This window comes from Mesorhizobium sp. 01N446, from assembly GCF_056399285.1.
This window is the reverse complement of sequence record NZ_JBFTRA010000001.1, coordinates 1351717-1462476: the sequence shown is the minus strand read 5'-3', so window position 1 is coordinate 1462476 and position 110760 is coordinate 1351717. Positions and strand designations below refer to the sequence as shown.

At 63.9% G+C, this 110760-nt stretch carries 111 protein-coding genes, 1 tRNA gene, 1 other RNA gene and 4 pseudogenes (2 of these 117 cut by a window edge); 46 read left to right on the top strand and 71 right to left on the bottom strand.

Annotated elements, in window-relative coordinates:
* The 7 genes from AC1DPX_RS07025 to AC1DPX_RS06995 form a co-directional block, all read left to right on the top strand.
* Positions 1 to 615: the 3' portion of a LysR family transcriptional regulator gene (locus tag AC1DPX_RS07025; RefSeq protein ID WP_477235437.1), read on the top strand. The gene continues 237 nt to the left of window position 1, outside the view; 615 of the gene's 852 nt are visible here — the last part of the coding sequence; the start codon falls outside the window, past its left edge; its stop codon occupies positions 613 to 615.
* Positions 616 to 730: 115 nt separating this feature from the next.
* Positions 731 to 1297, top strand: coding sequence for an elongation factor P (gene efp / locus AC1DPX_RS07020; protein WP_115140848.1), 567 nt, complete (start codon positions 731 to 733; stop codon positions 1295 to 1297).
* Between the two features lie 24 nt (positions 1298 to 1321).
* Positions 1322 to 2122: an inositol monophosphatase family protein gene (locus tag AC1DPX_RS07015; protein WP_202357434.1), complete on the top strand. Its 801-nt coding sequence runs from the start codon at positions 1322 to 1324 to the stop codon at positions 2120 to 2122.
* 100 nt (positions 2123 to 2222) lie between these two features.
* A complete protein-coding gene (gene trhA / locus AC1DPX_RS07010) occupies positions 2223 to 2909 on the top strand; it encodes a PAQR family membrane homeostasis protein TrhA (RefSeq protein WP_477235435.1) in 687 nt (228 codons plus the stop codon).
* A 104-nt stretch (positions 2910 to 3013) separates the two neighbouring features.
* On the top strand, positions 3014 to 4039 hold the full coding sequence (locus tag AC1DPX_RS07005) for a MotA/TolQ/ExbB proton channel family protein (protein ID WP_202357432.1): 1026 nt from the start codon (positions 3014 to 3016) through the stop codon (positions 4037 to 4039).
* A 1-nt stretch (position 4040) separates the two neighbouring features.
* Entirely contained in the window at positions 4041 to 5072 is a 1032-nt protein-coding gene (locus tag AC1DPX_RS07000) for a peptidoglycan -binding protein (RefSeq protein WP_019861763.1), read from the top strand.
* A gap of 248 nt (positions 5073 to 5320) precedes the next feature.
* Positions 5321 to 5746 carry a hypothetical protein gene (locus tag AC1DPX_RS06995; RefSeq protein WP_202357431.1) on the top strand — a complete coding sequence of 142 codons (426 nt, stop codon included), beginning with the start codon at positions 5321 to 5323 and terminating at the stop codon, positions 5744 to 5746.
* 109 nt (positions 5747 to 5855) lie between these two features.
* On the opposite strand, the gene AC1DPX_RS06990 is transcribed toward AC1DPX_RS06995, so the two are convergent.
* Positions 5856 to 6209: a DUF1304 domain-containing protein gene (locus tag AC1DPX_RS06990; protein WP_202357430.1), complete on the bottom strand. Its 354-nt coding sequence runs from the start codon at positions 6207 to 6209 to the stop codon at positions 5856 to 5858.
* A gap of 244 nt (positions 6210 to 6453) precedes the next feature.
* Between AC1DPX_RS06990 and AC1DPX_RS06985 the strand changes: the two genes are divergently transcribed.
* Complete coding sequence (locus AC1DPX_RS06985) at positions 6454 to 7941, top strand: carboxypeptidase M32 (RefSeq protein ID WP_477235433.1); 1488 nt, start codon at positions 6454 to 6456, stop codon at positions 7939 to 7941.
* 36 nt (positions 7942 to 7977) lie between these two features.
* Here AC1DPX_RS06985 and AC1DPX_RS06980 read toward each other — a convergent pair whose 3' ends face one another.
* Positions 7978 to 9777 (bottom strand): ABC transporter transmembrane domain-containing protein, encoded by a 1800-nt coding sequence (locus tag AC1DPX_RS06980; RefSeq protein WP_202357428.1) that lies wholly within the window; start codon positions 9775 to 9777, stop codon positions 7978 to 7980.
* Between the two features lie 206 nt (positions 9778 to 9983).
* On the opposite strand from AC1DPX_RS06980, the gene rpmE reads away from it, so the two are divergent.
* A complete protein-coding gene (gene rpmE, locus AC1DPX_RS06975; RefSeq protein WP_010912060.1) occupies positions 9984 to 10205 on the top strand; it encodes a 50S ribosomal protein L31 in 222 nt (73 codons plus the stop codon).
* Positions 10206 to 10260: 55 nt separating this feature from the next.
* On the opposite strand, the gene AC1DPX_RS06970 is transcribed toward rpmE, so the two are convergent.
* Together AC1DPX_RS06970 and AC1DPX_RS06965 are read right to left on the bottom strand one after the other, a co-directional pair.
* Positions 10261 to 10968 (bottom strand): hypothetical protein, encoded by a 708-nt coding sequence (locus AC1DPX_RS06970; RefSeq protein WP_477235431.1) that lies wholly within the window; start codon positions 10966 to 10968, stop codon positions 10261 to 10263.
* A gap of 118 nt (positions 10969 to 11086) precedes the next feature.
* Positions 11087 to 11680: a hypothetical protein gene (locus AC1DPX_RS06965; RefSeq protein ID WP_477235429.1), complete on the bottom strand. Its 594-nt coding sequence runs from the start codon at positions 11678 to 11680 to the stop codon at positions 11087 to 11089.
* Here AC1DPX_RS06965 and AC1DPX_RS06960 point away from each other — a divergent pair.
* Positions 11662 to 12246 (top strand): helix-turn-helix domain-containing protein, encoded by a 585-nt coding sequence (locus tag AC1DPX_RS06960; protein ID WP_477235427.1) that lies wholly within the window; start codon positions 11662 to 11664, stop codon positions 12244 to 12246. The two genes, AC1DPX_RS06965 and AC1DPX_RS06960, sit on opposite strands and share 19 nt — an antisense overlap.
* On the opposite strand, the gene AC1DPX_RS06955 is transcribed toward AC1DPX_RS06960, so the two are convergent.
* Positions 12207 to 12836, bottom strand: coding sequence for a TetR/AcrR family transcriptional regulator (locus AC1DPX_RS06955; protein ID WP_477235425.1), 630 nt, complete (start codon positions 12834 to 12836; stop codon positions 12207 to 12209). The genes AC1DPX_RS06960 and AC1DPX_RS06955 overlap by 40 nt on opposite strands.
* 124 nt (positions 12837 to 12960) lie before the next feature.
* Here AC1DPX_RS06955 and AC1DPX_RS06950 point away from each other — a divergent pair.
* Positions 12961 to 13787: pseudogene (locus AC1DPX_RS06950) on the top strand (NAD(P)H-binding protein).
* A 1-nt stretch (position 13788) separates the two neighbouring features.
* On the top strand, positions 13789 to 14265 hold the full coding sequence (locus AC1DPX_RS06945) for an anthrone oxygenase family protein (RefSeq protein ID WP_477235423.1): 477 nt from the start codon (positions 13789 to 13791) through the stop codon (positions 14263 to 14265).
* An 81-nt stretch (positions 14266 to 14346) separates the two neighbouring features.
* Here AC1DPX_RS06945 and AC1DPX_RS06940 read toward each other — a convergent pair whose 3' ends face one another.
* From AC1DPX_RS06940 to AC1DPX_RS06930, 3 genes are all read right to left on the bottom strand, one after another.
* Positions 14347 to 14673, bottom strand: a complete 327-nt coding sequence (locus tag AC1DPX_RS06940) for an Rdx family protein (protein ID WP_477235775.1) — start codon at positions 14671 to 14673, stop codon at positions 14347 to 14349.
* A gap of 68 nt (positions 14674 to 14741) precedes the next feature.
* A complete protein-coding gene (locus AC1DPX_RS06935; RefSeq protein WP_477235421.1) occupies positions 14742 to 15491 on the bottom strand; it encodes a YebC/PmpR family DNA-binding transcriptional regulator in 750 nt (249 codons plus the stop codon).
* Between the two features lie 212 nt (positions 15492 to 15703).
* A complete protein-coding gene (locus tag AC1DPX_RS06930; RefSeq protein ID WP_477235419.1) occupies positions 15704 to 16027 on the bottom strand; it encodes an ArsR/SmtB family transcription factor in 324 nt (107 codons plus the stop codon).
* Between the two features lie 51 nt (positions 16028 to 16078).
* Here AC1DPX_RS06930 and AC1DPX_RS06925 point away from each other — a divergent pair, with 51 nt between their 5' ends.
* The 4 genes from AC1DPX_RS06925 to AC1DPX_RS06910 are packed head-to-tail and all read left to right on the top strand — an operon-like array spanning position 16079 to position 17888.
* Entirely contained in the window at positions 16079 to 16561 is a 483-nt protein-coding gene (locus tag AC1DPX_RS06925) for an SRPBCC domain-containing protein (protein WP_202357421.1), read from the top strand.
* A gap of 22 nt (positions 16562 to 16583) precedes the next feature.
* A complete protein-coding gene (locus tag AC1DPX_RS06920; RefSeq protein WP_477235417.1) occupies positions 16584 to 16976 on the top strand; it encodes a VOC family protein in 393 nt (130 codons plus the stop codon).
* Positions 16977 to 17031: 55 nt separating this feature from the next.
* A complete protein-coding gene (locus AC1DPX_RS06915; protein ID WP_477235415.1) occupies positions 17032 to 17394 on the top strand; it encodes a hypothetical protein in 363 nt (120 codons plus the stop codon).
* Positions 17395 to 17420: 26 nt separating this feature from the next.
* Positions 17421 to 17888: an SRPBCC family protein gene (locus AC1DPX_RS06910; protein ID WP_202357418.1), complete on the top strand. Its 468-nt coding sequence runs from the start codon at positions 17421 to 17423 to the stop codon at positions 17886 to 17888.
* Between the two features lie 19 nt (positions 17889 to 17907).
* On the opposite strand, the gene AC1DPX_RS06905 is transcribed toward AC1DPX_RS06910, so the two are convergent.
* The 5 genes from AC1DPX_RS06905 to AC1DPX_RS06885 all read right to left on the bottom strand — a co-directional run bounded on the left by AC1DPX_RS06905 (position 17908) and on the right by AC1DPX_RS06885 (position 20923).
* A complete protein-coding gene (locus AC1DPX_RS06905; RefSeq protein WP_202357417.1) occupies positions 17908 to 18675 on the bottom strand; it encodes a TerC family protein in 768 nt (255 codons plus the stop codon).
* Positions 18676 to 18743: 68 nt separating this feature from the next.
* Entirely contained in the window at positions 18744 to 19568 is an 825-nt protein-coding gene (locus AC1DPX_RS06900) for a TIGR00282 family metallophosphoesterase (RefSeq protein WP_284276401.1), read from the bottom strand.
* A gap of 70 nt (positions 19569 to 19638) precedes the next feature.
* On the bottom strand, positions 19639 to 20226 hold the full coding sequence (locus tag AC1DPX_RS06895) for a 5-formyltetrahydrofolate cyclo-ligase (protein WP_477235413.1): 588 nt from the start codon (positions 20224 to 20226) through the stop codon (positions 19639 to 19641).
* A 96-nt stretch (positions 20227 to 20322) separates the two neighbouring features.
* A non-coding RNA gene (gene ssrS / locus AC1DPX_RS06890) (6S RNA) lies at positions 20323 to 20478 on the bottom strand.
* Positions 20479 to 20503: 25 nt separating this feature from the next.
* Positions 20504 to 20923 (bottom strand): DUF4345 domain-containing protein, encoded by a 420-nt coding sequence (locus AC1DPX_RS06885; RefSeq protein ID WP_477235411.1) that lies wholly within the window; start codon positions 20921 to 20923, stop codon positions 20504 to 20506.
* Positions 20924 to 21071: 148 nt separating this feature from the next.
* On the opposite strand from AC1DPX_RS06885, the gene AC1DPX_RS06880 reads away from it, so the two are divergent.
* The 5 genes from AC1DPX_RS06880 (at position 21072) to msrB (ending at position 24968) form a co-directional block, all read left to right on the top strand.
* The gene (locus AC1DPX_RS06880; protein ID WP_477235408.1) at positions 21072 to 21911 is read left to right on the top strand and encodes an AAA family ATPase; all 840 of its coding nucleotides are present in this window, start codon (positions 21072 to 21074) and stop codon (positions 21909 to 21911) included.
* Between the two features lie 92 nt (positions 21912 to 22003).
* Positions 22004 to 22450, top strand: a complete 447-nt coding sequence (locus AC1DPX_RS06875; RefSeq protein WP_202357413.1) for a GNAT family N-acetyltransferase — start codon at positions 22004 to 22006, stop codon at positions 22448 to 22450.
* 6 nt (positions 22451 to 22456) lie between these two features.
* Complete coding sequence (locus AC1DPX_RS06870; RefSeq protein ID WP_202357412.1) at positions 22457 to 23647, top strand: vWA domain-containing protein; 1191 nt, start codon at positions 22457 to 22459, stop codon at positions 23645 to 23647.
* 17 nt (positions 23648 to 23664) lie between these two features.
* On the top strand, positions 23665 to 24462 hold the full coding sequence (locus AC1DPX_RS06865; protein WP_202357411.1) for an MBL fold metallo-hydrolase: 798 nt from the start codon (positions 23665 to 23667) through the stop codon (positions 24460 to 24462).
* Between the two features lie 101 nt (positions 24463 to 24563).
* Positions 24564 to 24968 carry a peptide-methionine (R)-S-oxide reductase MsrB gene (gene msrB / locus AC1DPX_RS06860; protein WP_202357410.1) on the top strand — a complete coding sequence of 135 codons (405 nt, stop codon included), beginning with the start codon at positions 24564 to 24566 and terminating at the stop codon, positions 24966 to 24968.
* A 61-nt stretch (positions 24969 to 25029) separates the two neighbouring features.
* Here msrB and AC1DPX_RS06855 read toward each other — a convergent pair whose 3' ends face one another.
* From AC1DPX_RS06855 to AC1DPX_RS06780, 16 genes and pseudogenes are all read right to left on the bottom strand, one after another.
* Complete coding sequence (locus tag AC1DPX_RS06855) at positions 25030 to 25338, bottom strand: hypothetical protein (RefSeq protein ID WP_202357409.1); 309 nt, start codon at positions 25336 to 25338, stop codon at positions 25030 to 25032.
* Positions 25339 to 25345: 7 nt separating this feature from the next.
* Positions 25346 to 25786 carry a hypothetical protein gene (locus tag AC1DPX_RS06850; RefSeq protein ID WP_202357408.1) on the bottom strand — a complete coding sequence of 147 codons (441 nt, stop codon included), beginning with the start codon at positions 25784 to 25786 and terminating at the stop codon, positions 25346 to 25348.
* A 217-nt stretch (positions 25787 to 26003) separates the two neighbouring features.
* Complete coding sequence (locus AC1DPX_RS06845) at positions 26004 to 26732, bottom strand: haloacid dehalogenase type II (RefSeq protein WP_477235406.1); 729 nt, start codon at positions 26730 to 26732, stop codon at positions 26004 to 26006.
* Positions 26733 to 26812: 80 nt separating this feature from the next.
* Complete coding sequence (locus tag AC1DPX_RS06840) at positions 26813 to 27565, bottom strand: AraC family transcriptional regulator (protein WP_477235404.1); 753 nt, start codon at positions 27563 to 27565, stop codon at positions 26813 to 26815.
* A 69-nt stretch (positions 27566 to 27634) separates the two neighbouring features.
* Positions 27635 to 27895: a DUF2312 domain-containing protein gene (locus tag AC1DPX_RS06835; protein ID WP_010912082.1), complete on the bottom strand. Its 261-nt coding sequence runs from the start codon at positions 27893 to 27895 to the stop codon at positions 27635 to 27637.
* Between the two features lie 159 nt (positions 27896 to 28054).
* Positions 28055 to 31513, bottom strand: a complete 3459-nt coding sequence (gene pyc, locus AC1DPX_RS06830) for a pyruvate carboxylase (RefSeq protein WP_477235402.1) — start codon at positions 31511 to 31513, stop codon at positions 28055 to 28057.
* A 292-nt stretch (positions 31514 to 31805) separates the two neighbouring features.
* Complete coding sequence (locus tag AC1DPX_RS06825) at positions 31806 to 32921, bottom strand: branched-chain amino acid ABC transporter substrate-binding protein (protein WP_202357404.1); 1116 nt, start codon at positions 32919 to 32921, stop codon at positions 31806 to 31808.
* A gap of 137 nt (positions 32922 to 33058) precedes the next feature.
* Positions 33059 to 33406 carry a DUF6867 family protein gene (locus AC1DPX_RS06820; RefSeq protein WP_023777625.1) on the bottom strand — a complete coding sequence of 116 codons (348 nt, stop codon included), beginning with the start codon at positions 33404 to 33406 and terminating at the stop codon, positions 33059 to 33061.
* Positions 33407 to 33517: 111 nt separating this feature from the next.
* Entirely contained in the window at positions 33518 to 34246 is a 729-nt protein-coding gene (locus tag AC1DPX_RS06815; protein ID WP_202357403.1) for an ABC transporter ATP-binding protein, read from the bottom strand.
* Between the two features lie 11 nt (positions 34247 to 34257).
* A pseudogene (locus tag AC1DPX_RS06810) lies at positions 34258 to 35349 on the bottom strand (ABC transporter ATP-binding protein); the annotation flags it as partial.
* Positions 35349 to 36473 (bottom strand): annotated as a pseudogene (gene livM, locus AC1DPX_RS06805) (high-affinity branched-chain amino acid ABC transporter permease LivM); the annotation flags it as partial. The pseudogenes livM and AC1DPX_RS06810, both read right to left, overlap by 1 nt.
* 144 nt (positions 36474 to 36617) lie before the next feature.
* Positions 36618 to 36944 (bottom strand): annotated as a pseudogene (locus AC1DPX_RS06800) (DUF3382 domain-containing protein); the annotation flags it as partial.
* 4 nt (positions 36945 to 36948) lie between these two features.
* Positions 36949 to 37851, bottom strand: a complete 903-nt coding sequence (locus AC1DPX_RS06795; RefSeq protein WP_202357401.1) for a branched-chain amino acid ABC transporter permease — start codon at positions 37849 to 37851, stop codon at positions 36949 to 36951.
* A 336-nt stretch (positions 37852 to 38187) separates the two neighbouring features.
* A complete protein-coding gene (locus AC1DPX_RS06790) occupies positions 38188 to 39189 on the bottom strand; it encodes a 4-hydroxyproline epimerase (RefSeq protein WP_477235400.1) in 1002 nt (333 codons plus the stop codon).
* Positions 39190 to 39205: 16 nt separating this feature from the next.
* A complete protein-coding gene (locus AC1DPX_RS06785) occupies positions 39206 to 40519 on the bottom strand; it encodes an NAD(P)/FAD-dependent oxidoreductase (RefSeq protein ID WP_477235398.1) in 1314 nt (437 codons plus the stop codon).
* A gap of 14 nt (positions 40520 to 40533) precedes the next feature.
* Positions 40534 to 41469: a dihydrodipicolinate synthase family protein gene (locus tag AC1DPX_RS06780; RefSeq protein WP_477235396.1), complete on the bottom strand. Its 936-nt coding sequence runs from the start codon at positions 41467 to 41469 to the stop codon at positions 40534 to 40536.
* Between the two features lie 69 nt (positions 41470 to 41538).
* Between AC1DPX_RS06780 and AC1DPX_RS06775 the strand changes: the two genes are divergently transcribed.
* Complete coding sequence (locus tag AC1DPX_RS06775) at positions 41539 to 42234, top strand: GntR family transcriptional regulator (protein WP_202357397.1); 696 nt, start codon at positions 41539 to 41541, stop codon at positions 42232 to 42234.
* A gap of 8 nt (positions 42235 to 42242) precedes the next feature.
* Here the strand turns inward: AC1DPX_RS06775 and AC1DPX_RS06770 are convergent, their stop codons facing one another.
* Positions 42243 to 42554, bottom strand: a complete 312-nt coding sequence (locus tag AC1DPX_RS06770; RefSeq protein WP_477235394.1) for a hypothetical protein — start codon at positions 42552 to 42554, stop codon at positions 42243 to 42245.
* Positions 42555 to 42694: 140 nt separating this feature from the next.
* Positions 42695 to 43108 carry a winged helix-turn-helix transcriptional regulator gene (locus AC1DPX_RS06765; protein WP_477235392.1) on the bottom strand — a complete coding sequence of 138 codons (414 nt, stop codon included), beginning with the start codon at positions 43106 to 43108 and terminating at the stop codon, positions 42695 to 42697.
* Positions 43109 to 43188: 80 nt separating this feature from the next.
* Between AC1DPX_RS06765 and AC1DPX_RS06760 the strand changes: the two genes are divergently transcribed.
* Positions 43189 to 43518: a nuclear transport factor 2 family protein gene (locus AC1DPX_RS06760; protein WP_477235390.1), complete on the top strand. Its 330-nt coding sequence runs from the start codon at positions 43189 to 43191 to the stop codon at positions 43516 to 43518.
* A 59-nt stretch (positions 43519 to 43577) separates the two neighbouring features.
* Here the strand turns inward: AC1DPX_RS06760 and AC1DPX_RS06755 are convergent, their stop codons facing one another.
* Complete coding sequence (locus AC1DPX_RS06755) at positions 43578 to 45074, bottom strand: CoA-acylating methylmalonate-semialdehyde dehydrogenase (protein WP_202357394.1); 1497 nt, start codon at positions 45072 to 45074, stop codon at positions 43578 to 43580.
* 161 nt (positions 45075 to 45235) lie between these two features.
* Between AC1DPX_RS06755 and AC1DPX_RS06750 the strand changes: the two genes are divergently transcribed.
* On the top strand, positions 45236 to 46117 hold the full coding sequence (locus AC1DPX_RS06750) for a LysR family transcriptional regulator (protein WP_477235388.1): 882 nt from the start codon (positions 45236 to 45238) through the stop codon (positions 46115 to 46117).
* A gap of 6 nt (positions 46118 to 46123) precedes the next feature.
* Here AC1DPX_RS06750 and AC1DPX_RS06745 read toward each other — a convergent pair whose 3' ends face one another.
* Positions 46124 to 46843, bottom strand: a complete 720-nt coding sequence (locus AC1DPX_RS06745) for a hypothetical protein (protein WP_477235386.1) — start codon at positions 46841 to 46843, stop codon at positions 46124 to 46126.
* 48 nt (positions 46844 to 46891) lie between these two features.
* Between AC1DPX_RS06745 and AC1DPX_RS06740 the strand changes: the two genes are divergently transcribed.
* Both AC1DPX_RS06740 and AC1DPX_RS06735 read left to right on the top strand, forming a co-directional pair.
* Positions 46892 to 47335, top strand: coding sequence for a hypothetical protein (locus AC1DPX_RS06740; protein ID WP_477235384.1), 444 nt, complete (start codon positions 46892 to 46894; stop codon positions 47333 to 47335).
* Positions 47332 to 49479 carry a phospholipase D-like domain-containing protein gene (locus AC1DPX_RS06735; protein ID WP_477235382.1) on the top strand — a complete coding sequence of 716 codons (2148 nt, stop codon included), beginning with the start codon at positions 47332 to 47334 and terminating at the stop codon, positions 49477 to 49479. Before AC1DPX_RS06740 ends, AC1DPX_RS06735 begins: the two co-directional genes overlap by 4 nt.
* Before the next feature lie 68 nt (positions 49480 to 49547).
* On the opposite strand, the gene AC1DPX_RS06730 is transcribed toward AC1DPX_RS06735, so the two are convergent.
* The 10 genes from AC1DPX_RS06730 to rsfS form a co-directional block, all read right to left on the bottom strand.
* A complete protein-coding gene (locus tag AC1DPX_RS06730) occupies positions 49548 to 50804 on the bottom strand; it encodes a D-amino acid dehydrogenase (RefSeq protein ID WP_202357389.1) in 1257 nt (418 codons plus the stop codon).
* A gap of 123 nt (positions 50805 to 50927) precedes the next feature.
* Positions 50928 to 51482, bottom strand: coding sequence for a GreA/GreB family elongation factor (locus tag AC1DPX_RS06725; RefSeq protein WP_477235380.1), 555 nt, complete (start codon positions 51480 to 51482; stop codon positions 50928 to 50930).
* A gap of 2 nt (positions 51483 to 51484) precedes the next feature.
* On the bottom strand, positions 51485 to 51907 hold the full coding sequence (rnk, locus tag AC1DPX_RS06720; RefSeq protein ID WP_477235378.1) for a nucleoside diphosphate kinase regulator: 423 nt from the start codon (positions 51905 to 51907) through the stop codon (positions 51485 to 51487).
* Between the two features lie 276 nt (positions 51908 to 52183).
* Positions 52184 to 53329 (bottom strand): alanine racemase, encoded by a 1146-nt coding sequence (gene alr, locus AC1DPX_RS06715; RefSeq protein ID WP_477235376.1) that lies wholly within the window; start codon positions 53327 to 53329, stop codon positions 52184 to 52186.
* A gap of 65 nt (positions 53330 to 53394) precedes the next feature.
* On the bottom strand, positions 53395 to 53916 hold the full coding sequence (locus AC1DPX_RS06710; protein WP_202357385.1) for an RNA pyrophosphohydrolase: 522 nt from the start codon (positions 53914 to 53916) through the stop codon (positions 53395 to 53397).
* Between the two features lie 35 nt (positions 53917 to 53951).
* Complete coding sequence (locus tag AC1DPX_RS06705) at positions 53952 to 55133, bottom strand: divergent polysaccharide deacetylase family protein (RefSeq protein WP_202357384.1); 1182 nt, start codon at positions 55131 to 55133, stop codon at positions 53952 to 53954.
* Between the two features lie 193 nt (positions 55134 to 55326).
* Positions 55327 to 56658 (bottom strand): S41 family peptidase, encoded by a 1332-nt coding sequence (locus tag AC1DPX_RS06700; protein WP_202357383.1) that lies wholly within the window; start codon positions 56656 to 56658, stop codon positions 55327 to 55329.
* A gap of 1 nt (position 56659) precedes the next feature.
* Positions 56660 to 58015, bottom strand: a complete 1356-nt coding sequence (locus AC1DPX_RS06695) for a murein hydrolase activator EnvC family protein (protein WP_477235374.1) — start codon at positions 58013 to 58015, stop codon at positions 56660 to 56662.
* Positions 58016 to 58219: 204 nt separating this feature from the next.
* The gene (gene rlmH, locus AC1DPX_RS06690; RefSeq protein ID WP_477235372.1) at positions 58220 to 58702 is read right to left on the bottom strand and encodes a 23S rRNA (pseudouridine(1915)-N(3))-methyltransferase RlmH; all 483 of its coding nucleotides are present in this window, start codon (positions 58700 to 58702) and stop codon (positions 58220 to 58222) included.
* Between the two features lie 72 nt (positions 58703 to 58774).
* Positions 58775 to 59152 carry a ribosome silencing factor gene (gene rsfS, locus AC1DPX_RS06685; RefSeq protein ID WP_010912111.1) on the bottom strand — a complete coding sequence of 126 codons (378 nt, stop codon included), beginning with the start codon at positions 59150 to 59152 and terminating at the stop codon, positions 58775 to 58777.
* A 242-nt stretch (positions 59153 to 59394) separates the two neighbouring features.
* Between rsfS and AC1DPX_RS06680 the strand changes: the two genes are divergently transcribed.
* Positions 59395 to 60246: a mechanosensitive ion channel family protein gene (locus tag AC1DPX_RS06680; RefSeq protein WP_477235370.1), complete on the top strand. Its 852-nt coding sequence runs from the start codon at positions 59395 to 59397 to the stop codon at positions 60244 to 60246.
* A 19-nt stretch (positions 60247 to 60265) separates the two neighbouring features.
* Here AC1DPX_RS06680 and AC1DPX_RS06675 read toward each other — a convergent pair whose 3' ends face one another.
* From AC1DPX_RS06675 to obgE, 5 genes are all read right to left on the bottom strand, one after another.
* Positions 60266 to 61564: an MFS transporter gene (locus AC1DPX_RS06675; protein ID WP_477235368.1), complete on the bottom strand. Its 1299-nt coding sequence runs from the start codon at positions 61562 to 61564 to the stop codon at positions 60266 to 60268.
* Between the two features lie 95 nt (positions 61565 to 61659).
* The gene (locus AC1DPX_RS06670) at positions 61660 to 62247 is read right to left on the bottom strand and encodes a nicotinate-nucleotide adenylyltransferase (protein ID WP_477235366.1); all 588 of its coding nucleotides are present in this window, start codon (positions 62245 to 62247) and stop codon (positions 61660 to 61662) included.
* Between the two features lie 163 nt (positions 62248 to 62410).
* Complete coding sequence (locus AC1DPX_RS06665; protein ID WP_477235364.1) at positions 62411 to 63697, bottom strand: glutamate-5-semialdehyde dehydrogenase; 1287 nt, start codon at positions 63695 to 63697, stop codon at positions 62411 to 62413.
* Positions 63698 to 63700: 3 nt separating this feature from the next.
* Entirely contained in the window at positions 63701 to 64837 is a 1137-nt protein-coding gene (gene proB / locus AC1DPX_RS06660) for a glutamate 5-kinase (RefSeq protein ID WP_477235362.1), read from the bottom strand.
* Positions 64838 to 64841: 4 nt separating this feature from the next.
* Positions 64842 to 65873, bottom strand: coding sequence for a GTPase ObgE (gene obgE / locus AC1DPX_RS06655; protein ID WP_202357375.1), 1032 nt, complete (start codon positions 65871 to 65873; stop codon positions 64842 to 64844).
* Between the two features lie 132 nt (positions 65874 to 66005).
* Between obgE and AC1DPX_RS06650 the strand changes: the two genes are divergently transcribed.
* Positions 66006 to 66875, top strand: coding sequence for an endonuclease/exonuclease/phosphatase family protein (locus AC1DPX_RS06650; protein WP_202357374.1), 870 nt, complete (start codon positions 66006 to 66008; stop codon positions 66873 to 66875).
* Between the two features lie 7 nt (positions 66876 to 66882).
* Here AC1DPX_RS06650 and AC1DPX_RS06645 read toward each other — a convergent pair whose 3' ends face one another.
* The 4 genes from AC1DPX_RS06645 to AC1DPX_RS06630 all read right to left on the bottom strand — a co-directional run bounded on the left by AC1DPX_RS06645 (position 66883) and on the right by AC1DPX_RS06630 (position 69181).
* Entirely contained in the window at positions 66883 to 67434 is a 552-nt protein-coding gene (locus AC1DPX_RS06645) for a GNAT family N-acetyltransferase (protein ID WP_477235359.1), read from the bottom strand.
* A 3-nt stretch (positions 67435 to 67437) separates the two neighbouring features.
* On the bottom strand, positions 67438 to 68025 hold the full coding sequence (locus AC1DPX_RS06640; RefSeq protein ID WP_477235357.1) for a GNAT family N-acetyltransferase: 588 nt from the start codon (positions 68023 to 68025) through the stop codon (positions 67438 to 67440).
* Between the two features lie 116 nt (positions 68026 to 68141).
* Positions 68142 to 68411: a 50S ribosomal protein L27 gene (gene rpmA / locus AC1DPX_RS06635; RefSeq protein WP_010912120.1), complete on the bottom strand. Its 270-nt coding sequence runs from the start codon at positions 68409 to 68411 to the stop codon at positions 68142 to 68144.
* Between the two features lie 98 nt (positions 68412 to 68509).
* Positions 68510 to 69181, bottom strand: a complete 672-nt coding sequence (locus tag AC1DPX_RS06630; protein ID WP_095772323.1) for a 50S ribosomal protein L21 — start codon at positions 69179 to 69181, stop codon at positions 68510 to 68512.
* 417 nt (positions 69182 to 69598) lie between these two features.
* Here AC1DPX_RS06630 and AC1DPX_RS06625 point away from each other — a divergent pair.
* The 6 genes from AC1DPX_RS06625 (at position 69599) to AC1DPX_RS06600 (ending at position 73940) form a co-directional block, all read left to right on the top strand.
* Positions 69599 to 69688: transfer RNA gene (locus AC1DPX_RS06625), tRNA-Ser, on the top strand.
* Between the two features lie 221 nt (positions 69689 to 69909).
* Entirely contained in the window at positions 69910 to 70326 is a 417-nt protein-coding gene (locus tag AC1DPX_RS06620; protein WP_477235355.1) for a hypothetical protein, read from the top strand.
* Between the two features lie 326 nt (positions 70327 to 70652).
* Positions 70653 to 71495 (top strand): transporter substrate-binding domain-containing protein, encoded by an 843-nt coding sequence (locus AC1DPX_RS06615; RefSeq protein WP_202357369.1) that lies wholly within the window; start codon positions 70653 to 70655, stop codon positions 71493 to 71495.
* Positions 71496 to 71637: 142 nt separating this feature from the next.
* The gene (locus tag AC1DPX_RS06610; RefSeq protein ID WP_202357368.1) at positions 71638 to 72384 is read left to right on the top strand and encodes an ABC transporter permease; all 747 of its coding nucleotides are present in this window, start codon (positions 71638 to 71640) and stop codon (positions 72382 to 72384) included.
* A 9-nt stretch (positions 72385 to 72393) separates the two neighbouring features.
* The gene (locus AC1DPX_RS06605; RefSeq protein ID WP_202357367.1) at positions 72394 to 73125 is read left to right on the top strand and encodes an ABC transporter permease; all 732 of its coding nucleotides are present in this window, start codon (positions 72394 to 72396) and stop codon (positions 73123 to 73125) included.
* Positions 73125 to 73940, top strand: coding sequence for an ABC transporter ATP-binding protein (locus tag AC1DPX_RS06600; RefSeq protein ID WP_202357366.1), 816 nt, complete (start codon positions 73125 to 73127; stop codon positions 73938 to 73940). The genes AC1DPX_RS06605 and AC1DPX_RS06600 overlap by 1 nt, the downstream gene beginning before the upstream one ends.
* Positions 73941 to 73961: 21 nt before the next feature.
* Here the strand turns inward: AC1DPX_RS06600 and recQ are convergent, their stop codons facing one another.
* Together recQ and AC1DPX_RS06590 are read right to left on the bottom strand one after the other, a co-directional pair.
* Positions 73962 to 75797, bottom strand: coding sequence for a DNA helicase RecQ (gene recQ, locus AC1DPX_RS06595; protein WP_202357365.1), 1836 nt, complete (start codon positions 75795 to 75797; stop codon positions 73962 to 73964).
* A 207-nt stretch (positions 75798 to 76004) separates the two neighbouring features.
* Complete coding sequence (locus AC1DPX_RS06590) at positions 76005 to 76625, bottom strand: NAD(P)H-dependent oxidoreductase (RefSeq protein ID WP_477235353.1); 621 nt, start codon at positions 76623 to 76625, stop codon at positions 76005 to 76007.
* A gap of 86 nt (positions 76626 to 76711) precedes the next feature.
* Here AC1DPX_RS06590 and AC1DPX_RS06585 point away from each other — a divergent pair, with 86 nt between their 5' ends.
* Together AC1DPX_RS06585 and AC1DPX_RS06580 are read left to right on the top strand one after the other, a co-directional pair.
* A complete protein-coding gene (locus tag AC1DPX_RS06585) occupies positions 76712 to 77383 on the top strand; it encodes a TetR/AcrR family transcriptional regulator (protein WP_477235351.1) in 672 nt (223 codons plus the stop codon).
* 36 nt (positions 77384 to 77419) lie between these two features.
* A complete protein-coding gene (locus AC1DPX_RS06580) occupies positions 77420 to 78841 on the top strand; it encodes a coniferyl aldehyde dehydrogenase (RefSeq protein WP_477235349.1) in 1422 nt (473 codons plus the stop codon).
* 177 nt (positions 78842 to 79018) lie between these two features.
* On the opposite strand, the gene AC1DPX_RS06575 is transcribed toward AC1DPX_RS06580, so the two are convergent.
* The 3 genes from AC1DPX_RS06575 to uxaC form a co-directional block, all read right to left on the bottom strand.
* A complete protein-coding gene (locus AC1DPX_RS06575) occupies positions 79019 to 79357 on the bottom strand; it encodes a cupin domain-containing protein (protein ID WP_477235347.1) in 339 nt (112 codons plus the stop codon).
* Positions 79358 to 79373: 16 nt separating this feature from the next.
* On the bottom strand, positions 79374 to 80150 hold the full coding sequence (kduD, locus tag AC1DPX_RS06570; protein ID WP_477235345.1) for a 2-dehydro-3-deoxy-D-gluconate 5-dehydrogenase KduD: 777 nt from the start codon (positions 80148 to 80150) through the stop codon (positions 79374 to 79376).
* Between the two features lie 65 nt (positions 80151 to 80215).
* Positions 80216 to 81625, bottom strand: a complete 1410-nt coding sequence (gene uxaC, locus AC1DPX_RS06565; protein WP_477235342.1) for a glucuronate isomerase — start codon at positions 81623 to 81625, stop codon at positions 80216 to 80218.
* Between the two features lie 139 nt (positions 81626 to 81764).
* Here uxaC and AC1DPX_RS06560 point away from each other — a divergent pair, with 139 nt between their 5' ends.
* Positions 81765 to 83264 carry a mannitol dehydrogenase family protein gene (locus AC1DPX_RS06560; protein ID WP_477235340.1) on the top strand — a complete coding sequence of 500 codons (1500 nt, stop codon included), beginning with the start codon at positions 81765 to 81767 and terminating at the stop codon, positions 83262 to 83264.
* A 48-nt stretch (positions 83265 to 83312) separates the two neighbouring features.
* On the opposite strand, the gene AC1DPX_RS06555 is transcribed toward AC1DPX_RS06560, so the two are convergent.
* The 6 genes from AC1DPX_RS06555 to AC1DPX_RS06530 form a co-directional block, all read right to left on the bottom strand.
* The gene (locus AC1DPX_RS06555; protein ID WP_202357358.1) at positions 83313 to 83720 is read right to left on the bottom strand and encodes a F0F1 ATP synthase subunit epsilon; all 408 of its coding nucleotides are present in this window, start codon (positions 83718 to 83720) and stop codon (positions 83313 to 83315) included.
* A gap of 99 nt (positions 83721 to 83819) precedes the next feature.
* Positions 83820 to 85415, bottom strand: coding sequence for a F0F1 ATP synthase subunit beta (gene atpD, locus AC1DPX_RS06550; protein ID WP_477235338.1), 1596 nt, complete (start codon positions 85413 to 85415; stop codon positions 83820 to 83822).
* A 70-nt stretch (positions 85416 to 85485) separates the two neighbouring features.
* The gene (locus AC1DPX_RS06545) at positions 85486 to 86370 is read right to left on the bottom strand and encodes a F0F1 ATP synthase subunit gamma (RefSeq protein ID WP_202357356.1); all 885 of its coding nucleotides are present in this window, start codon (positions 86368 to 86370) and stop codon (positions 85486 to 85488) included.
* A 32-nt stretch (positions 86371 to 86402) separates the two neighbouring features.
* Complete coding sequence (gene atpA / locus AC1DPX_RS06540; RefSeq protein WP_019861845.1) at positions 86403 to 87932, bottom strand: F0F1 ATP synthase subunit alpha; 1530 nt, start codon at positions 87930 to 87932, stop codon at positions 86403 to 86405.
* Positions 87932 to 88492, bottom strand: a complete 561-nt coding sequence (locus tag AC1DPX_RS06535) for a F0F1 ATP synthase subunit delta (RefSeq protein ID WP_202357355.1) — start codon at positions 88490 to 88492, stop codon at positions 87932 to 87934. Before AC1DPX_RS06535 ends, atpA begins: the two co-directional genes overlap by 1 nt.
* Positions 88493 to 88738: 246 nt before the next feature.
* A complete protein-coding gene (locus tag AC1DPX_RS06530) occupies positions 88739 to 89134 on the bottom strand; it encodes an AGROH133_08824 family phage infection protein (protein WP_202357354.1) in 396 nt (131 codons plus the stop codon).
* 362 nt (positions 89135 to 89496) lie between these two features.
* Between AC1DPX_RS06530 and AC1DPX_RS06525 the strand changes: the two genes are divergently transcribed.
* Positions 89497 to 92472, top strand: a complete 2976-nt coding sequence (locus AC1DPX_RS06525; protein ID WP_477235336.1) for a hypothetical protein — start codon at positions 89497 to 89499, stop codon at positions 92470 to 92472.
* 36 nt (positions 92473 to 92508) lie between these two features.
* On the opposite strand, the gene AC1DPX_RS06520 is transcribed toward AC1DPX_RS06525, so the two are convergent.
* Positions 92509 to 93204, bottom strand: coding sequence for an aspartate/glutamate racemase family protein (locus AC1DPX_RS06520; protein ID WP_477235334.1), 696 nt, complete (start codon positions 93202 to 93204; stop codon positions 92509 to 92511).
* 50 nt (positions 93205 to 93254) lie between these two features.
* Positions 93255 to 95438 (bottom strand): primosomal protein N', encoded by a 2184-nt coding sequence (locus AC1DPX_RS06515; RefSeq protein ID WP_477235332.1) that lies wholly within the window; start codon positions 95436 to 95438, stop codon positions 93255 to 93257.
* Positions 95439 to 95528: 90 nt separating this feature from the next.
* Here AC1DPX_RS06515 and fsa point away from each other — a divergent pair, with 90 nt between their 5' ends.
* Positions 95529 to 96185: a fructose-6-phosphate aldolase gene (fsa, locus tag AC1DPX_RS06510; protein WP_019861850.1), complete on the top strand. Its 657-nt coding sequence runs from the start codon at positions 95529 to 95531 to the stop codon at positions 96183 to 96185.
* A gap of 87 nt (positions 96186 to 96272) precedes the next feature.
* Here the strand turns inward: fsa and AC1DPX_RS06505 are convergent, their stop codons facing one another.
* The 3 genes from AC1DPX_RS06505 to leuS all read right to left on the bottom strand — a co-directional run bounded on the left by AC1DPX_RS06505 (position 96273) and on the right by leuS (position 102307).
* A complete protein-coding gene (locus AC1DPX_RS06505; RefSeq protein WP_477235330.1) occupies positions 96273 to 98861 on the bottom strand; it encodes a DNA translocase FtsK in 2589 nt (862 codons plus the stop codon).
* Between the two features lie 256 nt (positions 98862 to 99117).
* Positions 99118 to 99696 (bottom strand): LPS assembly lipoprotein LptE, encoded by a 579-nt coding sequence (lptE, locus tag AC1DPX_RS06500; RefSeq protein ID WP_477235328.1) that lies wholly within the window; start codon positions 99694 to 99696, stop codon positions 99118 to 99120.
* Complete coding sequence (gene leuS, locus AC1DPX_RS06495; protein ID WP_477235326.1) at positions 99683 to 102307, bottom strand: leucine--tRNA ligase; 2625 nt, start codon at positions 102305 to 102307, stop codon at positions 99683 to 99685. Before leuS ends, lptE begins: the two co-directional genes overlap by 14 nt.
* Positions 102308 to 102463: 156 nt before the next feature.
* Here leuS and AC1DPX_RS06490 point away from each other — a divergent pair, with 156 nt between their 5' ends.
* The 3 genes from AC1DPX_RS06490 to AC1DPX_RS06480 all read left to right on the top strand — a co-directional run bounded on the left by AC1DPX_RS06490 (position 102464) and on the right by AC1DPX_RS06480 (position 104739).
* The gene (locus AC1DPX_RS06490) at positions 102464 to 103126 is read left to right on the top strand and encodes a YggS family pyridoxal phosphate-dependent enzyme (RefSeq protein ID WP_477235324.1); all 663 of its coding nucleotides are present in this window, start codon (positions 102464 to 102466) and stop codon (positions 103124 to 103126) included.
* 109 nt (positions 103127 to 103235) lie between these two features.
* Positions 103236 to 104285: an aldo/keto reductase gene (locus tag AC1DPX_RS06485; RefSeq protein ID WP_477235322.1), complete on the top strand. Its 1050-nt coding sequence runs from the start codon at positions 103236 to 103238 to the stop codon at positions 104283 to 104285.
* 115 nt (positions 104286 to 104400) lie between these two features.
* A complete protein-coding gene (locus AC1DPX_RS06480) occupies positions 104401 to 104739 on the top strand; it encodes a hypothetical protein (protein WP_202357345.1) in 339 nt (112 codons plus the stop codon).
* Between the two features lie 38 nt (positions 104740 to 104777).
* Here AC1DPX_RS06480 and AC1DPX_RS06475 read toward each other — a convergent pair whose 3' ends face one another.
* Together AC1DPX_RS06475 and AC1DPX_RS06470 are read right to left on the bottom strand one after the other, a co-directional pair.
* Complete coding sequence (locus AC1DPX_RS06475; RefSeq protein WP_477235773.1) at positions 104778 to 105488, bottom strand: neutral zinc metallopeptidase; 711 nt, start codon at positions 105486 to 105488, stop codon at positions 104778 to 104780.
* A 130-nt stretch (positions 105489 to 105618) separates the two neighbouring features.
* Positions 105619 to 106524 carry a LysR family transcriptional regulator gene (locus AC1DPX_RS06470; protein ID WP_477235320.1) on the bottom strand — a complete coding sequence of 302 codons (906 nt, stop codon included), beginning with the start codon at positions 106522 to 106524 and terminating at the stop codon, positions 105619 to 105621.
* 136 nt (positions 106525 to 106660) lie between these two features.
* Here AC1DPX_RS06470 and AC1DPX_RS06465 point away from each other — a divergent pair, with 136 nt between their 5' ends.
* From AC1DPX_RS06465 to AC1DPX_RS06455, 3 genes are all read left to right on the top strand, one after another.
* Positions 106661 to 107842, top strand: a complete 1182-nt coding sequence (locus AC1DPX_RS06465) for an MFS transporter (RefSeq protein WP_477235318.1) — start codon at positions 106661 to 106663, stop codon at positions 107840 to 107842.
* Positions 107843 to 107892: 50 nt separating this feature from the next.
* Positions 107893 to 108927 (top strand): aldo/keto reductase, encoded by a 1035-nt coding sequence (locus AC1DPX_RS06460; protein ID WP_477235316.1) that lies wholly within the window; start codon positions 107893 to 107895, stop codon positions 108925 to 108927.
* 100 nt (positions 108928 to 109027) lie between these two features.
* Positions 109028 to 109540, top strand: a complete 513-nt coding sequence (locus tag AC1DPX_RS06455) for an SUKH-3 domain-containing protein (RefSeq protein WP_477235314.1) — start codon at positions 109028 to 109030, stop codon at positions 109538 to 109540.
* Positions 109541 to 109608: 68 nt separating this feature from the next.
* Here the strand turns inward: AC1DPX_RS06455 and AC1DPX_RS06450 are convergent, their stop codons facing one another.
* Positions 109609 to 109881 carry an usg protein gene (locus AC1DPX_RS06450; RefSeq protein ID WP_202357340.1) on the bottom strand — a complete coding sequence of 91 codons (273 nt, stop codon included), beginning with the start codon at positions 109879 to 109881 and terminating at the stop codon, positions 109609 to 109611.
* A gap of 303 nt (positions 109882 to 110184) precedes the next feature.
* Between AC1DPX_RS06450 and acs the strand changes: the two genes are divergently transcribed.
* Positions 110185 to 110760: the beginning of an acetate--CoA ligase gene (acs, locus tag AC1DPX_RS06445; protein WP_477235312.1), read on the top strand. The gene runs 1380 nt beyond the window's last position; the window shows 576 of its 1956 coding nt (coding positions 1–576); its start codon is at positions 110185 to 110187; its stop codon lies off the right edge, out of view.

Below are 110760 nucleotides of genomic sequence, written 5' to 3'. Positions count from 1 at the left end.
TTCGCCGCCGACGCCGAGCCGCAGGGCGTGCTGCGTGTCGGCCTGGCGCATGGCTTGTCCGATGCAAGCGTTGCCGGCGCTATCGCCGGCGCGGCCGCCGCGTTTGCAAAAATATCGTTGCGGCTCAAGACCGGCTGGAGCGCGGAACTCATCGAGCAGTTCGAACGCGGTCAACTCGACATGGCGATCGTTCTGCGACCTGCCGATCATCAAGGCCCGGAGGCGCTCGGCAGCGAACGTCTCTGCATCATAGCGCAGGCAGGCGCCCATCTCTCGGACGCTCGGATGCCTTGGGTTCTCAGCCCCGAGCCTTGCGACGCCCGTCAGACGCTCGTCTCCAGCTTGGGCGGCGGACGGCATCCGCTCGTCGTCGCTGCAGAAATCCAGGACCCGGCGATGCAGATGGAATGGGTACGCCGTGGACACGGCCTCGGCCTCATGCCGTTGCGGCTCGCGGCGCGCAGGCTTCCCGACGGCCTCGCGCTTGTCGATCTCGAAGGCGTCGACCTTTCATTGCAGGTCGTGGCGCTGCGCTCGCCACATCTCAACCGGCTGGCGAAGGCCGTGGAGGCCATTGCGAAAGCCGTCGGCGAAGCCATCAAGATCGGGACTTGATGCCGGCTGACCGGCCGGGGCCGATCCGGCGTCCCTTGCCTCTCCGGGCGATTTGTGGTCTTGGGAGCCCGAAATCGCTTGTCCCGGCGAAAATCTCATTCCGGATCCCATCATCATGGCCAAGATCAATGGCAACGAAATCCGTCCCGGCTACGTCATCGAACATGATGGCGGCCTGTGGGTGGCGGTCAGGACCAACACCGTCAAGCCCGGCAAGGGCGGCGCCTACAACCAGGTCGAACTGAAGAACCTGATCAACGGCACCAAGCTCAACGAGCGGTTCCGCTCGGCCGAGACGGTCGAACAGATCCGCCTTGACCTGAAGGATTTTTCCTTCCTCTACGAGCAGGACGACGCGCTGGTGTTCATGGACACCCAGAGCTACGAACAGCTCGAGCTGAACAAGGAGTTCGTCGGCGACCGCGCAGCGTTCCTCCAGGACGGCATGATGGTGACGGTCCAGCTCTATGAGGAGAGGCCGATCGGCATCTCGCTGCCTGACTACGTCACCCTGACCATCACCGAGGCCGACCCGGTTGTGAAGGGCCAGACGGCGGCATCCTCCTACAAGCCGGCGGTGCTGGAGAACGGCATTCGCGTGCTGGTGCCGCCCTTCATCGGCGCCGGCGAACGCATCATCGTCGACACCAACGAAATCACTTACGTGCGCCGCGCCGACTGACGCGTAGCAGCAGGAAGACACACTATGGCACGCTCAGCCCTTCTCAACGTCATGGTCCAGGCCGCAATGAAGGCCGGCCGCTCGCTGTCGCGCGACTTCGGTGAGGTTCAGAACCTGCAGGTCTCGTTGAAGGGGCCCGGCGACTATGTCAGCCAGGCCGACCGCAAGGCCGAGGACATCATCTTTGCCGAATTGTCGAAGGCGCGCCCGGGCTACGGTTTCCTGATGGAAGAGCGCGGCGTGGTGGAAGGCGAAGACAGCCAGCACCGCTGGATCGTCGATCCGCTCGACGGCACCACCAATTTCCTGCACGGCATTCCGCTTTTCGCTGTCTCGATCGCGCTGGAGCGCCAGGGCCAGATCGTAGCCGGCGTCATCTACAACCCGGCCATGGACGAGCTCTACACGACCGAGCGCGGTGGCGGCGCTTTCATGAACGACCGCCGGCTGCGCGTCGCCGGCCGCATCAAGCTGGTCGACACGGTGATCGGCTGCGGCATGCCGCATCTGGGACGCGGCCACCACGGCAATTTCCTCGTCGAACTGCGTAACGTCATGGCCGAGGTCTCGGGCGTGCGCCGTCTTGGTTCCGCCGCGCTGGATCTCGCCTATGTCGCCGCCGGCCGCATGGACGGTTTCTGGGAAACCGGCCTGTCGGCCTGGGATATCGCCGCGGGTCTGCTCCTGATCCGCGAAGCCGGCGGTTTCGTCTCCGACATGGATGGCGGGCAGGACATGCTGGACAATGGCTCGGTCGTCGCCGGCAACGAGGTCATCCAGCGCGCTTTGCTGAAGACGGTGAAAACGCCGTTTGCACCGCGCTGACACGGCGCGGCGCGCCGATGCGCCGCAGTCGCAAAACCGCAACGCAAGCTTGAAATACTGTCCGGTGGTTGCCCAGATATGGGGTGACGCAGGACCGCAGATGACCAATATCCCGCCGCAACTCGAAATCCCCTTTGTCGGGCGCTGGCACTACTCCCGCGCGGAGATGATCGCCGACGGCATTGTCCATGCTGTCGGCATCGTGCTGGCGATCGCGGCCGGCTCGACGCTGCTGGCGCTGGCGGCGTTCCGCGTCGGCCCCGGCGAGTACATCGCCGCCGCCTTCTACGTCGTTTCGCTGCTCACCGTGCTCTCGGTGTCGCTGGCCTACAATTTGTGGCCGGTGTCGTCCCCGGCCAAATGGGTTCTGCGGCGCTTTGATCACGCCGCGATCTACCTTCTCATCGCCGGCACCTACACGCCTTTTCTGGCCCAGCTCGACGCTTCGCCGCTGGCCCGCTGGATGATCGTGCTGGTCTGGATCGCGGCAGCGGCGGGCATCGCCATCAAGGTCTTCTTTCCTGGCCGTTTCGACCGGCTGGCGATCGTCTTCTATCTCGCCATCGGCTGGAGCGGCATCGTCCTGGTCAAGCCGCTCGTCGAGACGCTGCCGACGACGTCGATCGTCCTCATCGTCGCCGGGGGCGTCGTCTATTCCTGCGGCGTCATCTTCTTCGCCTGGAAGGGTCTGCGCTTCCACAACGCACTCTGGCACGGCTTCGTTGTCACCGGCGCGGGCCTGCATCTGGCGGCCATGGTCGATTGCCTGGTGATAAACCGTTTCTGATCCGCCTGCGGCAATATTGCCAAGCGCCATTCAATTTGGTCACAATTCCGTTTAGAGTCGCGAACGACGTGATCGGCGGCAGCGGCAGCGAAAACGGGGCACGGATGGCTTTTCTCAGATCCTTCGGCATGGGCAGGCGCTCCGACGTGCTGATCTACGATCCGCACAAGCTGTCGAGTCCGCAGGTGTTCCTGCTGACCATGGTCATCTTCCTCGCCATTGTCGCCTTCATCGCCGCCATCCTGACCCGACAGATCTCGACGGCTTTCGTCACCAATCCCGGGCTCAACGGCCTGATCATCGGCGTGCTCGCGGTCGGCATCCTGCTTGCCTTCGCCCAGGTCGGGCGGCTGTTTCGCGAGGTGCGCTGGCTCAATTCCTTCCGCGCCGGCTCCGAGACCACCGAACCGGTGCTGCTGGCGCCGATGAAAGCCATGATCGGCCGCTCCTCGACCATGGCCTTCTCGACCTCGTCGATGCGCACCATGCTCGATTCCATCGCCACGCGCCTCGACGAGAGCCGCGATACCTCGCGCTACCTGGTCGGCCTCCTGGTGTTTCTCGGCCTGCTCGGCACCTTCTGGGGCCTGTTGAACACGATCGGCTCGATCCGCGAGACCATCGAATCGCTCGACCCCGGCACGGGTGACGCCGCGGCGGTGCTCGATTCCCTGAAACAGGGCCTGTCGGCGCCGCTGGCCGGCATGGGTACCGCCTTCTCGTCCTCGCTGTTCGGCCTGTCCGGCTCGCTCGTGCTCGGCTTTCTCGACCTGCAGGCGGGCCGCGCGCAGACGCGCTTCTACACCGAGCTTGAGAACTGGCTGTCTTCGGTCACCGATCTCTCTTCCGATATTGTCGTCTCCGATTCGGCCAAGAGCGAACCATCCGACGAAATCCGTCTGTTGTCGGAGCGGCTGCGCAGCATGCAGGAGAATGGCGGCGGCTCGAACCCGCGCGTCGCCACCGCCATGGCCAATCTCGCCGACGGCATTTCCGGCCTGGTCAAGAACATGCGCTCCGAGCAGCAGATCATGCGCGACTGGGTCGAGGCTCAGTCCGATGAGCAGAAGGCGATGCGCAACACGCTGGAAAAGATCGCCGACGCGCTGAAGAAGCCTGGGGTGCACTGACATGGCGCTTGCCAGGGGCCGGCGTACCGATCGCCGCATCGACTACTGGCCGGGCTTTGTCGACGCGCTGTCGACCCTGCTGCTCGCCATCATGTTCCTGCTCACCGTCTTCGTGCTGGCGCAGTTTCTGCTCGGCCGCGAGATTTCCGGCAAGGATACGGTGCTCGCCCGTCTCAACTCGCAGATCAACGAACTGACCCAGTTGCTGGCGCTGGAGCGCTCGACGGCGCAGGACAAGGACGATTCGCTCGCCAACCTGCAGGCGTCCCTGTCGGCGGCCGAGGCGGAGAAGAGCCGACTCGAACAGTTGCTGGCGCAAGGCGCCGGCGCCGGCGACCAGGCCAACCAGCGCGCCGCGGCACTTTCGGGCGAACTCGACAGCCAGCGCCAGATCAGCCAGCAGGCGCTGAGCCAGGTCGAGATCCTCAACCAGCAGATCGCCGCGCTGCGCAAGCAGATCGGCGCCCTTGAAGACGCACTCAATGTGTCCGAGGCCCGCGACCGCGATTCCAACACCAAGATCGCCGATCTCGGCCGGCGGCTGAACGTCGCCCTGGCGCAGCGCGTGCAGGAACTGAATCGCTACCGCTCCGACTTCTTCGGACGTCTGCGCGAGATCCTCGCCGACCGCGAGAACATCCGCATCGTCGGCGACCGCTTCGTCTTCCAGTCGGAAGTGCTGTTCCCGACCGGCTCCGAGGTGATCAACGATGCCGGCAAGGTCGAGATGAAGAAGCTCGCCGACGCCATCATCGAGCTGCAGAAGGAAATCCCGCCCGAGATCAACTGGGTGCTGCGCGTCGACGGCCACACCGACAACAAGCCGCTCTCCGGCACCGGCCGCTATCGCGACAATTGGGAATTGTCGACGGCGCGTTCGACCTCGGTGGTCAAGTTCCTGATCGAGAACGGCGTGCCGGCCAACCGGCTTGTCGCCGCCGGCTTCGGCGAGTTCCAGCCGCTCGACCCCGCCGACACCGACGAAGCGCGCAATAAGAACCGCCGCATTGAACTGAAGCTCACCGAACGTTGATTTCTCATCACGCGATCTCACGCGAAATTGTTCGTCGGCTCAACTCTAGGGCGCAGGCCGGAGCCGGCAAGGCCTGAAAAGATTATCTTTTTTTAATTACACTTCCCGCCGGAGCGCTCCTAGCTTGCCGTTCAGGGCCGAGGACCGCCGGCGATGCCTCCCATCGCGACGCGACGGAACTGGACGACCCAAACGGTCGGAAGGCGAGGCGGCGCGACCGCCCCCTTCCCAGCAGGAGGAAGCGCCCCATGCGCACATCAGCATCTCTCAAGACGGCAACGCTTGCCGCAATTCTCATCGCCGCTCCGCTCGCCGGCGCCTATGCCGCGGGCCATCACAAGGGCGCTCTCGACGCGACGGATCCGACCGACATGACCGGCCCGCGCGTGGAGGCCCTCATCGAACAGGTTCAGGGCGTCCATAAGGGCATAGTCGACGCCAGGCAGGCCAACAGCATCACCCCGGTGGTGGCGGAACGCCTGGAGATGCGCACCGCCCGCATCGGTCAGGCGGCCGAGAAGATAGCCGCGTCCGATCACGGCAGGATACCGGCCGCGCAATATCATGACCTGCTGCGCCGTCTCGACAATGTCGACCAGCGGCTGCGGGTCGACACTGGCAGCGGTTTCCTGATGGGTGACGGCGCCGACGGCGGAACCTATCCGAACGGCTGAGGCCATCCGGCGAGGTCCAAGAGGAAGGGACCACCTGGCGCCTTCGGGACCCCAATCCCGCGGGCGTCCTTTTTCCTCGCCAGCCGGCCTGCCTACCAGCCCCACTTGCCTACCAGCCAAGCCAGATCGCGATCAGGGCAATCACCGCCGGCACGGTCTGGATGAACAGGATCTTGCTACCGACGGTTGCCGCGCCATAGAGGCCGGCAATCGCCACGCACAACAGGAAGAAGACCTTGACCTGGAAACCGGCGGCGCCGAGGTAAAGCCCCCAGATCAGGCCGGCTGCGAGAAATCCGTTGTAGAGGCCCTGATTGGCGGCGAGCACCTTCGAGGCGTTGGCGAATTCAGGCGTCAGGCGGAATGTCTTGTGCCCGCGTGGCGTGTCCCACAGCACCATCTCGAGATAGACGATGTAGACATGGATCAAGGCCACCAGTGCGACCAGGATATTGGCGATCATTTGCTCCCCCTTCATGCGTTGCCGGCAGCATTTCATGTGTGGCATCGGCTGCGCAAGCTGCATCTGCCGGGCGGTATCCAGAGCAATTCCAGGAAAAGTGTGAAGCGGTTTTCCCTTGGGAATTTGCGTCAAAACAAAGAGTCAGAGCAGGTTGCCGTTTCCGTGAAACGGTGAACTGCTCTGAGGGTTGCCAACGCTTTTGCGTTGGTGTCTTTTCGCGCCGTCCTCAATCACGGAAGCCGCCATGTCCTTTCAGAAACTCGACGACCTCGGCCACAAGCTCGAAGCGCTTGAGCATGCGCTGGCCATCCTCGGCGCCGACGAAGCCACCCACATGGCCGTCGGCGGCGGCGAAAAGCGTGCCGAGGCGATGGCGGCACTGGCCGGCATGTATCACAGCAGGGCGACCGCACCGGAAATCGCCGACTGGATCGCCGCCGCTGAAGGCGAGGCGCTCGACGACGACCAGCGCGCGGCGCTCGCCGAGCTGCGGCGGCAATACACCAACCTGACCTGCCTGCCGGTGGAATTCGTCGAACGCCAGACGACGGCGCGCATGCGTTGCGAGCAGCTGTGGCGCGATCTGCGTGCCAAGAACGATTGGGCGGCTTTCCAGCCGGCGCTCGAGGGCGTGGTGGCGCTGGTGCGCGAAGAGGCGGCCCTGCGCTCCGACGTGCTCGGCCTCGCCCCCTATGACGCGCTGATGGAGCAATTCGACCCCGGCAACCGCACCGCCGACATCACCCCCGTCTTCGCCGATTTGAAAGCCTTCCTCAAAGGCTTCGTGCCGGAAGCGCTGGCGATCCAGGAAGCGCGGCTGCGCAAGCATCCGCTGAAGCCGCTCTCAGGCACCTACGCGATCGACAAGCAGCGCGAACTCGGCCTTGCCATGATGGCAGCGGTTGGTTTCGACCTGACGCACGGCTCGCTGTCGGTGTCGCACCATCCCTTCTGCGGCGGCGTGCCCAGCGACGTGCGCATCACCACCCGTTACAAGACATCGGATTTCCTGTCGGCGCTGATGGGCGTGCTGCACGAGACCGGGCACGCGCTCTATGAACAGAACCTGCCGAAGGCCTGGTCGCACTGGCCGCTCGGCAAGGCGCGCGGCATGGCCGTGCATGAAAGCCAGAGCCTGTTCGTCGAAAAGCAGATCGGCCGCAATCCCGCCTTCTGGCGCTGGGCGCTGCCGGTGGTCGAAAAACATCTCGGCGAGGCCTGGTCGCTCGACGATCTCCTGCCGCATGTGCATCGTGTCGAGCGCGGCCTGATCCGCGTCGACGCCGACGAGGTGACCTATCCCCTGCATGTCATCCTGCGCTACGAGCTGGAGCAGGAGCTGGTGTCGGGCAGGCTGGAGGTTGCCGATTTGCCCGAGGCCTGGGACGCCAAGATGCGCGATTATCTCGGCCTCTCCACGGCGGACAATCCGGCCGACGGACCAATGCAGGACGTGCACTGGCCGGGCGCCGCCTTCGGCTACTTCCCGTCCTACACGCTGGGCGCGATGATGGCGGCGCAGCAATGGGCCGCGCTGACGCGCGATCATCCATCCGCCGATGACGACCTGGCGAAAGGCAATTTCACCGCCATCAATGACTGGCGCCGCAAGAAGATATGGTCGCAGGGCTCGCGCTGGTCGACCCCGGACCTGCTCGAACGCGCCACCGGCGAAAAGCTCAACGCCGTGCATTTCACCGATCATCTGCGCAAACGGTATGGAACCGCGTGAGGCCACGGGTGGGAACGCAAAGCCGACAAGGCCTGCCTACTCCGCCGCGCCCCTGAAGGCACTGGCGCCGGTCTCGAACTGCAGCTTGGCCAGCCTGGCATAGATGCCGCCCTTGGCCACCAGGCTCTGATGCGTGCCTTCCTCGACGATGCGGCCGCCGTCCATGACCAGGATCCTGTCGGCCTTCAGCACCGTTGCCAGCCGGTGAGCGATGACGATCGTGGTGCGGCCTTGCATCAGCCGCTCCAGCGCCGTCTGCACCAGCGTCTCGCTTTCGGCGTCGAGCGCCGAGGTGGCTTCGTCGAGCAGCAGGATCGGCGCGTCGCGCAGGATGGCGCGGGCGATCGCCACGCGCTGGCGCTGGCCGCCGGACAGCGTCACGCCGCGCTCGCCGACCTGGCTGTCATAGCCGCGTTCGAGCTTGAGGATGAATTCGTCGGCCAGCGCATCCTTGGCTGCCGCCTCGATCTCGGCATTGCCGGCACCCGGCCGGCCGAAGCCTATATTGTCGCGCGCGCTCGCCGCGAAGATGGTGACGTCCTGCGGCACGATGGCGATGCGCTCGCGCACCGAAACCGGATCGGCTTCGCGCACGTCGACGCCATCGATCAGGATCTTGCCGGTTTCGGGATCGTAGAAGCGCAGGATCAGCGAAAAGACCGTGCTCTTGCCGGCGCCTGAGGGGCCGACAATGGCCACCGTCTCGCCGGGCATGACCTGGAAACTCAGGCCGTGGACGGCCGCCCGGTCGGGCCGCGCCGGGTAGGAGAAGGAAACGTCGTCGAAGACGATGGCGCCCTTGGCGACCGCCGGCAGCGGCTTCGGCTCGGACGGCGCCTGGATCGCCGGCTTCTCGGCCAGGATCTCGGTCAGCCGCTCGGCCGCGCCGGCCGCTTGCGCAAGTTCGCCCCAGACTTCCGACAGCGCGCCGAGTGCGCCTGCGGCGAACACCGAATAGAGCAGGAACTGGCCGAGCGTGCCCGGCGATATCGTGCCATCGAGCACATCGCGCGAGCCGAACCAGAGCACCGCCACGACCGACGAGAAGATGGTGAAGATGGCGAAGAAGGTGAGGAAGGAGCGCGCGAAGATCGAGGCGCGCGCCGCCTCGAAGGCAGCCTCCACCGCATCCGAAAACCGCCCCGTGACCAGCTTCTCGTTGGTGAAGGCCTGCAGCGTGCGCACCGCGCCGATCTGCTCGCTGGCATAGGCTGTCGCCTCGGCGAGCGTGTCCTGCGCCTGCCTTGACTTGCGCCGCACCGAGCGGCCGAACGCGACCAGCGGCAGCACGATGACGGGAATGGCTGCAATGACAAGGCCGGACAGTTTCGGGCTGGTGACGACCATCATTCCCACCGCGCCGAGACCGAGGATTACGTTGCGCAGCGCCACCGAGGCGGTCGCGCCGACCGCCGATTTGACCTGCGTGGTGTCAGCGGCAAGCCGCGACACGATCTCGCCCGACTGGGCGGTGTCGAAGAAGGATGGCGACAGCGTCGTCACATGGGCAAAGACATCGCGGCGGATATCAGCGACGACGCGCTCGCCGAGCGTGATGACGAAATAGTACCGACCGGCCGATGCCGCCGCCAGCACGGCGGCCATCGCCACCAGTGCGGCGAAATATTCGGCGATGAAGGTGGTGCTGGACGACGAGAAACCATGGTCGATCATGCGCCGTACCGCCAGCGGCAGCGTCAATGTCGTTGCCGCCGCGATGGCCAGCGAGATGAGGGCGCCGACGACCAGCGTGCGATATTGCGTGATGTAGGGGAACAGGCGCCTGAGCGGCTTGAGCGAGCGTCGACGCTCGTCTGCGCTGCTTGATTGCGCCATCTCGGTGTGTCCTCTAGCCGCTTCGGCTTCATGCGCCGCAATATGCGCTTGCCGCGGCCTTGTGATTCAATTCCGCCTGATGTATAGGCTCGCCGACCGTTTTAGAAGCCGTGGCTCCTCAATAGCTGCGGCTTCGAGTTTTAAAAAGAGGCGCATCGACGCAGGCTCATGCCCGTCAGCCGCGCCGGCAAGCCAGGAACCGAACCATGAAGAGCGCTATTCACCCCGACTATCACACCATCAAGGTCGTCATGACCGACGGCACCGAATACACGACCCGTTCGACCTGGGGCAAGGAAGGCGATACGATGAACCTCGATATCGACCCGACCACCCACCCGGCCTGGACCGGCGGCCAGCAGACCCTGCTCGACCGCGGCGGTCGCCTGTCGAAGTTCAAGAAGCGTTTCGAAGGTTTCGGCCTCTAAGCCCATTTCGGCATTGCCGCAGATCAAAAACCCGCCTTCGAGGCGGGTTTTTTGTTCAGCGAATAATGGCCCTGACAAAGTCGCCCTTGATGACGACCGAGGGCTTGGCGCCGGCGGTGCTGGGAAGCGTGCTGTCGACGAAGGACGCTGTCGCGGTGACTGAATAGCTGATCGCGGCCCCCTGGCCGAAAGACAGCGTGGCATCCAGCGCCTTGCCGGTGATGGCGATGTTTTCGTCCTGCCTGACGCTGCCAAAGGCGAGATTGGCTCTCAGCGCCTCGCCCTCGAGGTCGACGGTCGAGGCATGTCCGTCCAGCGAAACATCGGCCGCCTTGCTTGAAATGGCGATGGTGGAGAAACTCCCCGCCATGTTGGCCTGTAGTGCCGCCTGGTCGATCGACACCGAACTTTCCGGCTGGATGTTGGCGCTGATCTCGACCCTGCAGTCCGAGGGATCGAGCCAGGAGGAAGGGGCAACGTCGATACGCAATGTCGAGGCCTCCAGCTTCATGTCGCTGGCAAGGCTGCAGTCATTGGCGAACCAGCTCGAATACCAGCGCGCGAACCAGCCTTCGCGGCGGCTGCCGATCGTTGCCTCGTAGGGGCCCGAGGCCGAAGTGGTGAGCCTGACGGAACTGGCTTCGCCCGAAATGACGACGGCGTTCACGCCGGCGAGATCGAGTGTCTTGCCGGCATCACCGCTTGCTGGCGACGTAAGCGCTGCGCTGGCAAATGACAGCAGGGCGAGAATTGCGGATTTCATTGATATCTCCGATCATGTGTGGCGGTCCCACCTGGACCGTGGCGTTGTCGGAGTGACCGGGAACGTCAATTTCCGCGACCTCGATCGCGATCCGGGACGACCGTGAACGCAATCCGGGTCATTGTCGGTCGCCGCCAGCCCTGGAACCACGCCTGCGATCATGATCTTCATTCCCCTGCCGTTCGTCGTCTCCTTGCTGCTCGTCATCCTGCTCATGCAGATGGCCCGCCGAAGCGAGGCCGACCTGCGCGAGAACGGCGCCTTCATGCTGCTGATGGCGGCCTATGCTCTGCAGTCGGTGCTGATCGGTATTCGCTGGGGTTATGATACCAGGGTCGTCATGCCGTTCCTGTCGGTGCTGGCGGCGCTGATCGCGCCGCTTGCTTGGATCGCCTTCAGCGGCCTGACGAAGGAACGGCCGGAGCATCGCCTGGCACGGCTGTGGCCGCATCTGCTGCCGGCCTGCCTGGTTGCCCTGCTGCTGATCTTCTGGCGCGAGCCGGTCGGGCCGGCGATCATCCTGGTGTTCCTGTCGTATGGGCTGGCGCTTCTTTGGCTGGCGCTGGCCGGTCCCGATATCCTCGTCGAATCGCGCCTCGACGGCGTCTTGCGGTCCTACCGATCGCTGTGGGTGACGGCGGTGGCGATCCTCGCATCGCCCATCACCGACATCATCATCAGTTTCGACATGCAATGGACCGGCGGCGCTCATTCCGGCGCGGTCATTGCCGGCGGCAACGTGCTGGCGCTGTTGCTGCTCGGCGGCGCCGCCGCGGTTGCCAGCGAAGCCGCCGCTCCGGACGAAGACGAGGAAAACGACGAAGCGTCTCGGGTGCGGACCACGCCATCGGCAACCAGCGAAGAGTCCGCGATCGCGGCGGCGGTCGACGCGCTGATGCGGTCGAAGGAACTCTACAAGGACGTCGATCTCAACCTTGGCCGCATCGCCAGGCGGCTCGGCACGTGTCGTCGGCGATCAATCGCATCCACGGATCGAGCGTGTCGCAATATGTCAACAACCACAGGATCGATGAAGCGCGCCGCCTGCTTGCGACGACGGACGAACCGATCACCCGCATCATGTTCGACGCCGGCTTCCTCAGCAAATCGAACTTCAACCGCGAGTTCCTGCGCATCACCGGCCTGAGCCCGAAAGCCTGGCGGCTTGAGCACCAGCCGCCGGGCGGCGCGATGTCGGTCATGTCGAACGGGGAAAAACTGACCGGGCGCGGCGCCACTCAGTCGCCGGCCAGTTCCCGCAGCGCCATGCGCTTGTAGGCGGCGACCAGCCTCTCGCCCTCCTGCCGCTCGACCGAGATGGCCAGCCGTACCGCAGCCTCGCCCATTTGCCAGACGAGGAATGCCGTTGTCTCCAGGGCAACGGGGTCGGCGTCGGGACGCAACCGCTTCAGCACCACCACGAGGAACTCCGCATTGGCCCGGCTGTCGGCGAGTTCGAGCTGGCGCAGCGCCTTGTCGGCCTGCGTGCCCGACCAGATGTCGCGCATCACCGGCTCGGCCAGGAACAGCCCGTAGTAGATATCGACCAGCTCCGAGAAAGCCCGCCGCAGGACTTCGACGTCGCTGACATCCTTGAGCGCGGCCGAGATACAGGCCTGGCTCTCGGCCGTGTAGCGCTCGGCCAGCGCCCAGATGATCGCCCGTTTGTCTGGGAAGAACTGGTAGAGCGAACCGATCGACACCCCTGCCCGCTCCGCGACCTCGCCCATGCGCATGGCGTCGCTGCCTTGCTCGGTGATCAGCGCCGAGGCGGCGGCCAGCATGCGCTCCACCCGCTCGCGGCTGCGCTGCTGGCTTGGCGCCCGCCGTGGCGAAGCGATCTGTTCGTTGGCCGGCGTGCCTTCCATGACTGTCTCCAACAACGCATTCGGCACAATCGCCGGGAAAATGGCTTGACTCACAAAATACGAGGGTTTATCACGTTTTGCAAATGTGAGGATTGCTCATGTTTTCAAACCGAGGAAAACCACCATGACCGACACCAAACCAATTCTGATCCTTGGCGGCACCGGCAAGACCGGCCGCCGTCTTGCCGAGCGGCTGACGGCGCGCGGCATTCCGGTGCGGATCGGCTCCCGTTCCGCCACGCCGCGTTTCGACTGGGAAGTTCCCGCGACTGGGCTCCCGCACTCGAGGACGTCAGCGCGGTCTACATCAGCTACTATCCCGACATCGCCGTGCCGGGCGCCGCCGAAGTGGTCGGTGCCTTCGCCCGCCTTGCCGTTGCGAATGGCGTTCGCCGGCTGGTGCTTTTGTCGGGCCGCGGCGAGCACGAGGCGCAGCGCGCCGAAGAGATGCTGAAGGCTTCCGGGGCCGACTGGACGATCCTGCGCTGCGCCTGGTTCTCGCAGAATTTCAGCGAGGGCTTTCTCGTCGAGCCGCTGCTGGCGGGCGAGGTTGCACTGCCGGTCGGACCTGTCGGTGAACCCTTTGTCGATGTCGACGACATCGCCGACGCCGCCGAAGCGGTGCTGACTGAGCCCGGTCATGTCGGCCAGCTCTATGAGCTGACGGGGCCGCGGCTGTTGAGCTTCACCGACGCGGTCGCCGAGATCGCCAAGGCGGCAGGACGCGACATCCGCTTTGTCAGGATTTCGAATGACGAGTTCACCGCCGCTGTCACGTCGTACGAACTGCCACCCGAAATCGTCTGGCTGCTCAATGAGCTGTTCACTCAGGTGCTCGACGGCCGCAACGAGTCGCTCACCGACGGCGTCCAGCGCGTGCTCGGCCGTGCGCCGAAAGACTTTTCCGCCTACGCAACCGAAACCGCCGCTAGCGGCATCTGGAGTAACTGAGATGATCAAGCTTGTTCCCGCCCTCACCATCATCGCCGCGATCGGTTCGGGCCTCGTCGGCGGCGTGTTCTTCGCCTTTTCCAATTTCGTCATGGCGGCACTTGCCCGGCTGCCTGTCCCGCAAGGCATCGCCGCGATGAATTCGATCAACATCACGGTGATCACGCCGACTTTCATGACGGCGCTTTTCGGCACCGGCCTCATCTGTCTGGTGCTTGTCGCCGCCGCTTTCATGGGCTGGGCCCAGTCCGGCTCGTACTGGCTGCTCGCCGGCGCGGTGATCTACGTGATTGGCAACCCAATCGTGACCATGGTCTTCAACGTGCCGCTCAACGATGCACTCGCCGCCGTCGACCCGGCCAGCAGCAACGGCGCCGCCGTGTGGGCGAACCATCTGAGCCAATGGGTGATGTGGAACCACGTCCGCACCATCACCGCAATCGTGGCGATGGCCTGCTTCATCTTCGCGTTGCTCTAAGCAGTTCCAGGAAAGGTCTGACGCGCTTTCCCCTGGGAATTGCGTCAAACAAAGCAGTCGATGAAACGCAAAAGGCTCCGCTCAGGCGGGGTCTTCTTGCGTGTGCCCCTTTGACGTGTGGCCCTTGCGGTCGGAATGGCCGAGATCGCGATCGGGGTCGATCACGTCGCGCACCAGCTGCTTGAGTTTTGCCGCATCCGGAAAGCCGCCGTCGCGCTTGCGGTCCCAGACCAGCACCTCATTGCAGGAGATGGTGAAGATGCCGCCGGTGCCGGGCACCAGCGTCACTTCGCCGATATCCGTGCCGAAGGTGGAGAGCAACTCCTGCGCCATCCAGCCGGCGCGCAGCAGCCACTGGCACTGCGTGCAATAGGTGATGCGGATGGTGGGCAAAGGCGTTTCGCTCATGTCGGCCGGGATATCATCGGATTGAGCTCCGCTCATATCGGATTGAGCTCCGCTCATATCCCAGCCGATCACGCCGCGCTGAGCTTGGCCAGTGTCTCGTCATCGACCTCGAAGTTGGCGTAGACGCTTTGCACGTCATCGTCGTCCTCGAGCGTGGCGACCAGCTTCATCAGCGACTGGGCCCGCTCCTCGTCGACCGGAACATTGTTCTGCGGCCGCCAGATCAGCTTCACCGATTCCGCTTCGCCGAGCGAGGCTTCCAGCGCCTTCGACACTTCGCCGAGATTCTCGAAGGCGCAATAGATCGTGTGGCCTTCCTCGTCGCTTTCGACGTCGTCGGCACCGGCTTCGATCGCCGCTTCCATGACCTTGTCGGCGCTGCCGGCAGCGGCCGGATAGTAGATCTCGCCGACACGGTCCCACATGAAGGACACCGAGCCGGTTTCGCCCATCGCACCGCCGGCCTTGGTGAAGGCCGCGCGCACATTCGACGCCGAGCGGTTGCGGTTGTCGGTCAAGGCCTCGACGATGACGGCGACGCCGCCCGGGCCATAGCCCTCATAGCGCACGGCCTCGTAATTTTCGGCATCGCCCATCGACGCCTTGTTGACGGCGCGCTGGATGTTGTCCTTCGGCATCGACACCGCCTTGGCGTTCTGGATCGCCAGACGCAGGCGCGGGTTCATCGATGGATCCGGCGTGCCGCTCTTGGCGGCCACGGTGATTTCGCGCGCCAGCTTGGAAAACATTTTCGACCGCACCGCATCCTGACGGCCCTTGCGGTGCATGATGTTCTTGAACTGTGAATGGCCAGCCATGGCACCCCTGTCGTGTTCGGCTAGAGCGTCCTGCAGCGAGATGCGTTGCCTCGCCTTCTGCAAAATGCTCGAATTCAAAATCTCAGAGCGTCCCAGGTGCAACCCGCGGAAGCACGGCGTTCTCTGTCGGAACGGCCGGCTTATAGATAAATCGGCTCAATTCGTCCAGCCGCACCGTGCTGCGGCAGCCTGACAAGGACAGCTGCAAGCGCTCACGCTTCCAGATCGGACTTCAGCCGATCGATAATGCTGAGCGCATGGCCGGCATACTGGCTGATCCAGCGATCGTGGATCTGCTTGATCGGCAGCGCATTGAGGTGGTTCCAGCGCTCGCGTCCGTCGCGGCGCGCGACGATCAGATCCGCCTCCTCCAGCACCTTGAGATGCAGCATGACGGTGCAGCGGTCGATGTCGGGAAAGGCATCGCACAGCATGCCGGTGGTCTTCGGCTCGTCCTTCAGCTGATCGAGCATTTCGCGCCGGCGCGGGTGCGCCAGCGCCTTGAAAACATTGTCGTCTTGCGATCGGCTTGACATGTTATGTTTCTATAACATATCGTCCGATCGATCAAGGATGGAGCTGTGGATATGTCTCTCGGATTCCGCGTTTCCGGCCGCATCGGCAGACCGGTCGCCGAAGTTTTCGACGCCGTCGTCAACCCGAAGAAGCTGAGCGGTTATTTCACCACGATCGGCGGCGCCAGCGCGCCGCTGCAAACCGGTGTCGGCGTCGTCTGGTGGGGCAAGGTGCCGGTCGAGGTCGACGAAGTGGTCAAGGACAGCCGCATCGTGCTGCGCTGGGACGCCACGGACGCCGACGGCAAGCCGGCCTACAAGACGCGTATCGAGATGAATTTCGAGCCGCTGGACGATGGCGGCACCTTCGTCACCATCGCCGAGAGCGGCTGGCAGGAGGGCGCGGTCGGGCTGAAGAAATCCTACCTCAACTGCGAGGGCTGGTCGCAGATGCTGGCCTGCATGAAGGCCTATGTCGAATACGGCATCAATCTGCGCGACGGCTATTACCGCAGCGAAATGAAGGGCGAACCCGCCAACGAGACCAATGTCTGAGTGAGGAAAACGGAGGCCCGCTATGACGAAAGCAACGCCGTTCCTGATGTTCGAGGGCAAGGCCGAGGAGGCAATGGCTCTTTATTGCGAGACCATTCCCGGCAGCGGCATCCTCGACATCACCCGCTATGGCGCAGGCGAGGATGGCCCGCAAGGGACACTGAAGCTGGCGCGCGCCTCCATCGCCGGCCTGGAGGTCATGGTCTTCAACAGTCCCGTGCACCACGCTTTCACTTTCACGCCGTCGCTCTCGTTCTATGTCGACTGTTCCTCGGAAGAGGAGTTGAACCGCATCGTCGACGTTTTGGCGAAGGATGGCGGATTTCTGATGCCGCCGGACAATTACGGCTTCAGCCGCCGCTTCGCCTGGCTCAACGACAGGTTCGGCGTCTCCTGGCAGGTCAACCTGGCCTGACCGGACCTGGCCGAGATCACGAAGACAGCCCAACCGCAGCGCAATGGAGACAGCAATGACCGCGAAGATCACCGGCGGCATCAACATCGCCATGAAGGTGCCGCCGCATCAGTATAAGGCGACGGTCGCCTTCTACCGCGACATCGTCGGGCTGAAGCCGTTCATCGCCAAAGCGCCGGCCATTGGCTTCGAGCTCGGCCCGAACCGGCTGTGGATCGACGAGGCGCCGATGTTGAGCCAGGCCGAAATCTGGCTGGAACTGTTCGCCGACGATTTTACCAAAGCGGCCGCCCATTTCGCAGAGGCCGGCATCGTGCGTTGCGATGCCATCGAGCCCTTGGGCGAAGGCTTTCGCGGCGGCTGGATCACCAATCCGGCCAGCATCGTTCACATGCTGCGCGAGCCCGACGCCTGGTGAGCGCCAAGACCAGAAAGGAGACTGCCATGGAGATCCGCGAAACCCCAACAGCCGAGGCCGGCATGCTGATCCGGCGGCCTGTCGCCGAGGTGTTCGAGGCCATTGTCGATCCGGCCATCACCACCAAATTCTGGTTCACCCATGGCAGCGGCCGGCTGGACAGCGGCAAGGAGGTCCGCTGGGAATGGCGCATGTACGGTGTCTCGACGACCGCCAAGGTCAGCGAAATCGTGACGAACGAAAAGATCGTCATGCGGTGGAGCGATCCGCCGACCACGGTGGTCTGGAACTTCACCGAAATGCCTGATGAGGCCACCTTTCTCGAGGTCCGTAACTTCGGCTTCGCCGGCACGGCCGACGAGCAGGTGAAGGAAGCGATCGGCTCGACCGGCGGCTTCACGCTTGTGCTGGCCGGCGCCAAGGCCTGGCTGGAACAGGGCCTGACACTGGGCCTGATCGGTGACCGCCACCCGAAGGGGGTGCCGGGGCGCTAGATGCCCCGGCACGCCCGTCTCAATGGCCGTCGCCGGGCTTCGCTTTCCTGCGCCGCCGCGCCAGCATGTTGAGCCCTTCGACCAGGGCCGAGAAACCCATCGCAGCGTAGATGTAGCCCTTGGGCACGTGGTAGCCCATGCCGTCGGCGATCAGCGTCATGCCGATCATCAGCAGGAAGCCCAGCGCCAGCATGACGATGCTGGGGTTCTTGGCGATGAAATTGGCCAGCGGTCCCGCCGCCAGCATCATGACGGTGACAGCCACGATCACGGCGATGTACATGATGGCGATCTCGTCGGTCATGCCGACGGCGGTGATGATGGAATCGATCGAGAAAACGAGGTCGAGCAGCAGGATCTGGAAGATCGCGCCGGCGAGCGAGATCTTGAGCGTCTCGCCCAGCATCGTGTCCTGATGATCGTCGGGATCGACCGTGTGATGGATTTCCTTGGTCGCCTTCCACACCAGGAACAGGCCGCCGGCGATCAGGATCAAGTCGCGCCACGAGAAGCCATGGCCGAAGGCCGTGAAGACCGGCGTCGTCAGCTGGACGATGATCGAGATGGTGGCCAGCAGCACCAGCCGCATGATCAGCGCCGCCGAGATACCAAGCCGGCGGGCGCGGGCCCTTTGCGCTTCCGGCAGCTTGTTGGTCAGGATCGAGATGAAGATCAGATTGTCGATGCCGAGCACAATCTCGAGCACCACCAGCGTCAGCAAGGCGACCCATGCGGTTGGATCGGAAACAAATTGAAAATGCGGCGCCAGGAATTCAATAAGCTGCATGGAGGTCGTCCCCTACGATCTAGAGCAGTGTCGCCGGCAATTAGGTACTGCGAACCCCTATATCAATGTCATGACCAGAAGGACGGAGCCGTTTCTTCCAATCGCGGCCCGCGACGAAACGGCGCGATCTTCTCGGTCAGCCCGGTACGATCGGAAATATTGACACCGACCCCACACAAGGTCGCCGGTCCGGTCGCCGCCTCGAAGCGCCCTTTCGGCACTTTCGACAGGAACCGGTTGAGCGGCTCCTCCTTGTCCATGCCGAGCGAGGAATCATAGTCGCCGCACATGCCGGCATCCGACAGATAGCCGGTGCCGCCATTGAGGATCTGGTGATCGGCGGTCGGCTGGTGGGTGTGGGTGCCGACGACCAGACTGGCGCGGCCGTCAACGAAATGCGCGAAGCACATCTTTTCCGAAGTCGCCTCGGCGTGGAAGTCGATCACCACCGCATCGGCCTGTTCGCCGAGCGGGCAGGCGGCAAGCTCGCGCTCCCCGGCCTGGAACGGATCGTCGAGTTCGGGATGCATGAACACCCGGCCCATGATGTTGGCGACCAGCACGCGCGCTCCGCTCCTGGCGATATAGACGCCGGAGCCGCGCCCCGGCGTACCCCTGGGAAAATTGGAGGGGCGCAGGAAGCGTTCTTCACGCGGCGCGAAGGCCAGCGCATCGCGCTGGTCCCACACATGGTTGCCGGTGGTGACGACATCGGCGCCCGCCGCGATCGTCTCGCGAAAGATCTCTTCGGTGATACCGAAGCCGCCGGCTGCATTCTCGCCATTGACGATGACGAAATCGAGTTTGAAATCCGAGATCAGCCCAGGCAGTTGCTCCCACACTGCCGTGCGTCCCGTCTTGCCAACCATGTCACCGAGGAAGAGAAGTCTCATATGATCCCGCACCGAAAGTCAGCGAAGCAAAAGCTGCATGACATCCGCGAAAAGATCATGCCTCCATTATCTACAATTTTGGCGTGAAGCGGCGCAACCCGCTCTCGGTCAGTATTTCCGGGATGACCACGTCATGGTTCTCGTCTGGAACCTGCGCCACCTCCTGGCAGTCGAAGGCGATGCCGATCAGCCGGGGCGCATGTCCCTTGTCGACGAGTTTCGCGATCGCGCGGTCGTAATAGCCGGCGCCATAGCCGATACGGTGGCCGCGCGCGTCGAAGGCGGCGAGCGGCACCAGCATCACCTCGGGATCAAGCACCTCGGCCTCTTCGTGGGGCCCGACCGTGCCGAAGCCCATGTCGACCATCGGCGCGCCGCGCACCAGTTCGCGAAAGACGATCGTGGTCTTGTCGAGAATGGCAGGCAGGCAAAGCCTGGCGCCCTGTTCGCGCAAGGCGAACATCAGCGGCCTGACGTCGACTTCCGAACGCATCGGCCAGAAGCCGGAGACGATCTGGCCGGGCTCGATGGCGAAATGATCGCGCGCCGTCTCGGCCATTTCGAGCGCCACCTCCACCCGCCAGAATTCATCAAGCGCATCGCGGCGTCCAAGCGCCTGGAGCCGCAGCTGTTTTTTCTGGTCTTTGAGAGATGTCATGCGCGGACGATAGAAAAGGCCGGATCGGGATGGCGTTTTGGGAGCGACGTTTTCCACCGCATCATCCACCGCAATGCATGGATGCGCTGCAAGAAGTGACGATCCACACAACCGGTGGAGAGAGCGATCCCGGGAACCTACAAAGTAGGTGGGCGCCGTGTGAGAAAACCCACGGGTCTTCCCAGGGACAGCTCCCTAAGGATCGTTAAGGCCCCGGGGAAAATGTTCTCCTGCCGGGAAGCACAGACCGTCCTCCCCAATATAGGCCGCTGGTTGCCTAAGCGCCAGTGAGCTGGGCACCCTCGGCGGCTTTATTCGCGACACGCCCCTGCCACCAGACCAGCGCCGGCACCGCCAGCAGTTCGATGCAGAGGCCGGCGATGTGTCCCGCCGACGGTGCGCCAACCAGAATCAGCGAAGCAAGACGCGCCAGTCCGCCGGTGAACGTGCAGGCGGCAAGCAGCCGGAACCGCTCGGTCTTGGTCTCGATGCCGGGAATGCAGCTGTACCAGGCAATGCCGAAGGCCAGGAAAAACCCCGACAGGAAGCGGAAATGGCTGTCGAGATCGACCGGCCATGGACGGATGGCGTGCAGGAATTCCGGCCCGGACAGGATACCCTCGATGCCGACCAGGACCGGCGTGGCCGCCAGCACCGCGACAGTGATCTGTAGTGCTGTCTTGCCTGATTCATTCATGCCGACGCCCTTCGGCCTGCCAAGCGGCCTTGCTGCATCAACGGATAATTCTGACCCTGGGTTTCAAGCCCATTCGCGTCGCAGCCGGCTCACCCTTGCACAGGCTGACCGGCATCCTTACGCTCATGGCATGAACCAAGGAGCAAAAATGCGTTTCGAAGGCACGGCGGCTTATGTCGCCGACAAGGATCTGATGGTGGCCGTCAACGCGGCGATCGCGCTGGAGCGGCCCCTGCTGGTCAAGGGCGAGCCCGGCACCGGCAAGACTGAGCTTGCCCGACAGGTGGCGGCGGCGCTCAGCCTCGATCTCATCGAATGGCACGTCAAATCGACGACGCGGGCGCAGCAGGGTCTTTACGAGTATGACGCCGTCTCGCGGCTGCGCGACAGCCAGCTCGGCGATGCCAGGTTCAACGACATCAAGAACTACATCAAGCGCGGCAAGCTGTGGGAGGCGTTCGCGGCGGACAAAAAGGCCGTGCTTTTGATCGACGAGATCGACAAGGCCGACATCGAATTCCCCAACGACCTGCTGCAGGAACTCGATCGGATGGAGTTCTTCGTCTACGAGACCAGCGAGACCATCCGCGCAGCGGTGCGGCCGATCGTCATCATCACCTCCAACAACGAAAAGGAACTGCCGGACGCCTTCCTGCGCCGCTGCTTCTTCCACTACATCCGCTTTCCCGACGTCGACACGCTGCACAGGATCGTCGACGTCCATTATCCCGGCATCAAGCAGAATCTGGTACGGGCAGCGCTCACCCAGTTCTACGAGATCCGCGAGGTGCCTGGCCTGAAGAAGAAGCCGTCGACCTCCGAGGCGCTCGACTGGATCCGCCTGCTGGTCGCCGACGACATCGCGCCAGAGGATTTGCGCGCCGACCCGAAGAACGCCCTGCCCAAACTGCATGGCGCGCTGCTGAAGAACGAACAGGACGTGCACCTGTTCGAGCGGCTGGCCTTCATGGCCAGAAGGCAGCAATAGGCAGGCAGCAATAGCGCTTTCCCCTTCCGTGGACCGTTGCTGCCGGCCGGGCAGGAAGGCAGCTTCGGCCACAACCCTTTGGAGGAGATGAAATGTCCGAGATTGTTGTCCGCCCGCTCGCGCAGTCCGACCACGCCGACTGGAAGCGCCTGTGGACCGACTACCTCACCTTCTATGAAACCAGGCTGCCGGAAGAGGTCTATGCCGTGACCTGGAAGCGGCTGTTCACAGAAGCCGAATTCGAGCCGAAGGGGTTTATCGCCACGCTTGACGGCAAGGCCGTCGGTCTTACCCACTATCTCTACCACCGCTCGGGCTGGTCGGAGAAAAACAACTGCTACCTGCAGGACCTGTTCGCCGACCCGGATGTGCGCGGCAAGGGCATCGGCGCGGCTCTGATCAAGGCGGTGAAAGACTCGGCGGAAAAAATCGGCGTCAAGAATGTCTACTGGATGACGCACGAGACCAACACAACCGCGCGCAAACTCTACGACCACGTGGCGCGCCGCACTGGCTTCATCGAGTATGATGTGCTGTAGATAGAAATGTTCATCCCCTTCTTCCTCGAACTGAAGGCCGCGCGCGTTCCCGTTTCGCTCCGGGAATATCTGTCGCTGCTGGAAGGGCTGGAAGCCGGGCTGGTCGACTACGACGTCGAGGGTTTCTACTATCTGGCCCGTGCTGCCCTGGTGAAGGACGAGCGCCACATCGACCGCTTCGACCAGGTGTTCGCGCATGTCTTCAAGGGCATTGAAGCGCTGGGCGGGCCGCATGCGGTCGACGTCGCCAATATTCCCGAGGAATGGCTCCGCCGGCTCGCCGAAAAGCACCTGACCGAGGAAGAGAAAAAGCTGGTCGAGGCGCTCGGCGGTTTCGAAAAGCTGATGGAGACGCTGAAGCAGCGGCTTGAGGAACAAAAAGGCCGCCACCAGGGCGGTTCGAAATGGATCGGCACCGGCGGTACCTCGCCCTTCGGCGCCTATGGCTACAATCCCGAAGGCGTGCGCATCGGCCAGCACGAAAGCCGCAACCGGCGCGCGGTGAAGGTCTGGGACAAGCGCGAGTTCCGCAATTTCGACGATGCCGTCGAGCTTGGCACGCGCAACATCAAGATCGCGCTGAAGCGGCTGCGCCGATGGGTGCGCGAGGGTGCCGAGGAGGAATTCGACCTGCCCGGCACCATCCACGCCACCGCCGAGCACGGCTATCTCGACGTGCAGACGCGGCCCGAACGGCGCAACGCGGTGAAGCTTTTGATGTTCTTCGATGTCGGCGGCTCGATGGACGATCACATCAAAAGTGTCGAGGAGCTGTTTTCGGCGGCGCGTGCCGAATTCCGCCAGCTCGAATATTTCTACTTCCACAACTGCCTCTACGAAGGCGTCTGGAAGGACAACCGCCGCCGCCATGCCGAGGTGATCCCGACATCAGACCTCCTCCACAAATACGGCCCCGACTACAAGGTGATCGTCGTCGGCGACGCCTCGATGAGCCCTTACGAGATCGCCCACCCCGGCGGCTCGGTGGAGCATTGGAATCCGGAGGCCGGCGCCGTCTGGCTCGGCCGCCTGCTGCAGCAATGGCCGAATGCGGTATGGCTGAACCCCGAGAGCGAGAAGAACTGGGGCTACACCCATTCCATCACGATGATCCGCGACATCTTCGGCGGCCGCATGTTCCCGCTGACGCTGGCCGGGCTCGAAGCCGCGACGAAGCAGCTTTCCAGAAAGCACTGAGCAATTCCGGAGCCTCCATGACCAGCTTCCTCTGCCTGCAATGCGGCGTCCAGTTCGCGGCGACGGAAACACCGCCGCAGCACTGCCCGGTCTGTGAGGATGAGCGGCAGTATGTGCGCTGGGAAGGCCAAGCCTGGGCTACACCGCAGGATCTCGCTGCCGGGCATCGGCTGGTGATGCGGGACGATGCCGGCGTGCTCGGCTTCGGCATCGAGCCGCGCTTCGCCATCGGCCAGCGGGCGCAACTGGTGCAGACGCCGCACGGCAATGTGCTGTGGGACTGCGTCTCGATGGTCAGTGACGAGGCCGTGGCCGAGATCACCCGGCGCGGTGGCCTGGCGGCCATCGCCATCTCGCATTGCCATTTCTATTCGGCGATGGGCGAATGGAGTGACGCGTTTGACGGCGTGCCGATCTATCTACACGCCGACGACCGCCAATGGATCATGCGACCGCATCGCTCGATCGTCAGCTGGCAAGGCGAGACGCTGGCCCTCAATCCGTCTCTCACGCTCGTCCGCTGCGGCGGCCATTTTGCCGGCAGCCAGGTGCTGCACTGGCAGCGCCAGGGCGGCAACGCGCTGCTCACCGGCGACACCGTGCAGGTGACGCCGACGCGCCGCCATGTCAGCTTCATGTACAGCTATCCCAACCAGATACCGCTCAACGCGACGGCCGTGCGCCGTATCGCGGCGGCATTGGAACCGTTCGACTTCGACGATATCCGCGGCGCGTGGTGGGACCTGAACATCATCGGCGGTGGCAAAACGGCCCTGGCCACCTCTGTCGCGCGCTATCTCGCGGCGATAGGATGATGATGGCGAGCGAGAATGCGGGCAAACCTTGTAACAAATGCCTATTTGTTGCGAATATGAGGTTGCAACGAAGAACGAGCCGCCAAGGCTGAGGAGATCAAATGGACACCCACACCTACCCCGTCACCCGCACCGATGCCGAATGGCGCGCCCGGCTGACGCCGGAGCAATACGCGGTCATGCGCAACCACGGCACCGAGCGGCCGGGCAGCTGCGCCTTGCTCTACGAGAAGCGCGCCGGCACATTTTCCTGCGTCGGCTGCGACCAGCCGCTGTTCGAATCCAAGCTGAAGTTCGAGAGCGGCACCGGCTGGCCGAGCTTCAACGACCCGGTTCCCGGCTCGATCGAAACCACCGTCGACCGCAGCTATGGCATGGTCCGCACCGAATGCCATTGCTCGCGCTGCGGCAGCCATCTCGGCCACGTCTTCGAGGACGGCCCGCCGCCGACCGGCCTGCGCTACTGCATCAACGGCGTGGCGCTGACATTCGAGCCGGCGGCCTGATCGGCATCCTGTAGGTTTTCTGCAAAGGGCGGCTTCGGCCGCCCTTTTTCGTGACGCCAGCTTAGACCACCACCATGGCGATGAGCCAGAGAGCCGAGCCCAGCAGCATCAGCGAGGCTTTGGCGCCCGATTGCTCGGCCGTCCGCCAGACCGCAATGGTGAGGAAGATGTTGTAGGGCACCGGCGCGAAATGCACCGCCAGCACGAGCCCGAGCGGCATCTTCAGCCCAAGCAGAATCAGAGCGACCACGGACGAGGCAATACTGATCGCCGTCCCGACCAGCAGCATGTCGCGCCAGAACAGCCGGTCGATCGGCACTTGGCCAAGCCAGCGCGAGCGGAAGAAAGATCCGACGCCTTCCGGGGACAACGGCGCCCTACCCCTGTCCAAGCACTTCGGCGACGGCGCGCTCGACGCGCGAGCATTCCGTCACCAGCCAGTCGGTCATGGCAGGCCAATTGTCCACGGCAAAGCAGTTGACCCGCCACATCGAATTGATGCCGAGCCCCTCGCAGCTTTGCTCCGGCCTGAGCTTAAGCCTCTCTTCGATCGCCGGCTGGAACGGCTTCAACCGCGACCAGCTTTGCGTGGCGCCGAACTTCTCGTTGCGGCCGAAGAAGACGCCGACATGGTTCTGCGCCGGCGCGACATACATGGAAATGACCAAAGCGAAGTCGGGCAGCCCGCGCTGCCAGAACCAGGGTCCGCGCCGCGCCAGCCGGGCTCTCTCTTCCGGATGCCGCTCGGCGAACAGCGCCCAGAAGCCGCGATGACGGAACTCCGAGGCACGGCGGCCACCGAAGTCGAGTTCGTTCATGGCCGGCTGCCCCGTTGCCCGAGACTGTTTCGAAATTCGTTTTGGCGAGTCATGTGATGGCGTTTTGAGAACCCGTAGCGTAGCGGACATTTGGGTCCGTGCGCAACGCAAACGCAGAAAATGCCATCAGACGGCCGATGCGGCAAATGCCGCATTTGGTCTCGCCCGAAGACGGCGCGGACCGTCACATCTCGTCGCCTGTATCTGCCGAACGGGATCAATGCTTCTCATTCGCTGCGCGATGCATAGCGGCAAATTCTGCCAAGGTTGGAAAATGACCTCCGACCTTCGGCTGGGCAAGAGGACGCTTCGTTGCACCTGGCCCCTCCATCCCAAATCTGCGGTCAATCCAAACGCTGGCGAGCCCGATGCTTTCTGCCGGCGCATGATCATGAAACAGACTCTGAGCCACATGAAGGACTTCGTCCCGCTGAATGCCCAGATCCTGCTTCAGCCTGTCGAACAGGAAACGAAAATTGCCCAGATCCGGCTTGTAGCTGCCTATGTCTTCCGCCGTGTAAACGGCATCGAAGCTCACACCGAGCTTGCGGTTTGAAGCCGCGAAACTCTGGCCGTCGACATTGGATAATACGACCAAACGGAAGTGCTGTTTCAGATAGGCCAGCGCCTCCCTGGAATCCGGAAAGGCGGGCCAATCGGGCACCGACGTACCGAAACGTTCATGCAGATCAGGCTGGGCGGCAATTCCCCAATGCCGAGCGAGTCTTGCGTGCACTGCCGCCAACAGTGTTCTGTAGTGTAAGGAAGGCGTTTCGGCTTCCTGCCGCGTCTCTATATCGCCATAGGTTTCTAACGCTTCGTCTCGGCTGATTTCGCGATTTGCCAGGCTCAAAAGCGGCTGAAGCGCGTTCCAAATGCCGGTTTCCCAGTCGATCAGCGTGCCATAGACATCGAATGTCAGCACTTTGAAGCGAGTCAAATCCATATCAGTGATCCTCACACACGCTAAATTTTCGCATCCGTAGCGCCGCGCGAGGCCGATATCTCGGCAAAACTTTCCGGATTTTAGGCTTTTCCTCCCGTTCTTCCGAGCAGATTTCGGCGAACGTCGGCCGGGGTTGAGTTTCGCTCCCGCCGCATTGCGCGCGTCAAGGCGCTCTGGTCAGAGTGACCACTGAAAACCGCGATATCCGCGATGGAAAGGCGCGGATCGGCAAGCATCCGTTCAGCCGCATCGAGGCGCATCGCAACCAAATGCGCGTGCGGAGTGGTCGCGCGCCGTCTGGTGAAGGCTTCATGCAGACGGGTTGGGCTCATCCCTGCCGCTTCTGCGATATCGGCAATGCGGATTGGGTCGGCAAGCTTTCGTTCCATGAACGCCGTGGCTCTTCTGACAGCAAGCTCTGCGCGACCCGGACGATCCCTGGGAGAAGCGATGCGATCCAGCAGCAATGTGGACCAGGCGCGTCGAAGCGAGGCGGAAAGCTCCTGCGATGCCGCCAGCACCGCCATGTAGTCGATCAGGCCATGAACCTCCCGGCCGATCGCAAAAAATGCGGGTATGTCTTCATCCAGCGCCGGGAGGCCGGGGCGGGACGGCAGGTCGAGGACAACGAACGAGTCGGACTGCTTGGCGTAGAACGCGTGCTGGCAACCGGCAGAAACAAAAGCGCCAGTGCTGCCCGAAACCCGTCCTGAATGATGCCCCAGATCGATTTCAAGTACTCCGGAAATGGGCAGGATCACTTGGGGGTAGTCGTGCTGATGCCGCTCGATCTCCCCGGAGTATCTTCGGATTTCAACAACGGTCTCGTTCATCGATAAGTCCTGCGCAAGCGCGGAGCATCGCTCTCGTGATGAGAAGCCGCCGGTTTCCGGCCAAGCGCCTCACACCATGCCGAGCGCGGCCATGTAGAGATCGAGGATGGCGTCCTCTTCCTGGCGCTCGGCCTGGTCCTTCTTGCGCAGACGGATGATGGTGCGGATCGCCTTGGTGTCGAAACCGGTGCCCTTGGCCTCGGCGAACACTTCCTTGATGTCGTCGGCGATCGTCTTCTTCTCTTCCTCGAGCCGCTCGATGCGCTCGATGAGGGCACGCAGTTGGCCGGCGGCAACAGTCTGGCTGGTCTCGGTGATATCGTCGGCCATGTTTTTCTCCAAATTGGTTCTGGGCCGCGACTCGGCGAAAGACGGCGGCAAATTTGAGCCGGTTCGATGCCCGACCGGCGGCGGCGGGTCAAGCTGTTATCGAACAAGACAGAAGGGCTGCCGACAGAAGCCGACAGCCTGCCTGCTCCTTGCCGGCTCTCAGGCGAACGCGATCAACAAATCCTTGGCATCGATCTGGTCGCCCGCCTTGACCAGCACCTCGGCGACGGTGCCGTCGCGCTCGGCATGCAGCGCCGTCTCCATCTTCATCGCCTCGATGGAGAGCAGCACGTCACCGGCCTTCACCGCCTGGCCGATGGCAACCGAAAGCGCCGAAACCACGCCCGGCATCGGTGCACCGACATGCGCCTCGTTGCCAGGCTCCGCCTTGCGGCGCGCCTTGGCGGCCGACGCCCCATGCGCCCGGTCCGGCACCTTGATGCGCCGCGGCTGGCCGTTGAGCTCGAAGAACACGGTGACCATGCCCTTGTCGTCGACATCGCCGATGGCAAGGCATCGCACCACCAGCGTCTTGCCCTTCTCGATGTCGACGAAGATCTCGTCTTCCGACTTCATGCCGTAGAAATAGGTCGGCGTCGGCAGGACGCTGACCGGGCCGTAGGTTTCCTGCGCACCGGCAAAGTCGGTGAACACTTTCGGATACATCAGCCACGAAGCGAATTCGTATTCCGAGAGCTTGCGCTCCAGCTTCTCCTCGATCTCCTTGCGGCTGGCCTTGAGATCGGCGGGCTTGAGCAGCGAGCCGGGCCGGGCCGTGATCGGCTTGTCGCCTTTCAGCGCCTTCTTCTGCAACGCCGCCGGCCAACCGCCGGGCGACTGGCCGAGATCGCCACGCAGCATCGAGACGACCGAATCCGGGAAGGCGATGTCCCTGGTCGGGTTCTCGACATCGGCAACGGTCAGGTCCTGGCTCACCATCATCAGCGCCATGTCGCCGACGACCTTGGACGACGGCGTCACCTTGACGATGTCGCCGAACATCAGATTGACGTCGTGATAGGTCTGCGCCACCTCGTGCCAGCGCGTCTCCAGTCCGAGCGAACGCGCCTGCTCCTTGAGGTTGGTGAACTGTCCGCCCGGCATTTCATGCAGGTAGACTTCCGAGGCCGGCCCCTTGAGGTCGCTTTCGAAGGCGGCGTACTGGTTGCGAACCGCTTCCCAATAGAATGAGATCTTGCGGATCCATTGCGGGTCGAGGCCGGGGTCGCGCTCGGTGCCCTTCAGCGCCTCGACGATCGAGCCCAGGCAAGGCTGCGACGTGTTGCCGGAGAAGGCGTCCATCGCCGCGTCGATGGCGTCGACGCCGCTCTCCACCGCCGCCAGCACCGTCGCCGCCGACAGGCCTGACGTGTCGTGTGTGTGGAAATGGATCGGCAGGTCGGTCGCCTCGCGCAGCGCCTTGAAGAGCACGCGGGCGGCCGCCGGCTTCAACAGGCCGGCCATGTCCTTGACGGCGATGATGTGGGCGCCGGCGGCCTGCAATTCGCTGGCCAGGCCGACATAGTATTTCAGATCGTATTTGGCCCGCGCCGGATCGAGGATGTCGCCGGTGTAGCACATCGCCGCCTCACACAGCTTGCCCTCGGCGCCGACCGCGTCCATGGCGACGCGCATGTTCTCCACCCAGTTCAGGCAGTCAAAGACGCGGAACAGATCGATGCCGCCGGCAGCCGCCTGCTTGACGAAATGCTGCACGACATTGTCGGGATAGTTGGTGTAGCCGACGCCGTTGGCGCCGCGCAGCAGCATCTGCAGCAGCAAGTTGGGCGCAGCCTCGCGCACCAGCGACAGCCGCTCCCACGGATCCTCGGTGAGGAAGCGCATGGCGACGTCGAAGGTCGCGCCGCCCCAGCATTCGAGCGACAGAAGCTGTGGCAGGGCGCGCGCATAGGTGCCGGCGATATTGGCAATGTCGTGCGTGCGCATGCGGGTCGCCAGCAGCGACTGGTGGCCATCGCGCATCGTCGTGTCGGTGACCAGCACTTGCCTTTGCTCGCGCATCCAGCCGGCGAATTTTTCCGGGCCGAGCACGTCGAGCTTCTGCTTGCTGCCGGTGGGCACGTTGCCGTTGAGGTAAGGCACGACGGGTGCCGCCGCATCGGCCTTCGGCATCGGCCGGCCGCGCGTCTCGGGGTGGCCATTGACGCTGACATCGGCCAGGTAATTGAGCAGCTTGGTGGCGCGGTCCTGCCGCTTGACCTGCTGGAACAGCTCCGGCGTCGTGTCGATGAACTTGGTCGTGTAGGAATTGTCGGCGAAGCTCGGGTGGTTGATGATCGCTTCGAGGAAGGTGAGGTTGGTGGCGACGCCGCGGATGCGGAATTCGCGCAGCGCCCGGTTCATGCGGGCGATCGTCTCGGCCGGCGTCGGCGCCCAGGCCGTCACCTTCTCCAGCAGCGGATCGTAGAAGCGGGTGATGACCGCGCCGGAATAGGCGGTGCCACCATCCAGCCGGATGCCGAAGCCGGTGGCGCCGCGATAGGCGGTGATGCGGCCATAGTCCGGGATGAAATTGTGCTCGGGGTCCTCGGTGGTGATGCGGCACTGCAAGGCATGGCCGTTCAGCCTGATGTCCTTCTGCGCCGGCACGCCCGATTGCGGCGTGCCGATGGCGAAGCCGTCGAGGATGTGGATCTGCGCCTTGACGATGTCGATGCCGGTCACCTGTTCGGTGACGGTATGCTCGACCTGGATGCGCGGGTTGACCTCGATGAAATAGAATTTTCCGGTATCCGCATCCTGCAGGAACTCGACCGTGCCGGCGCCGATATAGCTGGTTTCGCGCGCGATCTTCAGCGCGTAGCCGCAAAGCTCCTCGCGCTGCGCCATTTCGAGATAGGGCGCGGGCGCCCGCTCGACGACCTTCTGGTTGCGGCGCTGGATCGAGCAGTCGCGCTCGAACAGGTGCACGACATTGCCATGCGTGTCGCCGAGCACCTGCACCTCGACGTGGCGGGCGCGCTCGATCAGCTTTTCGAGATAGACCTCGTCCTTGCCGAAGGCGGCCTTCGCCTCGCGCTTGCCTTCCGTCACCTCGCGGGCGAGATCCGCCTCGGAGCGGATGGCGCGCATGCCGCGCCCGCCGCCGCCCCAGGAGGCCTTCAGCATCACCGGATAGCCGATCTCCTTGGCCAGTTTCTTGACCGCCTCCATATCGTCCGGCAACGGATCGGTGGCGGGAATAACCGGCACGCCGACCTCGATGGCGAGATTGCGTGCCGCGACCTTGTTGCCGAGGCGGCGCATCGTGTCCGGCTTCGGCCCGATGAAGGTGATGCCGGCCTGCGCGCAGGCCTCGGCGAATTCGGGACTTTCGGACAGAAGCCCGTAGCCGGGGTGGATGGCATCGGCGCCCGAAAGCTTGGCGACGCGGATCACCTCCTCGATGGACAGATAACTCTCGATCGGCCCCATATCCTTGGCCAGATGCGGGCCGCGCCCGACCTGGTAGCTTTCGTCGGCCTTGAAACGGTGCAGCGAATATTTGTCTTCCTCGGCCCAGATCGCCACGGTTTTGAGGCCCAGCTCGTTGGCCGCGCGAAAGACGCGGATGGCGATTTCTGACCGGTTGGCGACGAGGATCTTCGTGATGGCCAAGGACTGGGCTCCAGCAGCGGAAGGGACGGGAAATCGGTGCAATGATTAGCGTGAAAATGCTGCAGTGCAAACAAAATCAGCGCTGATTTAAACCGATTTAAATCAATTATCCGGCCAACACTCGCACGCCTCGGCCCAAACGGACGGAACAAGGGCGACAATTTCGATCCTGGATGCGATCTCGCCGATCGAGAAGAGCCGGGCAAAGCAAGCCATCGGCCGCCGGAGCAACCCAAAGAAAATGCCCGGCGCAACGCGCCGGGCATCATGGATTTCAGACCTGCTGAGCAGCTTATTTCGGGAACCAGGAATACTTGCCGTCGTCCTTCTTCTTCCACTCGTACATGATGTAGCCCGGCAGCTTCGGGTCGCCCTTGGCGTCATAGGCGAGATCGCCCAGAACGGTCGGGAACGGGCCGTTTTCATGCATCGCCTTGGCAACGACCTGCGGGTCGTTCGACTTGGCGGCGGCGGCCGCCTCGGCGACCACCTGCACGGCGGCGTAGGCGTAGAGCGTGTAGGCTTCCGGCTCGAAGCCCTGCGCACGGAACTTCTCGACGAGTTCCTTGTTGGCCGGGATCAGGCGCGGATCGGGTCCGAACGTGTTGAGCGTGCCGGCAACGGCGTCGCCCGCGATGGCGGCGAGTTCGTCCGTCACGATGCCGTCACCCGACATCATCGGTGCCTTGAGGCCCTGGTCCGCCGACTGGCGGATGATCAGGCCGGCTTCGGTATGCAGGCCGCCCCAGTAGATCAGGGTGACGCCGGCTTCCTTCATCTTGGCGATCAGTGCCGAGAAGTCCTTGTCGCCGACATTGACGCCTTCATACATCACTTCCTTGACGCCGGCGGCGTTCATCGCCTTCTTGGTTTCATCGGCGAGGCCCTGGCCATAAGGGGTCTTGTCGTGCACGACGGCGACCTTGGCATCCTTGAAATTCGCGGCGATATAGGCGCCGGCGATGCTGCCCTGCTGATCGTCGCGTCCGCAGGTGCGGAACACGTTCCACAGGCCACGCTCGGTGAACTTCGGGTTGGTCGCGGCCGGAGTGATTTCGACGATGTTGTTTTCGGCGTAGACTTCCGAGGCCGGGATCGAGACGCCCGAGTTGAAGTGGCCGATCACGAACTTGACGCCGTCACCGACGAACTTGTTGGCGACCGAGATGCCCTGCTTCGGGTCGGAGACGTCGTCGCCGACTTCGAGCTTGATCTGTTCGCCGTTGATGCCGCCCTTGGCGTTGATCTCGGCGACCGCCGCCTCCGCGCCCTTCTGCAACTGCGCGCCGAAGGCCGCGTTCGGACCGGTGATCGGACCGGCAACGGCGAATACTACATCAGCCCACGCGTTGCCGCCGAACGCGACCAGCGCGGTCAGGGCGACGGCGGACAAAAGTGACTTTTTCATTTAAACGCTCCCATTAACGGAGTGGGCGTGGATGAAGCTTTCATGCGATGCCCACCCTTATCGCAGAAAGCATAGTTTGCCGATTTTCAGGCACTTGTCACGCCGATTCATCCCTGACGCGGCGTTAATGATGAACGTCAACCTTTCGGTTTCCAGCTCAAGATTGAAGCTCTTTCGTAGAGCCAATTATACTGTGTGACCATCTGGTTCGTTCGTGTGTATTGATAGCCGACGAAGCCCAGTATCATCAGCACGATGGTATCGACGACATAGTAGTGCAGCGAGAACATCGTACCGTCGAACAGCGCGTGATGGATGAAGCGGATGCCGATGCCGAGACCCAGCAGATAGGCGAAAAGCTGGATGAAGGAGCGCCATGTCTGGGCGCTGGCCTTGCCGGTCATCCAGGCCGCCCAGCCGCCGAGCAGGCAGGTGACGAAGAAGAACTGCCAGATCGAGGGTTCCTCATAGAGAATGCCCTGCATGATGAAGTCTCCCTAGCATGATCCCGAAAAGTCGCGGACTTTTCGGACAAGGATCACGCGACAAACGAACAAGTTGGAGCGGGGTACCGGATGCACATTCCGCTCCCAAACTCAGTGATGCCCGCCTTCGAGATAGGCGGCGCGCACTTCCGGATTGGCGAGCAGTTCCTTGCCGGTGCCGCTCATCGTCACATTGCCGTTGACCATGACATAGCCGCGCGTGGCGAGTTTCAACGCGCCGAACGCGTTCTGCTCGACCAGGAACACGGTCAGCCCTTGCGTGCGGTTCAGCTCGCGGATGGCGTCGAAGATCTGCTTGACGATCAGCGGCGCCAGGCCCAGCGACGGCTCGTCGAGCAGAAGCAGCTTTGGCCGCGCCATCAGCGCACGTCCGATCGACAGCATCTGCTGCTCGCCGCCCGACAGCGTGCCGCCGCGCTGGGCGATGCGCTCCTTGAGCCGCGGGAACAGCGTGAACACCTTCTCGACGTCCTCGTCATAGTGCTTGAGGTTGTCGAGGCTGGCGCCCATCTGCAGGTTTTCCATCACCGTCATGCGCGGGAAGATGCGCCGGCCTTCGGGTGATTGGGCGATGCGCATGCGCGCGATCTCGTGCGTCGGCAATTGGGTGATGTCGGTGCCGGCGAAGGTGATGGTGCCCGAGCGGGCGCGCGGAGCCCCGAAAATGGTCATCATCAGCGTCGACTTGCCGGCGCCGTTGGCGCCGATCAGCGCCACGATCTCACCCTCCTTGACGGTGACATCGACCCCGTTCAGCGCCCGGATGTTGCCGTAGTAGGTCTCCACGCCCTTGATATCGAGCAGCGTTGTCCCGGCCATTATTTACGCCCCCCACGCGGCTTGGCTGTCGAGGATTTTCCGGTCGGCTTGGCCGTGGCCCGCTCGGACGGCTTTCTTGGCAAATTGGCCTTTGCATCGACCTGCGCCGCCTTCGAGGCGCCCTTCGACACGGTGACACGCTCGCCATCGCTGTGTCCGACCGTGTCGCTCACCGGTCCGGCCAGGTATGATGACGATGTCCCCGGGCCATGCGCGGCATCCGGACCTATGTCGAGCTGCTCGATGACGTCCTCGTCGCCGACCTCGGTCAGCACGGTCTCGACCTCCTCGTCGTCGACGCCGAGATAGGCGGCGATGACGCGCGGATCGGTGCGTACCGACTGAGGATTGCCGTCGGAGATCTTGCGGCCATATTCCAGCACCACGACATGGTCTGAAATCTGCATGACCACCGACATGTCGTGTTCGATCAGCAGGATCGAGGTGCCGGTGTTGTTCTTGATATCGATCAAGAGCTCGTTGAGCGCCGCCGATTCCTTCGGGTTGAGGCCGGCCGCCGGCTCGTCGAGACACAGAAGCTCCGGACCCGTGCACATGGCGCGCGCGATCTCGAGGCGCCGCTGCGCACCATAGGGCAAATCGCCTGCCGGATCGTCGGCGCGATCGACGAGATCGGCCTTCTCCAGCCAGTGCTTGGCCAGGTCCATCGACTCGGCCGATGCCTTGCGGTAACCGCTGAAGCCGAACAGGCCAAGCACCGTGTAGCCCGATGCCTTCATCAGCTTGTTATGCTGGGCAACCAGAAGGTTCTCCAGCAGCGTCATGCCCGAGAACAGGCGGATGTTCTGGAAGGTGCGCGCCACCTTGGCGCGCGCCGGGATCTCATGGTTGGGCAAGCGCTCCAGCAGGTAGCTGGAACCATCCGCGCGATTGAGCGTGATCATGCCTTCCGACGGCTTGTAGAAGCCGGTGATGCAGTTGAACACCGTGGTCTTGCCGGCGCCGTTGGGGCCGATCAGCGCCGTGATTTCGCCGCGCCTGGCGGTGAAGGACAGGTCGCCGATGGCGACCAGGCCGCCGAACTTCATCGACAGATGGTCGACCTGCAGGATGGCGTCGTTCATTTGCGTGGTCGCATTCATCAGCCGTGGCCCTCCTTGGTGAAGGAGCTTGAGACAGCCCTTCGCTCCTTGAGGAAGGCGGTCGGTTCTCGACTGCCGACGAAGCCGCGCGGCTTCCACAGCATGACGATGACCATGGCCATGCCGAACAGAAGCATGCGGTAGAGTTCGGGAGTGAAGTCCGGCCCGAAGATCTGCTTGAGGAAGTCGAGTTCGCGTAGCGCCTCGGTGCCGCCGATCATCACCATCGCGGCGACCGCGATGCCGACCAGCGAGCCCATGCCGCCGAGAACGACGATGGCAAGGATGATGGCCGATTCCAGGAAGACGAAGGATTCCGGGCTGACGAAGCCCTGCCGCGCGGCGAAGAACGAGCCGGCGAAACCACCGAACATGGCGCCTGTGGCGAACGCCGTCAGCTTGGTCGTGGTGGTGTTGATGCCCAGCGAGCGGCAGGCGATCTCGTCCTCACGCAAGGCTTCCCAGGCGCGGCCGACCGGCAGGCGGCGCAGCCTGATGGTGACGAACGCGGTAAGCAGGCACAGGCCCAGGATCAGATAGTAGAGGAAGATCTTGTAGTAGGCGCTCGATGTCGCGATATGCAGGACCTTGGCAATGTAGTTGGGGTCCGACACGTTGAAGGTCATCAGGCCGAAGAAGGAAACCTTGGGAATGCCGGAGATGCCGGCCGAGCCGTTGGTGACCTCGCGCCAGTTGATCAGCACCAGGCGGATGATCTCGCCGAAGGCGAGCGTCACGATCGCCAGATAGTCGCCACGCAGGCGCAGCACGGGGAAACCGAGCAGCACCCCCCAGAGGGCTGCCATGCAGCCCGCGGCCGGCAGCAGGATCCAGAACGACAGGCCGTATTGCGTGGCAAGAAGCGCATAGGCATAGGCGCCAAGCGCATAGAAGGCGACGTAGCCGAGGTCGAGCAGGCCGGCGAGGCCAACGACGATGTTCAGCCCCCAGGCCAGCATCACATAGATCAGGATCTGGATGCCGAAATTGTCGACCCATTTCAGCGAGCCCTGCAGCCCTCCGGCAATCGACCAGGCGTTCAGCGAAAGCACCGCGACCACGAGGATCGGGTACAGCACAAGCGCCGTGATGCCCAATTTGGTGAAGTTGGCGTGGATGAAGGCGCGGAAGTAGTAGATCACGCAGGCCAGCACATAGACGACCGCCAGGGCGCGCAGGAATTGCAGATACCCGGCCGCTTCCGCTCCCACCCATCCGGCAAGGGAGCTGTTCAGTGCGAACAGCAGCACCGCCGCGACGAAAGCCACGATGAACGCCGGCAACTGAAAGAAGCGCGACCCCACGCTGGCCGGCAACAGACCGGTGGCGACGTTGGCGATCTTTTGGTTGGCCATGAAGGGCTGGCCATAGGCGACATAGAGGAAACGGCCGACGGCCGTGGCGATCACCACAGCGGCGAGCAAGCCCCAGCGCTGCGTCAGGACCAGTTCGTTGGACATGTTCTGACCGGTCTTCAGACCGATGAACAGCACGAACAGGCCAAGCGCGATGGCGCCGGCATAGAACGCTTCCTTAAGCGCGCGTTGGGTGGGGGTGGCGACGCTGTCGCCTTCGCGAGATACGGTCACGGCCATGATCTCAGACCTTTTCGACTTCAGGCCGGCCCAAGATGCCGGAAGGCAGGAAGATCAGCACGATGGCCAGGATCGAGAACGCCGCGACGTCCTTGTAGTCGATCGAGAAATAGGCCGACCACATGCTCTCGATGAAGCCGATCAGCAGCCCGCCGAGCACGGCGCCCGGCAATGAGCCGATGCCGCCAAGCACCGCCGCGGTGAATGCCTTCACACCCGGCACAAAACCGTCGGAAAAGGCCACCACGCCATAGTACATCAGGAACAGCGTACCGGCGACGGCGGCAAGCGAGGCTCCCATGATGAAGGTGATCGAGATGGTGCGGTCGACGTCGATGCCCAGAAGGGCGGCCATCTTGCGGTCCTGTTCGCAGGCGCGTTGCGCCCGGCCAAGCGAGGTCCTGTTGACCAGATACCAGAACAGCACCAGCAGCAGCGCGGTGACGATGACGATGATGATCTGCTTCAGCGACACGCTGACACCGTCAATGTTGTAGACCTGGCTGACCATCGGCGGGATCGGCTTGTTGCGCGGACCTTGCGTCACCTGGACGAAGTTCGACAGCGCGATCGACATGCCGATGGCGGTGATCAGCGGCGCCAGCCGGAACGAACCGCGTAGCGGCCGGTAGGCCACCTTCTCGATCGTCCAGTTGTAGAGGCTGGTAAGCAGCATCGCCACGATCATCATGACCAGCAGCGCGATGACCACGGGCACCGAATAGAACAGCGAGCCAAGGATGAGGAAGACGATCAGCGCCGTGAAGGCGCCCACCATGAAAATGTCGCCATGGGCGAAGTTGATCATGCCGATGATGCCGTAGACCATCGTGTAGCCGATTGCGATCAGGCCATAGATCGATCCCAGCGTCAGCCCATTGATAAGCTGCTGGACAAAGTACTGCATGTGTACATGGCTCCCCTGGAATGTCGCCCATGCAGACGCATTCCTTTTCGTATTTCCCCTAGTCGTAAAGTTTCGAGGCCGGATTGCAACGTGATTTTTTTGACCGCCCCGCGTGTTTCCGATTCACGTCGTTCCGACCGCCCGTTTTCTGCACCCGACCCCTGGACTATCGCGGACCCTATCATTGGCATAACGCAATGTCTTTGACGATTCGGCCGTATCATGCGCGCCGTTTCGAAGAAATCACCGTCAAAATTAGGTGATAAGAAGAATCGTTGCGTTCCTGACAGGGTTCGTCATTTCGCCACACTTCCTTCCGCTGGGTCAGGATTCTCTTCACTTGACCACGAAACCATGCGCGAACGGATCGCGGTCGTCGATGAAGATCGTGTTCAGTCCGGTCATCCGCGCCCAGCCGCCGATCGAGGGGATGATCGCCGGTCTGCCCGCGACAGCGACCTCCTTTTCGACCTTGCCCTTGAACAGCGAACCGATGATCGATTCATGCACGAAGGCGTCGCCGGCCTTGAGCTTGCCCTTGGCATGGAGCTGCGCCATGCGCGCCGAGGTGCCAGTGCCGCAAGGCGAGCGGTCGATGGCCTTGTCGCCGTAGAAGACGGCATTGCGGGCGTCGGCCCCTTCCACCGTCGGCTTGCCGGTCCACAGCATGTGCGACAGCCGGTTGATGCCGGGGTTTTCCGGATGCACGAAAGTGTATTTCTCGTTGAGCCGCTGCCGCACCACCGGGCTCCAGGCGATGAGGTCGCCGGCGGAATGATCGGCCATGTCGCGGTAATTCTTCTGCGGTTCGACGATGGCGTAGAAATTGCCGCCATAGGCGACATCGACGGTGATCTCGCCCAGATGGGGACATTCAACCGTCAGCCCTTCGGCGTGGAGGAACGACGGCACGTTGGTGATACGCACCTCCTCGACATATTCGCCGACCTGCTTGTACTCGGCGATGACCAGCCCGGCCGGCGTGTCGAGCCTCAGCACGCCCGGCGTCTTCGGCTTGATCAGCCCATGCTCGATGGCCATCGTCACCGTGCCGATCGTGCCGTGGCCGCACATCGGCAGGCAGCCCGAGGTTTCGATGAACAGGATGGCGATGTCGCAATCCTCGCGTGTCGGCGGATAGAGGATCGAACCCGACATGACGTCATGGCCGCGCGGCTCGAACATCAGGCCCGTGCGGATCCAGTCATATTCGGCGAGGAAATGCGCGCGCCGCTCCATCATCGTCGCGCCCTCGAGCAGCGGACCGCCGCCGGCGACCAGCCGCACCGGATTGCCGCATGTGTGGCCGTCGATGCAGAAGAAGGATTTCTTGGCCATGTCGCTCCTCGAAAATTCAAAACCGTTGTGGACTGAAGGGGGCGAGATCAACAGACGCAACCTGCCCCATGATGATTTCCCGGATCAACCGTGCGGTCGCCGCGGCCTGGGTCAGGCCGAGATGGCCATGGCCGAAAGCATAGACCACCGGACGGTTTCCTGATGCCTTGCCTATGACAGGTACAGAATCCGGCAGCGACGGCCGGAACCCCATCCATTCGCGCCCGCCCGAGGGATCGAGCCCGGGCAGGAATTGCTGCGCTTTCTTCAGGAGCGCCTTCGATCTGTTGAAATTGGGCGGCCGCTCGATGCCGCCGAGCTCGACGGCGCCGCCGACGCGCAGGCCCGTCGCGAGCGGCGTGATGACAAAACCATGGCCGGAGAAGATCAGCTGCCGCTTCACATCGAAGGCGCCCTTGGGCAGCGTCGTGTTGTAGCCGCGCTCGGTCTCCAGCGGAATGCGGTCGCCAAGCTGCCGCGCCAGAAGGTGCGACCAGGCGCCGGCTGCGACGACGAGCTGCCGCGCCTGCCCGGTCGTGCCGTCGGCCAAAGTCAGCGTCGCGCCATGCTGGTCTGCCGTAATCTGGTCGATGCGGCCCATTTCAAAGCGGGCGCCCCTGGCCTCGGCATAAGCCCACACCGCCTTGCCGAGCAATTTCGGATCGGCGACCGTCTTCCAGCCCGGCACGAAGGTGCCCTTGATGAAGCGCGGGGACAGGCCAGGCTGCAAACCCGCCAGGCCATCGCCCTCGACATGGCGAAAGCCGATGCCGAAACGCTCGCGCGCGGCCCAGCCGGACAGCGAGGCGCGGAACTCGGCCTCGCTTTCGTAAAGTTCGAGCGAGCCATCCTCGCGCAGCATCGGCCGCGTGCCGGAGCGATCGAGCAGGCCCATCCATTCCGCCTCGGCGAGCTTCATCATGCCGGCCTGGGCGGCGAGGCTGGCCTCGTATTTCGCCGGCGCACCGGCGCGCCAGAAGCGGATCAGCCAGGGCAGGAGCTGCGGCAGGTAGGCCGGCGGAATGCTGAGCGGACCGAGCGGATCGGCCAGCCATTTCGGCAGGTTCTTGATCATGCCCTTGTGCGCCAGCGGCAGCACATCGGAGAAAGCAAAGGCTGCCGCGTTGCCGGAACTCGTCTCCTCGCAGACGCCGGTGCGGTCGAAGACAGTGACGCTGCGCCCCGCCTCGGCGAGGAAAGCAGCGGCACAGATACCGATGATGCCGCCACCGATGATAGCGATGTCCTCACCTCCTCCCGCTGAACGGGGAGAAGGTGCCCCAGCGGCGGAGGGCTGCTCCTGTTCCGGGGATTTGGAATGTCCTGGCACGTCGGTGCTGCCCTTTATTCGGCTGCCACAAGCTTGTCCGCCGGTAGAGGAGGCATCTGGAGCGACGGCAGCTTCGGCCGCACCGCCAGCGCATCCCGTATGATCTTCTCCACCGCCTTGCGGCGCTCGCCCGACAGCGGCTGGCGCGGCATGCGCACGCGGTCATTGGTATCGATTGCCAGCACTTCGGCAAGCTTGATGTTCTGTACCAGATAGGTCGAGACGTCGAGATCGAGCAGCGGCCGGAACCAGCGGTAGATGGCGAGCGCCTCCTCGCGGCGGCCCTGCTTCATTAGCTGGTAGATGGCGACCGTCTCGCGCGGGAAGGCGGTGACCAGGCCGGCCACCCAGCCGATGGCGCCGACCGACAGCGCCTCGAAGGCGAGGTTGTCGACGCCGGTGAACAAATCGTAGCGGTCGCCCAGCCGGTTGATGATCTCGATCGTGCGCCTGATGTCGTCGGAGGATTCCTTGACGGCGACGAAGCGCTTGTCGGACGCCAGTTCCTCCATCTGGTCGACGGTGACGTCGACGCGATAGGCGAGCCGGTTGGAGTAGATCATGACCGGCAGGTCGCCGGCCTCGGCGACCGCGCGCAGCGCCGCGACCGTCTCTTCCGCGTTGGTGTGGTAGATCGGGCTCGGCACCACCATCAGGCCATTGGCGCCTTCCTTCGCGGCGCGCCTGGCGATGCTGGCCGCTTCCCGGGTGCCTGGCTCATTCACCGTCATCAGCACCGGCTTCTTGCCGGCGACTTTCTGCGCGGTCTTGAGCACCTCGATCTTCTCGTCAGCCGACAGCATCGGCCCTTCGCCGAGCGAGCCGCAGACGATGATGCCATCGCAACCGGCTTCCATCTGCAGGCCGAAGCAGCGCTCCATCTCGGCATGGTCGAGCCGATCATCGGCGGTGAATTTGGTCGTGACGGCGGGGAAAACTCCGGTCCACATAGTCGCGTCTCCATCTGATATATCAGCCGTATATCTGTTAAGAAACGGACTGTCAATGCGGATTCTGCTATGATATATTCAAAATATATCAGGAGGCCGCCTTTGATATCCACCGAAGCAATCAGAGCATCCGCCGAGCCGGCCGCGACCAGGGCGTACCACGTGCTCGAGCAAATGATCGTCACGCTGGAACTGGCGCCGGCGAGCTTCGTCACCGAAGGGGCGCTCATCGAAAAGCTGGACCTTGGCCGCACGCCGGTGCGCGAGGCGATCCAGCGGCTGGCCTGGGAAGGGCTGCTGGATGTCCGGCCGCGCGCCGGCATCGCGATCGCGCCGCTGCATCCCGGCGACTGGCTGCGCGTGCTCGACGCGCGGCGCGGCGTCGAGGTGGTGCTGGCCCGCTCGGCCGCGCGCTTCGTCACCCGCGAGGCCGCCGACCTGTTTCACGAGGCGGCGCTCGCCATGCAGAAGGCGGTCATCTCGGGCAATGTGCTTGCCTTCATCCAGGCCGACAAGGCGCTCGACGAGGCGCTGGCGATGGCCGCCGACAACCCCTTCGCCGCGCGGCTGGCCGCGCCCCTGCAGACCCACAGCCGCCGCTTCTGGTTCCGCTACAAGGCGGACACGGGCCTGGCCGAGTCAGCCGAGCATCACGTCGCGCTGATCCGCTCGATCCTCGACGGCGACGAGGAGGGAGCCGCCAAGGATGCCAAGCGGCTGATGGCGCTGCTGCGCGGCCATGCCGAGGTCGCTGCGACGCGCTGAACGGGCGATCAGATTCCTTGCGCGGTGGCGATGGCCGTATTCTCCCACCCCTCACCGGTCGCGAAAATGCAGCTTCGGCCCTGCACGTCGGTCACCAGAATGGACCAGCTCCCGCTTGCCGAAACGTAAATCTCGAAAATGGCGGCCTGGCCGACCACGCCGTAGCCGATCTGCTTTTGTTGAAAGGCCTGCGCCAATCCCGCGACAAGATCACTGTGACCGCCGCAGATGAATTGCGCCCGTGCCGCTAGCGTCGACAGCGCCAGCGCGATGCCGATAGCACCCATCCTGATCCATCGAAACGAAAATTTGTGTGCCATTTGGCACCTCCTTCGCCTCCGCGTTCCGGCAAAGGGAGGCATGGGAATTTTATCATTCCCTGGAACCGATATGGTGAGGTCCTGATCCGAAAACAAGCACCATTTCGGGGCTCACGGCGCGTTGCAGGGCAACAGCTGCGTCAGTCTTGCGCCGGTTCGCGAAGTACCGCCCATTTCAGCAAGGCGTCGAGCGCCGGGCACAGGGCCTGGCCCCAATCGGTCAGGCAATATTCGACCTTCGGCGGCACCTGGTGATGCACGATACGGCGCACGATGCCGTCGGCCTCCATCTGCCGCAGCTGCTGGATCAGCATCTTCTGCGAGATCGCCGGGATCGCCCGTTCGAGATCGGAGAAGCGCAGCACCTTGCCACCGAACAGGTGAAACAGGATCACCAGTTTCCAGCGGCCTTCGAGGATGCGCAGCACATTCTCGACGCCGCTCGCCGCCGATGACGGCGTCAATGTCGCGGGCTTAACTTCGGGCCGAACCTTACCTTCAGGCTCGGCCTTACCTTCAGGTAAGTACCTTACTTTTTCGTCGGTTCTTGTCATTTCGCCAGCATATCGCATTTTAGAAGCCGGACAAGCGCCGCCGGCCTCGGCTGGCGGCAACCCGCACCGGAGATGACATCATGACCGCAAAGCTTCCACAGCCGTTGGCCGACTATTTCACCGCCAAGAACAGGCACGATATCGACGCCATGCTCGTCCCCTTCTCGCCCGACGCCACGGTCAAGGACGAAGGAAGAACCCATCGAGGTTTGGCCGCCATCCGCGGCTGGATGGAGGAGACGACACGCAAATACCGGGTGACCGTCGAGGTCGCCGACGCGACGACCAAGGGCGATGCATGGCGGATCGCCGGCATCGTCTCGGGAAATTTCCCCGGCAGTCCTGCGACGCTCCACTACGCCTTCACGCTGACCCGCGACCGGATCACGCGGCTGGAGATCGGCGCATGACACGCAAAAAGGGCGCGACCAAAGCCGCGCCCTTAACTCGGTGAAACAAGTGTCCGATGTCAGTTCATCGTCGGGATGACGAACTCGGCGCCGTCCTTGATGCCGGACGGCCAGCGCGAGGTCACCGTCTTGGTCTTGGTGTAGAAGCGGAAGGCGTCCGGTCCGTGCTGGTTGAGGTCGCCGAAGGAAGACGCCTTCCAGCCGCCGAAGGTGTAATAGGCGATCGGAACCGGGATCGGCACGTTGACGCCGACCATGCCGACCTGGACACGGCTCGCGAAATCACGCGCGGCGTCGCCGTCGCGGGTAAAGATGGCGACGCCATTGCCCATCTCGTGGTCGTTGGCGAGCTTGATCGCGCTCTCATAGGTCGGCGCGCGCACCACCGAGAGCACCGGCCCGAAGATCTCTTCCTTGTAGATGCGCATGTCCGCCGTGACATTGTCGAACAGGCAGCCGCCCATATAGTAGCCGTCCTCATAGCCCTGCATTTTGAAGCCGCGGCCGTCGACGACGAGCGTGGCGCCTTCCTTGACGCCGGTGTCGACATAGCCCTTGACGCGCTCCAGCGCCTGCGCCGTCACCAGCGGGCCGAAATCGGCGGCCGAATCCGTCGACGGGCCGACCTTCAGGCTCTCGACGCGCGGGATCAGCTTTTCCATCAGCCGGTTGGCGGTGTCGTTGCCGACCGGAACGGCCACCGAGATCGCCATGCAGCGCTCGCCGGCCGAGCCGTAGCCGGCGCCGATCAGGGCGTCGACGGTCTGGTCCATGTCGGCGTCGGGCATGATGATCATGTGGTTCTTGGCGCCGCCGAAGCACTGCACGCGCTTGCCCGCCGCTGTGCCGCGCGAATAGATGTAGTGGGCGATCGGCGTCGAACCGACAAAGCCGACGGCCTTGATGTCGGGATCGTCGAGGATGGCGTCGACCACTTCCTTGTCGCCATTGACGACGTTGAGGATGCCAGCCGGCAGGCCGGCCTCGAGGAACAGTTCGGCGATGCGGATCGGCACGCCCGGGTCACGCTCCGACGGCTTCAGGATGAAGGCATTGCCACAGGCGATGGCCGGCGCGATCTTCCACAGCGGGATCATCGCCGGGAAGTTGAACGGGGTGATGCCGGCGACGACGCCGAGCGGCTGGCGCATCGAATAGACGTCGATGCCCGGGCCGGCGCCATCGGTGAATTCGCCCTTCATCATGTGCGGCGCGCCGATGCAGACTTCGACCACTTCGAGGCCGCGCTGGATGTCGCCCTTGGCGTCGGCGATCGTCTTGCCGTGCTCGCGCGCCAGGATGTCGGCCAGTTCGTCATAGTCGCGGGCGACCAGTTCGAGGAATTTCATCAGCACGCGCACGCGGCGCTGCGGGTTGGTGGCGGCCCATTTCGGCTGCGCCGCCTTGGCGTTCTCGACCGCCGCGCGCAGTTCCGCCTGCGAGGCCAGCGCCACCGTGCCGCGCACCGTGCCGTCCATCGGCTGCATGACGTCCTGCTTGCGGCCGCTGGTGCCGGCGACACGCTTGCCACCGATGAAATGACCGTATTCGATCATGATGTCTCTCCCTTGTTTGTGATGGGCGCATTGTCCGCCTTTGCGGTGGCGAAGGCAACGCGAGGAAGAACGCAACCGTTGTGCGAAAAGTAGATAACGGTTGACGGGCGAGCATCAATTCTCGCAAATGGCAGGCTACAAGATATCTTTTGGGGATTCCCATGAACTGGGATGACGTCCGCATCTTCCTCGCCGTGGCTCGCGCCGGCCAGTTTCTTGGCGCCGCCAGGCGGCTGGAGCTGAACCACGCCACCGTCTCGCGCCGCATCGCCGCACTCGAGGACGCGCTGCGCACGAAGCTCTTCCGCCGGCTGACCACCGGCAGCGAACTGACACCGGCCGGCGAGCGCTTCCTCGACATTGCCGAGCGCATGGAGGGCGACATGATCGCCGCGCGCTCGACCATTTCAGGCGAGGGCGACGACATCTCCGGCACCGTGCGCATCGGCGCGCCGGACGGGTTCGGCGTCGCCTTCCTGGCCAGGCGCCTTGGCGACCTGACCGCGCTGCACCGCGAACTGACGATCCAGCTCGTGCCGGTGCCGCGCTCCTTCTCGCTTTCCCGGCGCGAGGCCGACATCGCCATCACCGTCGAGCGACCGACGGAAGGCCGGCTGGTTGCGGGAAAGCTGGTCGACTATTCGCTCGGCCTGTTTGCCTCGCGCGCCTACGCCGACGCCAATGGTCTGCCCAAGACAGCGGCCGAACTCGGCAGGCACACCCTCATCGGCTATGTGCCTGACCTGATCGTCAGCCCGTCGCTCGATTACGCGGCCGAATTCAGCGCGGACTGGCGCACCAGCTTCGCCATCTCCTCCGCGCTCGGCCAGGCCGAAGCGGTGCGCTCGGGCGCCGGCATCGGCATCCTGCACACTTTCGTGGCGCGTTCGATGCCGGAACTGGTGGCCGTCGATGTTGTGGCGCCCATCCGCCGCGCCTACTGGCTGGTCTATCACGAATCGGTCAGGCCGCTGCGCCGCATCCAGATCGTCGCCGGCTTCATCACCAAGGCGGTGGAGCGGGAAAGAAGCCTTTTCCTGTAAAGGTGCTCACGGTCCATCGAGAACAAAAGATCTCGCCACCCGTTGGGCTTCGTCAGCCAATGGCACCCACTTCTGCTTCATTTGCTCGACGCTGTCGCCCGTAAGCCCGCAGGTCACCAGCCCGAAGCGGGTGCCGCGCAACGAAAGCACGACCATGGCGTGGCCGGGGAAGCTGGCGTTGCCGTCCCCGACCTGGAAATCCATGTCGGCCATTCGTGCCGGATAGCCATCGGGAAAGCGGATCAACTTTTCGTTGCTGAAGGCCGCCGCGGTAAAGGCGGCGCCGACCATCTCTTGCCAGGCCCGCGGCGACCAGCCCGTTTCGAGAAATGCCTTGGGATCGGCGGGTGAATCGGACGCCTGCGGATCATAGAGACCGACCGATACCCGGCAGGTGAGGCCCTGATCGCCGGACTTGATCTTCAGCCGCATGGTCTTGCCGGAAGGTTCCTCGTTGGTCCAACCCTCCGGAAAGGTCAGGGAAAATCCGTTGTCCTTGTCGTGAACGGTCTTGTCGGCGGCATTGGCCGCCGAGGTGCAGGACAGAAACACGATAGCCGTAACCACAAAGCCGATACGCATCACGGGTGCTCGCGAATGCCAGGCCGGAACGATGCGCCTGACAGATTGTACCGCCCCGGTGATAACACGGTCAGGTGATGGACGCCGCCTTTTCCTTGCCACAAAACCGGCCAGTGTGGCATCAGGCATGCGGTCGCCGGCCATGGGCAGGGCGCCGGTGGGGAAATCGTTCAGAAAGCTGGCGCGGAAACAATGCGAGCCGTTCTTGCCATCCTGCCGCTGATTTTCGTTTCGGCCTGCGCCAACCCGTGGACAAAAGTGCCGGAAGCCGAATTGCCCAAGCCGATCCGTTACGCGATGGCGCGCCCCTCGCCTTTCGTCTTTGGCAATTATTGCGGCCCCGGCACCCGCACCGGCGATCTTTCGGCCCGGCCGGTCGACCGCCTCGACGCGGTGTGCCAGGTCCACGACGCCTGCTACATCGCCCGCCACAATCATTGCGACTGCGACGGCGCGCTTGTCGCTTCCGCCAGGGCAATCCGTGACGACAAGGCGGCGCCGCGCAAGATGCGCGGCGAGGCTGAATTGCTGATCGCGACCTTCGCCATCCCCGTCTGCAAGGTGTTTCCACAGGGCTTCATGCCGCCGCGCGACCCGGCACAGTTGAGCGCCATGAAGGCCGGAGCCACCGGGTGAATCGCCACGCATTTAGCATCCTTGCCCTGTTCGGGCTGACCGCCCTTGCCGGTTGTGCCGGCACGGGCCGCAATGCCTGCGATCTGCTGCCGGGACAGGAAGCCTGCGCGCGGCCGTCTCTGTCGGCCAGCACGTCCGGGCCGCAGGCAGCGCAGTTTTTTGGCAATGCAGAGACCAGCGACTACGAAAGACGCTTCCTGGCGCTGCTCGCCCACAATGAGCTCGGCGCCATGGATCGCGCCAACGGCACCGGCCCGTTCGGACGCAACCGCCGCGACGTGCAGAACAGCGACTTCCAGGCGACCTATTCGACGCTGCAGCAACTGGCCGGACCGGTCGCCAGGGCGCATCTGCCGCCGGCCAATGGCGGCAGCGGCGAGGGTCATTTCGAAGGACGCTGGCGGGTGTCGCGGCAGACGCTCTATATCGATGCGGCGGCGCGGCCCTCGGCCCCCAAGATTTTCGATTTCTCCGGCCTGCAGGCGCGCAGCACCGAAATCGTGGTGCGCCAGGCTGGCGAGCAGCCGGCCGAGATCGAGGCCACCTGCGACGGTCCTCTCGCGATGCGCGCCGCCGGCGCCTCACGCACCATCGCCGCCGGCGCGGCATTCCGGTTCCGCCTGTCGGGTGAGGACGACGTCGTCAGCCTGTTTCCAAGCGAAGGGCTGAACCGTTGCACGGCAAGGATCCGCTCCAGCCTTGCGCCGGGCGGGTCGCCGCTCACCATCCGGCGCGAAGAGATCGCCGATCCTGCTCTCGCCAGCTTCGACAGTCGCTACGAGCGCTGCCCGGTTCCCGACAGCACCGGCCTCGACGCGCTCGAGCGCGCCTTCTATGCCAGCCGCTGGCTGTCGCAGACCTGCGCCCTGCCCATCGACAAGCCCAGGCTGCTGCGCAAGTCGCGCGACGGCTTCAACGCCAAGGTCGAGGCGCTGATGGGCGCGACGCTCTCCGATGCGGCAATCGACAAAGGCGATCCGGAGCTGCCGCTCGATTTCTCCAGGGCGCCAAGACTGAAGCTGATCTATCTGTCCTCGCTCGAGTTCAAGGCCGACTTTTCCGGCCGCGTCATCGAGCGGCTGATCCGCCATCACGCCGCTCTTGGCACCAAGGTGCGCATTCTGGTCACCGACGTGCTGGAGCGCGACAAGGACGACGCCCTGTTGCACCGGCTGGCGGCGGAGTTCCCCAATGTCGAATTGCAGGAATACCGCTGGCGCGCCGACCATGGCGCACCGATCGACGAGCAGATCTCACAGCTGCACAAGACCCATCACATCAAGATGCTGGCGACGCTGGCTGTGGACCCAGCGCGCTCGCGCGTCATCATCGGCGGCCGCAACATCCATGACGGTTTCCTGTTCCATCAGCCGATCGACCTGTCGCGCTATGCGAACCTTGAACAATACGGCAAGACCGACGGGTTTTCGCTGAACTACTATTCGAACTGGAGCGACTTCGACATCGAGTTCGCCGACAGGGCGACGGTCGAAACGCTCGCCGCGCATCTGTCGACAATATGGTTGCGCGACGCCGATACCAATCTGGCGCGGCCATTCTCCATCCCGGTGCGAGGCGATGGCCGCCCCCGCGGCAATGCCCGGCACTTCATTTCCGTGCCCTATGAGGACGACCATGCGCTGGAGGCCTATTTCGTCGAACTGGTCGACGCCGCCCGCCACCATATCCAGATCGTCAACCCCTACCTCAATCTGACGCCAAGCCTCGCCCAGGCCTTTGACCGGGCGCTCGCCCGCGGCGTCAAGATCGACATTGTCGGCCGCATCGACCTCAAGGGCGACATTGGCGGCAAGTTCCTCACCGCGCTCAACAAGCTGTTCGTCGAGAAATATGGTGACCGCATCAACATCCGCGAGTTCAAGGCGCCCGACGTGGTGTTGCATTCAAAGATCATGATGATCGACGAAAGGCTGGTCGCCATCTCGTCGGTCAACCTCAACAACCGCAGCTTCTTCCACGATTCAGAGAACGGCATGATGGTGCTCGATCCCGCCTTCTACGTCAGGATGAAGCCGATCTATGACGACTATCTCGCCCATTCGAACCCGGTTTCCAGCAACGTGACGATCCCATGGGCCTACCGGCTGCTGTTCGACGAGGCCTGGGTCAGGCAGGCGTTCTGATGCCTGTCGCCAAAAGTGGCCCCGGTTTTTGGGGCAACGACATGCATAAAAGCAAAAAACGCCGCTCCCTATTTCAGATAGCGCTCCTGGGCCAGGGCACGGGCATCGATGTCGGGCACCTTGTTCGACATGATGTCGGCCAGCACCTTTGCCGAGCCGCAGGCCATGGTCCAGCCGAGCGTGCCATGGCCGGTGTTGAGGAAGAGATTGGACAGCTCGGTGCGGCCGATCAGCGGCGGCCCGTCCGGCGTCATCGGCCGCAGCCCGCACCAGAAGGTCGCCTCGCGCATGGCGCCCGAGCCCGGAAAGAGGTCGCCGACCGAATGTTCGAGCGTGCGCCGCCGCGATTCATGCAGCCTGAGGTCGAAGCCTGAAATCTCGGCGGTGCCGCCGACACGGATGCGGTCGCCCAGCCGGGTGATCGCCACCTTGTAGGTTTCGTCCATCACGGTCGACACTGGCGCCAGGGCGGCATCCTTGATCGGCACGGTGATCGAATAGCCCTTGACCGGATAGACCGGGATTGACCGTTTCATCCGGCGCATGAAACCGGCCGAGTAGCTGCCCAGTGCCATCACATAGGCATCGGAGGCCTTGAAACCCTTGCTGGTGCTGAGATTGGCGATGCGGTTGCGGCTGCGGATGACGCGCCAGATCGTCGTGTCGTATTCGAAGGTGACGCCACGCGCGACGCAGAGCTCGGCCAGTTTCTCGGTGAACATCTTGCAGTCGCCGGTTTCGTCGTGCGGCAGCCGCAGCCCGCCAACGAATTTCTCGCGCACGCCGGCCAGCGCCGGCTCCGCCGCGATGCAGCCGTCCTGGTCTAGGATCTCGTAGGGCACGCCATATTTCTTCAGCACCTCGACATCACCGCCGGTGCCATCGAGTTGCTTTTGCGATCGGAACAATTGCAGCGTGCCCTGGGTGCGCTCGTCATAGCTGATGCCGGTCGCCTCGCGCAGCGCCTTCAGCGTGTCGCGGCTGTATTCGGCCAGCGGCACCATGCGCGACTTGTTGATGGCATAGCGCTCAGCCGTGCAGTTGCGCAGCATCTTGACCAGCCAGGTCCACATATGCGGGTCGAAGGCCGGCCGCACCACCAATGGCCCGTGCTTCATCAACAGCCATTTGATCGCCTTCAGCGGAATGCCGGGTCCGGCCCAGGGCGAGGCGTAGCCGGGCGAAATCTCGCCGGCATTGGCGAAGCTGGTTTCCAGAGCCGGGCCTTTCTGGCGGTCGAGCACCGTCACCTCGTGACCGGCCTCGGCAAGATAATAGGCCGTGGTCACCCCGATGACGCCGCCGCCCAGCACCATGATCTTCATCGTTCACTCCTTGCCGCGCCGCGCATCCTCGGGATGCCCATGGACGCGACCGCATTTCTCGATTTGCGCATGATCCCGAACGAAAATCGATGCCGATCTTCGAGGACCATGCGCCGTGGCCATTCACGCCGCCGAAGGACCGGGGTCGTCGTCTTCTGTCTGCCGCATTCCGGCCGTCTCGCCAAGAGGCCGCCAATCGTCCGCGGCGCTGTAGACGAGAGTAAGCCCGTGCGGTCGTCGCCCATCGGCCCGCTCTTTCTGCCTGATCGCGCGCCGGGCAGCCTCCGGCTGGTAAAGCACGGCCCTGATCAGGATCTGCTCCCGGCGGCCGGCGGCGTGCTCGATCAAAGCCGTTTGGCCCTGTGCCATGCCGAGCATGCAGAGCCCGCGCCTGGTTGCCAGCGAAAGGCTGGAGCCGACCGGTCCGCGCACCTCGTTCTGCACCAGGGTGCGCGTCTCGGCGTGACCGGCATCGATGCTGAACACCACCCTGCTGTTCAGCGTGACGATATCGGGGCCGACCGAATCGATCGGGACGATATCGGCGGTTGAAAGCTTGTGTTCGAGCATGTGCACGATCGGATCCGCGAATGCCCGCCGGCGCTCCAGCATGACTTCGAGGACGGCGAAGTCCTTCGTCGTCAGGCAGCAATTCGTACTCTTCATCACCGCCTCCACGATCAGCGCCGCTGCGCGCCGGAGGCCGGCGTGTCGACGGCTTCGATGGTCACCGACAGTTCCCGGCCGCCACGGCTGCTCCAGCACACCGCCTGCCCTATCGACGCTCCGATGAGCGCCGTTCCCATCGGGGTCAGCACCGAAATCTTGTTTTCGGCAATGTCGGCTTCGCCGGGATAGACCAGCATGATGCGCTGGATCTCCCCGCCTTCGCCGCGGACCGTCACGATCGATCCCATACGCACCACGTCGGCCGGCATCGCCGCCGCCTCCGTGACGACGGCGCGGTCCATTTCCGAAAGCAGCTCCTCGGCGGGTTCGGGGGCACGGTCGAGCAAGGCCCTCGCCAGGCCGGTCAACCTGTCATGGTCGGTGTCGCTGATCAGAATCCGGCTCGATGGACGCAGTCCTGTTGCATGTTGCATGGCAAACCTCATGGATCGGCGCATCGAATGGATGCGCGCCTGCCACCGCGCTGACGGCGGCGTGATGAAAAGCCTGCAGCCGCGAAGGGCCGTACAGCTTGATGGCGGTTCTGGAAGTATGGATGCCCCGATACGGACGGACGCCCAGAAGGCGGCCGCGCCGGGGCTACGATCCCGCGATCGGGCAGACCCTGAACAAGGTTCTGGTGTAAGCGAGGTTGCTCATGCTTCGAACCTTGCCGACAGGCGCCCGCTTGTCAAGCGCGGCCAAACCGCTCAACCGCCGACATAGTGGCGGTGAAAGCGCGGGCCGAGACTGGCCAGGATTTCATAGCCGATGGTGCCGGCATGGCCGGCGGCATCGTCGACGCTCTGCGAGGGGCCGAGCAGTTCGACCAGATCGCCCTCGCGCAGCCTGCCGGGCGGCAGGGCAGACATGTCGAGAATGATCGAATCCATCGACACACGCCCGAGGAAAGGCAGGCGCACGCCCTCGAACCAGGCCGCCGAAGCGGAGCGGCGCAGCCAGCCATCCGCATAGCCGAACGAAATCGTTGCCAGGCTCAGCGGACCGTCCCCGTGATAACTGTGGCCATAGCCGATGCCGGCGCCCTTCTCGACATGGCGCGTTTGCGCCACCTTGGCCTGCAGCCGCACCACGGGCAGCATCGGATTGGGCTCGCCAGGCGTCGGGTTGATGCCGTAGAGCGCCGCACCGGGCCGGGCGAGATCGTAGTGATAGGACGGTCCGAGAAAGATGCCGGAGGAATTGGCGAGCGAGGCGGGCGTCCGGGGCAGCATGGCGCGCAGCCGTTCAAAGGCCAGCCTCTGCTGTTCATTGGCCGGATGGCGCGGCTCGTCGGCGCAGGCCAGATGGCTCATCACATATCTGATGTCGATGCCGTCGAAGGCACTGCTATCTCCCGCCAGCGCTTCGACTTCGGCCGGCGCCATGCCGAGCCGCGACATGCCGCTGTCGACCTGGATGGCGGCCGGGAGCCGGCGGCCGGCGCCATGCGCCGCCGCGCGCCAGGCTTGCAACTGCGCGCCACTGTTGATGACCGCGCAAAGCCCGGCCACCACCGCTTCCGGCTCGGAGCCCGGCGGCAGCCCGTTCAGCACGTAGATGTCCGGGCCCGTCCCGATCGCCTTGCGCAGCGCGATGCCTTCGGCCAGCAGTGCGACGAAGAAGATGTCGCAGCCTTCCCGGGTCAGTGCCGCCGCCACCTGGGCCGCACCGAGACCGTAGCCATTGGCCTTGACCACGCCGGCGCAGCGCGCGCCGCCCAGCCGCGCCTTCAATCGCCTATAGTTTTCACGGACCGCACCGAGATCGATGGTCAGGATCGCGCCAGCCGCCGCCTCGCTGACCGGCCAACCGGTGATGGTGTTCGCAGCAGCCCGATTGACGGCGTCGTTCATGGCGACCCTCATTGCATCGGCCATCAATACGACCCCGGCACCAACGCGGCAACCTCGACGCGCGATTACCGCGCCAGATGGCGGAACGCCGCCACCACGTCTTCATAGACCTTGCGCTTGAACGGCACGATCAGGTCGGGCAGGTCCTGCATCGGCCGCCACGACCATTTGTCGAATTCGGCGGTGTGGCCGCCCGGCGGCGGATTGATCTGGATCTCGCTGCTGTCGCCGTGAAAGCGGAAAGCGAACCATTTCTGCGTCTGGCCGCGATACCGGCCCTTGAAGGCAATGCCGACGAGATGGTCCGGCAGGTCGTAATTGATCCAGTCCGGCGCCTCGGCGAGCATGGAGACGCTGCGCATGCCGGTCTCTTCATAAAGCTCGCGCTCGGCCGCCTGCAGCGGCTCCTCGCCCTTGTCGATGCCGCCTTGCGGCATCTGCCAGAGCTGCGTCGTACCGGCGAATTCGCTGTCGGGTTCGGCGATGCGATGCCCGACCCAGACCAGGCCCTCGCCATTGAGGATCATCAACCCGACACAGGGACGGTAGGGCAGCGTTTCGCGGTCGACCTTTTTCGTCTTCGGCATCAGTCAGTCTCTCCAGCCATCTTGCGAAGGCTTCGCTAACCTTTTTGCGGGTCGATGGCCACCGCTGAAATCGGCACGATCTCGATGCCGCGTTTCTTGGCCTCGGCAATCCAGGATGTCACGATGTCGACCGTCAGGTCGAAGGCCGAGCCGATGCCGACGGCCGTGCCCTTGGCCCGCGCCGTGGCTTCGAGACTGTCGAGTTTCTTCAGAATGGCGCCGCGATCCTGCACCGCGTCGATCGCCGTGTCGCCGGCGACGAAGGGCACGCCATCCTTCAGCGCCAGGTCGGGGGCCAGGCTGCGCGCCGACGAGCCATCGTCGATATAGGCGAGACCACGTTTGCCGAGTTCGGCCATGAACGGCTCCATCGCCGCCGTATCGGCGGAGAAGCGCGCGCCCATATAATTCATGACGCCGGTATAGTTCGTCGTCCGCGACAGCGCCCAGTGCAGATTCTTGAGGTTCTCCTCGGCGCTCGCCGCCACCGTCAGCGTGTTGCGGCCGGGGTTGACGTTGGGATAGTCGAACGGTTCGAGCGGCACCTGCATGACGATCTCATGGCCGCTCTGCCGGGCAGCCTGCATCCAGCGGCCGATGCTGTTGCCTTGCGGCGCGAAGGCCAGCGTCACTTCCGCAGGCAATTTGGCGATCGCAGCCTGGGTGCCGGTCTGCGAGACGGCCAGCCCGCCGATGATGATCGCCACCCGCGCGCCGCGCGCGCCGGACCATGGCCGCGCATAGACATCGAACGGTCGCCTGCCATCGGCGGAGCGGATCGGCAGGGGCCCGGTGTCGCTGGCTTCGATCAGCGCCTTGTCGGGAAGATGCGCGATCTTGAGGTTCTGCCCGACAGCAGACGGATCACGGATGACGATGGCCGTCTGCGGAGGACCATCGCCCTCCTCCTTCTGCACATGGATGATCTGCGGACCGCCGGTCTTGGACGGCGGTTCGACCTTTGGCGCCGCGACCGGGGCCAGAGCGGATGGCGCCGCGGCAGGTTCGGCCGCCGCCGTCACTTTCGGCGTCGAAACGGCGACCTCTTGCGGCTTGCGAAACGGCTTTTCCCGGAGCGCGATCGCGGCCGAAACGCCGACCACGGCCAGCACGACGACGCTCGCCGCGACAATGCCCGTGCTGACCTTGCCGGCAGCGCGCGGCGCCCGGACGGTCTGTCCAAGCGGGCGTTCGATGTCCTTGCCGATATCAGCCAAGCCCTGTCCCCGGGGCGCATGGTTCCGAAGGCGATCCCTTCGGCGACATGCGCGAATTCATCAACCCTGGCGCACCTCTGGCGCCGTATCCGGAGGCTTGGTCTTGCCTCCCCGAATCAAACTGCCGGAACCTTTCGGTCCCGGCAGCATCGCATTGCTTCGTTCAGGCGGCCAGACCCGGCCGGCCAAACCGTTACTGGTTGAGCACGGCCTTTTCCGGATTCGGCGGGAAGGCCGGATCGGTCTTCTGTCCACGCAGCAGTTGCTCCGCGAAGATCAGCTGCAGATCGTCCTTCGGATCCGGCGGCACATAGGCGGCCGAGCCCGAGCCGGTCGAGCTCTCGTCGGCACCCTTGATGTGGCCCTTGAGATCGGATTCGCCGCGCGTCAGGTCCCTGCCCTGCAGTTCAGGCGGCAGCGGCTGGTCAACCTTGATGTCGGGCGTGATGCCCTTGCCCTGGATCGACTTGCCCGACGGCGTGTAATAGAGCGCCGTCGTCAGCCTGAGCGCGCCATTCTCACCGAGCGGAATGATGGTCTGCACCGAACCCTTGCCGAAGGACTGCGTGCCCACCACCGTGACGCGGCGCAGATCCTGCAGCGCGCCGGCGACGATTTCGGACGCACTGGCCGAGCCGCCATTGACGAGCACGATCATCGGCTTGCCGTTGATGTCGTCGGTCTGCTTCGGCTTGGCGTCGAAGCGGGTGACGTCCTTCGGATCGCGGCCGCGCGTCGAGACGATCTCGCCGCGCTTGAGGAAGGCGTCGGACACGCTCACCGCCTGGTCGAGCAGGCCACCCGGATTGAGGCGCAGGTCTAGCACATAGCCCTTGAGCTTGTCGTCCGGCACCTGCTTCTTGATGGTCTCGATGGCGTTCTCGAGGTCGTCATAGGTCTTTTCGGTGAAGGAGGTGATCTTCATGTAGCCGATGTCGTTCTCGACCCGGAACTTGACCGCCTTGACCTTGATGATGTCGCGCACCACCGTCAGCTCGATCGGCTTGTCGGCACCTTGGCGCAGAATGGTGAGCTTGATTGGCGTGTTGACCAGGCCGCGCATCTTGTCGACCGCGTCGTTGAGCGTCAGGCCGCGAACCTCTTCGCCGTCGATCTTGGCGATGTAGTCGCCGGCCAGCACACCGGCCTTGGCGGCGGGCGTGTCGTCGATCGGCGTGATCACCTTGACCAGGTCGTTCTCCATGGTGACCTCGATGCCGAGGCCGCCGAACTCGCCCTTGGTCTGCACGCGCATGTCCTGCGCCTGTTCGGCATTCATGTAGGAGGAGTGCGGATCGAGAGAGGAAAGCATGCCGTTGATGGCGTTCTCGACCAGCGACTTGTCGTCGGGCGGCGTGACATATTGTGCCCGCACCCGCTCGAAGATGTCGCCGAAGATCGCCAGCTGCTTGTAGGTCTCCGAGCCCGCAGCGTTCGCCGAGGAGCCAGGAGCACCATAGACAAGGCTCATGGCGGACGCGCCCATCAGCGCGCCGGCAAACAGAAGCGACAGTTTCCGCATCATTTCACGTCCTTCCAGAAAAACGGTCCGCCCACCATGGGGCCGGATCGACGGGTTTTCCATCCTTGCGAAACTCGACGTAGAGTTCCGGCGTGGCATTTCCATTCTTCGAAACCGAGGTGCTTGCCACCCGGGCCTCTCCCATCGCGCCGACCGGCTCTCCTGCGAGCACCGACTGGCCAGTCACGACGCTGATTCTGCTCATCCCCGCCAGAACGACATGATAACCGTCGCCGGCATTGAGGATCAAGAGCTGACCATAGGAGCGAAACGGCCCCGCATAAAGCACATTCCCATCCGCCGGCGCTGTGACGATGGCTCCCGATTGTGTCGCAAGCATGTCACCTAGCATCACCGCGCCGTTACCGTCATCGGCGCCGAACCGGCGCTTGATGCGGCCGGTGACCGGCAGCGCGATCTGCCCCTGCAGCGCCGAAAACGGCGCGGTCGCGGTGAGCCGGTTGCCTTCGGGAACTGGCAGCGCCGCAAGCGATGCCGTCGTATCGCCGCCGGTCTGATCGCTATTGGCTTGGGCCGCGGCGGCCGCCTTTGCGGCATCCGCGGCCTTGCGGGCCTTGTCGGCCTGCGCTTCGAGCGAGGCGATCAGGTCCTTCAGGCTGGAGGCCCTGGCCGCCAGCTGCTCCGAACGCTGCTGTTCAGCCGCCATTTGCGCCTGCGTATCGGCTTCAAGCTTCTGCTTGGCTTCGAGCAGCATGCCGAGCCGCTTCTTTTCCGCCACCTGCTCGCCGACCGCCTCCGTCAGTCGTGCCCGTTCCGCCTCGATCGAGGCCGTCACCCGGGTCTGCTCCTTGAGGTCGGCCAGCAGGCTGTCGGTCTGCTGGCGCAATTCCGGCACCACCGCGCCAAGCAGGATGGCGCTGCGCACCGACGACAGCGCATCCTCCGGCTTGACCAGGATGGCCGGCGGCGGGTTGAGCCCCATGCGCTGCAGCGCGCCCAGCACTTCGGCCAGCACGTCGCGGCGCGCCACGAGCGAGGCGCGGATCTTCTGCTGCTGGTCCTTCAGCCCCTCCAGCTTGGCGCCGATATCCTCGATGTCCTGGCCGAGCTTCTGCTCGGTCATCGCCGACTGGATCAGCGCGGCGGTGATCGACGCATGGTCCTTCTTGACCGCGGCGATATCGGCGGCGAGCTTGGCCAGCCGCTCCGACGAGAGCGTTATTTCCTTGGAAACCTGCTCGTATTCGGCGCGGCTCTGGTCCGGATCCGGCGCCATGTCGAGCGTGTTTTCGGCCCAGGCGCCATGGAACGACAGAAAGACCGTCGCTGCCGCGATGCCGCAGCGCGCGCGCCAGGAGCCCCCTGTTGGGGCCGGTGTCGATTTCCAGCCTTCAGACATTCGCGATCTATACTATCCGCGGCTTCGTTAACGAATCATCAACCATGTTTTGACGGGCCGACCCCAGAATGCATGTCGCCCAAAATGGTCCCCGTCTTGGGCAACGGCATGCATCAAAATCACGGTTTGAATCTAGTACGGCATTGGGGCGGAAATCCGGGCAACGGGCGACGAATCACAGCTGGCGGCCACTGTGCGGCAGGTTCAGGAGCGATGATAGGGGTGGCCGGAGAGGATCGTCGCCACCCTGTAGAGCTGTTCCCCCAGCATCACCCGCACCAGCTGGTGCGGCCAGGTCAGCGCGCCGAACGACAGCACCAGATCGGCCTGGTCGCGCAGTGATGGATCGTGGCCGTCGGCGCCGCCTATGGCGAGCACCAGCGCCTTGCGCCCGCCGTCGCGCAACTGTCCGATGCGATTGGCTAAATCCTGCGAGGAAAGGCTCTTGCCGCGCTCGTCGAGCAGGATCAGCGCCGTGCCCGGCTGCAGCTGCGCCTGCAGTCGCGAGCCTTCGTCACGCTGGCGCTCAACAGCGCTCTGCGACCGGCCCTCGGCAATTTCGGTAATCCCGGAGAATTCGAGCCCGACCGCCGGCCCGCTCTTGGCGAAGCGCTCGAAATAGCGGTCGGCCAACTCCCGCTCGGGGCCGGTTTTCATTCGGCCCACGGCATGAACTGAAATCTTCATCCCGCCTCTATAAGCCGTTAGTGCACGTCACCCAAAGGTGAAATCCGGTTTTGGGCAACGACACGCAGCAGCTTAATGAAGGGTCTCTTCCTCGAGATCCGGCGCCTGCCACATCTTTTCGAGATTGTAGAATTCGCGGACTTCGGGGCGGAAGACATGGACGATGATGTCGCCCGAATCGATCAGGACCCAGTCGGCGCCGGACAGCCCCTCGACGCGCGCCGTGCCGAGGCCGGCATCCTTGAGCGCCTTGAGGAGATGGTCGGCGACAGCCGAGACATGACGGTGCGATCGGCCCGACGCGACGACCATGTAGTCGCCGAGGCTCGATTTCCCCTGAATGTCGATTGAGACGATGTTTTCGGCCTTGGAGTCTTCCAGACTGGCAAGGACTGTGTTGATGGCTCGGGACACGGCGTCGTTTACGCTGATCCCGGCCGGCGAAGGCACGATGTCGGCCTTCTTCCGCAGTGCTGTTCTCAGTGTATTTCCTTTCGCAGCAAGAACAACCAAATCACCCCCAAAAGCAGGTGACACCACTTAGATAGGCAGAGTTCCCTGACAGTTTCAAGACGCTGCCCCAACTCACGCGAACTCGCCGGTTGCCCGCTTGTTCCATGGGGCAGGCAAAAAGATCGGAACCCAGGCCTCTGGCATGGGTTATCGGCTGACCGACCAACCGGAATCCCGCCATGCCGATCGACCCGCAAAACACCCTTCTCACCGTCCAGGCCGGCCTGGCGCAACTCAGCACGCTGATCGTCTCCTATTCCTTCTCCGCTATCGGCGCCATCATCCTGCTGGTGGTCGGCTACATCGTCGCCGGCCTCGCCGAACGTTCGATCTTTGCCGGCCTCGGCCATATCCACGGTTTCGATGCGACGCTGCGGCATTTCTTCTCCAAGATCGTCCGCTACGCCATCCTGATCCTCGTCGTCATCATGGTGCTCGGCCAGTTCGGCGTGCAGACCGCCTCGATCATCGCCGCGATCGGCGCCATCGGCCTGGCCATCGGCCTGGCGCTGCAAGGCACGCTGCAGAACATCGCCGCCGGCATCATGCTTCTGGCGCTGCGGCCATTCCGCATCGGCGAATCCGTCGAGGTCGGCCCCATATCGGGCTCGATCGAGGAAATCGGCCTGTTCGCCACCAGGCTCAGGACCGCCGACGGCGTCTACATCCTCGCGCCCAATTCGACATTGTGGAACCAGCCGGTGCGCAATTTTTCGCGCAACGGCGTGCGCCGCGCCGATATCAGCTTGAGCATCGGCTCGTGGAACGACATCGACGGCGCACAGAAGACATTGCTTGCCATCGCCGGCGCCGAGAAGCGCATTCGTCGTGAACCGGCGCCGGTCGCCTTCGTCGCCAGCCTCGGCGACACGACCGTTTCGCTCACCTTGCGCTATTGGACCTCGGCCGCCGACTACTTCTCCACGAATATCGACATGACGAAGCGCGCAAAGCAGGCTTTCGACAGCGAAGGCATCTCTATCCCGCTGCCGCCACCGGAAGCGCCGGCGCCACAGGCCCGCAAACAGTAGGAAATTGCGGGAATGCTTCTCAGTCCTTGATCCGGACTGCCGGCTCCTCCGCCGCATAAGCGAGTTCGACCGGCAACGGCGCCGTAGCCGTCATCGGTGCGAAGCTGCCGGTCTCGGTGGCGGGCACCGCCTGTGTGGTGAACACGCGCAACAGCACGAACAGGCAGAAGGCGCAGGCGATGACGACGGCCACGTAGATGAAGGCCTGCGTGCCGAAGACGGCCGACAGCGCCGTCACGATGCCCGGCACGATGAAGCCCGAAAGCGACCAGGCAAACAGGAGCGAGCTGGACAGCGCCACCATGTCGTCCTTGCCGGCGCGGTCGGCGGCGTGCGCACTGGACAAAGAGTAGATCGATTCCGAGGCGCCGTCCCACAAGACGTAGATCACCAGCAGCGCCGGCAGCGCGCCGCCGTCGAAACCGAGCGCGAGCATGCCGGCCACTGCGGCCAGCGCGGATGCCCCGACCAGCACGTAGCGGCGGTCGGTGCGGTCGGAAATCCAGCCGAAGGGAAGCTGCAGGATCAGCGTGCCGAGCGGCATCACCGAAAGCAGCAGCGCCACATCGGCTTGGCTGTAGCCCTTGGCCGTGGCGTGGATCGGCGCGAAACCGGAAATCGACATGGACAGGCCGCCGACCGCCAGCATGCCGGCGACGCCGACCGGTGAAATCCGCCAGGCCCGGCGCAGCGCCACCGAGGCCGCCTGCGGCGCCGGCGGCTGCGCAAGCCGCGTCATGCCGACGGGCAGGATCGACAGAGCGGTGAAGACGATGCCGATCAGCGGCGCGTCCGCGGTTTTGATGTCGACCAGCGCCAGCGTCGCATAGCCAACGCCGAGCCCGGCGACATAGGCGACGTAGAAAAAGGCCATCACCCGGCCGCGTATGGCGTTGGCGACAGCATCGTTCAGCCAGCTTTGCGCGACGATGAACAGGCCGCATATGGCAAAGCCGTAGAGGGCGCGCGCGCCGATCCACAGCAGCGGATGCGGACCGGCGCCGATGGCCGCGTTGGACAGCGCGATCAGCGCCGACAGCACCATGAAGGCGCGGGCATGGCCGACCCTGCGCACCAGCGGCCCGGTCAGGATGCAGCCGGCAAGCCCGCCGGCCGAAAGGCCGGTGACGATCAGCCCCGCCCAGGTCGGATCGAAGCCCTCGACGCCAAGCCGGACCGGGATGTAGGCAAACATCAGCCCGTTGCCGATGGCGATCAGCGCCATCGACACGATGACGCTGGCGATCGCGATGAGCGGCGTCGGCGCGCTGCCATCATCCGGCTCGACTGCGGGTTGGGTCTTGGTTTGAATTGCCATGTCAGGCCAGCATCGCCGATCCGTCGGGCAAGCGCCGCTGTAAAAACGACATAGGCGGGCGGCCGAAACACTGGCACTTCCGTTGCGGAGAGGCGCTACCCCTTCGCCATTTTCCGGATCGCGCTCGACGACAGCGAGGAACGCGGACCGTGGATGAAGGTCCAGGCCGGCGCCTTCATGCGGGCGAGCAGCGGCGCGTCGCCTTCGTCGATGCGGGCATAGTCGAAGGTCTTGGCGACGACCGACGACAGGAACGACAGCGTCGCGCCCGGCCGGTCGATGACCGCGATGGGGAAGGTCAGCACGATCTTGCGCCAGCGCTGCCAGCGATGGAAATCGCGCAAGCTGTCCGCGCCCATGATCCAGACGAAATCGACGCCCGGATTGCGCGCCTTCACCAGCGCCAGCGTGTCGGCGGTGTAGCGCACATGATGTGCCGCCTCGAAGGCGGTGACCTTGATCTTGGGGTTCTTGGCGATCTGCTCGGACAGTTGCAGCCGCTCAGTCAGCGGCGCCAATTCCCTGGTGCTCTTCAGCGGATTGCCCGGCGTCACCATCCACCACAGTTGGTCGAGCGCCAGCCTCCTCAGCGCGATTTCAGCGACCAGCGCATGGCCGGCATGCGGCGGGTTGAACGAGCCGCCGAACAGGCCGACAGCCAGGCCTTTTTCGGCGTGCGGCATGCGGAGATAACGTGAAGAAGCGGCGTCCTCACCCTCCCCCTTGTGGGGAGGGTCGATCCGCGAAGCGGAGCGGGGTGGGGGTATCGTGGAATTCAGCGTCTTTCCCCCACCCGGCTCGCTGCGCTCGCCACCCTCCCCACAAGGGGGAGGGTAAGGCCAGCGCTCAAGGCCTCACCTGTCCCGACCCGCGCACGCGGTATTTGAACGAGGTCAGCTGCTCGACGCCGACCGGTCCGCGCGCATGCATCTTGCCGGTGGCGATGCCGATTTCGGCGCCCATGCCGAATTCGCCACCATCGGCGAACTGCGTCGAGGCGTTGTGCAGCAGGATAGCCGAATCGATCTCGTTGAAGAACCGCTCCACGGCCTTCGCGTCCTGCGCGATGATCGCCTCGGTGTGATGCGAGGAGAAGGTCTCGATATGCTCGATCGCGCCACCGATGCCGTCGACCAGCTTCACCGCGATGATGGCGTCGAGATATTCCGTCACCCAGTCGGCATCGGTCGCCGGCTTGGCGTCGAAAAACACCTTCAGCACCTCTTGATCGGCATGGATCTCGCAGCCGGCGGCGCGCAGCGCGTCGAGGATCGGCACCAGGTGCGTGGACGCCACCGCGCGGTCGACCAGCAGCGTCTCGGCTGCGCCGCAGACGCCGGTGCGCCGCATCTTGGCGTTGACGGCGATCTTCACCGCCATGTCGAGATCGGCCGAACGGTCGATGTAGAGATGGCAGATGCCTTCGAGATGGGCAAAGACCGGCACCCGCGCCTCGCTCTGCACCCGGCCAACCAGGCTTTTGCCGCCGCGCGGAATGATGACGTCGAGCGCACCACCTAACCCCTTGAGCATCTCGCCGACGGCGGCGCGATCGGTGGTCGGCACCAGTTGGATAGCGTCTTCAGGCAGGCCGGCGGCCTTCAGGCCTTCGACCAGGCAGGCATGGATGGCCGCGGACGAATTGAGCGAATCCGAGCCGCCGCGCAGGATCACCGGATTGCCGGCCTTGAGGCAGAGCGCCCCGGCATCCGCCGTGACGTTCGGCCGGCTCTCATAGATGACGCCGACGACGCCGAGCGGCGTGCGCACGCGCTCGATTTGCAGACCGTTCGGCCGTTCCCATGCGGCGATCACGTCGCCGACCGGATCCTTGAGTTCGGCAATTTCACGAATGCCGTCGGCCATCGCGCGGATGCGCGCCGGATTGAGCCTCAGCCGGTCCATGAAGGACGCGGAAAGCCCCGACTCCTCGCCATTCGAGATGTCGATGGCATTGGCGTCGAGAATGTCCTGCTCGCGGGCGACGATCGCTTCCGCCATGGCGGCAAGAGCGGCGTTCTTGGCGGCGGTCGAAGCGATGGCCAGCGGTCGGGCGGCGGCGCGGGCGCGGCGGCCGATATCGGCCATCAGCGCCACGGTGTCGTCGCCGGATTTTTCATGCAGCTTCAGCATGGCTCATCCTCCGTCCATGTCGCCTCCGGCGTGACTCACCACGAGATCATCGCGGTGGATCATCGCCGAACGCGCTTCGTAGCCGAGCACTGTTTCGATCTCGGCCGTCTTCAGGCCTGCGATCCTTACGGCATCGGCGGCATCGTAGGCAACCAGCCCGCGCGCGATCTCGCGGCCCTCGGGCGAGAGGATCGCTACCGTATCGCCGCGCGAAAAATTGCCGCTGACCAATTTGACGCCGGCCGGCAGCAGCGATTTGCCCGATGCGAGCGCACCGATGGCGCCGGCGTCGACCGTCAGCCGGCCGGCCGGTTCGAGCTGGCCGGCGATCCAGGTCTTGTAGCCTTTCACCGGATTGGCGCTCGGCCGGAAGAAGGTGGCGCGTTCCCCGCGCTCGATCGCCATCAGCGGCGACAGCCGCGTGCCCGAGGTGATGATCATCGCGGTGCCGGCGGCGGTGGCGATCTTGCCGGCATCGAGTTTTGTCCGCATGCCGCCGCGCGACAGCTCGGACGCCGCCGCCCCCGCCATCGCCTCGATGTCGGGCGTGATGCGATCCACCACCGGAATGAATTTTGCCTGCGGATCGCGCGCCGGCGGCGCCGTGTAGAGCCCATCGATGTCCGACAGCAGCACCAGAAGATCGGCGCCCATCATGGTGGCCACGCGCGCGGCCAACCGGTCATTGTCGCCATAGCGGATTTCGGACGTGGCGACCGTATCGTTCTCATTGATGACCGGCACCGCCTTCATCTTGAGCAACGTCGAGATCGTCGCGCGGGCATTGAGATAGCGGCGGCGCTCCTCGGTGTCGCCAAGTGTCAGAAGAATCTGCCCCGATTTCAGCGCACCCCTGCCGAGTGCATCCGACCAGGCGCCGGCGAGCGCGATCTGGCCGACGGCGGCCGCCGCCTGGCTCTCCTCGAGCTTCAAGGCGCGCTTGCCGAGGCCAAGGATGGTGCGACCAAGCGCGATGGCGCCCGACGACACGACGAGGATTTCGGCGCCGCCCTGGGCGAGAACCGCGATGTCGTCGGCGAGCGAATCCAGCCAGTCGCGCTTCAGGCCGCTCGCGCGGTCGACGAGCAAAGCCGAGCCGATCTTGACGGTGATGCGCCGGTATTTCTTCAGCGATTGCATGGCCTTACTTTTCCCAGCGCGTCTCGACCGGCGCGGCAGTCTGCGCCCGCGCCTCTGCAACGACAGCCATCAGCGCCCGCAACACCGCCTCCACGCCTTCGCCGGTGACGGCGGACAGAAGCATGGGCGCGCGGCCTGCGGCGCGCTTCAGCGAAGCGACCTTCTTCTTGCGTTCATCGGCATCGATCGTGTCGACCTGGCTGAGCGCCAGGATCTCGACCTTGTCGGTCAGCCCCTGGCCATAGGCCTTGAGTTCGGCGCGCACGGTCTTGTAGGCCTTGCCCGGATTTTCCTCCTGCGCCGAGACCAGATGCAACAGCACGCGCGTGCGCTCGACATGGCCGAGGAAGCGGTCGCCGATGCCGACGCCCTCATGCGCCCCCTCGATGAGGCCGGGAATGTCGGCAATGACGAATTCGCGCGCGTCGATGCGCGCGACGCCGAGGCCGGGATGCAGCGTCGTGAACGGATAGTCGGCGATCTTCGGCTTGGCCGCGGTCACGGCCGCGAGAAACGTCGACTTGCCGGCATTGGGCAGGCCGACCAGACCGGCATCGGCGATCAGCTTCAGCCGCAGCCAGATGTTGAGTTCCTCGCCGGGAAGGCCGGGATTGGCGCGGCGCGGCGCCTGGTTGGTCGAGGTCTTGAAATGCTGGTTGCCGAAGCCGCCATTGCCGCCCTTGGCGAGCAGGAAGCGCTGGCCGACCACGGTGAGGTCGCAGATCAGCGTCTCATTGTCTTCCTCGAACACCTGGGTTCCAGCCGGCACTTTCAGCGTGACGTCGGCGCCCTTGGCGCCGGTCATGTTGCGGCCCATGCCGTGGACACCGGTCTTGGCCTTGAAATGCTGCTGGTAGCGATAGTCGATCAGCGTGTTCAGCCCGTCGACCGCTTCCAGCCAGACATCGCCGCCACGCCCGCCATCGCCGCCATCCGGCCCGCCGAACTCGATGAATTTCTCGCGCCGGAACGACACCGAACCGGCGCCTCCGTCACCCGAGCGTACATAGACCTTGGCTTGATCGAGAAATTTCATGGGATTGCAGTTTCTTTTATTGGCCTTGCGGCATTGCTCTAAACCTTGGGCCTTGCTCTAAACCAAGGCGCGGCCAAGGGCGAGGCCGTTTTGTGACAATGGCCGCTTGGGGTCGGCCGGAGAAATGTTGCTATGAAGCTTGTAACCTATAACATCCAGTACGGCATCGGGCTTGATGGCCACTACGATGTCGCGCGCATTGCCGACACGGTGCGCGGCGCCGACGTGATCGCGCTGCAGGAAGTCACCCGCAACAATCCCAGGAACGGCGGGCGCGACATGGTCGCCGAGATCGGCGAGGCGCTGCCCGACTATTTCGCCGTCTATGGCAGCAATTTCGAGGCCAATCTCGGCTCGCGCATCGAGAACGGCCGCGCCATCACCACCACCTTCCAGCTCGGCAACATGATGCTGTCGAAAACACCAATCCATCTGTCGCGTAACCTGCTTTTGCCGCGCAGCCGCAGCTTCGAGATGATGAATTTCCAGCGCGGCGCGCTGGAGGCACTGATCGAGACGCCTCTTGGCTTCATCCGCTTCTATTCCATCCATCTCGATCACCGCAGCCCGGTCGAACGCGCCAGCCAGATCCAGTTCCTGCGCCGGCGCCTGTTGAACTATGCGCTCGAAGGCGGCGCGCTGTCCGGCGTCGCCGAGATCGGCCTGCCGGAATTGCCGCACCCCGAGGCCTTTGTGGCGATGGGCGATTTCAACATGCTGGCCGGCTCGCCCGAATATGTCGAACTCGCCGGCCGGCCGGACCATCAGTTCGGCATGCCGCTGACCGCCGACTTCGCCGTCGATGCCGCCGTGCGCCTCAACGTCACCGGCGACGACCTCTTCAGTTGGGTCGACCCCAAGGATCCGGCAAACACCAGCCGCCACAAGCGTATCGACTACGTCTTTACCAGCGCCTCGCTTGCCCGGTCGTTGCAACGCCTGTGGGTAGACCACAAGGCAACCGGTTCGGACCATCTGCCGGTGTGGGCCGAACTGGGCTGACGGCTGTTCATCCGGCTGCGTTTTCGCGTTCGACGATCGCCATCATGATCGTATCGCCATATTGCCCGTCGATACGGGTGGCATCACGCTGCACGCCCTCCCTGATAAACCCGACCTTGTCGTAAAGAGCGATGGCGCGGGCATTGTCGGCATGGACGCTCAGCTCGACGCGGACAAAGCCGACCTTGCGTGCCTGCGCCAGGGCCGTATTGATAAGCCGCGATCCGAGACCACGCCCGCGATGCGAGGCAACGATCCCCATTCCCAGCGCGCCGCGATGGGCATGGATGAGCCGGTCAAGGCGTGAGATATCGCACCAACCGACAACCTCGCCACGAACAACGGCAACGAAACCTGGATCGCCTGCCGCGATACGGTCCAATACGAATCGCCTGACTTGATCGAGCGGTGGCGCCTCGAGGAAGGACAGGTACTTGCGCTCACGCGCAACGAGATCGAGCGCGCGATGAAAGCTTTCGATGCGATCCGGCGTTATCGGCGCGATCGCGATCGCTTCAATATCGTTGCTGTCATCGGCCATTGGCTTGCCCGGCGCCATCCATCAGAAATGCACCCAGTTGCGCAGGCTGGTCCACGTCTTCCTGTCCAGCCTGTAGCGCTCGACCGGCACCTGGCCGGCGACGATCGAGTTCAGCATGCCCTGCCCGGCATACTGGAAGCCGCACTTGTGGATCACTCGGCGCGAGGCCGGATTGATGACCCGCGTCGAGGCATGCAGCACTTGGACCGACGTCTTCTGGAAGGCGAGGTCGACCAGCGCGTGGGCGGCTTCCGTCGCATAGCCGCGCTTCCAGTAGGGTTCGCCGATCCAGTAGCCGAGCTCCAGCCCGCGATCGGTGGTGTTGAGCCCGGCGCAGCCGACAAACGTGTCGGTGCCGGCCAGCGTCAAGGCATAGGCGATGCCGGAGCGGCGCGACCTTGTCATGGCCAGGAAAGCGCGCGCCTCGGCCTCGCCGTAGGGGTGCGGCATGCGCGCCAGCATTTCAGCGACGTGACGATTGTCGGCAAGCTCGACCAGTTGGGCGATGTCGCCCTCGCGCGGCGCCCGCATCACAAGCCGTTCGGTGACCAGCACCGGGCAGTCTATCGCGTAACTTTCGTCTTCTGAGTCTTCCGCTTCGGCAACCATTTTAGTCCTCCAGGCAAGAAAAAGGGGAGATGGAAACCCATCTCCCCTGATCCTTTTCCTGGCGTTGCCAGACACCGGTTCCCGAGATGGGCGCCGGTGTTCTAGTGCGGAACCGGCTACTCCGCGGCTTTGGTAATCGGGTTGACCGATACGTAGGTTCGGCCGTTGGCTTTTTTGTTGAACGTCACGGCGCCGGATTCGAGCGCAAAAAGCGTATGGTCCGTGCCCATGCCGACATTGACGCCGGGATGCCAGGTGGTGCCGCGTTGACGAATGATGATGTTGCCCGGGATGACGGCTTCGCCGCCGAACTTCTTCACGCCCAGACGCTTGGAATGCGAGTCGCGACCGTTGCGCGACGAGCCGCCAGCTTTCTTGTGTGCCATCTAACTAACTCCGTTGCGCCGCAAGGCGCCTAAAAGGCCTTATGAACGCGTTCGCGTTCCGTTTCAAGTCCGATCCGGCGGATGTTTCGCCGGAAAAATTACTTCTTCGCCAGTTCCTTGGCCTGTTCGCGCCAGTCCTTGATCTGGTCGGCGCTGAAGGGCATGTGCTCGTCGATCTTGGCGACATCCTTGTCGGTCAGCTTGGCGAGCTGCGCGAAGGTGATGATGCCCTGTTCGTTGAGATCCTTGGCGGCGACCGGGCCGATGCCCTTGATCACGGTCAGGTCGTCCGGCTCGCCCTTCGGCGCCTTGAACAGCGGCGCGGCGGCCGTCTCGGCCGTCACTTCTGCCTTCGGAGCAGCTTCCTTCTTGGCCTTGGCTTCCTTCGGCGCAGCGTCGGCGGCGACTTCAGCCTTGGCTTCCGCCTTCACGGCGGCCTTCTTGGCGGGCTTCGCGCCACCCAGCAGGATCTCGGCGATCCGCACGGTGGTCAAAAGCTGGCGATGGCCGATCTTGCGGCGCGAATTCTGGCGGCGACGCTTCTTGAAAGCGATGACCGTGCGGTTCTTGCCCTGCTCGACGACTTCGGCGGTGACCAGAGCGCCATCGACGAACGGCGCGCCGAACGTGACATTCTCGCCCTCGCCATGCGCGAGCACGTGGCCGATCTCGACGATATCGCCGACATTGGCTTCGACTTTTTCGATCTTCAGGAGATCGTTGGCGGCAACGCGATACTGCTTACCGCCCGTTTTAATGACTGCGAACATTTTTTGCCTTTCGCTGTTCGGTCGGCCTTGATGAACCGCCTGAGGCGGTTCGGCCGTCTTTTTGTCAGTCTGCGGGTTCAAAAAACAAGCGGCGCGGAAGAACCCTCCACGCCGATTGCGCGCTGTCCCTAACCGAAGGTTGCGTAGGAGTCAAGGCAACAGCCGTTGCCGGGACAGTCATTGGCCGGCAAAGACCGGGCAAGTAGGCATGACCACCCAGGCGTTGCCGTCGCCATGCGGCGAGGATGCGTTGTCGACCCGTGAAATCGCATGGGCTTGGCTGCAAAGTCCCGCCCTGTTTCAGCTGCTTGCCCGGCAGGCCAGGCGGCAAGCCAAATATCGGTGGATTTGGCCTTGTAACCTGCCCGTTCAGCCGTTATCTAGTGCGCCGCGCCGGCAACGGCCGACCATGACCGCGGAGAGGTGGCAGAGTGGTCGAATGCACCGCACTCGAAATGCGGCATGGGTGCAAGCCCATCGGGGGTTCGAATCCCTCCCTCTCCGCCATAAAGTTCTTATCTATCTGATACGTAACGATTTTTCACGCTGGCTGGCTTTTTCGCCGTGTAGCGGCGCACATGTCACGTGACAAAAATCCGGCTATGGTCGATCAATAACAGGATCTCGAAGGGACCATCCTGCGGAGAACCGTTTCGATATGCGCTCCGCGCGCAACCCAACAGCGTCCGATCGCTCTTTGGATCGGCTGTTTCACAACGGGTGACAAGATGATCGGGCGAACACTGGCGGCTGCCTTTGCAATTGCGGTTTCCCTCTCGCCTGCGCATGCACGACCACAGCATCGCTTGCCGAGCGGCTATAAATGGGGCCGGTGCCTGCTTGTTGTTCACGGCCAGACCCGCATATCCGGAAAATGCTATTATCAAATCGAGACGAGCGGCGATTTCAATATCCAGGGACCCAGGCAGGTTTTTGCAGGTATCGACTATCCTGACCCGCACAGCGGGGCCGGTGAAATGTCCCGGGATTACTGGGCGGTTGTCTACAAGAACGAAGATTCCTGGACAGGCTATTCTAACTCGGAGATTGACGAAACGCACGCTGACGAACTCGATTGGGGTGAGCTTCGTCGCGAAGGCGCCTGCTATGTCGGGAAGGACGTCAAGGTTTGCCTCTGGCACTAGAGGCTTTCAAAATGACTTCGCGGACTTCGCCTCTTCACGAGATTTTGATGACACGCCTGGCGCTGATCACGCATGGCACTGGCGCCAGAGCGAAGGCTGTGAACAGCCAGCGGGCAGCACCGCGCGATGGCTTACTCCGGCAAGACAATGGCTTAGCAAGGCGACCCCGCCATCGCGCCGGATTTCCCCGTGCCGCGGAACCTGCACCCGTGCAGCCTCAAGAATTAGCTCAATGCGGAGCGGAAAACAGCACTTGTGGGGGAATTGGGGCTACGCTAAGCAATTGGTATCTGAGGGTTCCAAGAATAAAAATGGGAGAAAGTGTCGTGACATCATCACGTTGGATTGCGCTTGCCGCGCTTGCGCTGACCTTTTCAACCCCGGCGTTGGCCAAGGACTGGAAGACCGTGACGGTTGCTATGGAGGGCTCCTATGCCCCATGGAACCAGACCGACCCCAGCGGCAAGATCGTCGGCTTCGAGGTGGACATCCTCAACGACGTCTGCGCTCGCGCGAAGCTCGAATGCAAGATCCAGGCGCAGGACTGGGACGGCGTCATTCCCGGCCTCACCGCGGGCAAGTTCGACATCGTCATGGACGGCATGTCGATCACCGATGAGCGCCTGAAGACCATCGACTTCTCGATCCCCTATGCCTCATCGCCGGTGGCTTTCCTCGCCGACAAGAATGGGCCGCTGGCACAGTTGTCCAACAGCGGCAAGATGATCGATCTTTCCAAGGACGACGCCGAGTCCAAGGCGGCGCTCGACACGCTGCGCAAGGAGCTGACCGGCAAGAATGTCGGCCTGCAGGTTTCGACCACGGAGGCGACGTTTGCCGACAAATATCTCAAGGATGTCGCCAACGTCCACGAATACAAGACCACCGACGAGCATGATCTCGACCTGATGGCCGGGCGCCTCGACGTGGCCTTCGCCGACACCACCTACTTCCTCGGCACGCTGGCCAAGCCCGACGCCAAGGACCTCGAATTCGTCGGGCCGCAGTTCAAGGGCGGTCCGATCCTCGGACCGGGCATCGGTGCTGCCTTCCGCAAGACCGACAAGGACCTGCAGGACATCTACAACAAGGCGCTCAAGGCCGCTCTCGACGACGGCTCGGTGTCGAAATACTCGATGCAGTGGTTCAAGATCGACATTACCAAGTAATGTCGCAAAGGGAGCAGCCAAGGCTGCTCCCTTTTTGCATCGAGTGCATGTCGCCCGAAAATGCCAGGCGGTTTCGGGAAACGGGATGCACCGAAGCAAGGCGAGCCGTCGTTGCATCATCTCGACGCCCGGGGAGGCGTAGGTGGACTTTCTCAACAGTCTCAAGGATCAGCTGTCGACGGCCTATGAGCTGTTGGCGGCCGGCTGGGGCTTGCAGCTGCTCTGGGGCATCGGCTGGACGCTCGCCGTCACTCTCGTTTCGATGATGATCGGCGCCGTGCTGGGCTCGCTTGTGGCGGCGGCCAAGCTATCGCATCGCGGCGGACTGAGATTCATCGGCGAGAGCTACACGACCGTGTTCCGCGGCGAGCCGGAGCTTCTTGTCATCTATCTTTTCTACTATGGCGGCACGCAGATCCTGACAGGCGTGGCAAGGTCCACGGGATCGATCGGTTCGGCCGACATCTTGAACATGCCGAGCTTCCTCGGCGGCGTGCTCGCTGTCGGCATCATTTCGGGCGCCTATCAGGCCGAGGTCTTCCGCGGATCGTTCCTGGCGATCCATCGCGGCGAGCTGGAAGCGGCGCGCGCCTATGGCATGTCGGCCTGGCTGCGTTTTCGCCTCGTGATCATGCCTCAGGTCCTGCGTCTGGCGGTACCGGGGCTGGGCAATGTGTGGCAGCTGACCATCAAGGATTCGGCTTTGATCTCGGTCACCGGCGTCGCCGAGCTGATGCTGACGGCGAACAAGGCCGCGCGTTCAACACACCACTCGCTGCTTTTCTACACCGTCGCCGGCATCCTCTACCTCGTGATGACGTCGATCTCGACGCCGATCTTCGACAAGGCCGAGCGCTACACCTCACGCAGCTTTCTGCGTCCGAAATAGGAGGTGGCGGTGGATTTCAACTTCTACCTTTCGACCATGTGGAGCGTGCTGAAAGCACTGCCGCTGACGCTTGAGATCTGGTTCTTCGGCATCGCCTTCGGCCTGGTCATCGCCACCGGCCTGACCTGGTTGCGGGCCTCGGGCTACAAATCGGGCGAATATTTCACCCGCGCCTATGTCTTCGTCTTCCGCGGATCGCCGCTGCTGGTGCAGCTCTATCTGATCTATTTCGGGCTTTCCCAGTTCGATTTTGTGCGCCACAGCCCGATCCTGTGGCCGATCCTGCGGGACCCCATGTATTGCACGATCGTCGCGATGGCGCTCAACACCGCCGCTTATGAGAGCGAGATTTTCCGCGGCGCGCTCCGGGCCGTGCCGGTCGGGCAAATCGAGGCGGCCAAGGCTTTCGGCATGTCTCCATTCACACGCTTCCGTATTGTCACATTGCCCATAGCGCTCCGCCTGGCCTTGCCGGCCTATTCGACCGAGATCATCCTGATGACCAAGGCGACCGCGCTCGCTTCCGTGGTGACCATCATGGAGATGATGGGAACGGCGCAGAAGATCCAGCACGACACGTTCCGGCCGATCGAGGTGCTGACCTGCGCCGGCGTGATCTACCTGCTGCTCAACCTGTCGATCGCGCGCCTGTTTGCCTGGGTTGAATACGTGCTTTCACCGCATCTGCGCCCCGCGCCCGATCAGTCCCAGCAAATCAAGCCCGTCCCGGAGGTGTTGTGATGTCGGCAAATGTCGCCGCTGCCGCGAAAGCAGCATCGTCCCCGGACGACAAGTCAGCCATCAGCGTCAAGGACATGCGCAAGTGCTTTGGCGATCATGAGGTGCTCAAGGGCATTTCGCTCGAAGCCCATAAGGGCGACGTCATTTCTATCCTCGGCTCCTCGGGCTCGGGCAAGAGCACGATGCTTCGCTGCATCAACCTCCTTGAGACCCCTGACTCCGGCGAAGTGCGGGTCGACGGCGAGCTCATCAAGATGAAGCAAAGCCGCGACGGTCATCAAGCACCGGCCGATATGCGCCAGGTCGAACGGATTCGGGCCAATCTCGCCATGGTGTTCCAGAGCTTCAATCTCTGGTCGCACATGACCGTGCTCGAGAACCTTGTCGCCGCGCCGACGCATGTGCTCAAGCGGCCGCGCGCCGAATGTGTGGAGCAGGCCGAGGCATTGCTGAAGCGCGTGGGGATATGGGAGCGTCGCAACTACTATCCCCCTCACATGTCAGGCGGCCAGCAACAGCGCGCCGCCATAGCGCGCGCGCTGGCGATGAATCCCAAGGTGATGCTGTTCGACGAGCCGACTTCCGCGCTCGATCCGGAACTGGTCGGCGAGGTGCTGCGCGTCATGCGCTCGCTTGCCGAGGAGGGGCGCACCATGTTGGTGGTAACGCACGAAATGAGTTTTGCCCGCGACGTATCGAGCAAGGTGATGTTCCTTCACAAGGGTGAGGTGGATTCGGTGGGTGAGCCAAAGGAGATGTTCGCGCACCCTCCCACCCAGCAATTCGGGCAGTTTATCGCGAATTTCAACAAGTGACGTGAACCGTGAAGCGCTTCTTCAGCTCGATGGACCGGATTGGTGTCCGGCAATCGCCTTTAGAAAAATCTCGCCGAACTCCTTGAGCTTGGCCCCTCCGACGCCATTGACCTCGGCGAAGGCGTCGAGGTCGCGCGGGCGCCGTTCAGCCATGTCGATCAGCGTGCGGTCGGAGAACACCACATAGGCCGGCACCTGGCGCTCTTTGGCGAGACGCAAGCGAAGCGTCTTGAGCGTGGCCAGCAGCGAAGCATCGACGCCTTCGGCGTTGGCACCCTCCGCCGCTCGCATCTTGCGCAGGGCGCGGCTGCGCATCTCGACGCGGTAGTGGAAGGGCACCTCGCCGCGGCCAAGCGCATGGCCTTTTTCAGCAATGGCGAGGCCGCCATGGCCGCTCGGGTCCGGCTCGAGGAAACCGCCGGCGACAAGTTGCCGGATCAGCGACAGCCAAAGATCCTTCTTGTGCGCCGCGCCGCCGCCGAAGCTGGCCAGCCTCTGATGGCCTCTGGCCAAAATCTTCTCGGTCTCATGGCCGAGCAGGATGTCGATGACATGGGCGGCGCCGAAGCGCTCGCCGCTCTGCGCGACGGCGGCCAGGATGATGCGCGCCTCGGCGGCGCCATCGGCGCGCGGCACCTGGTTCAGGCAGTTGTCGCAATTGCCGCAAGGTTCGGCTTCCTCGCCGAAATAGCCAAGCAGCACCTGGCGACGGCATTGCGCCGTCTCGCAATAGCCGATCAGCGTGTCGAGCCGGCGATGCGCGCGCCTCTTGTGCTCCACCGCTGCATCCTCGTCATCGATGAACAGCCGGCGCATACGGATGTCGCCAAGCCCGTAAAGCATGTGCGCCTCGGCCTTGCGTCCGTCACGCCCGGCGCGGCCGATCTCCTGATAGTAGGCCTCAAGGCTGCCCGGCATATCGGTGTGGAAGACATAGGCGACATCGGGCTTGTCGATGCCCATGCCGAAGGCGATGGTCGCCACCATGACGACGCCGGACAGCGTCATGAACGCGTTTTGATTGGCCTCGCGCGCCTCCTTGCTCATGCCGGCATGGTAGGCGAGCGCGGTGACGCCGTTCTTCTCGAGGAAGGCCGCCATCTCCTCGGTCTTCTTGCGCGACAGGCAGTAGACGATGCCGCTCTTGCCTGGGTGACGCTCGATGAAACGCAGCAATTGCCGCTTGCTGTCCTGCTTGGATTCGATGGCGAGCTTGATGTTGGGCCGGTCGAAACCCAGCACCAGCGTTTCGACCCGCTCGGCGAACAACCTGGCTTCGATGTCGCTGCGCGTGCTCTCGTCCGCCGTCGCCGTCACCGCGATGATCGGCACGTTGGGGAAGATGTGCCGCAGCCGCGACAAATCCTCATACTCAGGCCGGAACGCCGGTCCCCATTGCGAGATGCAATGCGCCTCGTCGATGGCGATCAGGCTGATGTCGAGCCTCGAGAGCGCCTCAAGCATGCGCTCTGTCATCAGCCGCTCCGGCGCCAGATAGAGCAGCCGCGTCTGGCCGGATGCCACGCGGCGCCAGGCCGCGACATTGGCTTCGCGGTCGAGCGAGGAATTGATCGTATCGGCGCCAACGCCGGCCAGCCGCAAGGCGGCGACCTGATCCTGCATCAGCGCCACCAGCGGCGAAACGACGAGGGTGAGCCCGCCCATGACCAGCGCCGGCACCTGGTAGCAGAGCGACTTGCCCGCACCTGTCGGCATCACGGCCAGCACATGGCGCCCGCCGAGCAGCGCGTCCATGACATCGGCCTGGCCGGGGCGGAAATCGTCGAAGCCGAACACGTCCTTCAGGACGCGCCGCTTGGGATCCTCGGCCCGGACACTCGCTGCCTGTGCCGACATCAGACGGACGCCGGACCGGAAGCGATTTTTCGGGGATTGGAGAGGATGTGGGAACCGATCAAGAGACTCTCCGCATGACGCCTTGGAGTAGCGCAGCCGTTCTCGGAACACAACCGGAACGACTGCCTTATGCCATCTTGTCGGTGGACGGACCTGCCCACCACTGTCCCGAAACGGAACCGGCTATGCATCACCGGACCGGACTGATCACGCCGCCTTGGTCACGCCGTCCTGCCTCTGCCGGCCAAAAACCCGGCGCCCGATGCGCTCCGCCGTTTCCAGCAGCGCATTCAGATCCTGGGCATCGGGCTGGATCAGCAACTCCGAGGTGACGACGCGGGCACCGCAATAGTCAAAGATGCCGTGGTCGATCTGCGTCTTCATGGCGCCGAAATAGCCGTGGCGCGCATAGGTCCGCTGATTGGCGCCGGCGCTGGCGATCAGGTGTACCGGGAGACGTTGAAGCTTCTTGACCAGTCTCCCCTCTGCGCCCTCGTCATAGGCCCAGCCATTGGCGAAGACGCGTTCGATCCACCCCTTGAGCAAAGCCGGCATGGACCACCAGTAGACGGGGTAGACCAGCACCAGCGCATCCGCCCGGTCGATGCGTGCCTGCTCAGCGGCAATGTCGTCCGACGTCGGCCCCTGCCGAAGGTGGACACCGATATCGCTGGCCGTGAAGCGCGGATCGAATTGTTCGGCGGCCAGATCGGCAAATTCAAAAGTGTGCAGCGAATCTGACTTGGAGATGCCCTCGGCAACACGCCTGCCCAGTGCGTGGGTGAAGGAGTTGGAATTGGGGTGTGCGACGACAATGAGAGCATGCATCGGAAATCCTTTTTGATCGTTTGCCGAGAGGCGGTTTTGCTTATATACTTTTAGTAACCTACTTTTGGTATATAGTGGTGTCAAGCGTGGCAAAACCGATTTCATCGCTGGTGAAAACCAGACGCCGCCTGTCGCGGCAGGACCGGCACGAGCAGCTTGTTCGCGTCGCCTGGCAATTGGTGCGGGAGGAAGGAACAGAGGCGCTTTCACTTGGCCGTCTGGCGGAGCGGGCTGAAATCGCCAAGCCGGTCGTCTACGATCATTTCGGCACACGCGCCGGCCTGCTGGCCGTGCTCTACCAGGATTTCGACGCGCGCCAGACCAGACTCATGGATGTCGCGCTGGAGGACAGCGAGCCGACACTGGAAAGCAAGGCCACCGTCATCGCATCCTCCTATGTCGATTGCGTCCTGCTCCAGGGCCGGGAGATCCCAGGCGTGATCGCCGCCCTTGCCGGCTCCCCTGAACTCGAAAGGATCAAGCGCGACTATCGCGCAGGCTTCATCGAAAAGTGCCGCCGCGTGCTGGCCCCTTTCACCGGAGATGCCGGAATTGCAACAGCCGGCCTGTGGGCAATGCTGGGGGCAGCGGATGCCGTGTCGGAAGCCGCTGCGATGGGAGACATCAGCGCCGGCCAGGCCCGGGACGAACTGTACGAAATAATCCTGTCTCTTGCCGCCAGAAGCTTGCACGGGGAGGCTCGGATGGCACCTTCCCCAGCGACATCTGTACCTCCGCTGGATTCCTTCACACGCTAGGATGTAAGCTTGGCCAGGCGAGCCAGGGAGGGCGCGATGCTGCAGGTGAGACAGGACGTCCTCGGCGAGCGATTCCGCTTGCAGCGCGCCGCCTTCGAGAGGCAGCCCTTTCCGGACCTCAGCGTGCGAAAGGACCGGCTGAAACGCCTGCTGGCCCTGACCGAGCGGCATGAGGCCGACATCTGCGCCGCGATAGACGCCGACTTTGGCGGCCGCTCGGCGCATGAGACGCGCCTTGCCGAACTGTTTGTCGTGCGCGCCGGCATTCGCCATACGCTTTCCCATGTGAAAGGCTGGATGCGGGAGCGTCGCGTCGCCACCACCTTGCCGTTCCTGCCGGGGCGAAACCGGCTCCTGCCGCAGCCGCTTGGCGTGGTCGGCATCGTCTCGCCGTGGAATTACCCCTTCCAGCTTGCCGTCGCGCCGGTCACGGCAGCGCTCGCCGCCGGCAACCGCGTGCTGGTCAAGCCGTCTGAACTGACACCGGCCTTCTCGGCGCTGCTCGCCAGGCTGGTCAGCGAGCACTTCGCCCCCGATGAGCTCAGCGTCATCACCGGCGACGCCGAGATGGGCAAGGCTTTCGTCTCGATGCCGTTCGATCATCTGCTGTTCACCGGCTCGACCCCGGTCGGCCGCCAGGTCGCGATCGCCGCGGCCGCCAACCTGACCCCGGTCACGCTCGAACTCGGCGGCAAGTCGCCGGCGATCTTCGACCCCTCCTGCGATCTCGACGCGGCAACGGCCAGCATCGCCTATGGCAAGCTGCTCAATGCCGGGCAGACCTGCATCGCGCCCGACTATCTGCTGGTCCCCAAGGGGCAGGCAGGCACGGTCGCCGCGAAACTCGCAACCGCTGTGGCGCGGCTCTACCCAACGCTCCGCGACAACCCCGACTATACCGCCATCATCAGCGACCGGCACCTTCAGCGCCTGCGCGCCATGATCGCGGAAGCCCGCGAGGCCGGTGCCGATGTCACCGAAATCAACCCGGCCGGCGAAGACCTCGGCACCGCGAGCCGCAAGCTTCTGCCGACCCTGGTTCGAAACGCCGGACCTGACCTGCGGCTGATGCGTGAGGAGATTTTCGGCCCGGTTCTGCCGATCGTCGAATACGGCACCGTCGACGAGGCGATCAGCCATGTGAACCAGGCCGACCGGCCGCTGGCGCTCTACTGGTTCGGCAATGACAGCACCAACCGCCAGCGCATCCTGCGCGAGACGGTCGCCGGCGGCGTCACCATCAACGACTGCATGCTGCATCTGGTGCAGGAGAACCAGCCTTTCGGCGGTGTCGGCGCCAGCGGCATGGGCGCCTATCACGGGCAATGGGGTTTCCGCACCTTCAGCAAGGAGAAGCCGGTTTTCCTGCAGTCGCGCTTGAGCGCCGGAGCCCTGCTGCGCCCGCCCTACGGTAAGACGTTCGAGCGGCTTTTCGGCCTGCTTCGACGGATCACCTGACCAATCGCCGAGAGCCTGCGCGCATTAAGTCTATTTTCACCATGATCAGGCAGGTTTCCTGTCCTGCGGTGATGTTTCGAGTACCGCGGCGCGACAAGCGCCCAGGCAACAAACCCGCGCCTTTTCCAAGGGGCGCGGGTTTTTCATTTCCGAATAGCAGCGAAATCGGCGGCCGTCTCAGGCGAGGAAATCAGCCCGGCGCGGGGTAAAACTGTCGACCAGCCGTCCCGCTTCCAGCGCCTTGACGCCATGCACCAGGCCGGACGGCACGATGAAGCTGCCGCCGGCCTCGAGGATTTCGGTTTGACCGTCTATGGTCACCTCGAAACGGCCCTCGGCGACATAGCTAGACTGGACATGCGGATGCGAATGCAAGGCGCCGACGCCGCCCCTGTCGAAGCCGAACTCGACCAGCATCAGTTCATCGGTCGAGAGGAGAACACGCCGCCTGTTGCCGTCGGGGGTCGGCGTCCAGGCGCCCTCGCCGGCATGCGCGAAGATCTTGGGCTTCGTCATCGTCGTTGTCCTCTCCTCACCGCGCCAGCCAGCCGCCATCCACCGGCACCGCCGCGCCATGCATGTAGTCGGAAGCCCGAGCCAGCAGGAAGACGGCGGCATCGCCAATATCCGACTGCTCGCCCCAGCGCCCGGCAGGGATGCGCGCAAGAATGGCGGCGCTGCGGTCGGGATCGGCGCGCAGCGCTTGCGTGTTGTTGGTCTCGACATAGCCCGGCGCGATGGCGTTGACGTTGATGCCCTTGGCCGCCCATTCGCAGGCGAGCAGCCGGGTAATGCCGAGCACGCCATGTTTCGAAGCGGTGTAGGACGCGACGCGGATGCCGCCCTGGAAACTCAGCACCGAGGCGATGTTGACGATCTTGCCCCCGCGGCCATCCGCAAGCGCGCGCCTGGCGAACGACTGACAAAGCAGGAAGACCGTCTTCAAATTGACGTCCATGACGTCGTCCCAGTCGGTCTCGGTCAGATCGACGGCATCGGCGCGCCGGATGATTCCGGCATTGTTGACCAGCCCGTCGAGCGGCCCGCTTTCGTCCCACACCCGATCGAGCATCGGTCCGGCGGCCGACGTGTCGGCAAGGTCGGCGCTCACCGCCTCGAACCGGCCGCCAATGGCCGCCACCTTGCCCGCCGTATCGTCCATCGGCGAGCGGCCAACCCCGATCACCACACCGCCGGCGCGGGCGATGGAAAGGACAATGCCTTGTCCGATACCGGTGTTGGCGCCGGTGACCAGGATGCGTTTGCCGGCCAGGCTGAAGGCGGAAAGATCGATACCGGTATTGTTCATGTCCGCCCCGTCAGCCTGTCACACTGATCCAACGTCCGGCGACTTGGGGTGTGGAGCAGCCGCCATCAAAGCCGGTACGCCTTCTTCGCCAGCGTATGGGCCAATTCCCGCGCCAGCTCATGCGCCTCGTCCTCGCGCAGCCGGTGCTCGGCGACGAGACGCGCGAGGAAGGCGCAGTCGACTCGCCGCGCCACATCGTGGCGGGCCGGGATCGAGGGAAACGCACGGGTGTCGTCGTTGAAGCCGACAGTGTTGTAGAAGCCGGCGGTTTCCGTCGTCATCTCGCGAAACCGGCGCATGCCTTCCGGACTGTCGTGGAACCACCAGGCGGGGCCGAGCTTCAGCGCCGGGTAAACGCCGGCCAGTGGCGCCAGTTCGCGCGCGTAGCTGCTCTCGTCGAGCGTGAAGAGGATCACCGTCAGGTCCCGCTCCAGCCCGACACAGTCGAGCAACGGCTTCAGCGCCGTCACGTAGTCGATCCGCGTCGGAATATCGAAACCCTTGTCGCGGCCGAACCTCTGGAAAATGGAAGGCGAATGATTGCGCCAGGAGCCTGGGTGGATCTGCAGCACCAGCCCGTCATCCCTGCTCATCTTGGCCATTTCGGTCAGCATCTGGGCGCGGAACAGTTTACGCTCGCGCTCGTCCTGCGAGCCGCGGCGGACGCGGTTGAATAGCTCCTGCGCCGCCGCGTCGGAGAGATTGGCGGTCTCCGCCGTCGGATGGCCATGGTCGGACGAGGTCGCGCCAAAACTCTTGAAGAAGGCGCGCCGCTGCCGATGCGCGTCGAGATAGCCGGCCCAGTTGCCGGTATCGCAGCCGGTGATCTCGCCAAGCCGGTCGAGATTGGCCGAAAAACCTTCGAAATCGGGATCGATGACCGCGTCCGGCCGATAGGCTGTGACGACGCGGCCCTCCCAGCCGCTGTCGCGGATCATCTTGTGCCATTTGAGATCGTCGAGCGCGCCTTCGGTCGTGGCGATGACCTCGATGTTGAAGCGCTCGAACAAGGCGCGCGGGCGGAAATTCTCCCACTGCAGCACCGTCGCTATCGTGTCGTAATGGCGGTCGGCCGTCGCGGCATCCAGCGGCTCTTCGATGCCGAACAGATGCGCCAGCACATGGTCGAACCACAGCCGGGTCGGCGTGCCGCGAAACAGGTAATAATGCTCGGCAAAGCGCCGCCAGATCGTCCTGCCGTCGGTCTCCACCGGGGCGCCATCCAGGCTCGCCACGCCGAGATCCTCCAGCCGTATGCCCTGGCTGAACAGCATGCGGAAAATGTAGTGGTCGGGCGCGATGAGCAGTTGCGCCGGATCCGGGAACGGCTCGTTCAGCGCATACCAGCGCGGATCGGTGTGGCCGTGCGGGCTGACGATGGGCAGGTCCTTGATGCCGGCGTAGAGGTCGCGGGCAAGCGAGCGCGAATGCGCTTCGGACGGAAACAGCAGGTCCGGATCGGTCAGCGCGACCATGGGGAAAGCGGCTCCTCCAGTCTGGATAGCGGTACGTTCGGGCCAAGGCGATGTCAATGTGCGTTGGCAAAGCGGCATCCTTGCGGCAGGCGCGAACAGGTGTTACCCCGCCTGTCATCCACAGCCTCCCAGCCCCGGTATGGTGATGACAAGAAGCCATCTGTCCGACGCGACGCTACACAAGCTGCCCGCAGGCACCAAAATCCCTGCATATGACCGCGGCCGCATTGCTCCCGGCATCGTGCATCTCGGCGTCGGCGCCTTCCATCGCGCCCATCAGGCCGCCTATGTCGACGAGTGCCTGGCGTCGGGCGAAACGGAGTGGGGCATAACAGGCGTTTCCTTGCGCAGCCCCGACACGCGCGATGCGCTGACGCCGCAGGACGGGCTCTACACGCTGGCGATCCGCAGCAGCGGCGAGGAGGAGCTGCGGGTCATCGGCTCGATCCAGTCGATGCTGGTGGCGCCGGAAGATCCGGGCGCGGTACTGGCCGCACTGACCGATCCGCGCGCCCGCATCGTCACGCTGACCATCACCGAAAAGGCTTATCTGCGGGCCGCGGGCGGTGGATTGGACGCCGCCCATCCCGACATCATCCACGATCTGGCCAATCCGCGGGTGCCAAAGACGGCGCATGGTTTCCTCGCCGAGGCGCTTGCCCGAAGACTGGCCGCCGACACACCGCCCTTCACCGTGCTGTGCTGCGACAACCTGCCGGCCAACGGCGCCACGCTGCACCGGCTGCTGACCGAATTCGCCGGATTGCGCGATGCCACGCTTGCCACGGCAGGCGACACTGGAATCGCCGACCATATCGCGAACCATGTCGCCTTCCCGTCGAGCATGGTCGACCGCATCGTGCCGGCAACCACCGACGCCGACCGGGCACGCATCGCCGGCGAACTCGGCGTCGACGATGCCTGGCCCGTGATGACCGAGCCGTTCCGCCAATGGGTGGTCGAGGACAATTTTTCCGCCGGCCGGCCGGACTGGGAAAAGTTCGGCGTCACCATGGTCGGCGATGTCGGCCCCTTCGAGGACATGAAGCTCAGGCTCCTCAACGGCGCGCATTCGGGCATCGCCTATCTCGGCCTGCTCAGCGGCCACGCCACGGTCGACCGCGCCTTCGCCGATCCGGCGATCCGGCAATTTGTCGATGGGCTGTGGGCAGAGGCCATCCCGACATTGCCGGAAGATGCCGGGCTCGACACATCGACCTACACAGCCGAGCTTGCCGAACGATTTTCAAACACCGCGCTCGCCCACCGCACGGCGCAGATCGCCAATGACGGCAGCCAGAAACTGCCGCAGCGCATCATCGCTTCCGCCCTCGAGTGCCTCGAAGCCGGCACCGAGTTTGTGCATCTCACGCTGGTGGTCGCGGCCTGGATCGCCGCCTGTGCCGCGCGCGGAAAAACCTTGCCCGAAAACCATTTCACCGATCCGCTCGATGCAGCGCTGACGGCACTTTTGGACCAGCAATTGCCGGCGAACGAAACCGTGACGGCCGTGTTCGACCTGGCCGGCTTCGCCGGAGACCATGCCGAGCGCCAGACGCTGATCGAACTCGTGGCCGTGCATCTCGTCCACCTGCGGCGCGATGGCCCGACATTGGCCTTCGCAGCCTTGGGCATATAAGAAAAGCGGGGCAAGGCCCCGCTTTTGATCAAGTCATTGGTATGGATTTCAGGCCGGAATGATCGCGCCTTCCAGCGTCGTGAGCTGGCTGAGGAATTGCTCGGCCTTGCTGCGCGCCTGGTCGTCCTTGGCGTCGGCGGCATCTTCCTTGGCTTCCTGGATGCGGCGGGCGAGATCGGCCCGGTCGACATCCTTCACCGCCACTGCCGATTCCGCCAGCAGCGTGCAGCCGGCCGGGACGATGTCGGCGAAACCGCCGAACACGACATAGCGTTCTTCACCGCCCGAGGCGGTCTTCACCGTGACGACACCCGGCTTGATCGTGGTCATGACCGGCGCGTGATGCGCCATCACGGTCATCTCGCCTTCGGCGCCCGGAATGACGACGGATTCGACCTGCTCGGAAACCAGCAGGCGCTCCGGCGAGACCAGTTCGAATTTGAAAGCTTCAGCCATATCATCTTAGCGAGTAGGGAATAGTGAGTAGCGAGTAGGGAAGAAACTCGCTCGGCTCACCTTGCCCTATTCGCTACTCCCTATTCGCTATTCGCTTCTTTACGCTGCTTCAGCCGCCAGGCGCTGTGCCTTCTCGACCGCTTCCTCGATGCCGCCGACCATGTAGAAGGCGGCTTCCGGCAGGTGATCGTAGTCGCCGTTGCAGAGGCCCTTGAAGCCCTTGATGGTGTCGGCGAGGTCGACGAGCTTGCCCGGCGCGCCGGTGAACACTTCGGCGACGAAGAAGGGCTGCGACAGGAAGCGCTCGATCTTGCGGGCGCGGGCCACGGTCTGCTTGTCCTCTTCCGACAGCTCGTCCATGCCCAGGATGGCGATGATGTCCTGCAGCGACTTGTAGCGCTGGAGGATCGACTGCACCTGGCGGGCAACGGCATAGTGCTCTTCGCCGACGACCATCGGGTCGAGCATGCGCGAGGTCGAATCCAGCGGATCGACCGCCGGATAGATGCCCTTTTCGGCGATGGCGCGGTTCAGCGTCGTCGTCGCGTCAAGGTGGGCGAACGAGGTCGCCGGCGCCGGGTCGGTCAAGTCGTCGGCGGGCACGTAGATGGCCTGCACCGAGGTGATCGAACCCTTGGTGGTGGTGGTGATGCGTTCCTGCAGCGCGCCCATGTCGGTGGCGAGCGTCGGCTGATAGCCCACGGCCGACGGGATACGGCCGAGCAGAGCCGACACTTCCGAACCCGCCTGCGTGAAGCGGAAGATGTTGTCGACGAAGAACAGCACGTCCTGGCCCTGGTCGCGGAAATATTCAGCGACCGTCAGGCCGGTCAGGCCGACGCGGGCGCGCGCGCCCGGCGGCTCGTTCATCTGGCCGTACACGAGGGCGGCCTTGGACCCTTCGCCGCCGCCCTTCTTGTTGACGCCGGATTCGATGAACTCATGATAGAGATCGTTGCCTTCGCGGGTGCGCTCGCCGACGCCGGCGAACACGGAATAGCCGCCATGCGCCTTGGCGATGTTGTTGATCAGTTCCTGGATCAGCACGGTCTTGCCGACGCCAGCGCCGCCGAACAGGCCGATCTTGCCGCCCTTGGCGTAGGGCGCCAGAAGGTCGAGCACCTTGATGCCGGTGATCAGGATCTGCGCTTCGGTCGACTGCTCGACATAGGTCGGAGCCGGCTGGTGGATGGAGCGCATCTCGATCGCGTCGACCGGGCCTTCTTCGTCGACCGGCTCGCCGATGACGTTGATGATCCGGCCGAGCATGCCCGGGCCGACCGGCACGGTGATCGGCGCACCGGTGTCACGCACTTCCTGGCCGCGCACCAGGCCTTCGGTGGAGTCCATGGCGATGCAGCGCACGGTGTTTTCACCCAGATGCTGGGCAACTTCGAGCACCAGGCGATTGCCGACATTGGTCGTCTCGAGCGCGTTCAGGATCGCCGGCAGGTGATCGCCGAACTGCACGTCGACGACGGCGCCGATGACCTGGCGGACCTTGCCGACAACGCCGGTTGCCTTGGTGGCCACGGCCGAAGTCTTGGCCGCCGCGGCCTTGGCCGGCGCTGCCGCCGTCTTTGCCGGAGCTGCCTTCGCGGCGGCTGCCGGAGCCTTGGCCGCCTTTGCGGGGGCTGCGGTCTTCGCGGCTGCGGCCTTGGGGGCCGCCGTCTTGGGGGTCGCTGCTTTCGCCATCGTCTTTACCCTTTTTCGTCCTTTGTTTCTCACGCGGTCCAGTCGCGGGCCGATGGCCCGCGAACCGCGCCTAGAGCGCTTCGGCGCCCGAAATGATTTCGATCAGTTCCTTGGTGATCTGCGCCTGCCGCTGGCGGTTGTAGGTGATCGACAGCTTGTTGATCATCTCGCCGGCGTTGCGCGTCGCATTGTCCATCGCGCTCATCTTGGCGCCCATTTCGCCGGCCGCGTTTTCGAGCAGCGCCCGGAAAACCTGGACGGAAATGTTGCGCGGGATGAGGTCGGAGAGGATTTCGCCCGGCTCCGGTTCGTACTCGTAGACGGCATTGCCGCCATCCACCGCCGCGGCGGGAGCCGAAGCGACGCCGGCCGGGATGATCTGCTGCGCGGTCGGAACCTGGCTGATCACCGACTTGAACTGCGAATAGAACAGCGTGCAGATGTCGAAAGCGCCCTCGTTGAAGAGGTGGATGACCTTCTTGGCGATCGCGTCGGCATTGACGAAGCCGAGCGTCTTGACCTCACGCAGGTCGACGCGGTCGAGGATCAGCGAGGCATAGTCGCGGCGCAGGATATCGAAACCCTTCTTGCCGACGCAGATGATCTTGACCTGCTTGCCGTCGGCCAGAAGCCGCCGGATATGATCGCGGGCAAGGCGGGCGATCTGCGAATTGAAGCCGCCGCACAGGCCGCGCTCGGCCGTGCAGACGACGAGCAGATGCACATTGTCCTTGCCGGTGCCGGTCATCAGCGCCGGGGCATCGCCGCCGCCGCCGATTGCCTGGGTGATGTTGGCGAGCACGGAACCCATGCGCTCCGAATAGGGGCGCGCCGCTTCCGCTGCCTCTTGCGCACGGCGCAGCTTCGCCGCGGCGACCATCTGCATCGCCTTGGTGATCTTCTGCGTCGCCTTGACCGAGGCGATACGGTTACGAAGGTCTTTTAATGAAGGCATGCTTCAAACCTGATCCCGTCTTGTCGCTTCGCTCAGGCGAAGGTCTTGGCGAAAGCGTCGATCTCTGCCTTCAGCTTGGCGCGCAGATCGTCCGACAGCGCCTTTTCTTTGCGGATGGCATCGAGAACGTCCTTGCCCGCCGCACGCATGTGGCTGAGCAGGCCATGCTCGAACTTGCCGACCTGGTTGACCGGCAGCTTGTCGAGATAGCCGTTGACGCCGGCGAAGATCACCGCGACCTGCTCTTCCGTCTTCAGCGGCGAGAACTGCGGCTGCTTCAGGAGTTCGGTCAGGCGCGATCCGCGGTTGAGCAGGCGCTGCGTGGCGGCGTCGAGATCCGAGCCGAACTGCGCGAAGGCCGCCATTTCGCGGTACTGCGCGAGCTCGCCCTTGATCGAGCCGGCAACCTGCTTCATCGCCTTGATCTGCGCCGAGGAACCGACGCGCGACACCGACAGACCGACGTTGACGGCCGGACGGATGCCCTGGAAGAACAGGTTGGTTTCGAGGAAGATCTGGCCGTCGGTGATCGAGATCACGTTGGTCGGGATGTAGGCCGACACGTCGTTGGCCTGGGTTTCGATGACCGGCAGAGCCGTCAGCGAGCCATTGCCCAGATCGTCATTGAGCTTGGCGGCGCGCTCGAGCAGGCGCGAGTGCAGGTAGAAGACGTCGCCCGGATAGGCTTCGCGGCCCGGCGGGCGGCGCAGGAGCAGCGACATCTGGCGATAGGCGACGGCCTGCTTGGACAGATCGTCGTAGCTGATCAGCGCATGCATGCCGTTGTCGCGGAAATACTCGCCCATGGTGCAGCCGGCGAACGGCGCCAGGAACTGCATCGGCGCCGGATCGGACGCGGTGGCGGCGACGATGATCGAATATTCGAGCGCGCCGCGCTCTTCCAGCACCTTGACGAACTGCGCGACGGTCGAGCGCTTCTGGCCGACGGCGACGTAGACGCAGTAGAGCTTTTCCTTCTCGGGACCGTTGTCGTGCACCGATTTCTGGTTGAGCATCGTGTCGAGGATGATGGCGGTCTTGCCGGTCTGACGGTCACCGATGACCAGCTCGCGCTGGCCACGGCCGACCGGGATCAGCGCGTCGATGGCCTTGAGGCCGGTCGACATCGGCTCATGCACCGACTTGCGCGGAATGATGCCGGGCGCCTTGACGTCGACGCGCTTGCGTTCGGTCGCCTTGATCGGGCCCTTGCCGTCGATCGGGTTGCCGAGCGCGTCGACGACGCGGCCGAGCAGGCCCGGACCGACCGGAACGTCGACGATGGCGCCGGTGCGCTTGACGGTGTCGCCTTCCTTGATGTCGCGGTCGGCGCCGAAGATGACGACGCCGACATTGTCGGCTTCGAGGTTGAGCGCCATGCCGCGGATGCCGCCGGGGAATTCGACCATTTCGCCGGCCTGGACATTGTCGAGGCCGTAGACGCGGGCGATACCGTCACCGACGGACAGCACCTGTCCAACTTCGGAGACCTCGGCCTCCTTGCCGAAATTCTTGATCTGGTCTTTCAGAATTGCGGAAATTTCCGCGGCGCGGATGTCCATCAGCCGACCTCTTTCAGTGCAAGCTTGAGCGAATTGAGTTTGGTTTTGAGCGACGTATCGATCTGGCGCGAGCCCATCTTGACCACCAGACCGCCGAGCAGCGACGGATCGACGGTGACGGAGATGGCCACGTCCTTGCCGGCAACGCTTTTCAGCGCCGCCTTGAGTTCGGTCTGCTGGGCAGCCGTCAGCTCGTGGGCCGACGTCACTTCAGCAGCGGTCTCGCCACGGTGTTCGGCGGCGATCTGGCGGAACGCCTTGATCATGCCGGGCACGGCGAACAGGCGGCGATTGCGGGCGACGACGCGCAGGAAATTACCGGTGAGGCCGGTTATGCCTGCCTTGTCGGCGATCGCCGCGATGGCCTTGGCCTGCTCCTCGCTGGAGAACACCGGGCTGTTGATGAGCCGGGTCAGGTCCGAGCTGCCCGCGAGCATCGCCTCGAAACTGTTGAGGTCGGCCTCGACCTTGGCCACGGAATTTGCCTGCAGGGCGAGTTCGAACAGCGAACCCGCATAGCGTTCTGCGACACCTGAGATTGGCGATGACGATTGAGCCACGGACCGTCTTTTCTCTTGTCTGACAGGCCGCAGATTGTTGGCGCGAGCAAAAACTCTGGCTAAATCTTTGACCTTACTGCATTTTTTCAAGCACGGAGGCGCGGCTTCCGCTATCCCCGGCCGAAAGTCGATTGCCGTCTAGCACAGGCATTTTAAGACCGCAATGCGTCGTTCCGCATGGTTTTCAGGCACTATTGTCGCATCCGGCAAAAGACCAGGGTCTTGCGCGCCGGAATAGCTAGGGATTCAGGGCACAAAGCCGAAGGCGAAGGCGAGCGGCAACGCCGCCAGGACCAACTCCACCACAATGGAAACCCAATTGAAAGGTGTGTTGGCGCCATCCGACATCATCGACAGCAGCCGGCCGAAGGCGGTGAACAGCCAGGAGAAGCCGAGCGCCATGTAAACCAGCGGCTGCGCCAGCAGGATGCAGCACAGGCCGACGCCGAGATAGAAGCCCGACATCCTGCCGCGCCCCTCGGCGATCGCCGCCGTTTTCTCAGGCTTGGCCTGCAGGCGCAGGATGCGGAAGGCGAGGTTCGGTGCCAGGAAAAACAGAAGTCCGAGCAGGACGGTGAAGACGGCGCTCGACCAGGCCAGCCATTCGCCCTGGCTCGTCGGCCATGGAAGCGCAAAGTCCATTGTGTCTCACCCCCTCACAAGAATTGCGGATGCATTGAATGTCACCCGTGGCGGAAGTCAAGCGCACAGCCGGCACGCCCGAGGTTTCGCCAAGGCCTCCCAGGAAATGCCCACCCGGGAAGCACCGGCTCCACGCTGATRTGGCTGTTGCGCAAGAAAATCCGCGCACGCGAACATGCCAAACGCAATTTCTTCGACAGTATAGATCGCGCGCCTTGCCGCAACGTAAGCCAAGTATTATGGTCTTGATGTTTATTTCGTCGACTGCTTGTTCATTTTAGCAATTGCACATGTTTCACGATCACTTGTGAAATCTGTGCGGACGGAGTGCGGCAGGCAGGATCTCGAATGCGGAGAAGATCATGCCGAATCTCGGTAGGGCGTTGAATCTGGCCCGCATCTGGGTCACCGCGGCCGCCCTTGCCGGGATCACGCAAGACGCGCGCGCCGACTGCATCGCGGGACGGCCGACAGCCTTGGTTCTCGCCGATCCGTTGGTCTGCCACCAACTCGAAGCCACGATCAAGAAACCCTCGGCCCTGTCCCTGGGGGACTACGAGAACAAGCTCAATCAATATCTCGGCGGCTACTGCTACCGCGACGAGGCCGCCGGATGGGTGCACGACAAATTCGTGCGCCAGGCCGGACCGCGCATCGCGACCCTGGTCAACGGCGCCTGGCAGGGCAAGGATTTCGGAACCCATGCGCCTGTGATGATCTGGTACTCGCCCGAGATGGCGGACTGGCTTCGCAAGAACCGCTCGGCCGAGGGCGAGGTCGATCATCCGCCGCCCGTACCCGATGGCGCTATCATGGTGAAGGAGATGTTTTCCGAGCCGGCATCCGATTGCCGGACGGTCGATCCCGTCAAGCTTTTTCCAACCAGCGGCGCTGCGATCATGATCCGCGATGCCAGCGCCTCTTACGACGGCTGGTTCTGGGGGTGGTACGGCTTTGGCAGCCAGAGCGGCTGGACGCCGGATTGGCCAGCCTTGCCGGCCGACAACAACAGCCTGCCCAACATGGGCTTTGCCCAATATTGCATGAACTGTCATGCCTCGGCCGCCGACAATCTGACTTTCGCATCGCCCAAGAATATCGCCGGCGAGCCAGGCAAGCCGCTAAACTATCTCGCACAGGATTTCTTCGACGCGGCGCCGGCTCCGACTTTGCACCAGACCGTCGTTTTGCCGGTCAATGCCAGCCCGCGCCTTGGTCAACCGCTCTACAGTCCGAACGCCGACGTGATCGCCGCGCTGCAGGCCTATGTCCGCGACATGCCGACCTACGACACCGTCTCGCGAATGCCTTCCGAGACCTACGACAACACCTGGGTTGGGGCCAAGGGCCCCGATGCATCGGACACTTTCCTGACCTCCAGCCAGTGCCTTGGCTGTCATGATGCCGGCAGCACCGGGCTGCAGTTCGACATGACCCAGCCGAACCCGCATGGTGTCGGGCTGATCAACCTGTCGCCCTTTGCGACCTGGCGAACCTCGCCGATGGGGTTGGGCGGCCGCGATCCGATATTCTTTGCGCAACTGGCCAGTGAAACGCAGAGCTTTCACCCCAAAATGTCGGGCGTGGTGCAGGACGTCTGCCTCGGCTGCCACGGCATAGCCGGAGAGCGGCAGTTTCATATCGACGACAAGGCGCGCACGGGCAAATGCGAACCGTTCTCGCGCGCAATGGTCGATGCGACGCCATGGCCGGCCGACAATCCGAGTGCCGCGCACGCCAATTACGGCATGCTTGCCCGCGACGGCATCACCTGCACGTCGTGCCACCGCATGGTGCTCAACAGCAAGGCCAGCGAACCGCTCGGCGATCAGCCGCAGAACGCTTGCGTCGACGAGCGTCAGGCGCTGCTCAATCCGCACGCAACCGGTTTTGCCAAGACCTTCACCGGCAGCTTCATGGTCGGTTCGCCTGATACGCTGATCGGCCCCTTCGAGAAACCGGAGGTCGGGCCGATGCATACCGCTCTCGGCATCAAACCGGTTCACGACGCCACGATCATGAGTTCCGAGGTTTGCGGGACCTGCCACACGGTCCATCTGCCGGTTCTGCAAGGCACCAGCACGCTGGCGCATATCTATGAGCAGACGACCTATCCGGAATGGGCGTTCAGCGCCTATCGAACCGGCAGCACCCCGGACGGGCCACTTCCGCTCGGCCCCGGCGCAACGCCGCGCAGTTGTCAGGGCTGCCACATGCCGTCGACGCAAAAGGACGGATCGCCGACGACGAGCAAGATCGCCAGCATCCAGGAGAATCTGAATTTCCCGCAGACGGAATCCAGCAACGCGCCGGACCTTCTGGCTCGCGAGGGCTTTGCCCGCCACACCCTGGTTGGCCTCAATGTATTCCTGGTCAAGATGGCGCAGCAGTTTCCCGATGTCTTCGGCATCCGGACGCGCGATCCGATGATGGGCAACAAGGCCGTCGATCCGCTCGTCCTCACCGAGCAGGCGATGCTCGACCAGGCCTCGCAGGCAACCGCCACCGTCGCCGTCAGCAACCTTGCCCTGACCGCCGACACGCTCGACGCCAAGGTGACGGTGAAGAACCGTGCCGGTCACAAATTTCCCTCCGGCGTCGGCTTCCGGCGCGCTTTTGTGACCTTCAGCGTGTTCGACCAGAACGGCGAGCCGCTGTGGGTCTCCGGCCGCACCAACGCCGCCGGCGTCATCGTCGGCGCAGACGGCAAGCCGCTCTATGGCGAACTTTGGTGGAAAGACGATTGTTCCGGCCGCGTGCGTCCCGGCGAACGGCCACATCAGCCGCACTACCAGAAGATCACGCGCCAGGATCAGGTCCAGATCTATCAGGAGTTGGTCTCCACCCCGCCGGCCGATACGCCCAATCCGGTCTGCAATGCCCATTCGAAGCCGGAGGGCGAACTGACCACCAGCTTCCTGTCGATCTGCACGGAGGTGAAGGACAACCGCATATTGCCTTCGGGCTTCCTGCCGCTCTCGGACCGGCTGGAAATCGCCAAGGCCCTGGGCGCGGATGAAGAGCTCGCCGTCGATGTCGGCACAACGGCCGTCGAGGACGACCCCGACTATGTCGAGGGCGGCAGCGACACGCTGAACTACTCGATCCCGCTTGCCGATCTGCCGAAGGGTACACGCCCTGCCAGCATCGAGGCGGATCTCTACTACCAGGCGACGCCGCCATCCTATCTGCAGGACCGGTTCTGCACCGCCAAGGGCCCCGACACCGATCGCCTGTACTTTCTCACCGGCCATCTCAACCTGGCCGGCACGGAAGCGGACGGATGGAAGCTGAAAGTCGTCGGCAGCGGAACAGTCGCCGTGGCTGCCCCGCCCTGACACGCTTTCCCTTGAATCGCTTCAGGACAGATTGCTTCAGGACAGCATGAATTCCACGGCCGCCTCGGCATGGATGCGCGTCGTGTCGAACACCGGAATGTCGAAATCGTCCTGTCCGATCAGCATGGTGATTTCCGTGCAGCCCATGATGATGCTGTCGGCGGCCCCGTCACGGCGCAGCCGTTCGGCCTCTTCGATGTAAGCCGCCTTCGAGGCTTCGGTGACGATGCCCTGGCAGAGCTCGTCATAGATGACGCGATGCACCATGTCGCGTCCCAGGGCATCGGGCACAACCGGCGACAGGCCGTATTTGTCGGCGAGCCGGCCCTTGTAGAAATCCTGCTCCATGGTGAAGCGCGTCGCCAGCAGCGCCGGACGCTGCATGCCGGCGCGCTGGATCACCGTCGCGGTGGCGTCGGCGATGTGGATCAGCGGGATCGACACCGACGCCTGCACCTGGTCAGCCAGTTTGTGCATGGTGTTGGTGCACAGAAGCAGCCCTTGCGCGCCGCCCGCCTCCAGCTTGCGCGCCGCCTCGACCAGAAGCACGCCGGCGCCGTCCCAGTCGCCGTGATGCTGCCGCTCGGCGATCTCGGCAAAGTCGAACGACCACAGAAGCAGCTTCGCCGAATGCAGCCCGCCAAGGCGCCCGCGCACGATCTCGTTGAGCAGGCGATAGTAGATGGCGGTCGATTCCCAGCTCATGCCGCCGAGCAAGCCAAGGGTTTTCATATGATCTTCCGTTTCTCGCTGGCCAGCAGCCTATCGCCGATATCGCGACCTTACAAAAAGCTCTGCGGGTCGATATCCACCTGCACCCGCACCGAACCGCGCTGCTTCGGCCCATTGGCCAGCATGGCGCGGATAAATCCTTGCATGTCGGCGCGCCGTTCGCCCTGGATCAGCAGGCGGAAGCGGTGGCGACCGCCGAGCAGGGAGAGCGGCGCCTCGGCCGGCCCCAGCACGAACAGATCCTTGGCCTCCGGCGCGGCGCGGCGCAGGCCGCGCGCATGCCCTTCCGCTTCCGCGCGCGTCACCGCGCTGACGATGACGCCGGCCAGCCGGCCGAAGGGCGGCAGTGCCGCCCGTTCGCGCTCGGCGATCTCGCGTTCGTAAAAAGCCTCGGCATCGCCCGAGACGATTGCCCGCATCACCGGATGATCGGGTTGGAAAGTCTGCAGCAGGCCGAGGCTCTTCTTGCCGGTGCGGCCGGCGCGGCCTGTCACCTGGCTGAGCAGTTGGAAAGTGCGCTCGGCGGCGCGCGGATCGCCATTGGCGAGACCGAGATCGGCATCGACGACGCCGACCAGCGTCATGTTGGGAAAATTGTGCCCCTTGGCGACAAGCTGCGTGCCGATGACGATGTCGGCTTCACCATCGGCGATGGCCTCCAGTTCCAACCGCAGCCGCCGCACACCGCCCATCAGGTCGGATGACAGAACGATGGTGCGCGCATCGGGGAAATGCGTGACGACCTCCTCGGCGATGCGCTCGACGCCCGGGCCGCAGGCAACCAGATGATCGAGCGTGCCGCATTCCGGGCAGGCTTCGGGGCGGCGTTCATTGTGTCCGCAATGATGGCAGACCAGCTGGCCGCGGAAGCGATGCTCGACCAGCCATGCCGAACAGACCGGGCAGCCGAAACGGTGGCCGCAGACCCGGCACAGCGTCAGCGGCGCGTAGCCGCGCCGGTTCAGGAACAGCAGCGACTGTTCCTTCTTCTCCAGTGTCTTGCGCATATGGTCGATCAGCACTGGCGACAGGAAGCCGCCGCGCGCCGGCGGGGCGCGCCGCATGTCGATCGACTTCAATTGCGGCAGCGCCGCCTCGGCGAAACGGGCGGAGAGGACGGCTCTGTTGTATTTGCCTTGGCTCGCATTGACCCGGCTCTCGACCGATGGCGTCGCCGACGCCAGCACCACCGGGAAGCCGCCAATATGGCCGCGCACCACCGCCATGTCGCGCGCATTGTAGAAGACACGGTCTTCCTGCTTGTAGGCGGGGTCGTGCTCCTCGTCGACCACGATCAGGCCAAGCTCCTTGAACGGCAGGAACAGCGCCGAGCGCGCGCCGGCAACGACGCGCACCGTGCCCTCAGCCACCTGCCGCCAGACTTTTTCGCGCATCCTGGGCGGCAGGTCGGAATGCCATTCGCCCGGCTTGGCGCCGAAGCGCTGCTGGAAGCGTTCGAGGAAAGCGTGGGTCAGCGCGATCTCCGGCAAAAGGATCAGCACCTGCTTGCCCCGGTCGAGCGCCGCCGCCACCGCCTCGAAATAGACCTCCGTCTTGCCGGACCCGGTGACGCCATCGAGCAGCGCGACGTTGAAGGCGCCGGCCGCGACGTTGGCGCGCAGCATCGATGCGGCGTCGCTCTGGTCCGGCATCAATTCCGGCACGGCATAGCTCGGGTCGGGTGCTGCCACCACCGGGCGCGGCGGGATCATCACCGTCTCGAACACGCCTTGCGCCTTCAGCCCCTCGATCACCGTCGACGACACACCGGCGGCGTGAGCAAGGCCGGATCGTGTCCAGGCCAGCCCGCCCTCGGCGGTCTCCAGTACACGCGCCCGTGCATCCGTCATGCGGTCGGGAACGATAAGCGTGCGCTGCAGCCCCTCGATCCACGGTTCCGGGTCAAAGGCTTCGGGCGCTCGCAGCAGCATCCGCGCGACCATGCCCGGCGCCGACAGCGTGTATTGCGCCACCCAGTCGACGAAACGGCGCATCGAACGGTCGATCGGCGGACAGTCGAAAACCTGTTCGATCGGGCGCAGTTTTTTCGCGTCGACGGTCTCGACCACGCCGTCCCAGACAATGCCGGCGACCTGGCGCGGCCCGAGCGGCACGCGCACGATCGACCCCGGCACCACGCGCATGCCGGCCGGCACCGCATAGGTGTAGGGGCGTTCGGCAGGCATCGGCACCAGCACCGGCGCGGCTGCGACAAAGGGCGAATCTTCGATCATGAGGCGTGACCTTGCCCCGACTTTGGTCTAGATCAAAGAGCAACGCTGAACGTGCCTTCCCAAGCACGAGGAAATCGTCAGGAGACCGCCATGAAATTTTTTGTCGACACCGCCGACATCAAGGATATCCGTGAGCTGAATGATCTGGGGCTGCTCGACGGCGTCACCACCAATCCGTCGCTGATTCTCAAATCGGGCGGCAAGATCGCCGACGTCACCAAGCAGATCTGCGATATCGTTGCTGGCCCGGTTTCGGCCGAAGTGGTGGCGACCGAATACAAGGACATGATGGCTGAGGCCGAGGTGCTGGCCAAGATCGCCCCAAATGTCTGCATCAAGGTGCCGCTGACGCTGGACGGCCTCAAGGCCTGCAAGACGATCCGCACCCAGATGAACCGCATGGTCAACGTCACGCTGTGCTTCTCGGCCAACCAGGCGCTGCTCGCCGCCAAGGCTGGGGCCTCGTTCATCTCGCCCTTCGTCGGCCGCATCGACGACACCGGCTCGGACGGCATGGAGCTGATCCAGGAGATCCGCCAGATCTACGACAATTACGATTTCCAGACCGAGATCCTGACGGCATCGGTGCGCACGGTGAACCACGTCAAGCAGGCGGCCCTGATCGGTGCTGATGTCATCACGGCGCCGCCAGCGACGCTGAAGGCGCTGGTCAAGCACCCGCTGACCGACAAGGGCCTGGAACAGTTCCTCGCCGACTGGGCCAAGACCGGCCAGAAGATCGGCTGAGATCGCGCCGCTTCAATGAAAAAGGCCGGGTGACCGGCCTTTTTCATTATGCGTGGGAAGAAGTCCGATCGCCGAAAGGGCGGCCGATCATTCCACGCCGTCGTCGTCAGGCGCGGCCACCGGCGGGCGCCGGCCCATGATGATCTCGCGCTTGCCGACATGGTTGGGCGCGCCGACCAGGCCTTCCTTCTCCATGCGCTCGACCAGGGATGCGGCGCGGTTGTAGCCGATGCCCAGGCGGCGCTGGATGTAGGACGTCGAGCACTTCTTGTCGCGCACCACCACCTTGACCGCTTCCTCATAGCTGGAATCGCCGTCCTCGGCCGCGACCGATCCCTTGTCGAAGACCGCGCCCTGGTCGTCTTCGACCTCTTCGTCATCCTCGTCGGCTGTCACGGTTTCCAGATATTCCGGGCGTCCCTGGGCCTTCAGATGCGCCACGACATGCTCGACCTCCGCGTCGGAGACAAAGGGGCCGTGCACGCGCGAAATGCGCCCGCCGCCCATCATGTGCAGCATGTCGCCCTGGCCGAGCAGCTGCTCGGCGCCCTGCTCGCCCAGAATGGTACGGCTGTCGATCTTGGAGGTGACCTGGAAGGAGATGCGGGTCGGGAAGTTGGCCTTGATCGTGCCGGTGATGACATCGACCGAGGGACGCTGCGTCGCCATGATCAGATGGATGCCGGCGGCGCGCGCCATCTGCGCCAGGCGCTGGATGGCGCCTTCGATCTCCTTGCCGGCGACCATCATCAGGTCGGCCATCTCGTCGACGATGACGACGATGTAGGGCATCGGCGCAAGGTCGATTTCCTGCTGCTCGAACAGCGGCTCACCGGTGCCCTTTTCGAAGCCGGTCTGCACCGTCATGACGACCGCCTCGCCCTTGTCGCGGGCTTGGGCAGCGCGCTCATTGTAGCCGTCGATGTTGCGCACGCCGAGCCGCGCCATCTTGCGATAGCGGTCCTCCATCTCGCGCACCGCCCATTTGAGCGCGGTGACCGCCTTCTTGGGATCGGTGACGACGGGCGTCAGAAGATGCGGGATGCCGTCATAGACCGAGAGTTCCAGCATCTTCGGATCGACCATGATCAGCCGGCATTCTTCCGGCTTCAGCCGGTAGAGCAGCGACAGGATCATGGTGTTGATGGCAACCGACTTGCCGGAGCCGGTGGTGCCGGCGACGAGCAGATGCGGCATCTTCGCCAGTTCGGCGATGACCGGCTCGCCGCCGATGGTCTTGCCGAGGCAAAGCGCCAGCTTGCAGCTGGTCTTGCGGAAACCCTGCGATTCGATCAGCTCGCGGAAATAGACGGTCTCGCGCGTTTCGTTCGGCAGCTCGATGCCGATGACGTTGCGGCCGGGCACGACGGCGACGCGCGCCGAGATCGCCGACATGGAGCGGGCGATGTCGTCGGCGAGGCCGATGACGCGGGACGATTTGACGCCCGGCGCCGGCTCGAACTCGTAGAGGGTGACGACCGGACCCGGGCGAACGTGGATGATCTCGCCCTTGACGCCGAAATCCTCCAGCACGCTTTCCAGAAGATCGGCATTCTGCTCGAGCCGCTCCTGCGACATATAGAAACCCTGCCCTTCCGGCGGCTGCTGCAGCAGTTCCTCGGAGGGAAGTTCATACGCCTCGCCGGTCGTGGCCGGCACGATCTTGCCGACCCTTGGCAGCGGCGAAGACGCGCGCGCAGCTGGGGCCTGAACGGCCTCCTCCGCGACTTGCGCACCTTGCGCCGGAGCGGCATTGCCCGCGACTGCCGGGGCTGCGACCCGATCCCGGGCTCGCTGCGGCACACCTGCCGCCGCCGGCTGAACCACGGCTTCGTTGGAGTTGGCCGGCCGGACATCCGGTAAAGCGGCAGGGGCCTGCTGGCCTGGAAGCCAGTCGATGACGCGGAACGACGCGGTCGGGTCGGCCGTGGGCGCGGCGCGGGCGTCGACGCGTCCAGGGACAACAACAGGCGCGGCCACGCGGGGCGCCGGGACGGCTCGCGGCGTGGGCGACGAACCTTCGATAATGTAGGGCGCCATGAGCTCGAAGAAGACGTGATCCGACAGATAGGGCCAGCGGACGGTTTCGCGGCCTGTCGTCCTGGCCGGCGCCACCATTGCCTGGGCGGACGCGGCCGGTGCGGATGCACGTGCCGTCGCGGCAGCCCTCGGACCGGCCGTCACGACAGTCCGCGCCTTTTCGCTGGTATGCCTTGGCGGAACCGAGGCCGGCGATCTTTCATGCATCACGGCCTTGTCGCCGGCGGGCGGCCGGGCGGCTTCCAAAGCGGCGTTCCGGCTCTTCATCGCCGCAGCCGATGACGAGGACGGGAGCACGGACGACGTCGTGGTCGCGGCAGGCTGTGCGACGGCTTGCCGCGCCGGCGGTGCCGGCTGTTCGTCCTGCTCGGAGGTGACCTGGCGCGGATGGCGCGGGCTGGCTTCATAGTCCGGCGTGCGGGTAAACCGCACATTGGGCGCCAGGAAGAAATACTCCTGCCAGGCGGGACTTTCGTTGCCGCCGAGATCGACAGGCGGCGGGAAATTGCCGCCCGCGGCAGCGCCCGACTGCTGGCCGTCCAGCTTGCCGCCCGGGCCGCTGAAACGCTTTCCCTCGGGGTCATCGGGCGAAGCTGGCTTCAATGAACTGACCCGAGGAAAACGCTTGGATTCCATTCTCAAGACTCACGCTGAAATGTCTGCTGAGACATAGGGAGCGAGTGGTTAACAGTTGCTTCCCGCCGGCGCTTTTGGAGCGGCCGAAACGCATCTTTCGCGGCGATGGCGCACGTGCCGGATTCGAGCCGGTGATCGTCATCCACGATCACCCACTCATGCACATGCGTCGGGTCAAAAGAGAAAACTCCCGGCCGTCGCGAAGCGGGCCGTGCATCAGGATCGAGGCAACGTTTTGCGTGGAAATAAGGTGGCGCTAGCCAGCCTTCTTGCCGTGCCGGACCATATCTTGGGCGATGGACAGCTGCAGCGCCTCCGCCAATTCGCGCGCGGCGCGGTTCTCGGCGTCGATCTGCGCGCGATACGAGGCAAATTCCTGGCGCGGCCTGTCGAAGGACGAGGTGATAGAACGCTTGCCGACTGTGATGACGGCGCCGGTTTTCGCATCGGTCAGCGTATAATTGGCGGTGAGCGTCACCGAGCCGGCGGTCGGCTCGTCCTCATCGGTGCCGACCTGCACGAGGGCCGAGGATTCAACAGCTTCGGTCACGCTGAGATCCAGCGAATAAAGCGGCGACGCCGGTTCGCCGGCGCCACGCCCGAAGCCGAAGATCAGATTGTTGCGCACCTGCTGGGCGTAACGCGTCTTGACCGGCTTGATGGCGATCGACGCCAGTTCGGCATTGGCGCTCACTCCCGTCGACAACGGCGCGTTGGAATAGAGCGGCCGCACCGTGCAAGCCGAAACCAGCGCCATCGAGCCGACAAGGCCGGCAAGCGCGACGCGGCGCAGCAGACGGCTCAGCTCCGTCTTTTCCCGATCAGGCAACGACATTGACGATCCTCTGCGGCACGATGATCACCTTGCGCGGAGCCTTACCTTCGAGCGCTTTCTGCACGAAGTCGAGAGCCAATACCGCTTTTTCGACCGCACCTTGGTCCGCGTCGCGGGCAATTGTCAAATCCCCCCGCTTCTTGCCGTTGACCTGCACCGGATAGGTCACTTCATTGTCGACGACCAGCGCCGGGTCGAAGACCGGCCATGGCCGTTCGGCGACCAGATCGGTGCCGCCGAGCGCCTCCCAGCACTCTTCGGCCAGATGCGGCATCACTGGCGCGATCAGATGCACCAGGATCTCCACCGCCTGGCGGCAGGCGTCTTGCAGTGCCGGATCGGCCTTGCCTTCCGCCACCTGGTTGAGCGGCGTGGTCAGCACATTGGCCAGTTCATAGATGCGGGCGATGGCACGGTTGAAGCCGAGCTTCTCGATGTCCTCGCCGACCGCCTTCAGGATCTTGTGCGTGGCCTTCGAGACCGCTCCCGCCTCGCCGGTGTCAGCCGCTACGGGCTTGACGCCTGCCAGCGTCTCGGCGGCCGTCGACACCAGCCGCCAGATGCGCTGCATGAAGCGGTGCGCGCCGGCGGCGCCATCATCGGTCCATTCGACGTCGCGCTCGGGCGGCGAATCCGACAGCATGAACCAGCGCGCCGTGTCGGCGCCGTAGCCGTCGGTGATGTCCTCGGGACTCACCGTGTTCTTCTTCGACTTCGACATCTTCTCCAGCGGGCCGATGGTGACAGCCTCGCCGGTGGCGATGTCGAAGGCGCGGCGTTCGCCGTCGACGCCCTCCAGCCGCACCTCGGTCGGCGCCAGCCAGCGGCCGTTCGAAGCCGATCCGGCGCGGTAGGTTTCGTGCACCACCATGCCTTGCGTGAAAAGGCCCTTGAACGGCTCGGCCAGTTCGACATGGCCGGTCTCGCGCATGGCGCGAGTGAAGAAGCGCGAATAGAGCAGGTGCAGGATCGCGTGCTCGATGCCGCCGATATACTGGTCGACCGGCAGCCATTCATTGGCCGCCCTGGGATCGGTCGGTTCATGCGCCCAGGGCGCGGTGAAGCGAGCGAAATACCAGGACGAATCGACGAAAGTGTCCATCGTGTCGGTTTCGCGGCGTGCGTCCTTGCCGCATTGCGGGCACTTCACATGCCGCCAGGTCGGATGCCGGTCGAGCGGGTTGCCCGGCCGGTCGAAATCGACGTCGTCGGGCAGCTTGACCGGCAGGTCGGCCTTCGGCACCGGCACCACGCCGCAATCCTCGCAATGGATCATCGGGATCGGGCAGCCCCAGTAGCGCTGGCGCGAAATGCCCCAGTCGCGCAGGCGGAAATTCACCTTGCGCTCGGCCATCGGCCGGTTGCCGATCGTCTTCTGCTCCAGCAGCTTCGCCACTTCGTCGAAGGCGCGGTCCGGCTTCATGCCGTCGAGGAAGCGCGAATTGATCATCACGCCGTCGTCGACATAGGCCTCTTCCGTGATCTGGAAGGTCTTGGCGTCGCCGCCTTCCGGCATCACCACCGGGATCACCGGCAGGCCGTATTTGTTGGCGAAATCGAGATCGCGCTGGTCGCCGGACGGGCAGCCGAAGATGGCGCCGGTGCCGTACTCCATCAGCACGAAATTGGCGACATAGACGGGCAGCGTCCAGCTGTCGTCGAAGGGATGGACGACGCGGATGCCGGTGTCGAAACCCTTCTTCTCGGCGGTCTCAAGCGCCGCCACCGAAGTGCCCATATGTCTGATATCGTCGATGAACTTCGCCAGTTCCGGATTGGTCTCGGCGGCCTTCCTGGCCAGCGGATGGTCGGCGGCAACGGCCATGAACGAGGCGCCGAAAATGGTGTCGGGCCGCGTCGTGTAGACTTCCAACTCGTGCTCGCCGGCAACGTCCGAGGCCAGAGGCCAGCGGATCAGCAGGCCTTCCGAACGGCCGATCCAGTTCTGCTGCATCAGCTTCACTTTTTCCGGCCATTCGTCGAGGCCGTCGAGCGAATCCAGCAGGTCCTGCGCAAAATCGGTGATCTTGAAGAACCATTGCGTCAGCTCGCGCTGTTCGACCAGCGCGCCGGAGCGCCAGCCGCGCCCGTCGATAACCTGCTCGTTGGCGAGCACGGTCATATCCTCCGGGTCCCAGTTGACCTTGGAGGATTTGCGCGTCACTAGCCCCTTCTCGACGAAATCGAGGAACAGCATCTGCTGGCGGTGGTAGTAGTCAACGTCGCAAGTGGCGAACTCGCGCGCCCAGTCCAGCGACAGGCCCATGACCTTGAGCTGCTCGCGCATGGTGGCGATGTTCTGGTAGGTCCATTCCTTGGGATGGACCTTGTTCTGCATCGCCGCGTTTTCGGCCGGCATGCCGAAGGCGTCCCAGCCCATCGGGTGCAGCACGTTGAAACCCTTGGCCCGCTTGTAGCGCGCCACCACGTCGCCCATCGTATAATTGCGGGTGTGGCCGATATGGATGCGCCCTGACGGATAGGGAAACATCTCGAGCACGTAGTATTTCGGCTTCGGGTCGTCATTGCGCGCTTCGAACAGCTTCTTTTCGGCCCAGGCCTTCTGCCATTTGGGCTCTGACGCGCGCGGATTGTATCGTTCGGTTGCCATGGGACGTTTTTCACTTAAAAGCAGGCGCGAACCGCGGGCGACTGACTCTGCGGTTCAGGGAATGTGGTCCGGGTGTTCACCATGGTTTGGCAAACCCGTCAACCATATGGGCATCGCGGCGGCCAAAAACGCGGGTCAAAACAGCGGGATTTGCATATGGGTGACACCGTTCAGCAGTTTTTCGCGGTCAAGGCGAAGATCGCCGCCGCCGAGCAGGAGGCCCGCCGCGAGGCCGGCGCGGTGACGCTGGTCGCCGTCTCCAAGACCTTTGACGCCGCCGACATCAGCCCGGTCATCGAGGCCGGCCAGCGCGTCTTCGGCGAGAACCGCGTGCAGGAGGCGCAAGGCAAATGGCCTGATCTGAAGCAGGCTTTTCCCGACATCGAGCTGCATCTGATCGGGCCGCTGCAATCGAACAAGGCCAAGGAAGCGGTGGCGCTGTTCGACGTCATCGAGACGGTCGACCGCGACAAGATCGCCGCCGAACTCGCCAAGGAGATCGCCCGGCAAGGCCGCGCACCGAAACTCTATGTACAGGTCAACACCGGCTCCGAGCCGCAGAAGGCCGGCATCGAGCCGCGCGACGCCGTGGCTTTCGTCGCCCGCTGCCGCGATGTCCACGGCCTCGCCATCGAAGGCCTGATGTGCATCCCGCCGGCGGACGAGAACCCCGGTCCGCACTTCGCTTTGCTGGAGAAGCTTGCGCGCGAGGCCGGCGTCGAAAAGCTGTCCATGGGCATGTCCGGCGACTACGAGACCGCCATCGCCTTCGGCGCCACCAGCGTCAGGGTTGGCTCGGCGATCTTTGGTAGCCGCTGACACCCACGCCTTTGGGCCAGTTCGATAAGCTGGCTGCGCCACGACTGGAAACGAAACGTTCCGTTCCTATTTGTTTTGTGTCATCACACATTCTCCTGGAGCCTTCGCCATGCGTTATAACCACCTTGGAAATACGGGGATGTTCGTCTCCGAACTGTGCCTCGGCACCATGACTTTCGGCGCCGCCGGCCAGAATGCCCAGTGGGGGCTGATCGCCAGCCTCGACCAGAAGGGCGTCAACGAGATCGTCGGCCGCTCGATCGCCGCCGGCGTCAATTTCTTCGACACGGCCGATGTCTATTCCTTCGGTGAGTCCGAGCGCCTGCTCGGCCAGTCGCTCAGGGACCTCGGCATCAAACGCTCGGACGTCGTCATCGCGACCAAGGTGCATGGCGCCATGGGCCAGGGTCCGAACGATCGCGGCTCCTCGCGCGGCCACATCATGGATTCGGTCGACGCCAGCCTCGAACGGCTGCAACTCGACCATATCGATCTCTATCAGCTGCACGGCACCGACGCGGTGACGCCGATCGACGAGACGCTGCGGGCGCTGGACGATCTCGTTGCCAGCGGCAAGGTCCGCTATGTCGGCGTTTCCAACTGGGCGGCGTGGCGCATCGCCAAGGCGCTCGGCATCGCCGACCGCAAGGGCCTTGCCCGCTTCGAGACCATCCAGTCCTATTATTCGATCGCCGGCCGCGATCTCGAACGCGAAATCGTGCCGCTCATCAACGAGGAGAAACTCGGGCTGATGGTGTGGTCGCCGATGGCCGGCGGCCTGCTCTCCGGCAAATACGGCCCCGGCGCGCCCGGCAATGGCGAAGGCCGCCGCGCATCCTTCAACTTCCCGCCGGTCAACGAGGATCGTGCCTGGGCGGCGGTCGCCATCATGCGCGAGATCGCTGGGAAGCATGATGTCAGCGTCGCCACCGTGGCGCTCGGCTATGTCCTGGCCAAACCTTTCGTGATGAGCGTGATCATCGGCGCCAGTCGCATGGATCAGCTCGAACAGAACCTTGCCGCGGCTGCAGTGAAGCTCGACGCGGACGATCTCGCCAAATTGGACGAGGTCAGCGCGCTGCCGTCCGAATATCCCGGCTGGATGCTGGAGCGCCAAGCCGCCGGCCGTCGCCCGGCGCCATTCGTGGCGAAGGCATAGTCCGTCTCCAACAAGACGCGATTTTCCAGAAAGCCGCGCGTTCCTTCGGGCGCGCGGCTATTTAGCGTTTCGCCCGCACGGCCGCCTTGTACCGGACGCGGTTGCGGCTACCATCATGAAGCCGAAGCAGCGATGTCTGGAGACGACGATGGCACCATCCGCCGCGCAATTTCGAGACATAATCGTGGCAATCATGGCTGATCGCCACGCCGCTGCTTCAGCCAGCCCCTACGATTGGAAAGTCTGCGTCGGCGCGGTCAGTGCCGCGCAGGGCGAATTCGAAAAGGTCGTCGTCGCCGGTACGGCGCATGACTACGCAACCACTGTCATTGCTCGTTTGGAGCAGCTGCGGGACGCATATTATGACCCGGATGGAGAATACACTTCCGGGCGGTCGGACATCGGCACGGTCATCGAAAAGATCAGGAAAGCCTTGAAGTCTGTCGGCCAATGAAGGCGCAACTCCCCGACAGGGCAACGGCTGGCTCGGCATCAAAGCGGATCCGCAAAAGTATCGCAGCCCGCGATCGTCTTTCCGGCAAGGCCCCGATCAAACCAGCGGATCCTCTGTTCCGAGGTGCCGTACCTCTTGGCCGTCGAATTTCCGAAGGCATTGGCGGGCTGATCGTCTCCGAGAGATCGCAGCAGCTCTCTGGCTTGCGCCAGATCGGTGTCTTCTAACAGCCCCTTGTCCTGAACATAGTGGCTCCACAGTCCGGCAAAACAATCGGCCTGCAGTTCGACCTGTTCCGACCGGATGATGGCGGCTTGCTGGTCGCCGTCAGCGACAAGCTTCTGCGGAACGGCCGAGATGTTCTGCACATGGTGCCCAACTTCTCGGGCGAGAATCAGCGCCTTGGCGAAGTCGCCAATCGACCCGATCTCTCGAAGCCCGGGAAACGCCGGATCGAGATAGATTCTCTGGTCCGCCGCGCAGTATGACGTCCCAGAAACAACACCGCATGCAGTCGCGATGAAGCCGGTGAACAGCACCAGCTTGGGCTCCTCATAGGTCGATCCGCCGGCCTTGAAGGTGGCGCCCCAGAAATCCTCCGTTTGCGCCAGAACCACCGAGAGCAGTTGCTTGACGTCGTCGTCACTGGCGTTCGCGGCAGGTGGGGCGGCCTTGGCGACCTCGGCAGCCTCGCAGATCGTCGGGACATGCAGCCATGTCACGATGGCAAGCAGGAATGCCGTGACCACGCGGACCAATTCACGCCTCCTGAACTGCCAACGCTCCCAGTGCCTGGGCGGCGGCACCTGCGATGGCCGGACGGGATTCCATAGCCCGCCCCCGCCGGGTTGTCGAACGGCGCTTGAAAAGCGCATTTGCTTAGAGCCTCACGGTCTCGGCCAGGAAATCGAGAAGGGCCCGCACCCGCGCCGGCAGATGCCGGCCCTGGCCGACATAGACGGCGTGGGTGGCCTCCTCGTCGCCCGGATTGAAATCCTCCAGCAACGCCACCAGCCGCCCGGCGGCGATATCGGCCGCGACATGCCAGCGCGCCAGCCGAGAGATGCCGGTTCCGGCCAGCGTCATCAGCCGCATCGCCTCGCCGTCGCTGACCAGCATGTTGCCGGTGATCGGGATCATGATGGCGCGGCCCTCCGCGTCGCGGAACGGCCAACCGTCGATATGCCTGACGAAGCCGAAGCCCATGCGGTTGTGGCGGTCGAGATCGGCCGGCGTCAGCGGCGTGCCGTGCGCTTCGAGGTAGGATGGGGCCGCGACCACCGCCACCGGGCTCTGCCCGAGCTTGCGCGCCACCAGCCTTGATTCGCCAAGCGGCCCGGCACGGACGGCGACATCGGCGCGTTCGGCCATCAGATCGATGACGCTGTCGGTCAGCACCAGATCGATTGATATTTCGGGGTAGCGTTCGAGGAAGCACGGCAGCAGCGGGATCAGCCGGTGCACCCCGAAGGGCACATAGGTGTTGACGCGCAACCGCCCGCGCGGTGCGGCACCCGCCGCCGCCTCACGCTCGGCCGCCGCCATATCGGCCAGGATGCGCAGCCCGCTGTCGTAGAACGCCGACCCTTCCGGTGTCAGCTGCAGCTTGCGCGTCGAGCGGCTGACCAGCCGCGCGCCAAGCCGGGCTTCCAGCCGCGCGATCAGCTTGCTGACCGCCGATGGTGTCATGCGCAGCGCACGCGCCGCGGCCGAGAAGCTGCCCGCCTCGACGACGCGCACGAAGACTTCGATCTCGCCGGAGCGATTGATGTCGGATCTCGCCATCTGTGAATCTATTTCACAGAAAATGTGCCCAACGCAAGTCTGGTTCACAGTGCATCGACTCGATCTCAGGGGTCGGGGCGCGAGTTGGACAAGGCGCTCGTCGCCTTAACGGGCCGTCTTGGAAGTGGAAACCGCCATGCCTCTCGCTCTCTACGCCCTCGCCGCCGGCGCCTTCGGCATCGGCGTCACCGAATTCGTCATCATGGGTCTGCTCATCGATGTCAGCAAAGACCTCGGCGTCTCGATCTCGGCCGCCGGCCAGCTCATTTCCGGCTATGCGCTGGGCGTCGTCATCGGCGCGCCGCTGCTGACCATCGCCACCGGCAACTGGCCGCGCAAGACCGTGCTTCTGGCACTGATGGCGATCTTCACGCTGGGCAATCTCGCCTGTGCGCTGGCGCCCGACTACTGGACCCTGATGGGCGCCCGCATCGTCACCGCCTTTGCCCATGGCACCTTCTTCGGCGTCGGTTCTGTCGTGGCCACCGGCCTGGTCGCCCCCAACAAGAAGGCCTCGGCGATCGCGCTGATGTTTACCGGGCTCACCATCGCCAACATCCTCGGCGTGCCCTTCGGCACCTGGCTCGGCCAGGCCTTCGGCTGGCGCGCGACCTTCTGGGCCGTGACCGTGGTCGGCCTAGCCGCCTTCGCCGTCATCCTGGCCCTGGTGCCGCGCAGCCAGGTCGCGCCCGAAAAGAGCGACCTGCGCGCCGACCTTGCCGTGCTGCGCCGCACGCCGGTCCTGCTCGGCCTCGCCACCACCGTGCTCGGCTATGCCGGCGTCTTTGCCGTCTTCACCTATATTGCCCCGCTGTTGACTGAGATCAGCGGCTTCAAGGAAGCGGCCGTGTCGCCGATCCTGCTCGTCTTCGGCGGCGGGCTCATTGCCGGCAATCTCGCCGGCGGCAAGGTCGCTGATCGCTGGCTGGTGCCGGCGGTGCTGGGCAGCCTCGTGGTGCTGGCCGTGGTGCTCGCCACCATGAGCTTCGCCATCCACAGCAAGGTCATGGCCGTGATCTATGTCGGCCTGCTCGGGGCCGCCGCCTTCGATACCGTGGCGCCGCTGCAGATGTGGGTGCTGGACAAGGCGCAAGGCGCCGGCCAGAGCCTGGCCTCGTCCTTCAACATCGCCGCCTTCAATCTCGGCAACGCCGCTGGCGCGTGGCTCGGCGGCGCGGTCATCGCCCATGGGCTTGGATTGGGTTCGCTCACCTGGGTCGCCGCCTTGCTGCCGGTCGCGGCACTCGGCGTCGCCGGGCTGGCGCTGCGCCTCGATCGCGCCAGCGCGCTCGGCGCGCCGGTCACCGTCCGGCCCTGACGATCGTTGGCGAACGGATTTCACCTCTTCCAACCACCAGGAGTAAGAAAATGGACTATCGACGTCTCGGCGCATCGGGCCTGAAAGTGCCCGCCCTCTCATTTGGCGCGGGAACCTTCGGTGGCTCTGGTCCGCTGTTCGGCGCCTGGGGCAACAGCGACGCCAGGGAAGCGCGGCGGCTGGTCGACATTTGCCTCGAGGCCGGCGTCAATCTGTTCGACACGGCCGATGTCTATTCGAATGGCGCCTCGGAAGAGGTGCTCGGCGAGGCCATCAAGGGCCGGCGCGATGCCGTGCTGATCTCGACCAAGACATCCTTGCCGATGGGCGACGGACCGGCCGACTACGGCTCCTCGCGTTCGCGCCTGATCAAATCCGTGGACGCCGCGCTGAAGCGCCTCGGCACCGATTACATCGACCTGTTGCAGTTGCATGCCTTCGATGCCGGCACGCCGATCGAGGAGGTGCTGTCGACGCTGGACGAACTCGTGCGTTCCGGCAAGCTGCGCTATGTCGGCGTCTCCAACTTCTCCGGCTGGCAGGTGATGAAGTCGCTTGCGGCGGCCGACAAGCATGGCTACCCGCGCTACGCCGCGCACCAGGTCTACTATTCGCTGGTCGGCCGCGATTATGAGTGGGAATTGATGCCGCTCGGCCTCGACCAGGGCGTCGGCGCGCTGGTGTGGAGCCCGCTCGGCTGGGGCCGCCTCACCGGCAAGATCCGCCGTGGCCAGAAGCTGCCGGAAAAGAGCCGGCTGCATGACACCGCAAGCTTCGGCCCACCGGTCGAGGACGAACATCTCTACCGGGTGATGGATGCGCTGGACGCGGTGGCGCGGGAAACCGGCAAGACCGTGCCGCAGATCGCCATCAACTGGCTGCTGCAGCGCCCGACCGTTTCCTCCGTCATCATCGGCGCCCGCAACGAGGAACAATTGCGGCAGAACCTCGGTGCCGTCGGCTGGGCCTTGACGCCGGAGCAGGTGAAAAAGCTCGACGCGGCCAGCGAAGTCACAGCGCCCTATCCGTACTTCCCCTATCGCCGCCAGGAGGGTTTCGCGCGGCTGAACCCGCCGGCGGTGTGAAAAGATTGCAGGGAACTGGCAACAAGAGACTGTTCGTCCACCACAAACGTCCGCAGCAGACCCTGTTGCGGACGTTAGGATCACTGCTCATAATCGCGCTATGATGACTTTGCCGCCTGCTGTTTTGCCGATCTTTGCCGCAGCCGGATGGTTTCCCGGGCGCAAAGTTCCCGTGTCTCCGACCGTCCCGGCTGATCATCCGGTAGCTGCCATTCTCAGCGAGTTCAATGGCCTTAAGGTTGGTGAGACCGGTCCCGGGATCGAGTGCGGCCGGAGCGATATCAGCTTTTGGTGGCCTCCAGACGAAGGCTACGAAGAAATTCTCGAGATTGGAGCCCTGCTTCAGACAGAGCTGGCCTGCTTTGCGGCGGCTCACAATTGTCACGTAAGCCTGTATGTCGATCGAGGGGGCCGGGTGTTTGTCGTATCTCCGAATATGCCTGGCATAGGCTTTATGGGCAGTACCTTTGGTGAAGCAATGGAACGCACCCTGTTAGGTCTGAGGGCGTCACCCCTTCTTCTGCCATCACATGACAAAGTGTCATGGTATGGTGAGGTACTTCTACGTGGAAACCCCCAGATCCTGAGCATCGAAGAGTTGATGACAGGATAGGGGCGACCTTGATCGCCCCATCCATCCAATCTCAACGATCGATGGCAGACGGTTGATCGGGTTTGTGTTTAATGAAGCACGAACTCCCCATCCACCTTGCGCCATTCATTCGGCGCGATCAGCTTCTGGTGGGTGTAGACGACCGAATGCAGCGGCCCATCCAGTTTGGCCTTCCAGAATTCGATGAATTTGATCAGCACCGGAAACCGCGGAGCGATGTCGTAATCCTGCCAGATGAAGCTCTGCAGCAGGTGCGGATGATCGGGAAAATGATAGAGAATCTTGGCCGTGGTCAGCCCATAGCCTTTGAGCATCAGGTCCATTTCGGAATGGTCGCGCATGGCGGTCCCCAACTTGAGTCTCCTTTCCTCCCAACGTCAGAGTGTGCTCGCCGTTGCTTAACTGTCTATTGATTTTTCCTGATCGAAACTGGCTTTTCGACGCGAAAACATACAGTTAGCAGCGAGCCTAGCCGAGTGCTGACAACGTCTGAGGATGCCCCTGCGGCATCCCGCCGCGCGAATCCAACGTCTAATGTTGCCGTCACGGCGGAACTGGTAATAATGCCGCCGAATTCGCGGCCGCTTCGCCGCGATCCAGCCGGCGGTTCAAGCCGGCGGATTGGTTTGGGAGGAAAGTCAGGAATGTCCGAGGTTCATGTCCATCGCGTCCAGCCGGCGTGGAAGAAGAATGCGCTGATCGACAACGACACTTACCTGAAATGGTATGCCGACAGCATCAAGAACCCGGACAAATTCTGGGGCAAGCACGGCAAGCGCATCGACTGGTTCAAGCCCTTCAGCAAGGTCAAGAACACCTCCTTCGACGGCAAGGTCTCGATCAAATGGTTCGAGGACGGCCTGACCAATGTTTCCTACAATTGCATCGACCGCCATCTGAAGAAGCGCGGCAGCCAGACCGCCATCATCTGGGAAGGCGACAACCCCTACGACGACAAGAAGATCACCTACCACGAGCTCTACGAGCATGTCTGCCGGCTCGCCAATGTGATGAAGAAGCACGGCGTCAAGAAAGGCGACCGCGTCACCATCTACATGCCGATGATCCCGGAGGCCGCCTATGCGATGCTGGCCTGCACGCGCATCGGCGCCATCCATTCGATCGTCTTCGGCGGCTTTTCGCCGGATGCGCTGGCCGGCCGCATCGTCGACTGCGAATCGACCTTCGTCATCACCGCCGATGAGGGCCTGCGCGGCGGC

Excerpts from the sequence above, each read along its gene's own strand:
- efp (WP_115140848.1), top strand. The coding sequence starts at position 731 with ATGGCCAAGATCAATGGCAACGAAATCCGTCCCGGCTACGTCATCGAA.
- AC1DPX_RS07015 (WP_202357434.1), top strand. The coding sequence starts at position 1,322 with ATGGCACGCTCAGCCCTTCTCAACGTCATGGTCCAGGCCGCAATGAAG.
- trhA (WP_477235435.1), top strand. The coding sequence starts at position 2,223 with ATGACCAATATCCCGCCGCAACTCGAAATCCCCTTTGTCGGGCGCTGG.
- AC1DPX_RS07005 (WP_202357432.1), top strand. The coding sequence starts at position 3,014 with ATGGCTTTTCTCAGATCCTTCGGCATGGGCAGGCGCTCCGACGTGCTG.
- AC1DPX_RS07000 (WP_019861763.1), top strand. The coding sequence starts at position 4,041 with ATGGCGCTTGCCAGGGGCCGGCGTACCGATCGCCGCATCGACTACTGG.
- AC1DPX_RS06995 (WP_202357431.1), top strand. The coding sequence starts at position 5,321 with ATGCGCACATCAGCATCTCTCAAGACGGCAACGCTTGCCGCAATTCTC.
- AC1DPX_RS06990 (WP_202357430.1), bottom strand. The coding sequence starts at position 6,209 with ATGATCGCCAATATCCTGGTCGCACTGGTGGCCTTGATCCATGTCTAC.
- AC1DPX_RS06985 (WP_477235433.1), top strand. The coding sequence starts at position 6,454 with ATGTCCTTTCAGAAACTCGACGACCTCGGCCACAAGCTCGAAGCGCTT.
- AC1DPX_RS06980 (WP_202357428.1), bottom strand. The coding sequence starts at position 9,777 with ATGGCGCAATCAAGCAGCGCAGACGAGCGTCGACGCTCGCTCAAGCCG.
- rpmE (WP_010912060.1), top strand. The coding sequence starts at position 9,984 with ATGAAGAGCGCTATTCACCCCGACTATCACACCATCAAGGTCGTCATG.
- AC1DPX_RS06970 (WP_477235431.1), bottom strand. The coding sequence starts at position 10,968 with ATGAAATCCGCAATTCTCGCCCTGCTGTCATTTGCCAGCGCAGCGCTT.
- AC1DPX_RS06960 (WP_477235427.1), top strand. The coding sequence starts at position 11,662 with ATGGACCGGCGGCGCTCATTCCGGCGCGGTCATTGCCGGCGGCAACGT.
- AC1DPX_RS06965 (WP_477235429.1), bottom strand. The coding sequence starts at position 11,680 with ATGAGCGCCGCCGGTCCATTGCATGTCGAAACTGATGATGATGTCGGT.
- AC1DPX_RS06955 (WP_477235425.1), bottom strand. The coding sequence starts at position 12,836 with ATGGAAGGCACGCCGGCCAACGAACAGATCGCTTCGCCACGGCGGGCG.
- AC1DPX_RS06945 (WP_477235423.1), top strand. The coding sequence starts at position 13,789 with ATGATCAAGCTTGTTCCCGCCCTCACCATCATCGCCGCGATCGGTTCG.
- AC1DPX_RS06940 (WP_477235775.1), bottom strand. The coding sequence starts at position 14,673 with ATGAGCGAAACGCCTTTGCCCACCATCCGCATCACCTATTGCACGCAG.
- AC1DPX_RS06935 (WP_477235421.1), bottom strand. The coding sequence starts at position 15,491 with ATGGCTGGCCATTCACAGTTCAAGAACATCATGCACCGCAAGGGCCGT.
- AC1DPX_RS06930 (WP_477235419.1), bottom strand. The coding sequence starts at position 16,027 with ATGTCAAGCCGATCGCAAGACGACAATGTTTTCAAGGCGCTGGCGCAC.
- AC1DPX_RS06925 (WP_202357421.1), top strand. The coding sequence starts at position 16,079 with ATGTCTCTCGGATTCCGCGTTTCCGGCCGCATCGGCAGACCGGTCGCC.
- AC1DPX_RS06920 (WP_477235417.1), top strand. The coding sequence starts at position 16,584 with ATGACGAAAGCAACGCCGTTCCTGATGTTCGAGGGCAAGGCCGAGGAG.
- AC1DPX_RS06915 (WP_477235415.1), top strand. The coding sequence starts at position 17,032 with ATGACCGCGAAGATCACCGGCGGCATCAACATCGCCATGAAGGTGCCG.
- AC1DPX_RS06910 (WP_202357418.1), top strand. The coding sequence starts at position 17,421 with ATGGAGATCCGCGAAACCCCAACAGCCGAGGCCGGCATGCTGATCCGG.
- AC1DPX_RS06905 (WP_202357417.1), bottom strand. The coding sequence starts at position 18,675 with ATGCAGCTTATTGAATTCCTGGCGCCGCATTTTCAATTTGTTTCCGAT.
- AC1DPX_RS06900 (WP_284276401.1), bottom strand. The coding sequence starts at position 19,568 with ATGAGACTTCTCTTCCTCGGTGACATGGTTGGCAAGACGGGACGCACG.
- AC1DPX_RS06895 (WP_477235413.1), bottom strand. The coding sequence starts at position 20,226 with ATGACATCTCTCAAAGACCAGAAAAAACAGCTGCGGCTCCAGGCGCTT.
- AC1DPX_RS06885 (WP_477235411.1), bottom strand. The coding sequence starts at position 20,923 with ATGAATGAATCAGGCAAGACAGCACTACAGATCACTGTCGCGGTGCTG.
- AC1DPX_RS06880 (WP_477235408.1), top strand. The coding sequence starts at position 21,072 with ATGCGTTTCGAAGGCACGGCGGCTTATGTCGCCGACAAGGATCTGATG.
- AC1DPX_RS06875 (WP_202357413.1), top strand. The coding sequence starts at position 22,004 with ATGTCCGAGATTGTTGTCCGCCCGCTCGCGCAGTCCGACCACGCCGAC.
- AC1DPX_RS06870 (WP_202357412.1), top strand. The coding sequence starts at position 22,457 with ATGTTCATCCCCTTCTTCCTCGAACTGAAGGCCGCGCGCGTTCCCGTT.
- AC1DPX_RS06865 (WP_202357411.1), top strand. The coding sequence starts at position 23,665 with ATGACCAGCTTCCTCTGCCTGCAATGCGGCGTCCAGTTCGCGGCGACG.
- msrB (WP_202357410.1), top strand. The coding sequence starts at position 24,564 with ATGGACACCCACACCTACCCCGTCACCCGCACCGATGCCGAATGGCGC.
- AC1DPX_RS06850 (WP_202357408.1), bottom strand. The coding sequence starts at position 25,786 with ATGAACGAACTCGACTTCGGTGGCCGCCGTGCCTCGGAGTTCCGTCAT.
- AC1DPX_RS06845 (WP_477235406.1), bottom strand. The coding sequence starts at position 26,732 with ATGGATTTGACTCGCTTCAAAGTGCTGACATTCGATGTCTATGGCACG.
- AC1DPX_RS06840 (WP_477235404.1), bottom strand. The coding sequence starts at position 27,565 with ATGAACGAGACCGTTGTTGAAATCCGAAGATACTCCGGGGAGATCGAG.
- AC1DPX_RS06835 (WP_010912082.1), bottom strand. The coding sequence starts at position 27,895 with ATGGCCGACGATATCACCGAGACCAGCCAGACTGTTGCCGCCGGCCAA.
- AC1DPX_RS06825 (WP_202357404.1), bottom strand. The coding sequence starts at position 32,921 with ATGAAAAAGTCACTTTTGTCCGCCGTCGCCCTGACCGCGCTGGTCGCG.
- AC1DPX_RS06820 (WP_023777625.1), bottom strand. The coding sequence starts at position 33,406 with ATGCAGGGCATTCTCTATGAGGAACCCTCGATCTGGCAGTTCTTCTTC.
- AC1DPX_RS06815 (WP_202357403.1), bottom strand. The coding sequence starts at position 34,246 with ATGGCCGGGACAACGCTGCTCGATATCAAGGGCGTGGAGACCTACTAC.
- AC1DPX_RS06795 (WP_202357401.1), bottom strand. The coding sequence starts at position 37,851 with ATGCAGTACTTTGTCCAGCAGCTTATCAATGGGCTGACGCTGGGATCG.
- AC1DPX_RS06790 (WP_477235400.1), bottom strand. The coding sequence starts at position 39,189 with ATGGCCAAGAAATCCTTCTTCTGCATCGACGGCCACACATGCGGCAAT.
- AC1DPX_RS06780 (WP_477235396.1), bottom strand. The coding sequence starts at position 41,469 with ATGTGGACCGGAGTTTTCCCCGCCGTCACGACCAAATTCACCGCCGAT.
- AC1DPX_RS06775 (WP_202357397.1), top strand. The coding sequence starts at position 41,539 with ATGATATATTCAAAATATATCAGGAGGCCGCCTTTGATATCCACCGAA.
- AC1DPX_RS06770 (WP_477235394.1), bottom strand. The coding sequence starts at position 42,554 with ATGGCACACAAATTTTCGTTTCGATGGATCAGGATGGGTGCTATCGGC.
- AC1DPX_RS06765 (WP_477235392.1), bottom strand. The coding sequence starts at position 43,108 with ATGACAAGAACCGACGAAAAAGTAAGGTACTTACCTGAAGGTAAGGCC.
- AC1DPX_RS06760 (WP_477235390.1), top strand. The coding sequence starts at position 43,189 with ATGACCGCAAAGCTTCCACAGCCGTTGGCCGACTATTTCACCGCCAAG.
- AC1DPX_RS06755 (WP_202357394.1), bottom strand. The coding sequence starts at position 45,074 with ATGATCGAATACGGTCATTTCATCGGTGGCAAGCGTGTCGCCGGCACC.
- AC1DPX_RS06750 (WP_477235388.1), top strand. The coding sequence starts at position 45,236 with ATGAACTGGGATGACGTCCGCATCTTCCTCGCCGTGGCTCGCGCCGGC.
- AC1DPX_RS06745 (WP_477235386.1), bottom strand. The coding sequence starts at position 46,843 with ATGGCCGGCGACCGCATGCCTGATGCCACACTGGCCGGTTTTGTGGCA.
- AC1DPX_RS06740 (WP_477235384.1), top strand. The coding sequence starts at position 46,892 with ATGCGAGCCGTTCTTGCCATCCTGCCGCTGATTTTCGTTTCGGCCTGC.
- AC1DPX_RS06730 (WP_202357389.1), bottom strand. The coding sequence starts at position 50,804 with ATGAAGATCATGGTGCTGGGCGGCGGCGTCATCGGGGTGACCACGGCC.
- rnk (WP_477235378.1), bottom strand. The coding sequence starts at position 51,907 with ATGCAACATGCAACAGGACTGCGTCCATCGAGCCGGATTCTGATCAGC.
- alr (WP_477235376.1), bottom strand. The coding sequence starts at position 53,329 with ATGAACGACGCCGTCAATCGGGCTGCTGCGAACACCATCACCGGTTGG.
- AC1DPX_RS06710 (WP_202357385.1), bottom strand. The coding sequence starts at position 53,916 with ATGCCGAAGACGAAAAAGGTCGACCGCGAAACGCTGCCCTACCGTCCC.
- AC1DPX_RS06700 (WP_202357383.1), bottom strand. The coding sequence starts at position 56,658 with ATGATGCGGAAACTGTCGCTTCTGTTTGCCGGCGCGCTGATGGGCGCG.
- AC1DPX_RS06695 (WP_477235374.1), bottom strand. The coding sequence starts at position 58,015 with ATGTCTGAAGGCTGGAAATCGACACCGGCCCCAACAGGGGGCTCCTGG.
- rlmH (WP_477235372.1), bottom strand. The coding sequence starts at position 58,702 with ATGAAGATTTCAGTTCATGCCGTGGGCCGAATGAAAACCGGCCCCGAG.
- AC1DPX_RS06680 (WP_477235370.1), top strand. The coding sequence starts at position 59,395 with ATGCCGATCGACCCGCAAAACACCCTTCTCACCGTCCAGGCCGGCCTG.
- AC1DPX_RS06675 (WP_477235368.1), bottom strand. The coding sequence starts at position 61,564 with ATGGCAATTCAAACCAAGACCCAACCCGCAGTCGAGCCGGATGATGGC.
- AC1DPX_RS06670 (WP_477235366.1), bottom strand. The coding sequence starts at position 62,247 with ATGCCGCACGCCGAAAAAGGCCTGGCTGTCGGCCTGTTCGGCGGCTCG.
- AC1DPX_RS06665 (WP_477235364.1), bottom strand. The coding sequence starts at position 63,697 with ATGCTGAAGCTGCATGAAAAATCCGGCGACGACACCGTGGCGCTGATG.
- proB (WP_477235362.1), bottom strand. The coding sequence starts at position 64,837 with ATGCAATCGCTGAAGAAATACCGGCGCATCACCGTCAAGATCGGCTCG.
- obgE (WP_202357375.1), bottom strand. The coding sequence starts at position 65,873 with ATGAAATTTCTCGATCAAGCCAAGGTCTATGTACGCTCGGGTGACGGA.
- AC1DPX_RS06650 (WP_202357374.1), top strand. The coding sequence starts at position 66,006 with ATGAAGCTTGTAACCTATAACATCCAGTACGGCATCGGGCTTGATGGC.
- AC1DPX_RS06645 (WP_477235359.1), bottom strand. The coding sequence starts at position 67,434 with ATGGCGCCGGGCAAGCCAATGGCCGATGACAGCAACGATATTGAAGCG.
- AC1DPX_RS06640 (WP_477235357.1), bottom strand. The coding sequence starts at position 68,025 with ATGGTTGCCGAAGCGGAAGACTCAGAAGACGAAAGTTACGCGATAGAC.
- rpmA (WP_010912120.1), bottom strand. The coding sequence starts at position 68,411 with ATGGCACACAAGAAAGCTGGCGGCTCGTCGCGCAACGGTCGCGACTCG.
- AC1DPX_RS06630 (WP_095772323.1), bottom strand. The coding sequence starts at position 69,181 with ATGTTCGCAGTCATTAAAACGGGCGGTAAGCAGTATCGCGTTGCCGCC.
- AC1DPX_RS06620 (WP_477235355.1), top strand. The coding sequence starts at position 69,910 with ATGATCGGGCGAACACTGGCGGCTGCCTTTGCAATTGCGGTTTCCCTC.
- AC1DPX_RS06600 (WP_202357366.1), top strand. The coding sequence starts at position 73,125 with ATGTCGGCAAATGTCGCCGCTGCCGCGAAAGCAGCATCGTCCCCGGAC.
- recQ (WP_202357365.1), bottom strand. The coding sequence starts at position 75,797 with ATGTCGGCACAGGCAGCGAGTGTCCGGGCCGAGGATCCCAAGCGGCGC.
- AC1DPX_RS06590 (WP_477235353.1), bottom strand. The coding sequence starts at position 76,625 with ATGCATGCTCTCATTGTCGTCGCACACCCCAATTCCAACTCCTTCACC.
- AC1DPX_RS06580 (WP_477235349.1), top strand. The coding sequence starts at position 77,420 with ATGCTGCAGGTGAGACAGGACGTCCTCGGCGAGCGATTCCGCTTGCAG.
- AC1DPX_RS06575 (WP_477235347.1), bottom strand. The coding sequence starts at position 79,357 with ATGACGAAGCCCAAGATCTTCGCGCATGCCGGCGAGGGCGCCTGGACG.
- kduD (WP_477235345.1), bottom strand. The coding sequence starts at position 80,150 with ATGAACAATACCGGTATCGATCTTTCCGCCTTCAGCCTGGCCGGCAAA.
- uxaC (WP_477235342.1), bottom strand. The coding sequence starts at position 81,625 with ATGGTCGCGCTGACCGATCCGGACCTGCTGTTTCCGTCCGAAGCGCAT.
- AC1DPX_RS06560 (WP_477235340.1), top strand. The coding sequence starts at position 81,765 with ATGGTGATGACAAGAAGCCATCTGTCCGACGCGACGCTACACAAGCTG.
- AC1DPX_RS06555 (WP_202357358.1), bottom strand. The coding sequence starts at position 83,720 with ATGGCTGAAGCTTTCAAATTCGAACTGGTCTCGCCGGAGCGCCTGCTG.
- atpD (WP_477235338.1), bottom strand. The coding sequence starts at position 85,415 with ATGGCGAAAGCAGCGACCCCCAAGACGGCGGCCCCCAAGGCCGCAGCC.
- AC1DPX_RS06545 (WP_202357356.1), bottom strand. The coding sequence starts at position 86,370 with ATGCCTTCATTAAAAGACCTTCGTAACCGTATCGCCTCGGTCAAGGCG.
- atpA (WP_019861845.1), bottom strand. The coding sequence starts at position 87,932 with ATGGACATCCGCGCCGCGGAAATTTCCGCAATTCTGAAAGACCAGATC.
- AC1DPX_RS06530 (WP_202357354.1), bottom strand. The coding sequence starts at position 89,134 with ATGGACTTTGCGCTTCCATGGCCGACGAGCCAGGGCGAATGGCTGGCC.
- AC1DPX_RS06525 (WP_477235336.1), top strand. The coding sequence starts at position 89,497 with ATGCCGAATCTCGGTAGGGCGTTGAATCTGGCCCGCATCTGGGTCACC.
- AC1DPX_RS06520 (WP_477235334.1), bottom strand. The coding sequence starts at position 93,204 with ATGAAAACCCTTGGCTTGCTCGGCGGCATGAGCTGGGAATCGACCGCC.
- AC1DPX_RS06515 (WP_477235332.1), bottom strand. The coding sequence starts at position 95,438 with ATGATCGAAGATTCGCCCTTTGTCGCAGCCGCGCCGGTGCTGGTGCCG.
- fsa (WP_019861850.1), top strand. The coding sequence starts at position 95,529 with ATGAAATTTTTTGTCGACACCGCCGACATCAAGGATATCCGTGAGCTG.
- AC1DPX_RS06505 (WP_477235330.1), bottom strand. The coding sequence starts at position 98,861 with ATGGAATCCAAGCGTTTTCCTCGGGTCAGTTCATTGAAGCCAGCTTCG.
- lptE (WP_477235328.1), bottom strand. The coding sequence starts at position 99,696 with ATGTCGTTGCCTGATCGGGAAAAGACGGAGCTGAGCCGTCTGCTGCGC.
- leuS (WP_477235326.1), bottom strand. The coding sequence starts at position 102,307 with ATGGCAACCGAACGATACAATCCGCGCGCGTCAGAGCCCAAATGGCAG.
- AC1DPX_RS06490 (WP_477235324.1), top strand. The coding sequence starts at position 102,464 with ATGGGTGACACCGTTCAGCAGTTTTTCGCGGTCAAGGCGAAGATCGCC.
- AC1DPX_RS06485 (WP_477235322.1), top strand. The coding sequence starts at position 103,236 with ATGCGTTATAACCACCTTGGAAATACGGGGATGTTCGTCTCCGAACTG.
- AC1DPX_RS06480 (WP_202357345.1), top strand. The coding sequence starts at position 104,401 with ATGAAGCCGAAGCAGCGATGTCTGGAGACGACGATGGCACCATCCGCC.
- AC1DPX_RS06470 (WP_477235320.1), bottom strand. The coding sequence starts at position 106,524 with ATGGCGAGATCCGACATCAATCGCTCCGGCGAGATCGAAGTCTTCGTG.
- AC1DPX_RS06465 (WP_477235318.1), top strand. The coding sequence starts at position 106,661 with ATGCCTCTCGCTCTCTACGCCCTCGCCGCCGGCGCCTTCGGCATCGGC.
- AC1DPX_RS06460 (WP_477235316.1), top strand. The coding sequence starts at position 107,893 with ATGGACTATCGACGTCTCGGCGCATCGGGCCTGAAAGTGCCCGCCCTC.
- AC1DPX_RS06455 (WP_477235314.1), top strand. The coding sequence starts at position 109,028 with ATGATGACTTTGCCGCCTGCTGTTTTGCCGATCTTTGCCGCAGCCGGA.
- AC1DPX_RS06450 (WP_202357340.1), bottom strand. The coding sequence starts at position 109,881 with ATGCGCGACCATTCCGAAATGGACCTGATGCTCAAAGGCTATGGGCTG.